This is a genomic window from Microcoleus sp. AS-A8, from assembly GCA_039962225.1.
GTDB lineage: Bacteria > Cyanobacteriota > Cyanobacteriia > Cyanobacteriales > Coleofasciculaceae > Allocoleopsis.
The window spans coordinates 230,687-346,029 of sequence record JAMPKV010000001.1 but is presented as its reverse complement, the minus strand read 5'-3'; the positions used below and the strand labels follow the sequence as shown (position 1 = coordinate 346,029).

The following is a 115,343-nucleotide window of genomic DNA, read 5'->3' as shown; positions in this document are numbered from 1 at the left end:
ACTCAGGGCAACCAATGTGCAACTGGCGAATGGTAACTTTACGGCCCAAGTTCAAGCCTCTGGGGTACCCGTAGAGCGTCTCGGCAATGTTCCCCCCCAAGTCCGGGGGCCGCTTTCGGGTACCTTTAATCTGGCGGGTAATGTAGCGAACTTGAGTCCTGCGACCCTTCAAGCGAGCGGTTCAGGGAGTTTGAATATAGGCGGAGGGACACTCAGGGCAACCAACGTACAACTGGCCAATGGTAACTTCACGGCACAAGTTCAAGCCTCTGGGGTACCCGTAGAGCGTCTAGGTAATGTTCCCCCCCAAGTCCGGGGGTCGCTTTCGGGTACCTTTAATCTGGCGGGTAATGTAGCGAACTTGAGTCCTGCCACCCTTCAAGGCAGTGGTTCGGGGAGTTTGAATGTCGCTGGCGGCACCATCAGGGCAAGCAACATCCAACTGGCCAATGGGAATTTTACCGCCCAAGTCCAAGCCTCTGGGGTACAAGTCGAACGTCTGGCGCAGGTACCCCCCCAGTTTCGCGGTGCTCTCACGGGAGACTTTAATCTAGCGGGTTCCTTGAATAACTTGAGTCCCTCCACGATTCAGGGAAGCGGTTCTGGACGATTGAATGTGGCTGAAGGCACCATCAATGCTTCTAATGTGCAACTTCGTGAGGGACGTTTTCAGGCGAATGTTGAGGCAGCCGATGTCCCCTTAGCGAGTTTCTCCCCGGATTTACGAGGACGCTTGAATGGTCAATTGGATGTCTCTGGTTCTTTAGCCGCCCTTTCTCCCAATGCCATCCAGGCTCGTGGGCAAGTGAATTTTAGTGAAGGGATTGCTTTAATTGATCGTTCGCTCACGGCTGTGATTGATTGGAACGGTCAACAGCAACAGTTGCAAATTCAACAGGCGACCGCAGAAGGATTTCAGGCCAATGGCGTAGTTAATGTCAACCTCGCCAATCAGGGTTTACAAGCGATTCAGGGGTTCGATCTTAATGTTCAAGCCAACAACTTGAACTTAAAACAACTATCAGCCAATTTTCCCACTGCGACCAATGTAGCGGGACAAGCGGATTTTAACGGTCGCATTGCAGGCAGCGTGACGGCTCCCAATGTGAATGGCACGATCGCACTGCGAGATTTTGCCGTCGAGGGTCTGGCGTTTGAATCTCCACTGACGGGGAGTGTCAATACAGCAGCAGGACAGGGATTGAACCTGAATCTGGCGGGTGCCAATGACCGAATTGCGGTGGCACTTGGCTCCGACTACCAACCCGTCTCGTTTGATATTAAGCGGGGTGAGACGATTGCTCAAGGCCAGCGGCAAGGAGATGTGTTACAAGTAAGCACCCAGAAATTCCCGATCGCCCTACTCAAAGAGTTTACTCCTGTACCCCCTGCGATCGCGACCCAACCGTTGAAAGGAGACATCTCCGGCAGCTTGGATGTTAACCTGAAGACGTTCGAGGTTTCTCTCAATAATATTGCGATCACAGGCCCGATCTTTAACGCCCGCCGCAGCGACTCCTCCCAACCCCTTGATAATGAATACTTGCTTTCGGGTAAAATTTCCCGGACAGCGGCTGGCCCTCAATTCCAAAACGTTAAACTTACTGTCAAGCAGGGAGAACTCCCGGTTGTTGTCGCCGCCTTGCAAGCGTTTCAACTGATTAACGTTACCCCGGCGAATCTCAGCTTCAATTCTCAGGGCGGCACTCTGGTTACACCCATCCTCTTGGACGATGTACCCCTGCAAACTCAGCTACGGCGTCTTTCAGAAATCAAGGCATTGGAGGAACAGCAACGTGAGCAACGGGAAGCCTCATCTGTCTTACCCGACATTGCCGAACTCCAAGGTCGCTTCACGGGTTCCGTAACTGTAGATGGCTCTTTGGCTACGGGTATCAGCACCCAAATTAATATTGAAGGTCAAGATTGGAAATGGGATACCTACAACATTAGCCAGGTGAGTGTGCTGGGTGAAGGGAGATTTGAAAATGGAGTTCTTTCCCTGTTACCCCTACGCATTCAATCCGGAAACAGTCTCATCTCCTATTCCGGAACCATAGGTGGCGAAGCACAATCGGGTCAGCTTCAATTACAGAATATTCCAATTGACCAACTCCAAACGGTTCTTTCCAAAGTTCCCAACGTACCGCCCAATCTGGTTGGCTTCACCGGTTTGTTGAACGCTACCGCTACACTCTCCGGTAGCATTAAAAATCCCCAAGCCAGAGGGGTAATTACCCTCGCTGATGCAACGCTCAACCAGACTAATGTTCAGAGAGCGCTGAGTACTTTTAGTTACAACGACGCCCGTCTCAACTTTAATAGCGAACTCCTGCTTGCCGAGTCGGAAAATCCCCTGAGTATTGGCGGTAGTATTCCCTTTATGCTACCGGTTGCCACTGTCGCACCGGCGTCGGACAAACTCAACCTCAACATCAATGTCCAAAATGATGGAATTGCCCTGTTGAATCTGTTTACAGGGGGGCAAGTGAGCTGGGTGGATGGCACAGGTGCTGTACAAGTTGAGGTTTCTGGAATCTTGAATCAGCAGACCAATCGACCGGAACAACTGGTTGCCCAGGGAAGTGCGAATATCGAGAATGCCACCATTCAAGCGTCTGCACTCCCCGATCCCCTAACCAATGTCAAGGGTAAAGTCGGGTTCAACTTTAATACGATTGAGATTGTTGAAACGCTGACGGGTCAGTACAGTGGGGGTAGTGTAACGGCAGTGGGAGCTCTCCCGATTTCTCAGGGGGGTTCTCAAGACCAGCGCATTGCGATAGATATTGGTGAACTGGGATTAAACCTGAAAGGACTTTATCGGGGTCGGGTTCAAGGAAACGTCGCGATCGCTGGCACGGCACTCAACCCTAAAATTGGGGGTGAAGTCACCCTATTTAATGGAGATGTGTCCCTGGCTGAGCAAACGGCAGCTACTGGTGGTGGCGGTGGCGGTGGTGGCGGTGGGATTGGGGGTGATTCTACCTCATCGAACCGCGTTGAGTTCGATAACTTAAGGCTAAAGCTGGATAGAAACGTCCAAATTACGAAAGCTCCCATCTTGAATTTCCTCGCCGATGGTACACTCACCCTGAATGGCTCTTTGGGTAACATCGAACCGGAGGGGACTATTGATATCAAGCGCGGTCAAGTCAATCTCTTTACCACCCAGTTCCGCTTGGCACGGGGTTATGAAAATACAGCCCAGTTTACACGCAAGCAAGGACTAGACCCCATCCTCAATGTGCGCCTCGTGGCATCGGTATCAGAAGGCACGCAACGGCGACTTGCAAGTGACCCCCTATCCGCTGAGATTAACGATGCTCCGTCACTGACGGGTGTGGGTAGCCTACAAACTGTTCGTATTCAGGCTAAGGTGGAAGGCCCCGCCAGCCAGCTTACGGATAATCTGGAACTCACTAGTTCCCCATCCCGCAACAAATCAGAAATCGTGGCGCTCTTGGGGGGTAGCTTTGTTGATACATTAGGTCGAGGAGATACCACACTGGGTTTGGTCAACCTTGCAGGGTCAGCATTGCTCGGTAATGTACAAAATATTATCGGCGACGCCTTGGGATTGAGTGAGTTTCGTCTATCCCCCACGATTATTACAAATGAAAAACGGCGATCCTCGGCTTTAGGACTGAATGCTGAAGCTGGGGTTGACATCGGTCGTAATCTCTCGGTTTCTGTGTCGAAAGAGTTGACGACCGATCAAGCGGCTCAGTTTGGTCTGCGTTATCGAGTCAATGAGAAGACGCTTCTGCGAGGTTCAACTGATTTTTCGGGCGATAGTCGGGCGGTGGTTGAGTATGAAACTCGATTTTAGGTGATACAAATTGGCTTGGTAAATCAAGACAGAGTGCTGACCGGAGATTCTCTGTTTATATAGCAAAAGGCAGAAGACACAGGGCAAAGGGCAGAAGGGTTTTTACTGCTATGTGGTCGTTTGGGCCGTTAAAGAAAGTCCTAACTCTTATGGCTACAGCTATACCAAGTTGCAGTCAAATATCTTTACCAAGGTAGTCGTTGATCAGGTTTATAAGGGGGGTTGGCAATCAATTACAATCTCCTTCGTCCTAGGCTGAGCCTGTAGTAAGTTCAAAAAATTCTCTTTGTTAAAGCTTCGTGGATCGCCTCTTTGACCGGAACGATCTACAGCTTTATGAGTTGTAATCCGGTAATCAGGGACTCCTGTTTTGGCGATTAACCAGGCCAGTGATTGGTATTGAGCCTTGGTATAACCACTATGTCGTCGGCGATTATTATTGCCATCTCTTGGTGTTTCTAGAGATACATGATAGGCAAAATTGTTGACTGAGGGAGGATGTTCAGGACTGGTTTTTACGGTTTCTCGTCTATTTTCTCCCTCAAAAACCGAGTTCCCCGCCCCAAAAGCTCTCATGTCTGGAGGCACAATATAAACAATTTCACCGGAGCGTTTAATCAGTGCGTGATAGCTCACTTGTTGCGAATCCAGTGGATGTGGAGTTTGGAATAAATTAATGGCACTCCTAGCTGAACCAACGGTTTCATGAATCACAACAATGGGAGCGTATTGGGCAGGTTTACCATATAAGTCATTCAGAAAACGTTCTCCATAGTTTGTTGGATGGGCTACAGCAACGGATTCGATGGGTTGGGATGGAGAATTGTTAAATAGTCTTAAAAGACCTTGTCTATTCATAGGTTCCCCTGTAGATGGATTGACTTCACTGCCAAGTTTCCTAAAGCGAGAAAGGGTAATGGGCTGAAGCTCAATATCACTGAATTGATTCCATGTCTGTTTATTGAGTTCTGGCTGTAGAGCACACCTGGATGGAACAGCTGGAGCCAGATTTTTGGAATCGCTACTGGAGTTAGGGGATAACTGATGGGGTACTCCAAACTCGTTATCACTAACCAATTCTGTTCGTCCCGTCTTCGGACTCACAATTATTACTGTTAACCACAAAGCTAATAGGAATATAAGACTTACGAGATATTGTTTCATAGACGAATATTCACCTAATCTTTACTTTTTCAATGACGCTGAATAGATGTGAGGAAGTTCCAAAGATGATTCTATCTGGATACGGCTCAATTCCAGCATTTTTGTTCCACCTGCCCCATCTGCCCCACTTGATGAGGAGCAATTATTATACCTTCGAGGTAGAGGTAGTATCAAAAGATCGAACGGAATCAGCGGCGTGCGAGCGCAACGTAGTTTTGCTGCTTCGTTTCAAAATCTTTCTCTAGAGAGGTTACACCTTGTAATTGCTTCGGGTACTCATTTCTCAGTTGTTTAAGTAAAAAGATAATCGAGCCATCAAACGTTTGCCTAGGCGGTTAATCAGTATTCATTTCCATTATTTTTAAATAATTTTTTCAGGGTAAACAATAGTAAAATTTGTTCCTTTTCCTGATTTAGAATCGGTGCTAATGACCCCTCCTAGTTTAGTCAGTTCTGTGCGAATTACATCTAAACCAAACCCTAGCCCTGCTCTCAAATCCCGCTCGTCCTTAGTACTAAAATCGGGACAGTAGAGGAGTTCATACACCTGTATTGTGGATAGACTTTGAGCTTCATCAATTTTAATCAGTTCCTTTTCAATCGCCTTAGCTTTCACCCGTTCCACATCAATTCCAGCACCATCATCAGTAAACGAAATCACAATCTTGTTACCTTGGCGGAAGGCACGAAGCACAATCTGACCCACTGGCGATTTGCCTGCTGCCTGCCGCGCCTCGGGTAACTCTATTCCGTGAGCAATGGCATTATTAACCAAGTGAGTCAGCAACCTGGGTAACTGTTTCAGGATCGATTCTGGGATTAAGGTTTCCCTACCATCGATAATTACCTCTGCTTGCTTGCTATACTCATCAGCTGCGTTTTGTACCGCACTTTTGAGGGGAAATATTTGCTCTATTTCAGCAAAGGGTACCTGAGGATTGATTAGAAGATCTAAGTGAGCCTTCAGAGCTTGAAATACGGGTTCTGTATCCGAAATAATCTTACTAGCCTCGTTTTCAGTCAGTCCAAATGGTTCCTCTAATTTATTCACCAATAAATACAAAGCATCAACAATTTGCAGAAATAGCGACTCAAGTTTTTGATCAAATTCAACTGGATAATCTCTTAAAGCTTCGAGATTTTTTTGGAAGCGATGAGCTGTTTGATTAATACTACTTAACCCAACCACTGCTGCCCCCTCATTAATCGAGTGGATGGCACGCAGTATCTGATAGACTACCTCTATTTCTTTGGTCTTTTGTAGATTCAATAAACATTGTTCCATCGTATAGAGATGGTCTTTTGCACGTCCACCAAAATCCTCGATAAATTGCTGTTGTTGTTCTGGCTGCATAGTAGTTTCCTGATATCCCAAAGCTAGCCCGTATAGCGACTATTAGGCAGTATAGACTTCCATAGTTTTCTACACCCTCACCCCTTCCAATTCCTCATCCGTCAACTCATACAACGATTGCAACTTTTGCAACTTCTCTTCACTCGGTTGCCAAAATCCTCGCCCATGCGCCTCCAACATCCTACCTACAACATTCCGAAATGCCTCAGAATTTGCCTCTCGCAACTTATTCGCCATCTCTGCATCTAACGCATAAGTATCCGCCGCTTGGTCGTACACCCAAGAATCGGTAAAATCAACCGTACCCCCCCAACCTATTAACGCTGTCATCCGTTGCGAGATTTCATAAGCACCGCCAGAACCTTGATTCGCCATCGCATCTGCCCATTTTGGATTCAATAACTTTGTGCGATATTCCAAACGCAGCAAATCTTCTAATTTTCGGGGTGTGGTGTCTTTCGAGAAGCTTTCCACAAAACTAGCGCTAACTTTTTTCCCTTGTTTTTGTTCCGCTGCCTTCTTCAACCCTCCCGTATTCGCATAGTATTCCTGAATATCCGTTAATCCATATTCCACGGAGTCAATTTCTTGCACAATGCGATTGGTGGTTTTCAGCAGTTGGTTAAGAATTTCCGGACGCGCTTGTCCTTTATCTTGTCTGCCGTAACTAAAGGAATTGCGGCTTTGCCAGGTATTCCCTAACTCATCGCCATTTTCCCAATTTCCATCTACAACTTGGTCATTTACCAGAGAACCAAAATCCCCAGTCGGGTTAGAAAATAATCGCGCAGAGGCATTATTTATACCTTGCGATCGCAACGCCAAAGCATGTTTGCGGATAAAATTCTGCTCCTCCGATTCCTCTGCTTCCGCTGCCCGTTTGAATAAGTCATCCAGCAATTCAATAATATTGACAAAACTATCTCGAAAAATACCCGAAAGATTGGCTAACACATCAATCCGAGGATGCCCAACCTCTGCCAACGGTTTCAACTCATACCGCACAATTCTCCCCGTCCCTTCTTTTACGGGTTCTGCTCCCACTAATTCCAGCAGAATACCCAGCGATTCCCCCTTCGTTTTAATCGCATCCAATCCCCACAACATCACCGCCACTGTTTCCGGATACTCACCCTGTTCTTGTAAGTGCTGGGTGATAATTTTTTGTCCAATTTCTCTCCCCCGTTCATACGCCGCAGGGGATGGCATCCGATAGGGATCTAACGCATGAATATTCCGCCCTGTCGGCAATACACCCAACCCATCGCGCAACAAATCACCCCCTGGTGCAGGCGGAATATACTCGCCATTCAACCCTCGTAAAAGATTCGTCAACTCATCGCTAGTTTGCATCAACAACTCACGAATCTTCAATCCCTCCTCTAACCTCTCCAAACCCACTTCTCTACGTTCTCCGTGTCTCTGTGGTTCAATTCTTCCCTCCGCAATTGCCTCCACCACTTCTTGTGACAACTCCTCTCCAAAATAAGCTTCCAGGTAAGATGTCAATCCTTCCGAATCTGGTACCTCACCTAAAGTATGTAATCCCGATGAAAACAGACGTTGTTCTACAACCTGCAAATACTCATACAACTTCACCAAATAATCATTAAAAGCATGAACGCTAAACATCCGCGCATTCTCCGGCGTAAAAGCCATCCCCAACTTCTTCGCCTCCTCAAACGGACAATCTGCCTCTAAGCCCGTGTCCACAATCTTCTTGCAAATTACCTCTTTGAGGGCATAATTCTTCTCAGAATCTTCCCGATATTCCGAAATTAAATCCCGCAGTGCCATTAATTCTTTATACAATCCCGCCCGACCATAAGGTGGTACATTGTGGGAAATCAGCACCCCATAGCCCCGACGTTTCGCCAAAATTGACTCGGAGGGATTATTAGCCGCATAAATATAAAGATGGGGCATATCTCCCAAGAGAATATCAGGCCAAGAATAGCCCGTATTTCCTAACGGAGAACCCGGTAACCATTCAACCGTACCGTGCATTCCAAAGTGAACCACAGCATCAGGCTTAAAGTCATTCTGTAACCATTTATAGAATGCGGCATATTGAGGATGAGGTGTCATATCCCGTTCAAACATCAGCCGCATCGGATCACCTGAAATACCGAGGGGCGGTTGCACCCCAATCCAGATATTTCCTAACTCAATGCCCCCAATTTGTAATTCATCCCCATATGTTTTAATACCCGTTCCTGTAAGGGATTTCCACTGCTTCTCGATTCGGGTAGTGAGGAGGTAACCCAGCCATTTTTCTAGAGTTTGGGCATTAACGGTGGAACCCCCCCTAACCCCCCCGTTAACGGAGGGGAATAATCTTGCTCCCTCCCCTTGTACGGGGAGGATCGGGGAGGGGTTCTCATCCGCTTGTTTCACCCAGCGAATTAGTTCTTCCCCATCTTCCGGTAAGTCCCCAACGTTGTACCCTTGGTCTTTGAGAGACTGGAGCAAATTCAGGAGCGATCGCGGTACATTTAATAAAGCCGCTGTCCCTGTTGCCCCGTACCCAGGTGGGAAGCCATACAGAATAATCGCAATTTTCTTTTCAGTCGGTGATGTCTTGCGTAGGGCAATCCAGCGCTTAAGGCGTCCGGTTAACCGCTTCACCCGTTCCGGAATCAGATAGATATCTTCTCCTACCAACCCACCGAGAGGTACAGGGTCGATTGCTCCATCTAATTCAGGCAATGCATATAAGACAACACTTTGCAACCCCCCAATTCCCTGGCGCGTCCAAGAGTGAATATCCTGAATCAACAGGGGGGCGGCAACGAAATAAGGCACATTTTTAGCCGAGAGGATGCGCTTGGCGACTTCCACCTGACGCCCTGCTTCCATCGAACCCGCCGGCCCCCCGACTAAGGGAAAGCCAATCGTCGAAACAATCGCATCTACCTCGACTGACTCATGAGAAAGAGAGGGTGTTTCCACATTACCCAGTTTGCGTTGGCTGGTTTCGTGCGTCGATGTCATCCAATCTCGCACGGCAACATGCCCTTCCACGCCATTAATAAAAATCGGCACTGGAATCAAACCCGCGTTTTCAAAGTGGCGAATCAGTTGGGGAATATAAGGCTGCTTGGTGACAACATGCTTGCGATACAGCAAGATTCCCACCACCGGCAAATGCCAGGTTTCTGGCTTGGCTTGGCGATACCATTCCAGATAGTGGCGAGGGGATTCAAAGTAATTGGCATAGTCAGGATGCAGCAATCCCATGTTGGGAGTTTCCACAGGGGGGGGAATCTCTCCCACTTTTAACCCCAGGTATTTTTCGGCTAGCGTCCAAAACATTGACGCCACGTTATCCGCGCCGCCTGCATTCCAATATCCGTAGATAATCAGCCAGTTGCGTAAGTCTTGAACTTTTTTGGCAGGGATGTATTTGAGTAGCTTGGGGCCAACTTTTAAGAAGCTGATGTAACCGGCGAGTTTATCTTCCTCTCGCCCATTGCTGAATTTGTCGAGGATAAATTTAACGGGTTTGGGCATACCCTTAGGCTTATCCCCAATTTTGAACGCACCGATTTGGGTAAGACTCATTAATTCGAGGGCAGACTCGAAAACGAGGCGAATGGGGATGTGTTGCACTCGTTCTCGCAGCCACAGCACTTGGTCGTAATCGAATATCAGACTGCCGAAGAAGACATCAGCGTCTTTGAGTGCTTCTTCAACAGCAGCAGGTTCGGTGGTGAGGGAGCGCTCGCTAAAAACCCGAATATCCAACTCAGGACAGCGCTGTTGTGCCAGATGAGCCGCTTTGCGGTACAAGTCAGCGTTGAACGATTCAAACCCAGCAATCAAGACGATGCGTTTCATGCCCCAAGCCCGAAAACTCTGTGTATTTCGATCTTAAGGGCGCTATCTGCTTACAACCGGCTGGACGCGATTGAATTCCACCAAACGCTAACGACTGAAACATCTATACCGTTAATCCTGTCTAGAAATACTGAACCTCCTACTTCAGGCGAACGCTATGCGACCTCGAAACGTCTTCCTGGCAGTTGTCAGCCTCTGTACTCTCGTTGGTATCGCCTCAATTTATCCAAAATCCCAATCCTCAGCACAGGTAGATGTTAAGAAAGCTACGGCGCAACAAGTTCGCCAACCCTTGCCAGGGGAAACTTCCTCTGAATGCGATCGCATCCTGATGAAACAGCGACCGTTGGTTAACCTAGGTGGGTATTTGGCTGCGGTAGGACAGAATGACCAAGCCCAAGAACTGCTAGATAAGATGCAGAATTGCGGTATCAAGTTCGAGCGGGCACGGGAGTACGATACAGTTTACAGTTTGGCTCAAGCGGGACAAATCGATCGAGCCTTACAAGTGGCAAATTCAATCAAGAATAATGGTATGAAAGGGGCTGCCTTGGTTCGTATCGTTGACACCTTGGCTGAAGCGGGAAACTACGAGCAAGCTCTGCAAATAGCAAATACCATAGCCAATACCGATGAGGCGAAAACTTCCCAACACCAGGCATTTGCTAACATCGCTAGCACCTTGGCTTCATCGGGACAGTTTGACCGTGCTTTGCAAGTGGCAAATCGGCTCGATGGCGTCTATAAAGCTAGTGCATGGAGTCACATCGCTAGCACCTTGGCTTCATCGGGACAGTTTGACCGTAGCTTGCAAGTGGCAAATCAGCTCAATGGCGAGTATAAAGCTAGTGCATTGAGTCGCATTGCTAGCACCTTAGCTTCATCGGGACAGTTTGACCGTGGCTTGCAGCTAGTAAAAACTATCGAGATTGAGTCTGCCAAACCCGTAGCCTTAGCTCGTTTGGCTGAGACTTTAACTGATGCCAGACAATTAGAGCAAGTCTTGCAACTGGCAAAGACGATTAAAGCTGACTCTGGGGGACAGCGTTTAATGTTGTCTCACATTGGCTTCAGTTTTGCTAGAGCCGGACAACTTGACCGTGCCTTGCAGCTAGCGGCTACCGTCAAAGGTGACAAGGATAAATCTGAGGTGTTGCGTAACATCGTCAGCGGTTTGGCTAAAGCTGGGCAATATGACCGTGCCAAAGAGGTCGCTTCTACCATCAAGGATGGCACTCATAAAGCTGGGGCGTTTGTTTATATAGCTACCAGATTGGCTGAGGCTGGACGAGTTGCAGATGCCTTGCAAGTCGTTTCTACCATTGAGGATCGCTCTTCCAGAGCCGATGAAAGGCTCAATTACATTGTGATGCAGTTAACTGATGCAAAACAATACAACTCAGCCTTACAGATGGCAAACGCGATGGGGGATGAGAATGAAAAAGCTTGGACGTTGGGTTGGCTGGCGAACAAGTTGGTACAAGCGGGACAAACAGAATTAGCTTCTCAAGCCATCAAACCAGCCTTTGAGATTGTTGGATTTGATCAAATAGTACGCCCATAAGGGTGTCAAGCCCACTCTTGTCTGGAAATTACTGAACCTTCTACTTCAAGTGAATGCTATGCAACCTCGAAACGTCTTCCTAGCACTTGTCAGTCTCTGTGCCCTAGTCGGTATCGCCTCAATTTATCCAAAATCCCCATCCTCAGCACAGGTAGATGTTAAGCAAGCTGCCGCGCAACCGGCCTGCCAACCCTTGCCAGGGGAAATTTCCTCTGAGAGCGATCGCAACATCGTGATGAAAGAGCGACCGTTGATTAGCATAGCTTGGTATTTGGCTGCGGTAGGACAATACGATCAAGCCCTAGAGCTGGTAGATAGGATGAAGTATTGCGGTTTCAAAGACATGGCGTTGGCTATGGTAGCCAGCAGTTTGGCTAAGGGAGGACAAATCGATCGCGCCTTGCAGCTAGCCAATACAATCCGACATCCCGATGAGAAAGCTATTGCGTTGGGTGGCGTAGCTGAGAACTTGGCGAGGACGGGAAAACATGACCAAGCCATGAAGCTGGTTAACGATACCATCAAGGATGACCTGAATAAATTACGGGTCTTAACTAAAATAGTTTCCAGTTTGGTTAAAGCAGGACAAATAGACCAAGCCTTACAGGTGGCAAATACAATCAAGCTTGACGCTAACAAAGTTAATCTATTGAGTCACACGGCTAGTACCTTGGCTGAGGCGGGTGAGTACGAGCAAGCCTTGAAAATAGCAAATACCATACCAACCGCTGACACGAAAAGTTACAAACACGGGGCATTTGTTGACATCGTTGAGAAGTTGGCTTCATCGGGACAAATCGACCGAGCTTTGCAACTGGTAAATCAGCTCGATAGCTACCATAAAGCTAATGCATTAGGTGCGATCGCAAGCAGTCTGGCTTCATCGGGACAGTTTGACCGTGCCTTGCAGCTAGTAAATACTCTCCAGAGTAACCCGGCTAAACCCCTAGCCTTGGCTCGTTTTGCCGAAAGTTTGACTGAGCCGAGACAATTAGAGCAAGTCTTGCAGATGGCAAAGACGATTAAAGTTGGCTCTACGGAACACCAGTCTATGTTGTCTAAAATTGCCATCAGTTTTGCTTCATCCGGACAACTTGACCGAGCCTTGCAGTTAGCTTCTACCATGAAGGATGGCGACAATAAAGCTTTTGCATTGCGTAGCATCACTGACAGCTTGGCTAAAGCTGGGCAATATGACCGAGCCAAAGAGGTGGCTTCTACCATCAAGGATCGCACTCATAAAGCTATGGCGTTTGTTTACATAGCTACTAATTTGGCTGAGGCTGGAAAAATAGCAGATGCCGTGCAAGTAGTTTCTACCATTGATGATCGCAATTCCATACCCGATAGATGGTTCTCTGAAACAGTGATGGTGTTAACTGAAGCAAAACAATATAACCCAGCCTTACAAATGGCAAACACTATCACATATGAGAATGAAAAAGCTTGGACGTTGGCTCAGCTAGCGAACGATTTGGTAAAAGCGGGACAAACGGAACTAGCGTCTCAAGCCATCAAACCAGCCCTTAAGATTGTCGAAACTAATTAGCCTTGTGTGCCTGTCATGTAAAGCTAATAGCCTGATAGCGAGAGCTACAGCTAGATTGTTGCATCAGTCCTCTAAGCTGAGAAACATAGCAGCTAATTAGAGTGGATAAGGTGAGGAGGCAGGCGATCGCTAAATTGGTGCATAAGTCCTCTAAGCTCAGAGACATAGCTGAATCAGCCATCAATGCAATTAACTTCCCATGGGAACTCAACCCTACCTCCTCACCCTGATTACACTATTTGCAGTCCTGACGCCTCAGCATGGGGTGAGTGCATCCTTAAATCCTGCTGAACTTTCAACAAGGGATGAAAGTAAAATTGTCCAAGCCGATGTTCTAGTGGAAGCTTCATCCGCACAAGGTGAACAGGTAGCCCAAGCGAGGAGAGATGAATCGGGAAAAGCCGAAGCACTGTTTGCGATCGCTTTCCAGTTGATTTCATTGGGAAAAATTGACCAAGCTCTGCAAGTGGCTCAAACTATCCCAGATGAATCCTCCAAAGACATCGTGTTGTCTGAGATCGCTTCCAAGTTGGCTGCATCGGGAAAAATCAACCAAGCCCTACAACTAGCTCAACAGATTCAAGAGCAATCCACCAAAGACGTGGCGTTGTCTGGCATCGCTTCCAAGTTGGCTGCATCGGGAAAAATCAACCAAGCCCTACAACTGGCTCAAAAGATTAAAGATGAGTACTCCACAGGTGAAGCGTTGTCTAGCATCACTGGACACTTGGCTTTATCGGGAAAAATTGACCAAGCCCTACAGGTTGCCCAAACCATCCCAGATGAATCCTTCAAAAAATCAACCTTGCATGGCATCGCTGACTACTTGATCTCATCAGGAAAAATCGACCAAGCCGTACAATTGGCTCAAACCTTCCACGATGAATCTACCAAAGACGTGGCGTTGTCTGGCATCGTTTTCAAGTTAACTTCATCGGAAAAATTCGACCCCACTCTTGCTCTGCAAGTGGCTCAACAGATTCAAGAGAAATCTTCCAAAAATTCAGCGTTATCTAGCATCGTTTCTCTGCTGGCTGCATTGGGAAAAATCGACCAAGCCCTACAAATAACCCAAACCATACCCGATGAATCCTCCAGAGCCTCAATGTTGTCTAGCATTGCTCAACAGTTGCTTTTATCGGGAAAAATTAACCCAGCCCTAAAACTCGCCCAAACCATCCCCGCTCAAGCTGAAAAAGACTCAACATTGCATGGCATCGTTGCCGAGTTGGCTTCATCGGGAAAAATTGAGCAAGCCCTGCAACTGACTCAACAGATTCAAGCTCAATCCTACAAAGACTCAGCGTTATCTAGGATTGCTAATCGCTTAGTTTCATCGGAAAAGTTCGACCAAGCTCTGGAAGTGGCTCAACAGATTCAAGATCAATCCTCCAAAAACTTAGACTTGGTTAGCATTGTTGCCAAGTTGGCTTCATCGGGAAAAATCGACCAAGCCCTGCAACTGACTCAACAGATTCAAGATCAATCTCACAAAGACTCAGCGTTGCGTAGCCTCGCCGAACAGTTAGCTGCATCGGGAAAAATTGAGCAAGCCCTGCAACTGACTCAAAACATTAAAGATGAATCCGCCCAAGGCGCAACGTTGTTTAACATCGCTCAACAGTTGGCTGCATCGGGAAAAATCGACCAAGCTTTGCAACTGGCTCAAGACATTAAAGATGAATCCTCCAAAGCCCAAGTGTTACATAGCCTCGCTCAACAATTGGCTGCATCGGGAAAACTCAATCAAGCTATACAAGTCGCCCAATCCCTGCCACTTGAATCCTCCAAAAGCTCAGCGCTGCGTAGCATCACTAATGAGTTGGCTATAAGGGGAAAAATCGACCAAGCTTTGCAACTGGCTCAAGACATTAAAGATGAATCTTTTAAAGCCTTGTTGTTGCGTAGCATCGCTCAACTGTTGGCTGAATCGGGAGATTTCGATAAAGCGATACAAGTCACCCAAAGCTTGAAAAATAAATACTATCAAGCCTCGACGTTGGCTGCGATCGCTCATGAGTTAACATCAACCGGACAAACTGAACAAGCCTCGCGAACTTTAAACCAAGCCCTTGAAATTGTTGCATCTAATTAGTTGATCTTAGGGATACTATCAGCGATCGCGCTCCGGACACTAGCCACAGGGCTATACCTGAATCAGCTAAACTTATCTATTACTTTGATTTGTGCCATTTCGGAACTTAGCCAGTTCCCCGTAAATTCGCTTACGAGCGCGATTAACTCCTCCTAAGGGTTGATGCTCTGGCAGAGTATGCCAGGGAGAAAACGATTGCTTTTCATCAAAGCACTTGCGTTCCTCGGTGTTAAAATTTTGCGCGGGAATTCTAATTGTTGCTACCTTGACATAAGGAGATTCCTGCTCATCCCACTCAACTGTTGGGTCTTCAATGGGCATCTTGACTGCATCTTTTTGCAGTTGAATTTTAAAATCAAAACAAGCATCTTGACTAGCCAAATGTTGGGTCATTGCGTCCCGCAGATAATTACTTTTATCAGCAGCATTGTCTGGATTGAAGCTTTCGCCCGTGACATGGGGAACCACAGAAAATTTTATGGCTTGATTGCCCAATTTGTAGGGAGTGGCACTCCAGTAGGGAATTTCTAACGGACTGGTAGTTAGTTTTGCTCTAATTTTCTGAAGCATGGGGAAGGCGTAAGCCACGGCTTGAAATTTTTCTTGTAGTTCGGCGGGTACGTCGGGCGGTTCGCCTGGTTTGAAAATAATTTTTTTCTCTCTCATCGCTTTGACAACAGGGAAAAAGTCCATGTAGCCCTGAACATCACGAATAAAGAAAGTGGGATTATTCATGAGAATAAAATCTTGCTCTCCTTGATGCTCAGAATCAGGGAGTACCATTTCACCTTCGACATCCATCAGCTTGATAGCCATCCCGCGAACATCACCGACTGTATCAGGCACAAAATCTCCAGTCTCCGGATTGCGATCGCTCCCGCCATTAGAAAAACGAATCCAGATCGGATAAGTTTTAGATTCCTTAAAAACCCCAACTTTCATATTTGCAGGGATATCTTCTTCAACGATGAACTCCCCCTGAACGTAGCCGTGACTCTTGGGATGCTGATCTCTCAGCATGGGGGGATGAGGTCTTTGTTGCATCGAGAATTTACTGATTGCCAATATTTTTTCAATCAGGGCTTCTTCTTCTTGTGCTGGATATTCTTTGCCTAACTCTAAGGGTGCTTCTGCCATGATAATAGGGTTACTTTTGTAAGGTTTGTAAATTTGCAAGTTGTCGAACTAGGGGTAAAGGCGATCGCTTCTCAACCCCTCATCTGCTGTTTTCGGGTGAAGAGGTGACGAGGTGCGATCGCCCCATAAATTAAGTGATTAATCGTCTGCGACCTGGTCTGTAGGGACTGACATCTTCCAGGTCTCATGCCACAATTTTTTAATTTTTTGAACGGTTTTTCCTGCTTTTATTGCTGTCCAGCCATCTTGGATAGCTTGCTTTTCTTCATCAGTGAGTCGCCAGGACAAAGGTGGTTGGTAGCGACCTCTCTTATCGTAAAATTCGGGAGCATCTTGTTTAGAGGGAAAGAAAATAGGGAAGTATTGGATATCTACTGGATTTTCCTCTAGGCGATCTTTGTATCTTTCCCATCGTTCCTTAAGGAGTTTTGCTTCCTTAGCATTTCGAGAGGCTAGGACTGGATCTCGTACCTTAAACATCGCCAGTAAGGGTCCTAATGTTGTCATAAACCAGCCCCCACTACCTTGTACGTTATCGTTGGCAGGAGATTCAGGAAAGGCGTTAATTTGTAGAATAAGAACCCGCCTGATATTTAAACTCTCAGGTTTTCGCCATTCATCAAGTCGTTCATCAAGCCACTCTGCGGCAGTTACGAAACCCGAGTTATCGAAATAGCCACCATCAGCAAAGTGATACTTCTTATCTGCTAGTTCCTGTTCCTTCCGATTATGACGGCAGATTGGAGAGACATAGGGAAATGTTGCTGATAGTCTTGCAGCCGTGACAACCTTCATATCATAGCCTTCAAAAAGACTATTGAAGTCTATATATTTTTTCCCAGGAGCCTTGCCAAAAGTCATGGGAGTGATTAAAAAACGCTCACCCGTTTCAACTAAAGTGGCATTGAATACAGGAATGGGAATTTGTCCATCAAAAATTTGTTTGCGCCATGTGCCTAGGGTTTTTGATTTATTACTTTCCTTTTGCCCATCTTTCATTTCCCCTTGCCAGTCTGTCTCAACGGCTGTACCGCGATCGAACTTAGGACGAATAAGGTAGGGAAATCCCAGGAAGCGCCACAAATCTAGGTAAGCGAAACCCCAACCAACAGCATCTAAAGTATCTGAGGTAGCAGCATCAAAACTATTCTTAGTAGCTCTCTCATAAGTTTTTTGCTTACCTTTGTTAATGTTCTCAGAGCTTTTCTGTTCGCATTCTTCTAAGAAACCATCTGTATTGAATCGATCTAGGTAGTACATTGCCCCTACCGATCCACCTGAGACAGCGCTAATCAAGCCTATTGCTTTGGTGAAACCTATTCCTAACTCTTGCTGTAAGCCTTTCAGCACTTGAGCTGTCCATCCTGCGGCTTGAATTCCACCCCCACTCGCACAAACAATTACTAAAGTTTGTTCTCCTGTTTGATGTTCAAGACGTTTTGCTAGAACTTGTTCAAAATCTTTAGACTTATCATCAACTGCTTTCTTGTCACCAGTATCTCCGGATAATGGATCGAGTTCAAAAAGATGATCTACGCCAAGTGCAAAATAAGTAAAAGCTGAGTAAGCCAGAAATGGGATTAAGAGGGGAACCCGAAAGTAATCAAGATAGAAAGTTGCACCACTACACAACAGTGTAATTATCGAAATGAGCAGCAGCACATATAAAAGAGCTGGGGCTTCGGCTCGGCGTGACTTTGATTTGGGATGAAAGAATAAACCAACAGCAAGGTAAATAACGGTTCCAATTACAAGAAAAGCGAGCGCTGCCAAATGTCCCGAAGTCAGCTCACCGCTCTGAGGCTCGATATAGCCTGCTGTTCCATGTTTGGCTAAAGAGGCGATACCACCAAGTATTTCTTTGAGGTAAGCGTTAGAGGCTAACCATTTTCTTGTTAAATCGACAAGAAACAAAAGTCCAATACTCAATCCTCCACCTGCAACTGTACTCCACAATATTGCATTACCTTGCAGCTTTGTCTTGGAGTTTTCTTTTGAGAGGACAATCGTTGTAAGGCAAATATATGAACTTAAGGCAATCGCCATCACATATTGCCAGAATTTAGGAATATCTATCGCTACTGGTACAGCAAAACGAGCAGCTGCATTATGTAGAATGATGGAAGTAGCCAAAACTACTGACATTCCAGCACTAACCGCGCTTACAATAACGAATGTTATTTGCCCGCTGCCACGAAGTACAAATAAATTCTTCAGCATGGCTGGCAACCAATACTGAGCGAGTACCGGAAAAAAAATTAACACTAATCCCATCAAAATAGGTACGCGCAGGAAGAAAAGATATTTCCAGAGAGCGTCGGGGCTTACCCACCATATTGCTATCGCTGCCAGCACTAGCAAAAGCCAAATACCTTTTTTCATTCTGAAACCTCAAGCTCTTGTTGTTTTGAAACCCAATGTGAATTTCGGAATTGCTCTGTCTTGAGAAAATATTAAGTTACTTTTGTAAGGTCTAAAGATTTGTCAATTAGTCAGTTTTTGAGCTAAGGGGAAGCAGTAATTGTCGTTTTAAACAAGCCTTAGATCGAGCTTTTGCGACAATCTCAAAATTTCTCCTTCCCCTTCCCACTGCGGTCGCCTGCTCCTGTGCTTATGTTGGCGATCGCACTAAAAGCGCAGTTTAAGCTAACTGTTTATCCAAAGCTTGGGGATTTAGTTGAACCAAATTACCATTGATAAAAAGGTACGTACTCAAGTCCACATGAAGTGGATAGTCATTATCTGAGGAAGCCCCTGAGCCTCCCATAATACCAATTTGCCCACCTTGTCCTACCACTTGTCCGACACTGACCGAAATTGCTTGCAAGTGAGCGAATGCCTGATAAACTTGGTATTTCTTGCCTTGAAATTCATAAGTGACGTCAAGTTGAATGTGAACTCGTCGTCCATAACCACCTTCTTTGCCTTGTTTCGTGACAATTCCGCCGTACCAAGCTTTCACTTTGCGGTCAGAGGCTACATAATCAATGCCAATATTGCGCTCAGATTTGGGTAAGATTTTTGATGTTCCATCCAAGAAGATAGCTTTTATTTCCGGTTTAGCAGAATGACCATGAGGTTCCATATATCCACCCGTAATCGTAATGTTACCTAGATGTGGATGAGAAAACTCTTGGTAATTACTAGAGTTGAGTTGATGTTCAGCAATCGTAATCGGGAGATTTAAGGGACGACTGGATGGGAAAATGAAATGCTCATCTCCCTCCACCCGTGCGACAGTGATTCTTTGACCGGGAAAAATATGATTAAAATTTTGAATGCTAGAATTAAGTGCTTTCAGTGCATCCAAAGTTATGTCATGACGAGCCGCTATAGCTGAAAGAGTATCACCTGGTTGCACAATATAAAGTCCTAATCCAGATGGACTTAATGGCTCTGGAGTCCGCATTACCTTCTTTGAGAAATTTTTGGCAACCCACGCCTTAAATTTTGGCAGGTTCGTATCGTCAATAGCATCGCCAAAAATATTTCCTGGACAACTGGTTGGGATAATCTGCTGATGAGCTTTGATATTTTCTTTGGGAATTTTATATTCTGTCATCAACCACTTGATTAGGTGGATGGATGATTTTTCCTGCATCTCTGTTAATCGGTCTCCTACTTTAGCAACGTGTTCAATCCCAATAGTAGTACGATTGGCGTTGGCAGCGTGCCAAGCTTTATCGGAATCTTTTACCATTTGATAGATGTCGCCATTTTTATCAATAACGTAGTGGGCAGAGACTTGTGATGTAGGATTTTTAAAATGTGCGATTGTGCCAGAGACAGTCCCTGCGGTTGTATAGTGAACGACAATTGTATCAATATCAGCACCCGCTCGACTGCTATGATTGGGGCTTTGAATAAAAGCTTTGATCGGTGGTTTGCTAACAGGTTCTGCGGTTCCGGGATGATGATGATTTATATGCTCGGCATCAGCGAAGAGTCGTTTTGCCTCAACATACACATTTAAAACCTTAGAAACATAATTGCTATCCCCTGCATAAATGGGGGCAATGAAGCGAATAAAATCCTCCGCAGAACTTACATTATTACGCCATCCTTCGTAGGGAGAACGCTCTAAAAAATGCCAGTAGCCTTTAATAAACTTTTCTAGGCTTTCAAACTTGCAATATTCGTCTTTACCATCACTAGCTTCGTATTTTACAGGCGTAGCAAATTCTTCCATTCCATCGCGCCATTTCAAACCACCAAAATTAAGATGTGCAGTGGCGAGACGGCTAGTTCCTCGACCAGATTCTAAGAGCCATTGAGCAACAGTAATCCCCTTAAGTTGAGGAAATTCAATAATCGTTTCTGCGTAGGCTTTGACCAGTTGATTAAAAAGTTTACTCATTTTTATCAGTCCTAAAAATTTACAACTTGTGTTCAATCTGTGAGATGGGCGCTCACGTTGAACCGCTTGTGCAGGCTAATACTCTTTTTCGTTGACTGCTCCTGCACATTTGCGATTGAACTCCGAACAGTTAGTAGCTTTTTGAGCTTTGCCTGAATTCAACGAATAACTCACCCTCAATCGCACTGTCGGTGAGAAAAAGTGAGTTTTTTTTGTAAAGATTGGTAAATTCCCTAGATCTCAAGCTACGGATAAAGAGCGATTCCTGCGGAAAGCAATGCTTACGCATCTTTCACCCTCATCTCTTCCATAACGATGAAACCAAGCTAACTGTTCGGTATACGCCTTGGCAGTCGGAAAAAGTCAGATAAAAGTCAGATAAAAAGTCGTAAAAATGTCAGATCGTCAGAGCAGCTAGAAGCCGTCAGTGCGTCTCCAAACTGACTCAGGACTCAACGATGTTCAATTTGCAGTGGCTTGAAGCCTAATCAAAACCACACCCGATCGCACTGTCAGTGAGAAAAATAAAATACTCCAGAAGGAGGATGTAAATTTTATAGGTATTGCTGTGTTACAGCCTGAAAAACCCAGTAAATTTAAGACTTACGTCAAGATGACTGGCAATGACAGGACAAGAAGCGCTCACCTTCGTCGATACATTTTTACGCTTTGCTCACCAAAGACAAAGACTCAATGACATTCAATCGGAAGTCTTTCTGCAAACTTGGGCTGGACTCTCCTACAAGGAGATTGCCGAGCAATTAGGTTATCAACACGACTACATCAAACAAGTTGGTTCCCAACTGTGGCGAAGTCTCTCCCAAGCCTTCGGCGAACCCGTCTCGAAGCAAAATATTAAAGCTGTTTTGCGCCACTACCAACAAGAAACCTATCCCCTCCCCAACACCCGTGGGATATCAACAATGGTACTTTTGTCCCAACAATACGGCTAACAGCAGCTCAGTTGGCAACGCTAAACGCCTTAGGTGCCGCTCCCTGAGCCAGCAAAATTGGAATTTGGGTTTAATTACGGGGTATCGGACTTTTGGCTTAAGAGTCGGGAGAGTTGATGTTGCAGCTTTTCGCGCAAGTGTTGAGCGTTTCGGTAAGCTTGCGATCGCCTGATGCTCGGTGGTGCTGCCAATTGCCCTAGGTGAACTCTCAACGCTGTTCCACCTTCAGAGGTTTCAGTCCTCAGTGTCTGATCTGACGCTACGTCCGTCCAAGATTCATACAAAGGCTGAATGTAATAACTCAAGCGGGTTCTCATTGCCCAAACCCCCATTGATGGAAACAGTAAGAAGATAAACATCAACGGTGAGATAGGCAGAAAGGGCAGGGAGACTCGTCTGGCTAATTTTTTGACATTAAACGCCCAAGGATGCAACAACTCACTACCGAGGCAAATTACGGGCAGAATCGGAAGGCGGTAGCGATCGCACAGTTGAATAAAACTCGGATGAAACGTCTCCAACTGATAGCGCTTCGACCAACCTTTCCCAGGGCCATGTACGCCTTCGGGTGGATAAAGTAAAACTGTTTTATGAGTTATTGCCGCTTCAAACTCATTCAGTTCTGCTCGCACACCCCCTAAAACCTGCGACCATCCAGGAGGTAACCACCAAATCACCCAAGGATGTTCAAATAACGAAACACTTGCCAGGGGTTGCACAACCCAACCGCGTGTATGACCTAACAGATAAGCTAATGTAATGAAGTCCCAAGGAAAACACATCCCCGCATGATTCATGGCTACCATCAATCGCTCAGTTTGAGGCAGATTTTCCGTCTGGTGTAATTCAGCACGAAAATAATACTGAACAATCGGTGCCACAATCTCATCCCGGAAGGCGTTCTGATAGTTTGGATCGAACTGAGCAACCGATGAACCAGGTGAACGGCAACCCAAGCGTAACCAGCGCAGCAGCAGCGCCAGGTAAAATCCCCCTGGAATCAAAAATAATGCATATTCCAACCCATTCCAGCCATCCGGATCGGCATGATAGTGTTGCCAATGGCGGTTGAACAAAATCAGCCAACCGGGAGGATACCAGAGGCAAAACCAATCAAACCAAGTAAATCGATAAGAATCAACTGAGGATTGCTGCATTCGGTTGGATAGTCGCTATTGCTCGTGTCCTATCTTTATTGTGAATGAGCCATCAATACCTCTACCCGATAGCTGATCTTAGCTAGCTTGGGAGAAGTAGGTCGGCATTAATATTTACTGTTGAGGCAAGGCAGACCGGAGATGAGAGTGAGGACAGAGGACAGAAGGCAGAAGGCAGAAGGGAAAAGGATTTTAGTTTCTTAACGTTGGTTTACATACCATCATTTATTTGTGTCTACTTACATCTTGCACCAGTGGCAACAACCCGCCAGTGGTTAAAACCACTGTCTGATCGATCAAGTGTTCTCGCAGAAAACTGAGTAGGAATTTCAGTCCATTGAAATGGACTTTCACTATGAGCCGTGGAATTAATTCCACGGCGGATTTTCGGGCTTACTGAAAATGGTGCCAGATCTGAGTCTACCTACTGCGTAAGCTAACAATCGTTTGAGAAAGCCGGTTTCAAGTGTAGAGATTTCTTGTGCGATGCAAATATCAACCTTTACTGCTAAAAACCGAAAGGATAAGTCTCCGGTGCTTCGCCTGATTCCCAGTGGGGCGTGCGCTCTAGGGGTTCTAAAGCTCGTGTTTCATCAAAGTGGATCATTGCATCAAATTGCTCGGATAGACGAGCCTTGAAGTAGTGGCTGATACGCTCGCTTTGGGGAAGATAAATCACACCGATCGCACGTTCCAATCGTCGCTGACGCAGCCTCTCTCTAACTTCATCGTTATCCCGCAGATTCAACAAGAATTGTGCCAACTCTGTAGCATGAAACAAGGCTTCATAACTGCCTGCTAACGCCGGACGGACACGCTTGCGCTCTGGCGGTGCCCCCCAATCCGAAGCGGCGGTAACAGTCCCCGTGTAGGTGCTGAAGCCGATTAATACAGCATCGTTACCATACTGTTGACGCACCAGTTGACCGACATTCAATTCTCCAGACGCCCCCATATCCGTTGCGCGTGCATCCCCAAGGTGGGAGTTGTGCGCCCAGACAACGACTTTACTACGATTCTCGTGTCGATCCAAGTGAGCAACGAGCTGATCGAGAGTTTCCGCCATGTGGCGATCGCGCAAATTCCACGACGACACGCGCCCCCCAAACATCGAACGATAGTATTCCTCAGCGTTCTTCACCAGCCGTGCATTCTGCTGGGCATAGAAAAACTCATCCTCTGCCACCTGACTATCCCCTTGCGAGAACTCAGCCGTGCGGCGTTGCAATTCCATTAGCTGGTTAATCGCTTCCTCTTCACAGGATGAACTCAAGCCCAAACTGGCAGCATATCCATAAGATTGGCTGTCTTCACCAAAATGTTCCAAGCAAGAATAGCGATACCTTGCCCTCTGGGCGGCTTCCGGGTCAATCTTGTCGAGATACCCCAGAACAGCTTTGATGGACTCATACATGCTATAAAGGTCAAGCCCATAAAAGCCTGTCTTGGCAACGTTGGGTGGCAATGAGTGATTGTATTCTCGTAGCCAATCCACGAAGTTGACCACAACTGTATTACGCCACATCCAGGTGGGGAAGCGATCGAAGCCAGCCAGAGCCTCGGTACTGGTCGCATCACCGTTCATCCCCCGCACATAGCGGTTCACACGGTAGGCATCCGGCCAATCTGCTTCAACCGCCACAGCCGTAAAGCCTTTTTCCCGAATCAGCCGCTTAGTAATTTCAGCTCGTTGTTCATAGAATTCGTGTGTTCCGTGAGACGCCTCACCCATCAGAACAAAGCGAGCATCACCAATTAAATCCATCAATGAGTCATAATCTTCAACTGCGCCAGTCAGAGGCACAGCCGCCTGACGCACGACATCACTTATATTCGTTTTTGTAGAATCTAACATCGTTCTCGTCCTTTGACGCTTTACAGCTCAGCCACCCCAACGGCTGAAGGTTGAGTCCTCGTTGTTGCCTGTTGGAGTAAGTCACGAACCTCTTGGTCTGTTGTTTGTGAAAAATTGTTGTACCAGTAACCAACGCTATGGAAAGGAGAGGGGGTCATGGCGCAGATGATTTCGTCTACCTCCGCTGCCAATTCCTGGCAGGTTTCTGGTGAAGAAATCGGTACAGCAACCACAATCCGAGCCGGTTGCTGTTGTCGAATCGCCTTGACGGCTGCACGCATGGTTGCACCCGTGGCTAGACCATCATCGATCAGAATAACGGCGCATTCCTGTAGAGCCGGGGCAGGACGGTCATCCCGATAAAGGCATTCTCTTCGTTCTAGCTCTTGCTGTTCTTGGGTCGCCACTTGCTGGATTGTTGCTTCAGACAGATGAAGCGATCGCACCACTTCGTCATTGAGAACTTGCACACCGCCAGAGGCCAGCGCCCCCATTGCCAACTCTTCTTGACCGGGTACACCCAGTTTGCGAACCAGAAAAACATCTAAGGGAACATGAAGCGCTTGGGCAACCTCAAAGGCGACGGGTACACCCCCTCTCGGTAGCGCCAACACTAAAACATTTGGGCGGTTGGCATAGGCGGCTAGCTTCTCAGCCAGTTGTTGACCTGCCGCCCTTCGGTCTTTGAATAGCATGGTTGTTACTCCTTCGCGTTCAACTGTCCGTTCAATAATTGGTTCGCCATAGTGGGCATGGCGTTTGCCTAGGGTCTATGTGCAAACTTTGATGGAAAAAACTCAATCTTTCTGCTGGCGTGTGCGCTCTGTGAACCTGGAGTGGGAGGCTGTGAAAAGCCGATACGCGTCTACCTGAAAAAATGTACACACGCTCTAGTGTTGCCTGTTGGGCAAGAGGGTAAACCATTGCTGAGTTTGGCGATCGCTTACCTCGATCTAGTCTTCGTCTTAAGGGTAAGTAGCCTGTTGAGCAATTCTCTTCACTCTACAGAAGGGATTCCCTTCACTCTTAAGAAATAGATAGTATTGATAGGTAGAATCCCATTTTTTAGAAACTGCCAGCTCAACAGTGTTATTGATAGGAGGCTAAGCGTTCTAAGTCAGCTGGAGTGTTGCAATTAAATAAGAGTTGGGTATCCTGAATCATCAGTTCTTGGACGGGATGTTGCGCTAACCAAGACTGAAACGAGCGTCCTCCCTCGTTGATAAATTGAGAGAGTATTGGCAGACACTGGCGTCTGTAAAAACCACACAACGGTTCCCAACCTTTAGCATGTCGCGGCAGCAGAGCAATGACATTTTTGTCCGTCTTTTCTAGCTGCGTTGCCCACTCTTGTAAAACGTTGACCTGTAGTTGGGGTAAATCGCAGGCGAGTAAGAGTACCCAATCTGTTTTAACTTGAGCCAGACCTTGAGCAAATCCTACGAGAGGGCCATGGGGTTCGGTTTTGCCGGGTAAAGGAACTTCCTGTAGTAAGCGACACGCATCGGGTAAGATGTCTTGGTAGCGATCAGGCCAAGGGGTAACCACATAGACTTCACTCGCACACTGGAGAGCGACTTCACAAACCCGTCGCAGCAACGGAACACCCTGGAGAGAAATCAGAGCTTTGTCTTGACCCATACGAGAACTCTGCCCTCCAGCCAGGATAATCGCAGATAGTAATTGAGTCTTCCTCATCAGTTAGGCCATAAAGGAAAGTTCATTTACCATTGTGAGCCGTCCTCGACGAACCGCACGCAGTAGCCGATCTAATAGACGCTACGTTCTTCTATACCGCAGCTAAGACAGCCCCGACCTCTAGAGGAGAGAGCCGCTCAAAGAGGATAAAACTCGGTACGATGGTAGTTTATATGTATACTTCACCCTGAGCGTGGCGGGAATGCTCACGGTTGTACCGTTTCTGTTGAGGTCAAAGCGCGATACCCTCTTTATGACACGTAGCTCAGCCAAGCGTAGCCAACTCTACTCCTAGCGTGATGCTAGCGCAGGGCTTTTAAAGGCGTTGGCGTAAAGCGGATGCAACAGTATCCAACGTTAAGCCCAGAGTACCGTGATCAAAAAACCTAGTGCGCTACTAACATCGCTTCTTACCAAAAAGTAGGAACTCGCTTTTCACCCAGCTCTTCCCAAGACGTGAGGATACAGGAGTGAGTAACACAGACAACACCCCTTCGCCCTTGGTTTCCGATATTTCCTTAATGTTCTTCCCGGGCGGGGAAGATATGACCCATCACCAGGCTGTTGAACAGCAAAAGCAACTCTTGAAACAGCGCCTGAACCGACAGACACAGGCACTGGTGGCACTGGCAAGAAGCCAGGCCATTGACCGGGGCAACTTAAAGGCGGCGTTGCAGGAAATTACTGAGGTTGTCGCCGATGTTGTGGAAGTTGAACGGGTCAGCGTTTGGCTCTATCAAGGTATTGCTGTAGGCCAAAGACTACCCATGTGGTTCTTTCCCCAGGTCAATGAGGCTTTCTTGGAGCGGGGGGAATCGTCAGGCACGGCAAGGCAGGTTCAAGGCACACAGGACATACGGATGAAGTGTCTGGACTTGTATGAACACAGCCGGGGATGTCATACATCGGGCATGGAACTGGTGGCGGAACATTATCCGGTTTATTTCCAAGCGTTAGCCAGTGAATGCCCTCTTGCCATACACGATGCCCAGACTGATTCTAGGAGCCAGGAATTATTGGAGTCCTATCTCACGCCAAACGGTATTACCTCCTTCTTGGATGCACCCATTTGGCTCAATGGTCAGATGGTCGGCATTGTTTGTCATGAACACATTGGTGTACAACGCCAGTGGACGTTAATCGAAGAAAATTTTGTCACCGCGATCGCCACTCTGGTTGCCCTAACGATTGAAGCGTGTGATCACATCCTGACTCAAAAGCAAATGAGACAGCACCACCAATTCCTGGTGAGTGAATACCATGATGACCTGGAGAGATTGGTAGAAGTACGGACTGCCGAACTCACAACAACGAATGAAAAATTGCAAAAGGAAATTCTTCGGCGTTCTACGGTTGAAGCCCAACTTAGAAATTACCAACAGCACCTTGAGGAATTAGTCGCAGAAGGGACGCGCGAAATTATTCAAACGAACGAGCAACTACAAACAGAAATTCTCAGTCACCAACGGGCACAGGAAGCACTACAGGAAAGTGAGGAGCAATTTCGATGCTTGTCTGAGGCCACATTTGAGGCAATTTTGATTATCGATCAGGGCAATTTATGCCAAGTAAACAGTAACTTTACTCAGTTATTTGGTTACGAACCTGGGGAAGTGATTGGCAGAAATCTCGCCGAATTTTTGGCTCCTGAATATCGGAGTTGTGTACCCCAGCTGACAGCTTCGAATAGTGAGCAAATGTATGAAACGTGCTGTCTCAAGAAAGATGGGTCAACATTCCCTGCTGAAATTCGCAGTAAAGCAATTCCTTATCAAGGACGCCTCGTAAAAGTAACAGCCATTCGAGACATTACCGCCCAAAGCCAAGCTCAGGAAGAACTCAAGCAATCCGTTTCTCTGCTCAATGCGACTCTTAACTCTACAACTGACGGAATTGTTGCGGTCAGTACAGCCGGCCAAATTGTGAGTTTCAACCAAAAATTTGTGGAAATGTGGGGGCTTTCACAGGAAATTTTGATGGTGCCCGAAAGGCAAGAGCGATTCAGATTTTTCCAGGAGCAATTGAAAGAACCGGAAAGTTTTTTAGACAGAGTCAATCAGTTTTACGCTCAACCCAATGCGGAAGGTGATGATGTACTGGAATTAACGGATGGTCGAATTATTGAATGCTTTACCCAACCGCAACGCAGTGGTTTCCAAATTATTGGTCGAGTCTGGAGCTTTCGGGACGTTACCGAGAGAGCGAAGGCAGAAAATACCTTGCGGCAACATCTCCAACAAGAACTTTTGATTGCGGGAATGTGCGATCGCATTCGTCAATCTCTGAACCTGGGGGAGATTCTCAACACCACTGTCGAGGAAGTGCGACAGTTTCTTCGCACGGATCGGGTGATCATTTACCGTTTTGATCCAGACTGGAGTGGAACGGTTGTGGTTGAGTCTGTCGCTCCTGAATATCTTGCCACCTTAGATATGGTGATTCAAGACCCCTGTTTTGGAGCCGACCAAATCGTACCCTACCAGCAAGGACGTATCCAGGCGATCGTCGATATTTTGGCCAGCGGGTTAACACCCTGTTATGCCGAGTTTCTCAGCCAGTTACAGGTGAGAGCCAATCTTGTGGTACCCATTTTATATGGAGTGAGCAGCCAGAAGAGAGGAGGAGAAGGGGAACGGCTACGTCCAGAGGGAGATAAAGACCCTGCTTTATGGGGACTGTTAATTGCTCATCATTGTAGCGGCTCTAGGCAATGGCAGCCGATTGAAATTGATTTGCTTAAATCCTTGGCGACTCAGGTAGCGATCGCGATTCAGCAATCCTCGTTATTTGAACAGCTAGAAGCCGCCAATCAAGAGCTACAGCGCCTTGCTAGTATTGATGGTCTTACCCAAGTGGCGAACCGACGGCGGTTTGATGAATATCTTCACGAGGAGTGGCGGCGGTTAGCACGGGAGCAAAGCCCCCTGTCGCTAATTTTATGTGATATCGATTATTTCAAGCTCTACAACGATAACTACGGTCATCTCGCCGGAGACTTTTGTCTGCAACAAGTCGCCGCCGTCCTCCGTCAGTGCGTGAGGCGTCCCCCTGATTTGGTGGCTCGTTACGGTGGAGAAGAATTTGCCCTAATTCTACCGAACACAGATGCTAGAGGTGCAGCTTTTGTGGCTGAAACGGTTCGACAGCGCGTTCGAGGGTTAAGAATTCCCCATGCCAAGTCACCCGTGAGCAAGTACGTCACTCTCAGTTTGGGGGTTGCCACTACTATACCCAGGCTGTGTGCTTCATCGCAAAAGTTGATTGGGGCAGCGGATAAAGCTCTGTATCAGGCTAAAGCCGAGGGACGCGATTGTCTGAGGCACCAAGGATAATCTGTACAAAGACTACAAAAGTCTTGCTTTTACCCATTACCCCTTACCGATGACCGATGACCCAAAATTCCCTCATGTGACACTTGATGAGTGCGGCATTAAGGCTCTAAGACGCCTGATTCCACATGTTTCTAATTTTTTCGGGTAAGAAACTGGCAATTTCTTCAATTCGTTCTTCTGACAATTCATGTTTAGTTGCACTGAAAACTGCACAGATGACGGTTTCTAAATCTATTCCTTCCGGTAAGTGAGCTTCTTGACGAAGTCGGAACAGAAAAGAATCAGAATCGAATTTCATCGGTCCTTCAATGCGGCTGAGAAATCCCACAACCGGGTCAGTATCTCGCCATAAATCCCCTACCTCGTCGGGTAATGGTTTGTATTCTTCTGTGGGTACCACTTCGTTTTCCTCTTCGAGTTCTACGGCTACCCGATCCGAGGCTTCTGTTGTCATCAAATCTCGCATTGTACGAAACACGAGTTCCGTGATATCTTTCGCCACAAAGGCATTTTCTAAATGCCCCTTACGCATGACTGTTTCCATGAAAGTCATCTATTTTCTCCTTGATTTAATAACATTTTGATTCTACCCAACGCTCAAATTTATGATTCGGGCACTTCCCAACGGTAAACGGCAAACTCTAAAAGGCATTTATCAATTTACGGATTTTTTTAAGCTATAGCGGCGGCCAAAGGGACATACTCCTGTTTTAGTAAAGATTTAAATCTGCTTCTTGTGTTTCAGTTACATACCCAAACCATACAAGCGATTGCTTGCTCCTGCATCCGTCATAAGAAGCAGCCCAAAAGGTATATTTTTAAGCCTTTGTTAATTTAATTTATGTTGAGCTTGACTATATTTCAAAGAAGTGAAACTCCCTCAAGCAAAGTGTTCCAAATTTTTTCCCTCTGGCATCTAAACTGAGATTAAGCCAGGGGTTCATGTCACTTGTCGGTGAAGTTCTTTGTAAAATTTTGTCTCTCAATAATGTTAGAAAGTTAATTTTGTGTATCTAGCTTAGAAACCGGGAAAGTGACTGTAACAGTTGTGCCTTGATTGAGAATACTTTCGACCTGAATTTGACCGTGGTGATTCTCGATGATGGCTTTAGCGATCGCTAATCCTAACCCCGAACCGGCTGCCGTATCATGTTTTCTGGCGGGATCGACTCGATAGAAACGGTCAAAAAGCTGGGGCAATGCTGATTCTGAGATGCCGATGCCCGTATCGCGTACTTGTACTCGCAGTAGGGATGGGCTGTTTCGCCCCCCAACATGGCTAGGACGTTCTAACTGTTGCAATTCCACCTGAACAGATGCCTCACTGGGATTCTCGGTAGAGGCAACGGTATATTGTAGGGCGTTACTCACCAGATTGGTAAACAAGCGAGCAAGCTGATCCCAATCTCCTAAGAGCGTAAAGGCATCGTCTGATAAAGCCGGAAATATAGCGCAGTGCTCCCCTGCAAATTCTTCGCTGGGTGCTTCAACAAAATGTAAGGACAGGGAAATCCCCTTTTCCGCCGCCAGTAACTGTTGTTCTTCGATCACCTCCATCAGTAAAGCATCCAGAGGGACAGGTTGCCATTGGGGTTGTACTATGCCACTATCTACGCGTGCTAAAAATAGGAGGTCATTCACCAAACGTCCCAGTCGTTGAGTTAACCGTTCCACTACCTTAAGTTGGTGGCGTTGTAGGGGAGATTCCAAGTCCGGATCTGCGAGGGCAACCTGCACATTGGTTTGAATCATCGCGATCGGATTTCTCAGCTCGTGGGAGGCGTCGGCTGTAAACTGTTTCAGACGTTGGTAAGATTCTCGCACCGGCTTCATCGCCAGTCCGGAAAGGAACCAGCCGATCGCGGCAACAGACATTACCATGAAAATTGTACCCAGGGTGAGATCGACAATGAGCTGGCGAATGGGCTTAGTCACCTCAAACCAAGGATGGCTCACTCGCAGATAGCCTAGAACGTAACGCCCAAGTTGTACCCGTTTGGTTACCTGTCGCAACAGATGATCAGCGGATAAATGTACGGTTTCGCCTGTATCGTTCGGGTGTAAGGAAATCTCCAGAGATTCGGATAGAGTTGACCATAACAACTCTCCCGTAGGACTAAACCACTCTAAGTCAATGTGGTCATCTTCTGCGGCGTCGGCGTTATCTCGAAAACTGGCTTCAACGTTAACTCGAAAGGGAATGTCGGACAATCGTACAGGTTCGATTACGAGCGATCGCTCCACCACTTCTACCACATGTTCGAGAGTGTCATCCACCCGCTCAATTAGGGTGCTACGAACATATAAATAAAAACCCGTGGCAAACAGCAACAGCAGCACTGCCGTTACAGCGGTGTACCAAAGAGCCAAACGTCGGCGAGTAGCCTGAAACATGATGGTATGCTGCCAAAACTCTGATGGAAAGGTTCAAGAGTAGAGATTTACACTAGAGGAGGATAAGACACTAGAGAATGAAATTTTACGAATTGTAGAAATCAGTAGCTGTAGTCGTTTCCGTAGTTATGGACATGCCAAAGAAATAGTATGAACTCATTTGAACACATAAACATTGAGGGGTACCGTCGCTTATTTTCAGTTCAATTCGACATGCGACCCCTAACCGTTATGATTGGTGCTAATGGTGTCGGTAAAACTTCCCTTTTAGAGATATTCTCTCTCCTGGCAGCATCCGCGACAGGCCACTTAGAGTCGAAGATTTCCGATTTGAGTGGTCTGAGTGAGATATTGACTCGTGACAAAGCAGATAGTGTCGCAATTTCCTTGTCAATGAGTGTGCCAGGTTTTGCACCCCTAGACTACCAACTTAAACTTGTTCCCAAAGGCTTGTCATATGAAATTGCTCTAGAAACACTTACCCAAAAAAACAATCCTAATGCCGTTGAACCCTTCAAGCACATTGACTCTCGTGGTTTGGATGTTAAGTATTTCAGTCCCGAAGATCAAAAGCTATTGCGCCCCAATTGGGAACATAATCCATTTGAAACTTCTCTTTCTCAAGTTCCCAAAATGTACCAGGAGCCGGAGAATCTCCGTAAGCGATTAGCTTCATGCACCTTTTATGGGGCATTGAATGTTGCTTCTAAAAGTCCAGTTCGTCTGCCTCAATCCATGCGCCCTGCAACAATGCCAGGTTCCAATGGAGAGGATTTAGTCTCTTGCCTGTATTACCTCCGGGAAACAGATCGGGATCGGTTTGAAATAGTAGAAGATACGCTTGCAGCTGCCTTTCCAGATTTTGAACGATTAGGCTTTCCTCCAGTGGCAGCAGGAACTTTAGCAATGACTTGGAAAGACAAAAATTTCTCCAAGCCCCTTTACATGCACCAACTATCTGAGGGAACATTACGATTTCTCTGGTTAGTAACACTCCTGCAAAGTCGAGATTTGACTGCTGTAACCCTGATTGATGAACCAGAAGTCAGTTTACATCCAGAGTTGTTGAAACTGCTGGCTGATTTAATGCGAGAAGCTTCCCAACGGACTCAACTGATTGTAGCAACCCACTCAGATAGACTGATCCGATTCTTGGAACCCAACGAAGTGTTGGTTTGTGATGCTGAAGATGGGTTAGCAACCATGACTTGGGCTGACTCCCTAAATTTAGAAAAATGGCTAGAGGACTATAGCTTAGACGAGCTTTGGGCAATGAATGTGATAGGAGGGCGCTCATGAGGATCGCCATTTTAGTTGAAGGGAAAACAGAAATGGCTTTTATGCCCAGTCTACGGAGTTTCCTGAGTTCGCGCTTAGAACAACGGATGCCCAGACTTGATCCTAAACCGTACCACGGTCGCATTCCTAAAAAAGACAAGCTCAGGCGTGTTGTTGAAAATTATCTCGATATAAATAATTATGATGCTGTGATAGCACTTACAGATGTTTACACAGACTCTAAGAAGAAGGATTTTGAGGATGCAGAAGATGCTAAAAACCAAATGAGAGGATGGGTAGGAGATAACCCTAAATTTCATCCTCATGCCGCACAGTATGATTTTGAAGCTTGGCTTTTACCTTTTTGGCCGACTATTCAAAAGCTGGCTAAGAAGCATGATAAGTCAGCTCCCGGTGCTCAACCTGAGCAGGTCAATCATAATAAACCGCCGTCTAAACACATTAAAGAAATGTTTGAATTGGGCAAATGTCGAGACAGCTATGTTAAACCACGGGATGCAAAGCGCATATTAGAAGGCAAAAATCTTAGGGATGCTGCCGTAGTATGTCCCGAATTAAAAGCGTTTCTGAATACGATTCTAATGCTTTGTGATGGTGAGCTAATTTCCTAAGAGGCCAAAGCCTACAGACCGACAAAAATCCTTCTTTAGATTTATTCCTTTAGACAGGGAGTAATACTTATGTATGACAGTCATAAAGAATATATGTAGAAAAATTAAGGGGCATCACTCATGATTTCACGTTGGTCTAATCCACTACCGAGAGAAGACTACACAACCGCCAAAGTCGTCATCTGTGCTTATGAGAACCAATGGGTTCCTATTACTTTTTCTAGTTTGGCGGAGGCGATACGGCTTTACCAGCAGGCGTTGCTTCACGGTGCAGAAATTTTTGTCTTTCCTTGTGATTTAGCTCCCTGGAATCCATTGAATCAGTGAAATTCTGGGTTCTAGGATCGCTGGGCGTTTGAGAGGTGTCAGCGAAAAGCGGCGTTATTTCCAGAGCAGTGCTAACACTGGTAATAGTACCAGTTCCAAACGGAGATGACTTACAATCGCAATCAGCCTAGAGCCTATGATGTTGTCCTTGGCGGTCAAACTCCAACCCCCCTGTACGGGGCAATTTTGGGGGGACTGCAAGGAGTCAAGCAACGCTTAAGTCGAAGCCATCTTGGGGATAGTCCGTCCCATGTTGTGCAACGAATGAATGCCCTCAAAGAGGCGTTGAATTATGGCGTTGAAGGCTTAGAACTGGTGATTGGGGCGTTAAAAGACCCTTCTTGGCAGGTACAGCGAACGGCATACTCGTTACTCCAAGGCTCTCAAGAGCCAATCGTCATACAAGCATTGCAGGATTATAATCCTTACGAACGCTTCCAATGCCTGTACCGATATTCCACCGTAAAATCGACAACTTATGCGATCGCGATTACTCCCGACGGGCAGATAATGGCCAGTGGCGGCAATGATCGCATGATTACACTACGGCACCTGGGAACTGGCAAAATTCTCCGTACTCTTACCAAACATACGGATTCAATTTATGCCCTATGTTTAAGTCAAGATGGGCAAACTCTGGTCAGTGGCGGTCGGGACAAGACGGCGATAGTTTGGAATCTCAGCACCATAGGTAACTATCATTCGATTTCTCCCACCAGTCGAAGCATCGGTGATGGACTCATGTATAGCTTCATGGGACATTCTGATTCGATTAACTGTATTGCCATGAACCGGAATGGGAAAATACTGATTACTGGCAGTGAAGACAGTACGATCCATCTGTGGAATTTAGAGACGCGTAACTTTATTGCCCACTTAGAGGAACATGAAGCTGGGGTAAAAGCGCTCGCCTTGACACCGAATGGGAAAATCCTGGTGAGTGGTAGTGCTGACCATACGATTAAGGTGTGGCGACTCCCGAAAGTCAAAGCCCCAGCTAATATCCTAACTGGACATTCAGACGGGGTGAAATGTCTGGCGATTAGTCCTAATGGAAAGATACTGGCAAGTGGAAGTCAGGATAAGACCATCAAGCTATGGGAGTTGGATACAGGAGAACTGATCAACACTCTGGTTGGACATTGGGACGAAGTCAATAGTCTGGTGTTCAGTCCCGATGGGCAAACGCTAATCAGTTGCAGTCGGGATGAGAACATTCAACTGTGGAATCTGAGTACCGGAAAACAACTGCACAGCTTGTCAGGACATCAAGGTGCTGTTGCGACTGTTGCCATAACGCCCGATGGACACCCCCTCGTCAGTAGTAGTTGGGATCATACGATTCGGGTATGGGGAATAAAAGACTAAAAGGCCGCTTAATATCAGAGAGTGGGATTGTCCGGAATGCGGAACGCACCATGATGGTGATATTAATGCCGCTCATAATCTTCTCGCCGCTGGATTAGCGGTGAAAGTCTGCGGAGCGAACATAAGACCTGACAGGCATGAGTCTGAAGGGCAGTTGCGAAAAACCCGTAAGGGAAGGAAACAGAAACTCAAATCGTGAGGTTTGGGAATCACCATCGTTCCACGGCGGTGAGGAGGTCAAGCTCCTAGCATCTGATTCTTGCGTTCCAGTAAAATGGCTCGGATGCCCGCGGCCTTAGCCCCCTGGAAGTCTTGGGTAAAGCTATCCCCAATATGCCATGCCTCCTGAGGTTCACACAAATGTTTTTGTAAGGCAATGGAAAAAATTCGGGAGTCAGGTTTAGCGACACCCGCCTGGGTAGAAACGGTGATAGAGGTAAAAAACTCCTTTAGGTTCAGCGCGTCTAATACATAATCAAGACGGGAATCAAAATTAGACACAATACCCATCTCAATCCCAATCCGTTGCCACGCCTGCAAAGCCGGAAGCACATCGGGATAGATAAACCAAGGTTCAGCCGTGGCAAAGTAATTGTAGAGTTGGTCAAAAAAATCATCGAAATCAACAAATTGGTGAAGCACGCCAACTTGTTGAAACGTGCGCTGGGCAATCACGCGCCACCACTCAAATTCGCACTGGGGAATCTCGTCAGGGTAACATCCAGGAAAAACTGGGGGGTTGGTGTTGGCAAAAGCTTGGACAAAGGCTTGGTTCAATGGGTCAATTGGGACTTGAACGCCATACCTTTGCGCGATCGCACTATACACCTCGCCCACACTCCCCCGAACCCCGAACAGCGTACCGACGGCATCGAGAAAAATCACTTTCGGTTGTTGCATGTTCTTTCAACTAAGAATTTCCCGATAACATCTCCAGTAAAGGTTGCGCCATCCAGTTCAAGCCAACTTTTAGCTTGTGGTCTAAAGTCGGCATCCGATAGAGATAGGCAAGACGCCGAGTCAGGTAGGCTAGGGGGCCATCTAACTTGATTCCCAGACCGGTGAATGTGGCATTGTCTGTCCCCAAGGTCATCATCTCCCCTAAGTGCTGATAACGGAAGGGAAGCAGAGGACGACCCGTGAGGGAAGCCCAGATATTCCAGGCGGTATAATCGGCTTGTTGGAATGCCGCTTGCGCCGTGTTGGGGACTTGTTGACCTTCGGCATCCTGGCAATCAGCGAGGTCGCCCAACGCAAAAATTTCAGGATGGTCAATGGCTTGGAGTGTGGGTGTTACCGTCAACTGACCCCGCTGGCTTTGCTTGAGCGAGAGTGCACGCACAACTGGCGCAACCCTTGTTCCCACAGTCCACAACACCAGATCGACGGGAATGGTATCTACCTGTGCTTTATAGAGCAGCGACATCGCATCTGGCTCAATCGACGCCACGGATGTTTCCAAATCAATCCAAACGCTCCGGTCATTTAAAGCTTTATGAGCCGCATCGCGATTAAAATCTGTTGAGGTTCTGAGAATCATATCACTCATTTCAATCAACCGCAGGCGTCCGCGATCGCCAAGTCGTTCTGCCAGTTTGCAAGCTAACTCAACACCAGAGTAACCCGCACCCACAATCGCGACTCGGATTTTATCTCGATCAGACTCTTCCAAAATCCGCAGCCGTTCTTCTAAACGATAGGCATCCGCGACGGTGCGGAATCCAAGTCCATATTCGGTTACCCCAGGTGCCATATCCAGGGGAGTTTCTCCGCCCATCGCCAACACCAAGCGATCGTAAGCAAATTCCGGGCCATCATGCAGTTGTACCTGCCGCTCCTCTACATTAATTCCATCCACGGCGGCTTGAGTGAATCGCACCCCTGTGTGGACCAACAGTTCTTCATAGGGTGGGGCAATTTCCCAGGTTTGGAGTTCGCCCGTCAGGAGTTCATACAGTAACGGCGTGAATAAAAAGCGATCATTTTGATCGACGAGGATAATTTCCGGGCGTTGGGGCTTTTCCCACGGCAACTGGCTCAAGCGCAGGGCAGTATAGAGACCCCCAAAGCCTCCTCCAAGAATACAGATGCGGGTCGGTTGTTCACTCATGGTTTAAAGCGCGTGCGTCCCTTGCGGGCTATTTTCTTCAGTGTAGCGAGACTCTTCCAATAGGGGAGAAAGCCATCAGAGTCTTGCCATTACGAAGCTTGTTGATTAATGGATGAGTTCCCATGTAGGCTCTTAGCCAGAACCAGGAAAAGTCAGGTTATTATGCCAGCCACAGAGTCTCCAATCGCTGTTAACGCCTCTGCTCAGCTACCTTTAAGCTTCATTGCCAATGCGGGTCAAGCTAACTCAGATGTTCAATTCCAGGTTAGGGGGGCGGGTCATACCATTTTCTTTACCGCTTCAGAGATTATTTTAAGTGCTACTGAGCAAGTTGAAGACCAGATAGTGAGTTCAGTGGTGCGATCGCAATTGGTAGGAGCCAACCCTAATCCCTCAATTGTAGGATTAAATCCTCTACCCGGAGTCGCCAACTTTCTCTTAGGCAATGACCCCAGCCAATGGTATACCAACGTTTCAACTTATGGCGGCGTGGTGTATCAAAACGTCTACGCAGGAATCGATCGCGTCTTTAAAGGCACTGAAGGGGAACTCAAGAGCGAGTTTATCGTTGCACCTGGGGCTGATCCAGGGCAGATTCGGATGAACTTCAGCGGTGTTGAAAGTATCCAGCTACGGGACGATGGCGCGCTGGTTTTGCAGACTCCATTAGGGGAGTTGATTGAGGAGGCACCCTATATTTACCAGGAGATCAATGGGCAGCGGCAGGTCGTACAGGGAGCCTACACTTTACTCGGTAATAACCAAGTTGGATTCACTTTAGGAACATATAACCCAGCCTACACCCTAGTCATCGACCCGGTGCTGGAATACTCCACCTACCTCGGCGGCAACGGCAATGCTGCGGGCGGCTTTGATGAAGTTGGCAATGGCATTGCGGTGGATGCTACAGGTGTTTACTTGACAGGCTCAACCCCATCCACTAACTTTCCCGTCACGGCCGGTGCGGTGCAACCCACACTCAATCCCTTCAGCTTGGCCAACACGACAGATGTATTTGTAACGAAGCTGAACCCCGCGGGCAATGCAGTCCTCTACAGTACGTTCATCGGTGGTGCTGGCTCAGATGTTGCGGGTGATATTACCTTGGATAGCGCAGGCAATATCTATCTCACTGGCGTCACCACCTCCCCCAGCATTCTAGCAGCTGCGGCGTTTCCTACAGTTAACGCCGTGCAAGCTACTTTTGGCGGGGGCTTAGCCGATGCCTTCGCCCTGAAACTCAACGCGGCTGGCAATGCCTTAATCTACAGTACCTATTTGGGCGGGACGGGCAATGACGGAGCCTTCAAACTCGCTCTAGATGGTGCAGGCAATGCCTACATCACCGGTCTAACCGAATCGTTGGGCGTTGCCGCTTTCTCTACAGCTAATGCATTTCAAGCCAATAATAACGGTAATACCGATGGCTTTGTAACACAACTCAACCCTAATGGTGGATTACTTTACGGCACTTACTTAGGGGGCAGCCAATTTGACTCTGGCAATGATATTCAGGTAGATAGTGCAGGTCTTGTTTACCTCACCGGCGACACGGATTCGGCTCCTAACTCACCTACCCCTTTTACCATCACAGCGGGAGCGCTGCAACCCACCTTCGGCGGTGTTCGGGATGCGTTTGTGGTAAAGCTGAATGTTGGCGCTGCCACGCCCGCCGCTCAATTAGTTTACAGCAGCTACTACGGCGGCAATGGTTTGGATTCGGGCGATAGCATCGCCGTGGATAGTGCAGGCAATATCTACATTGCAGGCGACACTGAGTCTACTAACCTGCCCGCCGTGAACGCGGCACAACCCACCTTCGGCGGTGTCCGAGACACATTTGTAGCCAAGCTGAATGCGGCTGGTAGTGCCTTAGTTTACAGTACTTACCTTGGTGGCAGTCAAAGTGACTCAGCTGATTACCTTGCTGTGGATAGTGCAGGTAACGCCTACGTCACAGGTGAGACCCTATCTACCACTGACTATCCAACAGTCAACCCGGTGCAAACGTTTGGGGGGGGTACTCAGGATGCCTTCGCCGCGATGCTGAACCCCAACGGGGTAGTGTTTTACAACACCTACCTGGGTGGGAATGGCTATGACGAAGCCTTTTATATTGCTGTGGACAACGCAGGAAACGCCTATGTCACGGGTCAAACGGGTTCTACAAACTTTTCCACCCCAGGTGCCTACCAAACTACTTACGGTGGCGGTAACCGCGATGTCTTCTTAAGCAAAATCCGCCCCAACACGGCACCCGTGCTGAATAACACTGGATCTACTATTTTAACGACTATTGCTCAAAATGACACCAACAATACAGGTACCCTGGTGTCTGCAATCCTTGCCAGTGGTTCCCCAGGTAACCCCATTACCGACCCAGACCCTGGAGCCTTGCAAGGCATTGCCGTCATGGCGGTAGATAATACCAACGGCACTTGGCAGTTTTCTACTGATGGCGGCGCTAATTGGACACCGTTCGGCACTCCCTCGGAAAACGCGGCGCGGTTGCTGGTCTCAGACGCGAATACGAGAATCCGCTTTGTCCCCAATGCTAACTTCAACGGTAACGTGGCGACAGGAATTACCTTCCGTGCCTGGGATCAAACTTTGGGAACTAACGGTAGTACAGCGAATATTACGACCATTGGCACTGGTGGGGCAACACCCTTTAGTACGGATACCGAGACGGCAGCGATCGCAGTAACGGCAGCCATTGACACACCAACAACTACACCAACAACTCCACCAAACCCCAGCAACAACCCAAACGATTTTGTCACGATTGGTGGTTCTACAGGACCAAACCAGCTCCTATTTACTCTCAATGAAAATAGCGCGGCGTTTGTCAATGAAGTTGGAGTTTTTGTCGTTGATGATGACCAAGGTACAGTCAATGGTATTGCTCCAGGAACGGCTGGGTATTTGCAAGCTGCACTCAGCCAAGGAAAGGTAATTTTGTCTACCCCTCCAAACTTACCAAATGGGTTTGGGGTAGCTGATCAAACTCGTGTATTGAACTTTAACTCCAACGAACGCTTAGGGTTTTACTTCGTACAAAACAGCACCACCGATACGGTACTAGCTGACTTAACGGCTGGGCGAACACCTTCCAATGTTTTCTTCTCGTTTACTTCAGCCAATAGCGATGGGTTTGACCATCTTCAATTGTCAGACCAGGGCAATGGGGTGTTTATCCAGCGCTGGGAAGATATGTCGGGTGGGGGTGATCAAGATTTCAATGATTTAGTGATGACCATCCAACCTACCATTGAGCCTTTAAAAGTGGGTGTGACTTTACAAGGGGAGTCGCAACACGAAGTCATTGATTTACGGAACCAGACAGCAGGATTACAAGCTCAGTTTGTCGTGAACCGAGAGGCGGCTTTTGACAATTTTGTCGGTTTTTATCGAGTTGTGGATGTCAATGGCGGAATTGATACGGATGGGAATGGTACTGCTGATGTTCGTCCCGGCGAGGGGGGGTATGCACAAGCTGCGATTCAACAACGGGTACAAAACTTAGACCTGACTGTTGCTAACCAATCGACGGCAACGTTCACCGCACAGTTAGAGGGTGGATTGATCTATGCACCATTTTTGATTGCCAATGGCAGACCGGATGCACTCGTGGATGGAAATTCTAGTAATGACCCCGCTGTCTATTTTCCCTTTTTCGGGGCTAATGCGGATGGCGTTGACCACATCCGCTTATTGGGGGATAACACTTTTGGTTTTGAGGATTTATCTGGCGGCGGCGATAGGGACTATAACGATGTGATTGTTCAGGTGAATTTTGCCTAAAAACACAGCGCGATCGCTAGCCATCTGAACCTATTAGAGTAAAACAAGCGATCGCTGTGTTCGTAACCCATAGGGTGGGGGGCGGGAATGGGTTACTCGAAACGCTGGTTTTCAGATGACCAACGCTTCAAACTGTAGCGGCTATTACCATGAAGGATTAAAGCTCCAGGAGTACCATCTCCTAAGTCTGCGAACGCTGTGAGTGAGGTATTAGCATCTTGGGAAAATTCACTGTAAAGTAAGAGTCCGTCGTCCCCGAAAATTAGAGTCCGGGGCTTATAGATCTCCTTATTCTCGACCAAGCGATTGTCATTTTGCCGCTTCAAGGCTCCAAATATCCGGTCTTCGTATAAAGTAAACACGGCGTCTGGCTTGTTGTTGCCTGTTAACTCAACGAGTTGAACCGACCATTGCCCCATTTCCTTGAGTAGTAACGCATCACTCGGTAGTGCGCCAGACTTGAGATGACCGCTATTGACTAACTCACGCCTGAGTGTGGGGAGGAGTGCCGATACCCATTCGGGCTGTACTTGGTTGAGGCTGGATAAGGTGACGGACGACGGTTCTATCCATTCCAGGGCAGCATCTGTGTAGGCGAGAAGGCTACTTTTCACCGCTGCGTCAGCGGTTTTGAACGTGGGTAAGACATCACCCGCAGCCAAAAGCTGAAGCACACCTCCCTGAAAGGAAACCGCTTTCACCGTCGCCATTGTGGCTTCTTGGCGTCCCTCGGCATTCCAAACCGTAATCTGAATTTGGGAATCCATCTCTAAACCTAGATAATTCCACATCTGCTTGGCACTGACGGAGTTGGGCAAAAGCCAATTGGAAAATGGAGCTTGCCACCAGCGCGTCCCATCGTGGAAAGCGCTTACCTGCACCTGATACCAGACTTGCAGCGGCTCTAGCTGTAGGCTTGGGGACGGTTGGGCGAAGGGAGGAGTGGGTGATAACGTAGCAGGATTTTGCCCATCCGGGGTATCGGTACGTTGCCCTGGAGTTGTTGTGGCATTCGGCAAAACTTGCTCCTGTACTCCCTGCCCTCCGTTCAAATCTCCCGGTTGCAGCCAATCCGCAGGATTGACATTTAATACAGGTTGTGCAGTGCCAATAATGCGACTCGCATGACGGCTGGAGGGAAGCGTTTTTCCCAAGAAAGTATCAAGACGGTCGAGTAATTCGTTGATGGAGGAATAGTTGACAGGTTTAGTTTTAGAATTTTGAGAGAATTGCCCTAACCAGGCGATCGCTTTTAATCGTCCTTGCTTGACCGCCACAATCAAGGCTCCCCAGGCTTTGACTTCAATGCTATCGGGATTCACCTTGAGCGCCGTCTCCACCCGATCCAACAATTCACCGGAATCGGTTTGTAATAATGTGACAATATCTTGTGCCTGCACCCCTGGAACGAAGGACTGGAAGATGAGCAGAGCATCTGCCCAGCGACCATCGATTAAATTCGCCATAATTGAAGCGCTTGGATTTGCCCAGGCTTGCTTGGCTTGGGCTTGCGTCACCTGTGCGTGCAATTGAATCACATCCATTTGCGCTTGGGCGGTAGCTGACCCATTGTTTTTCTTCTGGGATTGCAACAATTGCAAGGCAGGCGACCACAACCCATGACGCGCTAGTAACAAGGCATTGCGAAAGACTGGAGTATCTAAAGCGGGTTGGATTAAAGAAATTTCTTCCAGAACGATGGGGTTGGGCACAAAATTGCGCGGACGAAGCTGGTAAACCTTGAAGCGGGGTTCTAAACCCACCGTCTGATTGACGACGAATTCCGATTTAGCATCTCCGGTAACTTGCTGCCAAGAGGCAGTCTGTTCGTTCGGCGTTGTCCATTGCAACATCACACTCAGGTGCATTTGATCGGGATTGTAGTGAACCACCTGTCCGTATGTCATGGGTGTGTCACCACCCAGCCTTTGATTGGAGAGATTGAACCAGAAACCCGGTTCGGGGGCTTTGTCATCAAAGCGACTGATTTTGGTTAGGGGTAGAGAACGGGATTCACTCGTCTGCTCAGCTTGGGTATTGAGGAGGGAAGAAAGCACAAAATACTCTTCGGGGCCTGCAATCTCAAGCTGAGTCGCCAGTTGATAATATCCTGGCTGGGTGGGTTGGTAGACTCTCAGTTCAACAATCTGTTCGCAATCGAGTTGGCAAGCGGGTGGAGATTTCAAGATGGGTAACAACAGCGCTGTCGAACCGTCATCGATGCCATTTTTAGAGAGGAATAGTGCCTCTCCTGGAATTAAGTCACTTTTGCGAACCTCTTCCTGAATCGCTTCCAGGGTTTTTGGGGGTGAGGCGGCAGAAACGGGAATCCGAGTCCACTTGGGTAAATATTGATTAAGCCCAACGACGGCATTAGGGTTGACCATTAACAGAACGCCTAGCCACATGCCGCCAACAATCACACCACTGGCAGTGAGTAAAAGAGCGAGTGAACCTAAGGTCACAAGGCAACCCTGCAATCGTGACTTGGGCTGCAAGGGTTGTGGGTTCACTCGTTGGGATGAGTGAGTGTTGGACTGACCGCCTAGGAGTGGCTGGTTAGAACCCACGGACTTTGCTAATGGCTTTTTGACCCGTCGGGTATTTCTGACGGGTGGCTGGCGCTGTGGTGAATCTTGAGGCGTTTTCATCGCTATTTTTACTTCGGCTCCTATCCTCTAATCCCGACGCCCGGATAACACCTGTTCATAGAGTTTACCAGCACGTTCCCATGTGTATTTTTTTTCAATCAGCGATCGAGCGTTCTCGGAAAGTTGTTTTCGCAATTGGCGGTTTTCCAATAAGCGGCTAACAGCATAGACATACTCGGTTGGCTCATTCGCTCGCAAGGCTCTCAAAGGGACTTCTCCGCCATCTACTGATAGTCCTTCCAAAGCGCGATCGCTTCCTACAACTGGTGTTCCTGCTGCCATTGCCTCTAACGTTTTATTTTTGATTCCAAACCCCGTCCGCATCGGCACTACACAAACAGTTGCCTTATGTAAATAATCCACCATTGAAAGTACACGACCCGTTACGGTAATGCCAGGACTTTGTGTTAACTCCAATACTTCCGGCACCGGATTCCCTCCCACTATTTCCAGGGTTGCTTCTGGATGCCGTTGCAAAATTTCTGGAAACACCTCCAAGCTAAAAAAACGTGCCGCATCAATGTTTGGGCGATTATCCATTGAGCCACAGAATACAAGTCTGTGTCCTCCGGGGTCACAGACGCGCTTAGGGTACAGCGTAAGATCGACACCATTAGGAATCACAGCAATCTGACCCTCCGGATCGAGCGCGGTTATCTGACGCCGATCCTCCGGCGTGGTCACCACAATGTCAGTGAACTTAGCACAATATCGCTCCTCATAGCGACGTAGCAGCGGTAAATTCAACTGGTCTCTCAGTTGATTTTCTGATGTTTTCGTTTCCAGCAGGTGGCGGCACGTCCCATACACAGAACTATGAATATTGACTACCGTTCGCAATTGGGATTGCCATTCGGGCCGCACATAAATTTCATTCACACTATGTTCACAGGTAATAACTTCAAACTCCCCAGCTTGTATGGCCTCATCTACCCATTGCTGTATGTCAGTGGAGTAGTGGTGTAGCACACTTGGAGGTGTTCCCTGTTCCAAAAACGCTCTGAAGCGCTGCATTTTTCCCAGAAGTCCAGTCTCAGCCTCCGAGAGTTGGGGTTTTGGGAAAATCAGCAGCTTTTCGACCCAATTTTGCAGTTCTTCCTCTTCCTTGGGTTCGACATCTTCAGAGTGTTGAGTAATCAAGGTGATGGCATGACGCTCGCTCAAGTATTTGAGTAAGTTAAATGTTCTCACCTGAGTTCCCCCTCGCATTGGCGGATAGGGAAAAGTGGAAGAAAGCATGAGAATTTTCATATAGTGTGAGGTTCAGTAAAAAATTGCAACGAGTTGGGTTCAGGGAATACTACTTTCCAGTGCAGGAGAGACAATAATTAATTAAGGTATTCTTCATGAAAAATTGTTCAAAGCTTGATTGAAACTTGTTAAAACATTTTTTGTATTATATATCCAGCTAAATACAAATCAGCTTAATACCTCAATCAGCTTAGGGGAAATTCATCAGGATTTTTTATGCAAAGATTTTTTATAATTTTCAGATAGACATTCTAATTTATTAGGTTATTTCTTATTGAGTTTGACTAAATTTAATTTCCAGGAGTCATATAATTCAAGTTAAATATTATTCAAGTGGACGAAAATATGCCCAAAGTAAGTGTTTGTATTCCTACTTATAATCGTGCCGATTATCTGGTTTATTCTATTACTAGTGTTTTAAACCAAACTTATACAAATTTTGAGCTGATCATTTGTGATGATGGTTCTACCGATAACACTTCAGAGGTAGTGAGCCAGTTTAAGGATTCTCGGATTTGCTATATCCAGCACCCTAATAATATTGGGCGGAGTAGAAACATGCGTTCTGGGTTTGATGTAGCTTGTGGAACTTATTTTATTAAACTTGATGATGATGATGGACTCACGCCGGAGTTTTTAGAAAAAACGATTGCTGTTTTAGAAGCGGAACCGCATGTAGACTTTGTGTGTACGAATCACTGGATTATTAATCAAAAGAGCGAGAGAGTTGAATCAGCAACAAGTGAGAATTCTGCTAAATGGAAAAAAGACCAGCTCAAGGAAGGGATTATTCCTGACTTGATTAGACAAACATTTCAATACCAAAGCTTGCAAGTGGGTTCGACGCTGTTTCGTCGAGCTTGCTTGGAAGAGGTTAATTATTTGCGTCCGGAGGCAGATGGATGTGAGGATTTCGATTTACTAGTGCGCTTGGCACTAGCTGGCAAGCAGGGATATTTTTTGCCAGAGTTTCTCATGGAATATCGCCTACATGGTCAACAGACGAGCTTAAGACAAGCTCTTCATTTTTTATCGGCTAAAGTTTTTTGCATCGGTAGTTATAAATTTTCCGATCAGGAATTAGAGATACATCGTTTATATAAATTGGCTGGAACGCAGCAAATTCTAGGGTTAAGATTAATTGAAAAGGGAGAGACTTTAGAGGGACGCCGCATTTTGCGAGAATCAACTCAACTATTAGGACGTTCTCGCAAGGCAAGGCTGGGTCTAATTTTGTCTTATTTACCAGTAAGTTTACGGCAAATCGCTTTTAAGGGGTTTCGTCAGATTCGTTCCAAAGACTATTCAGAGCGTGTACGAGAAACGGTGGGTTAGAGATATGGTAAGCAACCTGAATTAATCATCCCTCTTTGGGCTGAACAGAAATCTGTAGTTTATCAGAAGCTATTTTCTAAATTTTGGTCAGAATTAGATATTAGATAGAGTCTGGTGATTGGAGCAATCCGGTAGTTTCGGATTACAAGTCAGCGCCTAACCCTGGTAAAACAAGTCGCACTTTTTAGGATTCCTAGGCTACTGGGATTCAGAGAGGGTTGTTGCGGTTTTATGATAGCGTTTTTCTTTGCTTTATTCCTTCAACCATTGAATTTTCTAAATGGTCAACGGGGAAACTTTTAAAATCACTGTATCCAAAATCCAAAATTGTCTGAACTAAGGGAGTTATATGGAGACGATTGAGCTGAAATTCATTTTAAAGTTGTTGGGATTTGAGGATTATAGGGCACCCTTATCTAAAATTGAGCTTAATTCTACACCGTCAGAGGTTGAGCGAGAAGAGATTTGTCGCAAGCTGTGCGAGCGCGGATTGCTGGTTTGTTCTTATAAAATTAGTAAGTTTAAAATTGCCCCTCCCGGCAAATTTCTTCTCAAGCAAGACTCCGATGAATTACCTTTAACGAAGCAGGAACGCAAGGTACTTCGGGCAAGTGTTAAGGGAAGGATTACTCCCAAAGAAACTGGCATTCCTGTTGAGGAGCAACAGGTTGTGATTCAAAGCTTGGCAGATCGGGGTTTAATCGAGGTAAAACCAAAGCACAAGAAAATTAAAGAAGTCGGCTTAACAGAACGAGGGCAGGAATATCTGCAATATGAGTATAACCCCAGCGAAAGTTGTTCTGTTCTCAGTCCTGAACTACTGAGTAATTATGTTCAATTTTTGCGGAAATCGTTCCAGGAGATTTCGCCGTCGTCTATGAAGACGCAGATCGTAAACGATGAAAAAATTTTACTCACAATTCAGGAATTAGAACATCAATTGGTGCCAGATACTGGTGTGCCAATTTGTCATTTGCGCGAGAAGTTATATCCACTTTTATCTAGGGAAGAATTAGACGAGTCGCTCTACCGCCTAGAACGGCTGGAGAAGATTGAGCTGAGTGAATTACAGGCTGCAAATGCCTATGCTTTTAGTTCAGAGCAAATTGATGCGGGGATTGTTCAGGAGATGGGTGCTCCGTTGTTTTTTGTGACGTTGAAATCAAATTTGCTAGGGTAGCAAGGGCAGGGGTTTAGGAGTTGCGGCGAGTGCAACGGTAAACTTCCGTAGATTCTCGGAGGTTATTTTTTGCCATTTGTCGTAACAATAACGACAGGTTGGGTTTTGGGAACTCCTGTGGCTTTTAAGTTGTCGTCGCGAATTAGGTGAGGGTAGGCAGATGGATACGATTGAGCTGAAGTTTCTCTTGAAGTTGTTGGGTTTTCCCGATTATCGGGCACCTTTATCCAAGATTACGCCAAATTCTAAAACGTCAGCCACTGAGCGAGAACGGATTTGTCGCAAACTGCTGACTCGTGATTTGGTAGAGTGTTCTTACGAAGTGACCAAGCTCAAGATTGCTCCTCCAGGTAAAGCACTGCTGAAGTCAGACTCAACTGAGTTACCAGTTACAGACCAAGAACTCAAGGTGCTTCGGGCAAGTGAAAAGGAAAAAATTTCTCCTGGAAAGACGGGTGTCCCGGCTGCGGAACGAGGGGCAATTATCCAGCGTCTGGCAGACAGGGGTCTGATTGAGCTAGAGACTAAAGTCAAAGAAGTTTGGCTCTCGAAGCACGGACAGGAGTACCTACGGGATGAATACACTGCCAAAGGCACTAACCTCGTTCTCAACTTGGACATGCTGAACAATTACCTGAGCTTTTTACGCAAATCTCTGCAAGTGAAGCCAGATCGAGTGTCTCCTCCACTGCCTACCAATGGAGAATTGCTCGTTGAACCGACAGACAATCTTAGCGATGAAGAAATTTTACAAATTATCCAGAAATTAGACCAGGAACTGGGAACAGATAATTATTTGCCCATTTTTCATCTCCGACAAAAGTTACAACCTGGCTTGTCAAGGGAAGACTTAGATCAGACACTGTATCGCCTGCAAAAGAATGACCAAATTGAGCTAAGGGCGCTTGTACACGCTCAAGAGTACACTGACGAGCAAGTCAACGCCGGAATCAATCAGCGTTCCGGATGTTCACTATTTTTCATTAAAGTTACGGCGAACTAAAAATGACGCTTCGGACTATTCACACTCTAAACTTAGCAACGCCTCAAAGGTATCAGCAGCATGGCATCCATCAATGAAATTATTCTAAGAAGTACTAACCCCTTTGATAACATTCGATCTGTCAACTTTTGGCACGAGCAGCAACAGCCAGAACCCACGGTTGACTCTATCCATCAAGAAGCGATCGCCACAATAGAAGCAACACTCGATCAAGTTGCCCACGATCATCACACACGCACATTGATGCTTGATGGCGATCCGGGTTCTGGCAAGACTTATCTGTTGGGTAGGCTCAAAAAGGCGTTCAACCATAAAGCATTTTTCGCCTATATCCCTCCATTTCCCCAAAGTGACCACATCTGGCGGCACATTTTGCGCTACACCGTGGATAGCTTAGTACAAATTCCTGATGGGCAGGAAGATTCTCAGTTGCTGCTTTGGCTCAATAATGTTTTATCTGCCTTAAGACAACGCAGCATAATAGATAAAATCACGAAGCATGATGTCTTTGATTTGTTGCGAAGTGATCGACAAAATTTTATTAACCAACTCAGGGGTACATATCGACAAGCAAGTATCTATAATGCTGACAAGTTTTTTGGAGTGCTGCACGACCTTACTAATCCAGAACTGTATCCCATAGCTTGCGAGTGGTTGCGAGGAGATGACTTAAGTGAAGAGTCTCTGCAAGCTTTACATTTAAGAAGGTCTATTGATACAGAAGAAGCAGCACGAGAGATATTGGCTAATTTTAGCAGAATTGCTGTTGATACCCGACCAATCGTGCTGTGCTTCGACCAACTAAACAGTATTGCTCGCCTTCCAGACGGCTCGATCAATCTGCAAGCCTTGTTCGACATCAATACCAAAATTCATGACGAGGACAAGAACTTTCTTGTCATTATCAGTATCAATACAGATATCTGGAAACAGTACAAGAGCAGAATTGACCAGAGTGATAAGCCTCGTGTAGAGCGCCAAGTCTCTCTAGGGCTAATCAATTTAGAGCAAGCAGAATCACTTTTAGCATCTCGTCTTTACTCTCTACACCATCAAGCAAATCCTCAACCACCTTCTGACATTGAGCCTCTAAAGCGCCAATATCTAGAAGATGAATTTCCGGGTGGAAAAACTAATCCTAGAAATTCTCTGATTCTAGGGCGAGATATATTTCAGGCATACAAAAGCTGGTTATTTGCAGGTAAGAATCCACCATTTATTCCACCCATTGCTCCTACAACAACAAATGGCCATTCAGAACTTCTTGCAGCTTTTAAATTAAAATGGCGTGAGGAATTCACTAAGGTTCAGCAGCGAATTACGAAAGTTCGTTACCTATCCTCACCGGAACTCATTCAGATGCTGCAAGAAGCTTTAGCTACTTTGCAAGTGGAGAGCATAAAGACTCCGCTTTTTACCAAAACCAAGTTTGCTAGTTATTCACTTGGCTATAAATTGCCTGGTAAATCTGAACAGTTAGGAGTAGTCTGGACGGAAGATAGTAATATGACTACTTTTTTTCATGTAATAGAAGCTTGTGGGAAAGAAGTTAAAAAAAATCCCTCCTTAAACCTGCGTCTAATTCGTGCAGAAGGGTTGGGTAGCTCAAAGAATAAAGGTTACAGACGGTATACAGAAATTTTCACAGGTTCCCGCCATCATCGCATCAAACCCAATCTCAAATCTGTTCATGACCTAGCCACATATTACGGTTTAGTTAAAGATGCTCGTGAGGGAGACTTAGTTATTGGAGGTAAAACCCTCGGTTTTAAGAAATTACAAGACATCATCCGTGAGTCTCAGGTTTTACAGGATTGTCCACTATTACAAGATTTGGGTGTAGTTGAACAAACTAATGATACTGATGTAAATCCTCCAAGTACAAGCGGTAAAAAAGAACCTGGTAAGCCGACAGTTGTCGAGGTAGTTCAGCTAAAAAAGGAATTAATGGAAGCCAAGGAGTTTTTATTAAATCTAATTAAAACTCAGCATTTCATGGGAAAACAGGCTTTAATTAAAAATATTCGCAGTCAGTTTATCAAGGTAAGTGAACCTCAAATCGAAGATTTGATTCAGCAACTGTGCCAGGAAAAGCAAATTCAAATTCTTGACCCTAGTGCCAAACCAGAAGCCCAATTAATTTGTCTAGTACCTAAAAGGTAATTTATCCTAAAAATTTGTTATCTTAGCCAATGCCCTACCTGACAGAACCTGCCGACATCCGATCACTCATCACTCCACTTGCCTCTTCTAAAATCCTTTGGCTAGATACAGAGGTGGCTGACTGGCAGACTCCCAACCCAAGACTATCTCTAATTCAGGTGTTGGCTGACCCTAATGACTTAACGGGTAATGCTGCTTACATCCTGGATGTGTTGGATAAACCTGACTTGGTAGCCTATTTTGTGAACCAAATCATGGCTAATCCAGCGATTGAAAAAGTTTTTCACAATGCTAGTTTCGATGTGAGGTATCTAGGAGGTAAAGAGCAAGTAAAAAATATAAGTTGTACTTTTAAAATGGTCAACAAATTGACCAGAAGGCACCGCTCCGATCGCCTGAACGTATCGAACAAGCAACTCAAAACCCTAGCAGTAGAACTTTGCAACTTCTCCGAAGTGGATAAAGGGGAACAGCAAAGCGACTGGGGACAGCGACCTCTTACCGAAAAACAGATTAAGTATGCCAAGATGGATACAGTCTATCTGGCTCAAGTGCATCGTTGTTTATTAGAAAGAATTCAGCCTGATGCTGTGAGTAAGATTTTTGATATAGATATAGAAGCTAGCGACTCAAAACAGCTAACTCAGAAATCTGAACCGACATCCTTCAGCGTTACCAAAGTCCGAGTTGCCTTTGAGTGTCCGCGCTTGTTTTATCTGGGACATCGCTTAGGTGGAAAGATGATGTTTTTCCCACCTGGAAATCCCCCTAAAATTGGTACCCAATTTCATCAATTAGCTGACCATTTTGCCTTTATTGCCAAGCAGGAACCCAGGTTCCAAGCGTTGTTTGAGCCAGAAGCTGACCAACTCAATGTAGAGGCGATCGCTCAACAGCTACAACAACTCTTCTATGAATTATCCTTTTTCCCCCACCTGCAAGCAACCGTCAAAACCGATCCAGGGAAAGCAACCGCACTTTATCAACTTTGGGAAGGATTAAAAGGACTCGTCCGGCGCTGGGCTGAATTACTCGTGCGAAATCGGCGCTATTGCAGTGCATCTGATGTCATTAGCAAAACGTTAATCGCCCTTAAACCTACCGTTAAGCATCACTTCCAATTGCCCAATGGTACACACCAATTGGTGCAGGGAAGATTTGACAGCGTGGTGTATGACTTTGAAAACCACCGCCTCTGTGTGGTGGAATATAAAACTTATCAGTCTCCAGACAAGTCAGCCCAACTCGCTCAAGCTGCCCTCTACAGCTATATGTTGCGGGAAAAGCTGGGAGTACCCATAGATTCAGCGGTTTATAGTGTTTTGCCCAACTGGGACGAGATTAGCTTTACTTGGGACGAACTAGAAAACACAGTTCATCAGCTAATTCCTCAGAAATTACAGCAGATGCGCCAATGGGTTGACTGGGAACCACCACAACCCAATCCGCCGTCACCCACACCTCACCCAGATTTATTGTGTGATATTTGCCCTCAGCGGAAAAAGTGCCAAACTTATTTTGATGTTACTGCGGGTGAATCAATTGTATCCACAGCCATCACTTCTCAAGTCATTTCTCAACCCCCACAATCTACAAAGGTAGAACCTCTTGTGGGGCAGGCGAGACGCCTGCCAATTGTGGAGGGCGGGCAAGATGCCCATCCCACAAGAGATAGTCAGCAACATCCAGTTTCCGGGGGCGGGCAAGATGCCCACCCTACAATAGAGGACAAGCCAAATCCTGATGCTGATGCTATTGGTAAAGACTTAGTGACTACCCTTGAGTCTTTCAATATTGGTGTTGAGTATCAAGGAGCAGCTGTTGGGCCAGCTTTTATTCGAGTGAAACTTAAACCAAATCCTGGGGTAAAAATTAGTTCTCTGTTGAGGTTGTCTGCTGATTTACAAGTGCAGTTGGGAATAGCGAACCCTCCTCTGATTGCACCTCAAGCTGGGTATGTCAGTGTTGATTTACCTCGCCCGGATCGACAAGTTGCTAGCTTCGAGAATTACGTAGGGGCGACGCATGCGTCGCCCCTACCCCCTACGGCACCCGTGAAAATTGCGATCGGGGTGGATTTGGATGGAAAATTGGTAGAGGCGGATTTATCCGATCCAAATACTTGTCACTTTTTGGTGGGTGGTACAACAGGTAGCGGCAAAAGTGAATTTTTGCGATCGCTCCTCCTCTCCCTTCTGTACCGTCATTCCCCCCAACAGCTCAAAATTGCTCTCGTCGATCCAAAACGAGTTACTTTCCCAGAATTTGAACAGATGCCCTGGTTGCTGTCGCCAGTTGTCAAAGATAGCGAAGATGCGATCGCACTCATGGAACAATTAGTCTCAGATATGGAGCAGCGTTATCGCTGGTTTGAAGCAGCGAAGTGCCCCCATCTAGATGCCTACAACCAGCAACTGATTCAACGACAAAAGCCACCCATTCCGCGCATTGTTTGCATCTTTGATGAATATGCCGACTTCATGGCAGAAAAAGAAGTTCGCAACGCTTTGGAACTGAGCATTAAACGCTTGGGAGCAATGGCAAGAGCGGCTGGTATTCACTTAATTATTGCCACCCAACGCCCAGAAGCAGGGGTTGTTACTCCCATTATCCGCTCTAACTTACCTGGACGAGTTGCTCTGCGTACCGCAAGCGAAGCTGATTCCGCGATTATCTTAGGCGGCAAACAAACAGAAGCGGCTTACCTGTTGGGCAAAGGGGATTTACTGTATCTATTCGGTGCTCAGTTGCAGCGATTACAAAGCTTATTTACACCAAAGATTCAATTGCCACAATAGGGTTACCAGCGGGTGAGAGGCGCTGACAGAGAATGGTGCAACATCTCAGATTTACCAAGTCACCCGTCCATCTAATTTTTGTAGCAAATTTGGCCCAACTCCTGATACCCGATCAAAGTCTTCTAAAGAAGTAAACGGCTTCTGCTGTCGTGCGGCAATGATTTGCTGTGCCAGTTTGGGGCCAACTCCCGGCAACGTCACTAATTCCTCCAGCGTTGCGGTATTCAGATTAACCAACTCTCCAGTTGTTGGCACATTCTTCTCTTTCGCCTGAGTGATTTGAGGACATTCTTGCTTCTGTGCCTGAATCTTCTGCTGAACTGCCAACGGAACTCCCAGCACCGCTCTAGCATAGAGGCGTCCAAACTCACGTTCAAAATGGGCGGCAACCATCGGACTTTGAATCACCAATAATGTCTCATCATTGTGGGTATTCGCCGCCTCTGACCAGTTGTGAGAACCGGTAATCACCCTTTGCCCATCTACAACACCAAATTTGTGATGTAAGACATCCCCCTTGGGTAACTGGGGGATGCCCACGGTGGCAATGGGACTTTGCCAAGGACGATTATTGACTTCGTATTCACACTTGTTGGCTAAAGAGACTCCCAGCATATCCAGCGCCTCACTGTAATAGCGATAGGCAAAACCGGGGTCAATTAACCCTCGTATCTGAACGCCCTGTTGATGGTGGGTTTCCAGGAGGTTAGCGAGGGACTGTTCGGAGAAGACAAATAAGGCTAAATCAACGGTTTTAGTCGCCGTACTCAGGGTTTGACCAATTAAGCCATTACTCGTCTGACTCCAAGGCTGGGTGGCAGACGTTGGGGAAAACTGCACGGTAACGGTGGTGGTTCCCAGTTTGACTGGCTGCGCTGGGCGAAAGGGCTTTTTGACGCCAAACCGACTATCGGGCTTCCCTGCGGGGCCATCGCCCCACATGATGTTAAATTCTTGGGTAAATAGATCGGCTAACTGGGAATCTTCGATTTTTAACAGGTTATTAGCATTACCACGAGTCTGTGATGCTGTCAAGTCTCCATGCATATCACTGGTTGTGAAATTAGCGGAGGTGACAATCAGGGTGCGTCCATCAATGACAACAAACTTATGGTGCATCAAGCCACTGCCTTTGGAACCATCAGCGGTATCGTCAAGGATGGGGACTTGGGCTTTTCGTAAAATGGCGATCGCATCCCATTGGTTAATCTCATCCGCAGTGAGCTGATTATCCCCATTCCGGTCGATTAATTTCACTCCCTCCTTGTAGCGATCGCGTTCTCGTGCAGGAAGTTTGGCGACTTCAGCGGCACTGAAGTCACTCCAAGGGCGATTGTAGGTATTTTCCAGAATGACTTTGACTTTGACCCCAGCTTGGTGACGTTTAACCAAAGCTTGGGCGATTTTGGGTAAACGCAACTCTTGAACGGCGATATCTACGGTAGATTGAGCGGTGGCGATCGCATCTACAATTTGTTGCTCTAAGTCATCTCCCGGTCGAGTTACCTGCCGATAAGGCTCTGTATATTCACCTGAGGAGGCATGATTAAAGTACACTTGAACAAAAAGGTCTTGAGGTAGGGGAGCTTTGCGAGGAAGCTGGGACTGAACTCGCTGACAAGCCGACACAGTCAGCGATAGAAAGAAGGTTACCCCCAGACGGCAGAGAGTTTGAGACAGTAAATGCAAGGGTTTTTCTGATCCAAGAATATAACAGCGGTATTAAATTAGTGTTCCCTGTTTTCCGATAACAACAGTCAAAACATTGTCACTGTTGAACTAACATAAATTTCAAGCGGACTAATGTTCGCCCCTTAATTTATTAACTTAATTCGAGGAATTGCTCACACCGTAGCATCATTGCGAAGTTGTGGGGCGAGACCCCCTATAACGTTATATGTCAAGAAGAAAAAAGACCTTTCTGTGTGGTCATAAGGGGTATGGTCAATCCTGCCACCGATGTGAGCAACACCATAGAGTACGGGAAGAAAAAAGACAACAAAAACAGGAATGGGAATCCACCTTTGCTGAAGACCCGATCGATTTAAAAAATCTTCCGGCTCATGTGGTGGTTAAAGCCCGGATCATTATCGCTGGCCTCCAGAGTCGCAATAACTATAGAGAGTATGGGGGAAAGCGGCTCCGCCACAACCGTTGGATTATTAGTATTCCCGTTACCCGGAACTACCGAATGATCTGCCATGACCACGGTAGCCTGTTAACACCCCACGCAGTCTTGTCTCACGAAGATTACAACGTGGATAAACCAGGCTGTTAGCCAATTCCTGATAGTTGTTAGAGAAACAGGCATCGGGTTTACAGACAAACATTAATCTTCATCAAAAGAATGGGTAGAAACTCCTCACTAAAGCTCCGGGTCCTTCCAGGACGGCTTTACAGGGAGCGTACTAGAATGTGAAGCATGACTCAACGCGCCTACCGATACCGCTTTTACCCGACGACGGAACAAGAACAACTCTTGCGCCGCACGCTGGGTTGCGTTCGTTTAGTCTACAACAAAGCGTTGAATAGTCGTACCGAGGGGTGGTACGAAAGACAAGAGCGGATTGACTACAAACAGACATCCGCCATGCTAACGGCATGGAAAAAGCAGGAAGACCTGCAATTCCTCAACGAAGTTAGCTGTGTCCCACTCCAGCAGGGATTGAGAAACCTACAAAAGGCGTTCACTAACTTCTGGGCAGGACGTGCCAAATACCCTAACTTTAAGAAGAAGAGAAGTGGTGGTAGTGCTGAGTTCACCCGTTCTGCTTTTAGGTGGAAACACAGCCAGTTGTGGCTGGCAAAGTGCAATGACCCTTTGCCTATCCGCTGGAGTCGCACTCTTCCGGAAAACTGTGAGCCTTCTACTGTCACAGTAAAATTGGATGCCTCAGGGCGCTGGTTCGTCTCCCTGTTGGTCGAAGACCATAGCGTCAAGGCATTTCCTCAGCTTGATAAAGCTGTAGGGATTGACGCTGGAATCGCCTCCTTGATTGCAACGAGTGATGGGGAGAAGATTACTAATCCCAAGCACTTCAAACGTTTGAGATACAAATTGAGACAGGCACAAAAAGCACTGTCTCGAAAAGTTAAAGGCTCGAACAACACACACAAAGCAAGGCAACAAGTCGCTCGCATCCACGCCAAAGTTGCCGAGACCCGAACAGATTTCCTTCACAAGCTAACAACTCGACTGGTACGTGAAAACCAAACGATTGCTGTTGAGGATTTAGCTGTGAAGAACATGATGACCAACCGCAAACTTGCACAAGCCATAGCCGATGCCAGCTGGTCTGAGTTAGTTCGTCAATTGGAATACAAGTGTCAGTGGTACGGTCGGACACTGATAAAAATTGACCGCTGGTTTCCTAGCTCTAAGCGCTGTGGAAACTGCGGTCACGTTGTTGATAAGTTGCCGCTTGATCAGAGGGAATGGGATTGTCCAGAATGTGGAACACACCATGACCGGGACATCAATGCCGCAAACAATATTCTTGCCGCAGGGCTTGCGGTGATAGTCTGTGGAGCGAACATAAGACCTGATAGACATGAGTCTCCAAAGGGCAGTTGCGAAAAACCCGTAAGGGAAAGAAGCAGAAACCTAAGTCGTGAGGCTTAGGAATCCTCGCGCCTTCAGACCGAGGAGGATGTCAAATAAGCACAATAATCTTAAGGGGTGGCATCAAGACTATATCCTGGGAGAATAGATAGCCCATTGGCTGAAAGACCATGCAAATTTATCTAGACTACAGCGCCACAACACCGCCGCGTCCAGAAGTCATTGCTACCATGCAGAATGTCCTCACCCAACAGTGGGGCAATCCATCCAGCTTGCACGAGTGGGGGCAGCGCGCCGCAACCGCTGTGGAACAGGCGAGAATGCAGGTGGCTGGGCTGATTAATGCACCGGCAGAGTCGATGATTTTCACCTCTGGGGGTACGGAGGCGAATAACCTGGCGATTATGGGGGTGGCGAGAACGTATCGAAAGCCACAGCACATGATTATTTCCAGCGTTGAGCATTCGGCAGTGGCAGAACCCGTGGGATTGCTGGAACAGTGGGGTTGGGAAGTGACACGGTTGCCTGTGGACACATACGGACGCGTGAACCCCAGAGATTTGGAAGACGCCCTGCAACCCAATACGGTGTTGGTTTCCATCATCTACGGTCAAAGCGAAGTTGGCACGCTGCAACCGATACATACCCTCGGTCATATAGCTCACCAAAAGGGCGTTCTATTTCACACCGATGCGGTTCAGGTGGCTGGACGTTTAGCGATCGATGTCAAGGAACTGCCGGTGGATTTATTATCCATGTCGAGCCATAAGTTTTATGGCCCGCAAGGGGCGGGGGCGTTGTATATTCGTCGTGGCGTCGAGTTAGTGCCAGTGATGTTGGGTGGGGGACAAGAATTGCAACTGCGATCGGGTACGCAGGCTGTGCCGATGATTGCAGGTTTTGGCGTCGCTGCCGAACTCGCGGCGGCGGAAATGGCTACGGAAACGCCTCGATTGATGCGGTTGCGCGATCGCCTTTTTGACCAATTGAGTGATAGCCCAAACCTGATACCCACGGGTTCCCGCCTTCATCGCTTACCTCATCATGTCAGCTTCTCGGTCCTGGGTGATGGGAAAACAGTGACCGGCAAAACCCTCGTGCGCCAGCTAAACCTCGCTGGAATTGGCATCAGTTCCGGTTCTGCTTGTCATAGTGGCAAACTCAGCCCCAGTCCTATCCTCAAGGCAATGGGCTACAGTGACGCCATTGCTCTGGGAAGTATCCGCCTCACCTTAGGGCGAGATACGACGGAAGCTGATGTGGACTGGACAGCAATGGTACTCAAGCAAGTGTTAGCTAGACTCATGCCAAAACTAACTTGTGCTAGGTGTTGAATTTAATCGATTAGCAATGGGGAATAAAAGACATTAGTTGTTAGTTGCTCTCTTCGTAGTTTGTTGAATTAGGAGTAACTAACAACTTTTCCAATTACCCATTACTTTTTACTCAAAACTTCAACCCCTTCCCATTCCTCCGGCACTCCATACTTTTGATATTTCTCACAGCGTTTGACGTAAAGCATTGCAGTTTTATCTTGAGAATTGATTTCTAAAATCTCCTGAAAGATTTGTTGAGCTTGAGCAAATTGTTGCTGAAAATATAGAAAAACGGCTTGTTCAAAGCGACTCTTCGTTTGTGTCTTTAACTGTAAAAACAGTTCCTCATCCCCATCATAGATTTCAAAGACGGCTACAGGTTTTTGTTTTCCTTTCACCCTAACTCGATCCACAAACCGATAGCTGTAGTTTTGTGGCTCATCAAGATAACAGAGAGTTTGTCTACTAATGAGAATCCCTGAGCCATAAAGCTTGGTTAACCCTTCCAAACGCGAGGCGAGATTAACCGCATCAGCAATCACGGTGCTTTCCATCCGCTCTTGTTCTCCGATGGTGCCTAACATTAAACTTCCCGTATGTAATCCAATGCCAATCGTGATGGGCAGATAACCCAGTTTTTGCCGATGCTGATTGTAAAGAAGCACTTGTTTTTGCATCGCAATAGCACCAGAGACAGCATCATTAACTGACTCCGGAAATAAAGCCATAATGGCATCCCCAATATATTTATCAATAAAACCCTTGTGAGCGCGAATGACGGGACTAACTCGACTCAGGTAACTATTAATAAAATTAAAGTTTTCTTGAGGATTCATTCCTTCTGAAAGGGTAGTAAAGTCACGAATATCAGAAAACAGAATTGTCATGTCTTTCTGAATATGATCGCCCAATTTAACATCCACAATACTTTCGTGCCCCAAGAATCGAAGAAAGTCATGGGGAACGAAGCGACCATAAGCAGCATTGATTTTGGCAAGGCGAATATGCGTTTTAATCCGCGCTAATAATTCATTTTTAGAAAAAGGTTTAGTTAAATAATCATTCGCACCAGCAATAAAGCCCTCCACAAGATCGGACGTTTGATTTTTTGCCGTCAACATCACAATGGGAAGTTCAATCGCCAAAAATTTCTCGCGGATTTTCTTACAGACTTCATAGCCCGTCATGCGGGGCATCATGACATCGAGTAAGATTAAGTCTGGTTGGAAGCCACGTTCAATAATGGCTAAGGCTTCTATCCCACTTGTGGCTTGAGTAATAGCATAGTGTTCCAAAGAAAGATTATTAACTAAAACCTGAAGGTTGATGGGTTCATCATCGACAATGAGGATTTTAAACTCGCCAGTTTCTGCGGCTAACATTTCAACCTTAATCAGTGGTTCGTCCATTAATTTTAAGATGGGTGCTACTGATCGAATTGGAGAAATTTCTGAGGTTATCTCTAGTTGATTTTGAGAAACTGGCAATGTAAAAGTAAACTGGGAACCTTCTCCAATTTTTGATGAAACCAGAATAGAGCCACCGTGCAACTCTACTAGTTGCTTAGTAATAGCCAAACCTAAGCCCGTGCCACTGTATTCTCTACTCGTAGAACCATCGGCTTGTTCAAAAGATTCAAAAATTTTATCCAATTTATCAGATGGGATGCCAATACCTGTATCAGCAACGGTAATAGAAATCTGTCTATGAGTAGGTTCCAGTTGTTGGTTATTCGTTGTGATTAACTCTTCATTTGTGGCTGCTGAATTCTGACCGCTAATCACTTCTGCTCTTATATCTATCGTGCCCGAATCTGTAAATTTAATAGCATTTCCGATTAAGTTGTAAAAAATCTGTTGTAAACGATTTTCATCTGCTTCTATCAGGGGAAGTTCGGAACTGATAGAGTTAATCAATTGTAAGGGTTTTTGATCCAGCAAAGGTTGGGAAAGCGTTAGGACTACATCGGCAATCTCTCGCACGCCTACGGGCTTAATTTGTAACTCAATGTTTTTATGTTTTAGCTTCGATAAATCCAGGATATCATTGACTAAATTAGACAATCTCCTGCCACTAGAGGTAATTAGGCCAAGATTAGCGATCGCCTGTGGGGGTAAGGGTCCAGCAGCCCCATCAAGCAGGGATTCGGCAATGCCAATAATGCCATTCAATGGGGTACGGAGTTCGTGAGAAGTATTGGCTAAAAACTCATCTTTAAGCTTATCTAATTCCTGTAATTCAGCATTTTTAGACTCTAGGGTTGTAAATGAGGCTTGTAACTGACTTGCCATACTGTTAAAAGCATTGGCTAAAACCCTTAATTCATAGGAGCGCCCAGCTTTTACTGTATTGTTCCATTGCCCTTGTGATAGAGCATCGGCAGCTCTAGAAAGACGTAGGATAGGTTGAACAATCCAACGAGATGTTATGACTCCAATTAGGGTTGCCAAACCTAAGGCGGCTAAACAGAGTAAGATAGTCGTGCGGGTATTAGCATTGATCCGCTCCATAAAGTCTGACTCTGGAACAACCACTACAATGAGCCAATCCAGACCATAAGTTTCAGCGATGGGTGTTACTTGTACGAATTGCTGTTCGCCGTTGATTGCAAAAGCTAACTGCTGGCTTGTAGCAATATGAGTGAGGCTGCCAAAATAGGAAGTCAAATGTTTGGCGGTTGATTGAGTTAATCGATTGGGACTATCGAGCGCTTTGATGCGTTGTGTTGCCCCTTTATGGATGATAAAAGGAGGTTCTGGAGTAGAACTGGCAACCAGCATCCCAGAGCGTTCAATGATAAAAGTTTGTCCTCTTTTTCCAATTTTTAAGGTATGCAGAAAATCACTGACTTGCGAGACGACGAGATCGCTGGCTATGACACCATCAAGCACACCGTTTTTGTTGTAGATGGGTTGGGACGCACTGATCGCAAGTTTGGGTTCCGAAAAAAATGGATAAATTTGATTCCAAGTCGGTTGACCTTTGTTTGCGGCGTTTTTGTACCAAGGTCGCTTTCTAGCGTCGTAATTTTTTGAGGTAATTTTTAAAAAATTAGTGCGATTTCCCTGACCATTGCTGCTATATCGATGTCCCTCTCCGTTGGTGGTTTTATCTGAGACTTGAATCTCTAAGGTGCCATTGTCGAGCCGTTCAACACCGATGAATTCTCCCTGCTTACTACCGAAGTAGATGTAACCGACTGAAGGGAATCTTCGCGTTTGCCAAAAAAAGTGACGCTCAAGTAATTGGAAATCCTTGACATCCAACTGGCCGAGACGAATGGCATCGGTGTTGATTTGATTAATCAGAACAGGTGTGGCTAAGTAGTTATGCAAATGCTGTTGGATACGGGCAGTAATTTCGCGCCGGAGTTGGGTGGTAACATCGTTGATCGCTTGCTGTCCGTTGCGTAAAGAAAGCCACCCCACAAGTCCCACAGCTCCGAGTATTTGTAGGATAAACGGTACTACGAGGATGACACGGAGTGGAACTTTCCCAAAAGCCTTAGAAACTGAATGGGGTGAAGCCAATAAGTCCTCCTCCCTAACGATTAATTAACCCTTAAGCGTCCTGGGTAGCTGCACCCCAAGAGTAACAACTCTGGCTACCATAAACAAGGACATTGCTAACCACAATAAGTGACTACTGTGGAACAACCAAGCTGCGATCGCGCTGGGAGCAAACCCCAACAAAGTAGCGGTTAAGGCCGCACTACGAATCGTTGGCCCCTCTGCTAAGCCCAAAAAATACCCATCTAGGATAAAAGCAATCGAACCAAATCCTAAAAGGGGCAGTAACCAAGAAACATAATGCCCCATACTATCAATCACTTCTGAGTGATTCGTTAACAATCCAAATAAAGGTTCTGGAAATAAAACAAATACAAGAGCCAGACTCAGACCCAAAATCAGAGCGGTTCCCCCAGAAATGCCAACGAGGGACGTGAGCTGAGCATGATCTTCTTTACCGCAAAAAATGCCTGATAAGCTTTCCGTGGCGAAGGCTAATCCATCAATAAAGTAGATGGCTAGAGTTACGACCTGTAAAAGCAAAGCATTTTCGGTTAGCGTCATTGTTCCCATCCCTGAACTTAAGTTAGTAAAGATGGAAAAGGTAGAGAGAAAAGCAAAAGTTCGGATAAAGATATCTCTATTAAGGGTCAAGGTCTCTTTCAATGTCGATAAATCAAACAGTTGTCCCGATACGGCTTGTATCTCTTTCCAGCGAACTTCTCGACAAAGGAAAATTATCCCGATTAGCAACATCAAATATTGACTAATCGCTGTGGCAAAACCTGCTCCCGCGCTTTCCCACCCCAACCGAACAATCAATAGGTAATCCAGCATGATATTAGCGGCATTTCCAACAGCCGATAAGACCAAAACTTTGCCGCTTTGTTCACGTCCCAGAAACCAACCGATGAGTACAAAATTCAGTAGAGTCGCTGGTGCGGCCCAAATCCGGGCATCATAATAAGCTTGCCCTGAAGCTTTAACATCTGATGTGGCGCTCAGTAGGGCAAATCCAATCTCTTGCAGGGGGTACTGCAAAATTAAAATCGTGATACCCAGCCCCAGAGCCAATATTCCATTCCGTAAACCCGTGAGTAATACTCCCTCCTCATCTTCACGTCCTACCGCTTGGGCTGTCATGCCCGTGGTACTCATTCGCAAAAAACCCAAAGTTCGGTAGATATAGTTAAATAAAACTGTGGACAGAGTGACCCCAGCTAGATGACGAATATCCCCTAAATGACCTAAGAATGCCACACTGGTTAAACCAGCCAGAGGCACCATGAGATTAGACAAAATATTGACGCTCGCCAATCGAAAAAAGCGAGGGAGAAAATCATACCGATCAAGGGTTGTAATCCACATATCCGGGTTAATTGGAGGGACTGGATGGCGGTCAATATTTAAACAGTAACAAATTTTAACAATCAGTGAATCATTGACGGTTATAAATCAAACCCTTGCTCACTTGTTGGCTATTTAGCCATTGCAGGTGATACTACTTTTAGTAGCAAATTTAACAATGAAGAAAAAAAACGATTATGGCAGAGCTTCCTAAAAGTCTTGAAGAAGCCATCGCCCAAGCCAAAGAGGCTACTCAATCCGCTTTAAATGACGGTCGTACCCGGTTGCAAGTGGAACTGGTATTTCCAGAAATTGCCCTCCAAGCTCAGTCGATCGCACAACAATTTATTCCGTTGTTTGAGGAGTATGGCTCAGGGTTAAAAGTCTTGTTTCCCGATACCGGTGCAGCGGCTCTGGCTCGTCGGGATTGGGGTGAGGTACCCTTTAAAATCAGTGATGTCGGGACTTCCCGCTCACCTATCGAAAACAAAATCCAGGCCGAGGACAAGGCGTTCTTGCTGGTTGCGCCTTCGGCGGTGGAAGTGGCTCAAGTGGAAATCCTTTGCAATCTGGCCGGTGATCGCCCCTGTGTTTTGCTCAACCCCCAGTTAGAAGATATCTATACGATTGGGATTGGCATGGCGGCACGTAAGTTGCGTGAGCGGTTCCTCAGCACCATCGAGCCTTGTTACTACCTCCGACCTATCGATCCGGCGGCTATCTTGCGCTCATACCCTGGACTCTGGCAAGTTTGGCTAGAAATCGATGATGAGTACCAGCTGATTGCAGAAGAGCCTCAAAGACCTGCCGGAGAAGCTCTAGATCAAATCCTGGCCAAAGCCATGGGTAGTAGCGATACGGGTGAAGGTGAAACAACACCAACCCTTAAAAAACCTGGGTTCCTGACGAATCTCCAGCGCTTCTTGAACGCACTGACTCGATGAGAGCTAGATCAGATTGGCGTCAAATTTCCAGACATCTTAAGAAAATGCAATAATAGGAATCAAACAGGAAATTCCGGTTGAGGGTGCAACAACCGACGTAAATCTTTCCCTGGAAACATCAGATGAATCCTTCGTGTGAGGAGAGTGAGCCAAACCTAATCACTAGGGAGGCTTCTCTCCAAGCTTTTTTTAATCTTTCTCTAGATTTGTTGTGTATCCGTGGCAAGGATGGTTATTTCCGGGAGCTCAACTGTGTTTGGCAAACGACCTTAGGCTGGACGCTAGATGAATTGTACTCACGTCCTTGGTTAGATTTTGTCCATCCCGACGATGTTGCCTTCACGGTTGAGATGGAGTATCAATGCCATACCCTCAACGCAAGCCATACTCCGATCCAACTGAAAAATCGCTACCGTTGCCGAGATGGCAGCTATCGCTGGCTATCCTGGCGCTTATCCTCCTATGAAAACGGCTTAAGCCATGGCATCGCTCAAGATGTTACAGAAAGCAATTGGGGAGGCAGTGGCGCGTATCGCACAAGGTTACAGCAATCGGTGAAGCTACGAGATCAGGCGATTGCGGCTAGCCGCGTGGGGATTGTGATTGCCGATACTCGATTACCGGGTATGCCTCTGATTTATGTGAATCCTGCCTTTGAGCAAATCACCGGTTACTCTGCCGCTGAGGTACTCGGTTATAACTGTCGTTTTTTGCAAGGCAAAGAAACCAGTCAGCCCGCTGTGGCACAACTCCGTGCGGCGATTAAAGCCGGAGAACACTGCACGGTTACTCTACTTAATTACCGGAAGGATGGAACCCCCTTTTGGAATGAATTAACGATTTCACCGATTTATGATGAGGATAATAACCTTACTCATTTTGTGGGGATTCAATCGGATATTAGCGATCGCATCAGAGCCGAACAAGCCCTACGATTGGAACAACACAAATCAGAACGGCTATTACTGAATATTTTGCCCAAGCCGATTGCAGACCAATTGAAACAGTTTGAAGGTTCATTGGCTCAACAATTTACTGAAGCCACTATTTTATTTGCTGATATTGTCGGCTTTACTCCCCTAGCCGCTCAACTGGCTCCTTTAGAACTGCTGAATTTGTTAAATCAAATATTTTCTGTTTTTGACCAATTAGCAGAAAAACACGGGGTTGAAAAAATTAAAACCATTGGTGATGCCTACATGGTGGCTGGCGGCTTGCCTGTAGCAACGGATCATCATGCAGAAGCGATCGCTCAAATGGCTTTGGATATGCAACAAGCCATTGGAAAGTTCCAAACCCAACAAGGTGAATCCTTCCAAATTCGCATCGGCATTAATACGGGGCCGGTCGTCGCGGGTGTGATTGGCATCAAAAAATTTAGCTATGACTTGTGGGGGGATGCCGTGAATGTTGCCTCCCGGATGGAATCATTGGGATTACCAGGAAAAATTCAAGTTACGGCTGTGACAAAAGAGCGTTTGCAAGATAAATTTTTATTTGAAGAACGGGGTGTGATTGAGGTTAAGGGCAAAGGGAAAATGATGACTTATTGGCTAACCGAGAGGAAGAGTCATCAGCTTTTTGAATCTGGAATTGAGCAATAACGTCTCAGCGCGATCGCTAACGTCTGCGAGATGATGATTTCCGCATAATCTCCAGCAACCAAAACAGCAGTGTTGCACTAAGCACAATCATGAGCCAAACCGAAGATTGCCAAATAACAATTACTACACCCGCGATCGCAATCAGGAGTAAGATGAGCTGAAGGAGTAAGAAAATCGGTCGATACTTAGAAGTTCGAACGGCTAAGGGGCCTGTAAATTGTAGCCATCCATAGAAGAGTTGTAACGATTTATCGAAAATATTATAGGTAAGGCTTTTGCGTAAGATTGAGGAACGCTTACCTAATGTCGTTAAGACAATATTTCTCAAAATTAGAGCGAACTGGGTTGAAATATTGGCCAAGATAATGCGCGGAATACTATCCAACACAGTCTCTTGACCCACATTGTATTTTTCCCGGAAAAACCTCTCGCTATTCCCCTGGGATAAATGGGTAATTGCTTCCTCGGCTAATCTGGAAGCCGCTAGCGCACTCACGTTGCGATCAAAGTACCCGGGTACTGGATGATATTGAGGTCTTTCTTCCTCTTCAATGTTAGTTGATTTACCTCGATTTTTAGCTGAATTATTAGGTTGAAGTCGCTGTCTGTTCCAATTAAGTTGTTCGGCAATTTCATCTTGGAGAACGTTCGTTAAATCGGTGTTTACAATTTCGCGATGGCCTTCCAGTACCAAAGTACTGAGTAATCGCTCAATCGTCAATTTAAGTTGTTGCTCTGTCAGTTTTTCTGGGTACGATAGTTTCCTAAGATAGCTAATAATTTGGGTTCGTTCGGTTTCGAGGATATTCGGTAAGGACTCATTTAGCAAAAATTCTAAATAATTATCTGTAAAGGCTTCAAACTCTGGTGTCCCTCTGCGACAGTTACCCTGACGTTCCAAAAATTCTGGAAACTTTTTCACGGATTCAGGTGTTAACAGCGCTTCCAAAATCCGATTGAGTCCATCTAGCCGTCCCCAGAGGATATCATTAGAACGCCAAGATTTCTTAAAAAATCCACCAAAAGCAAATAAGGTATCTCCTGCTAATTTATCTTCTAGCGTTTTCCCTTCTCCTAATCCCATGCTGGCATCGTTAGGACTAATCCGAATGGTTTCAATGAGTTCTTTTTCCTTCAAATTCATGAGATATTCAAAGGGATAAACGACTTTATCCAAATTTCTAAATTGTTTAAAATAAGGGAGAATTTCTTCCGAGGCACTTAGCTGGCTTGTTTCAATTAAAGCTTCTGATGCAAGTTCGACTTTGCGTAAAATCGTTTCAAAATACTCATTTTCTTGGTTGTCATAATTAAAGGCAGGATTTTTCCAAATCTTTTCTTCAATCTCTTGTGGGCTTTGCAGTTTATTAATTTTTTGTTTAAATTGCAACAAAATGCCAGAAATTAGGGTTTGAGATAACCATTCATGATAAAATGGCTCTCTAGCCTTCAACGGTAAACTTTGGAAAATATTGGCTGGTATTTCTCCTAAATCTGAGCCTTCATCCGGTAAAAAATTCTCTAAGCCAACAGCATCTAGTAAAAAGCGGTGAAGTCGTAGCAAGCGCTCATAGAAATGACCCCGCATCTGATTATCCAGCTTGGGTTGTGCCAGTAATTCATAAAAACAATCACTGACTATCGGATTGCTTAATAACTGATTTAAGGCTTCGCGAATCACTTCCAAAAGTTTAATTTGGCGCGATACACTTTCGGATAAATAACGAAGTTTTTGATATTCGACTAAATTAGATTCCGTTTCCAGGCGTTGACAAAGGATTTGGATAAGATAGAAGTGCTTTCTTAAGCTGTATTCAACATCTAAGTTCCGAATTTGTTTCTCAAAAGCTTGGCGAATTTTATCTCGTTTTCCCTTTTCTTTCTCTCTCGTAATCGGCTCTGCTAATACATTGGCGGCTTTTTCTAAGTAGGCTTGTTTTTGCGAATCAATTCTAAAGTCCTGATCCATTCTCAATACTAGAGGTAGGACGCGATCGCGCAAGCTAATCAGACGACTTCGCAGATAAATCGTCTCTTTAATATCGCTCGCCTCTAACGTTGCCGTTGTTGAATCCGTGGGAGCCTCTGTATCGGCAAGAAGAATCTTGTAACGCCTGACTTTCTCATTATGCGTTTTGATCGCTTCTAAATCATTCCCAATACTTTCATACATGGGTATTCCAATTAAAGAATCTTGGATAATCTGTAAAGTATTGGGCTTACCTATATTCTTGAAACCATCCTGATCAATGAACCGATCTGGACTTGGATCGATATAAAATAATTTGCGATCAACAGGACGGTTGATGGTGCGATAGTACATCTCCTTAATCGTGTAACTAAAAGGACGATTATCCAATACACCGCCATCTACGAAGTATAATTGATGTCCTTGACCTTGGAGATTCTCAACAAACTCCCGATTATCGAGTTGACCCCACTCCACTAATTTTTGATCGATTTTATTGTTGCCCTTTAGTTCCACATCAACTACAGGAAAAGCTACGGGAAAACAAGAAGTAATTCTACAAAGTTTAGCCAAAGATTGGCAAGTTTCTTCGGGGAAAATCGGAATCAAATCTTGATTTCTTTTGAGATTAAAAGGCTCCTTTCTCCCCCGACGATGTTTGAGCTGAAAAACCGCCCGATGGTCTTTAATTTCAATCACCCTTCCCGTGTCATCAAAGGTTTTATAAATTCGCCCAAAAATATCTGTGCCTGTAATAAATAAATCAAGTTCATTAAAATCGGATACCCATTCTCCTTGAGGAGCAGAATGCTTATTGTTATAGCCCTTTTCAAACGCTTCTTTGAGCTGGTTTTGATAATAACCTTCGCCATTTAAAACAGACTCAACTTTTGTCTGGCTAGAACTCGGTTCCCGCAGAAGTTGAAGAATATCGCCACTTTCCCGCCAAATATCAGCAAAGTTAGCAAAATCAACCACTTCTTTTAAATCGCTGTTTGCCAAAGCATAACTGAGAAGAACACCATTAATGCCGCCAGCGGAGGTTCCCGATATAATATCGACAACAATATCCGAATCTGTAAGGGCTTTAATCAGTTTATAAATACCCCGCCCACGTACAGCATTATAAAATTCCCGACAGACTCCATTCATGTAAATGGCGAGTGAAACCCCACCATAAACAACCAGCCCTAAGCGAATTTCTCGACGAAAGTTAGGTTTTTTAAAGGTGTATTCAGACATGGATGTGTTTTCTGATTGCCAAGAAATAGGATGTGATTTTTCTCTAGACCCAATCTTGACATTAAACCCACATCTTTTACCATCCCCCTAACGCCCCCTGGGGGAGAACTCGCTGAGTGCAGCGCGACAGAAGTGTCTCTCTCGTTTTTAGGAGTAGTCCGAAAAACGTTCTTCCCTACTCCCCCACTCCCAAGTTGGAACGCCAATGAAAAACCCTACCCAGAAAGGGCGGGGTTTGAAATGTAATATCTTTGTTTCTTTATTGCCCATTAACCCTAGCACCCCTAAGCTGTGGCTGGCTCTACTTAAAGAGGGTTGTTTTTGTAAAGAGGGTTGGTATAAAAGATTGCCAGAGCGAGAGCTAAAAAAATCGTTTGACCTTGTTCAACAGCTACAAAAGGTTAATTCAAATAATAACCCCTCTTGAAAATAAAGATAATAAAATACAGTGATTACCAATCCCGAAAAATCTCATCAAAGTGATAGCCAAATCTCTTCAGCGCAAAGCCCTACCTCTCCCGCCTTTGATCTTGTTGCACTAACCTCCTCAGCAGATGGACTAAATGCCTTGACTCAGGTTCTATCTGCCCTAGCGCCTGACTTTCCTGTTCCAATTGTGGTCGTACAACATCTGTCCCCTCGGTATCCCAGCCTATTAGCTGAAATCCTCAACCGCCGTACTTCCCTGCAAGTCAAGCAGGCGGAGGAAGGAGGTCACCTGAGTCCTGGTAAGGTGTTTATTGCCCCACCCGATTATCACCTGTTAGTGAATGCGGATGGCAGTCTTTCCCTTTCCCAAACGGAAAAAGTGCATTTTGTGCGCCCTGCGGCGGAGATATTATTCGAGTCGGTGGCACAACACTACCAACAACGGGCGATCGCAGTCGTCTTAACTGGAGGCGATGGGGATGGCTCCACAGGAGTCCAAACCATCAAAAAAATGGGTGGGAAGGTGATTGCACAAGATCAAGCGACATCGAAAGTGTGGGGAATGCCTGCGGCTGCCATTGCCACCGGCTGCGTTGATTGGGTTTTACCATTGGATAAAATTGGAAAGGCTATTACCCAATTAGTGGTGTATGGACAGCTCGAAAACCAGGAGGGATGAGTATCAATCTAGACGATCCAACCTTTGAGGCATTACTAAACTATCTCAAGCGCACTCGCGGTTTCGACTTTACAGGCTATAAGCGTCCGTCACTGATGCGCTTGACGAAAAAGCGGATGCAACTCGTAGGAGCAGAGTCGTTTACGGACTATCTGGATTACCTGGAGGCAAACCCACTTGAGTTCAACTATCTATTTGATGCTCTACTGTTGAACGTCACTACGTTTTTCCGGGATTTACCCGCCTGGAACTATCTCGCTCAAGAGGTAATTCCCCAAATTCTGGAAATGAAGCCAGACAATGAGCTAATTCGCGTTTGGACGGCTGGCTGTGCTTCCGGTGAGGAAGCCTATACAATTGCCATAATTCTCGCGGAAATTCTTGGAGAAGAGGCATTCCGATCGCGGGTGAAAATCTACGCCACGGATTTAGATGAAGACGCTGTTAGTTATGGTCGCCTCGCCTCCTATACCGCCAGACAATTAGGAAATCTTCCTCAACCTCTGCGCGATAAATACTTCGACTCCACACGCAACGCCTACACGTTCCGCGCTGATTTGCGCCGATGCGTGATTTTTGGTCGCAACAACTTGGTTCAGGATGCTCCCATCGGTCATCTGGATTTGCTGATTTGCCGCAATACCCTGATGTATTTCAATACGGAGACTCAAGCACGCGTCCTCGCCCGTTTTCACTTCGCTCTCAAAGACAGGGGATTTCTATTTGTCGGCAAGGCGGAGATGCTGCTAACTCATGCCAATCTCTTTACACCGGTTAACCTCAAGCATCGAATTTTTGCCAAACTCTCCCAGGTGTCACTGCGCGATCGTCGATTAGTTCTTGTAGAAGCGGGCAACACCGAGGTCGCTAACCATGTGATGAGAAATATGCGTTTGCGGGATGAAGCTTTCGAGAGTCTATCCGTCGCCCAAATCGTGATGGATATGCACGGTAAGCTAGCCATCGCCAACCGACAAGCTCGCATTTTGTTGAATCTCACCAACGCCGATCTGGAACGCCCTCTACAGGATTTAGAACTCTCCTATCAACCTGCTGAACTGCGATCGCTCATCCAGAAAGCTTATAGCGAACGCCGCCCCCTCCAGATCAATAATGTGGAATTCTCGAAGGTGGGCGAGAGTAATTCCATCTGGTTAGACATTGACATTATCCCTTTAATGGATAGCCAGGGTGAACTCTTGGGCGTGTTAGTGGTGTTCCAGGATGAAACGCGCTACTACCAGTTGCAACAGAAACTTTTGCGTTCTACTCAGGAAGTGGAAACCGCTTATGAAGAACTCCAGACTGCCAACGAAGAACTAGAAACCACTAACGAAGAACTCCAAAGTACCAACGAAGAACTAGAAACCACCAACGAAGAACTCCAGAGTACCAATGAAGAATTGGAGACAATGAACGAGGAGATCCAATCTTCTAACGAGGAACTCCAAGCCACGAATGACGAACTGCGCGCTCGTACCGACGAATTTAAGTGCGTCAACGCCTTTTTGGAATCCATTCTCACCAGTCTACAGATGGGAATGGTCGTTTTAAGCAACCGCCTTTCTGTTCAACTTTGGAACGGTGAAGCCGTCAATTTATGGGGAATCCCCAGTAATGAGGCTGAAGGATATTTTTTCTTTGATTTGGATTTGGGTTTGCCCGTAGAGCAACTCAGGGAACCCGTCCGCGCCTGTCAAAATGGAGCATCAGATTACCAAGAGATTGTATTAGAGGCGGTTAACCGTCGCGGCCAATCCATCCATTGCCGGGTGATCTGCACACCCCTGATTATTACGAATCAGCAACAAGGCGTGATTCTTTTAATGGAGGACATTACCCATAAAAAACAGCCGTGAAATGAGCCAAATTGCTCAGGCCCTAAAAAACACCGAACCCGCCTACTAGGGGCGGGTTGATACAGTAAGAATTACCAGTCAGAATCGAGTTAATTAACGATAAAACAGGAAAGAAAGACAATAGATTTGCATCAACTAGTGGTGGACTCAATAACGCCACTACCCTAAGTTGGCTTGACACCTAAATTCTGTTACAAAAGACCTAAACCTTGGCGAAATGTCCAGCCCGTTAGCACAATCAATGAGAAATTCAAAGCGCGGCGGACACGACCAGATTTTTTTAGGTGTCTTCTCTTGAGGAGCAGCGCTGGATTGGAGCAGGCTCGGCACAGGCTCGAATCCTAGGTTTAATACGAAGGTTCTTTGACTTCGTTGTGCCTATTTAAAAATTACCATTGAATTTTCGGAAGGGAACCGATAATTTACGAAAATTTAGCATCATTAACGTCTAGCAATAATCGAACAACTTTCTTGAACAGACGGCTTGAATCAAGGGTGCTGTCACAATACCACTGGAGACTGATTGTTTGAAACGATAAAATCTGTCTAGGGGTTAACATCGTGTGGACTCATACTGTTTGTGCCATAGCGATGCCTGCTCAAAGCATTGGCTTGTGTGTTCTGATTCTGGTTCTCTGTTTTAAAGCGGTTAACATATGCCTCGCATCAAACGTCGTCACTTTTTGCAATCTACGGCTTCGCTGCTTGCGACTCTAGGTTTCAGCCAACTGGATCTTCAAAGAGCAGGCGATCGCTACGGTCGTGTTCTGGCTCAAGGGACACCGCGTAAACTGGCTTTGCTCGTGGGGATTAATGAATATCCCGAAACTGGTGAATATAGTGCTTTGCGGGGATGTATCACCGATGTCGATATGCAGCGACAACTCCTGATCAACCGCTTTGGTTTTAATCCCAAAAACATTCTCACCCTGACGGATAAACAGGCCACGCGTCAAGGCATCCTCACAGCCTTTGAGGAACACCTGATTAAGCAAGCCCAACCTGGGGATGTGGTGGTGTATCACTTCTCCGGACATGGTTCCCAAGTGCGTGACCCGGATTGTGATGCGTCCAATTGTCTCAACAGTACCTTTGTGCCTGTCGATAGTGCCGCCGCCACGGGCACTCGTGGGTCAGGAGATGTTGTGGAAGATATCATGGGGCATACCTTGTTTCTGTTGATGTACGCCCTGAAAACAGAAAATGTCACCGTCGTCCTCGATAGCTGCCACTCCGGGGGCGGCACGAGAGGAAATCTCCAAGTGCGATCGCTCAGAGGCGGCGATCAACTTCAAATCGCCAATACTGAACGAGAATATCAGCAGCGGTTGCTGTCTATGGTGAATCTTTCACCAGAGGACTTTAAGCGACTCCGCCGCCAAGGGGTGGCGAAAGGCGTGGTGATTGCCTCGACCAAACCCGACCAACTGGCCGCCGATGCAGCCTTCCACGATATTTATGCCGGTGCCTTTACCTATGTCATGACCCAATATCTGTGGCAGCAAACCAGGAATGAGGCACTCGGTGGCATAGTGGCGAATGTGGCTCGGAGTACTAAAAAAACGTCATTTACAGAGCAAGAACCCTTAGTCGAAGTCAAGCTGAACAGCGACTATAAGCAGCGCAACATGTACTTTGTTGAGCAACAGACGCCACCGGCAGAAGCCGTGATTGTGGGGGTAGAAGGCGATCGCGCTCAAGTGTGGTTGGGCGGCCTTAACCCCAAAAGTCTGCAAGCCTTTGATCAAGGAGCAATTTTCTCCATTATCGATCCCCAAGGCAACCCCCAAGGACAAGTCATTTTGGAATCACGCCAAGCACAAACATTAATGGGCCAGGGCAAACTGTTGGGCAAAGCTCAACCGGGAGCGTTTTTGCAGGAACAAGTGCGAGGGGTTGCCAACAATGTCAGCTTGTGCATTGGCCTTGACCCCTCCCTGGGCAACGACGCCACAGCCGCCAAACAAGCTCTGCAATCCATTCGGCGTATTGAAGCCATACCCCTGCAACAAAAGGAAGTGCATTACATCTTCGGGCGCATGACCGATGCTTATTCCCGACAGTTGCAACAACAGAGAGTCACAAAACTGCCTCCAGTTGGCAGTGTTGGCTTATTCACTCCCGGACTAGAGTTAATTCCTGACTCCTTCGGTACGGCGGGTGAATCCATCAGCGCTGCCACTAATCGCCTCCAAGCCAAGCTTAAATCCTTGCTAGCCGCCCATCTTGTAAAACTCACTCTCAATTCCGATTCATCCCGCCTGAACGTAACGGCAGCGATGAATCGAGAAGATCAAAAGCAAGTTCTCGCTACCGCTTTCACCGTTCGAGGGGCTGTGGGTCAAGAGTCTTTCCCCAATCGACCCACTCAACCCCTGCCTGCTGATGCCAGCAAGTTACCCCTAGGAACACGGGTGCAGTTTCGCATTGACAACAAGGAATCTCGCGAACTCTATATCAGCATCCTCGTGATCGATCCAACGGGTGAGATCTCGGTAATCTTCCCCAACCAATGGAGTGCAACCGACGATGTGATGCGAGTCAAAGCGGGGCAGACGGTACAGATTCCTGACCCCAGCAAGGGTGATAATTTTGCCCTGGTGGCTCAAGAACCGAAAGGAGTCGCAGAAGTGTTAATTATCGCCAGTGCTACCCCCATGAGCAAGGCGCTTCAAGGCTTACGGGAAGTTGCCACACGGGATAGAAGCACCAGAGGGCCATTGACTCCCAATGAACCCACGGAGGTGATTGGCAATTTTCTCGATGACCTTGACACGGGAACTCGTAGCAGTCGAAGCTCCAACTTGGGAGAGCCAAGTCAAGGCGTTAAGGGTGTGGATACCAGCCAGATGGCGGCAATGTCGATTACTTTTGAGGTGATTTGAAGTGAGTTAACAATTCAAATAAGTGTATCGGCTCAGACTCTTCTCATAGTTTTGTAGCAACAGTTGAGATTCTTCCAGGGTAATCCGGTTCTCTTGCAGGGCTTGCTCGGTGCTACGGCGGATACTTTCTACCAAGTCTTCGGCATCGTACTGCACGTAACCCAAAACCTCTTTCATGGTGTCGCCTTTCACCACATGTTCTATTTCGTACCCCCTAGGGGTTAAGTGGATGTGGACGGCGTTGGTGTCACCAAAAAGATTATGTAGGTTGCCCATAATCTCTTGGTAGGCACCGGCTAGAAATAAACCCAAGTAGTAAGGTTCTTTGGATTGGCGATTGGCGATTGGGGAATGGGGATTGGGGGAATTTGGGATGGGAGATGAATCCCTCTCCCCTACTTCTCTAAGAGGGTGTAATTCCAACACCGATTTGACATCCCGCAGGTCAATAAATTTGGCAATTTTGCCATCACTGTCACAAGTGAGATCCGCTAAAATCCCTCGGCGCGTCGGTTCTTCATTGAGTCGATGGATGGGCAGAATCGGGAACAGTTGGTCAATCGCCCAGGAATCGGGTACGGATTGAAAGACGGAGAGGTTGACGTAGTAAATCGACGCCATCGTTTTTTCCAAGTCTTCCAAGTCATCCGGAACATAATCCTGAGTCCTGGCAATTTCCAGAATCTTATGGCAGCATACCCAGTAGAGTTGCTCTGCTCTAGCCCGCTGGGTGAGGGTGAGATAACCCAGACTAAACAAGCTTTTCGCTTCTTCTAGAAACTGAAGGGCGTCGTGATAGGCTTCCTGGTAATTCTCGACGTTGATGTTACTGTAGGTTTCCCACAGGTTGCGAATAATCAGATGTTCTTTTTCCTGCAACGGCACAGGTGTTTCGGATGGAACATCGCTCGTGCCCAGAACATCGAAGACGAGAACCGATTGATGGGAGGCGATCGCTCGACCACTCTCACTCACTAAAACGGGTACAGCTAACTGACGTGCCTCACATGCTTCCTTGACCTCGGCCACAATGTCATTGGCATAATTTTGCATGTTGTAGTTTTTCGAGGCATAGAAATTGGTTTTGGAACCGTCGTAGTCGATCGCTAAACCGCCGCCGACATCAAGGTAGTGCATATTAGCACCCAAGGCGCTCAGTTCAACGTAAATCTGACTAGCTTCTCGGATGGCATCTTTAATCACACCAATGGCAGAGATTTGAGAGCCAATATGGAAATGCAGCAATTGCAATGAATGGAGTATCCCTGCTGCACGAAGTTGTTCAACACAACTCAAGATTTCAGGAAGTGTCAGCCCAAATTTAGCGCGATCGCCAGTGGATTCTCCCCAACGTCCCGTGCCTTTTGTCGTGAGTTTGGCTCGAACTCCCAGGATGGGTTCGATTCCTAACCGCCGTGCTGCCTCGATCACCAACGGCACTTCTTCGAGTTGTTCAAGAACAATCACGGGTTTGTGGCCAATACGTATCGCTAATAGAGCGGTTTCTATATATTCCTGGTCTTTGTAACCATTACAAATCAGCAAGGAATTAGGCGTCTTCAAGGTTGCTAGGGCAATCATCAGTTCCGGTTTAGAACCCGCTTCTAGACCGAATTGATACGGTTGACCAAATCGCACCAAATCTTCAACCAGATGCCGTTGCTGGTTACATTTGACGGGAAAGACGCCTTGGTAGGTGCCGGGGTACTTGTAACGAGCGATCGCTTTGGCGAAACAAGCATTCAACCGCTCGATCCGGTCTTCCAAGATATCCGAAAAGCGAATTAACAGGGGTAACCCCAGATTTCGTTGTCGCAGGGACTCCACGAGTTCAAATAAATCCAGAGAACCGCCGCGATCGCCTTTGGGGGAAACCGTAACATGACCCGCCGCGTTAATTGAAAAGTAGGGCTCTCCCCATCCCTGAATGCGATAAAGCTTCTCACTATCCTCGATTGCCCAGGATTTCGTAGGAGATAACTGATGGGACGGATTGGGTTCAACACCAGCAGTGGCTTTAATTTTGAGCTGCGTTTGCTCCTCGTTGGCGCTCTCTTCTAGTGTGTTGCCTGCTTTGGGCGTCAACTTTACCCCCATTCTCTTGAGTCCCCTACCAATAACTGTCTCTTGTCGCCACTCTAGCGCATTTGTTAGCGATCAAAGAATTTTAGATTTTGCATTTTAAAATGGGGTTAGTTTCAAATCGCTGGGTAAAATTTACCTAAGGAATTCAGCCTTGGGTCTATCAGCCGTAACGATGGTAAACTGGCTGTTTTAGGAAGTCGTTGTCAAAACAAGCGTCATCGCTTTTGGCACTGAAATCCCATCGCGTTGAAAAATGAACAAGTGGCTAAACAGGAAAGCCATGCTAAAATTCCGACAGCATGGTGACTTATACCTTGTAACAATGCGAACACTACGCTTTAGCGTTAGCTTCGCTTCACCCATGTCTCAAGATTATCCTGACCGTTAAGGGCGTCGATGCTCAACATATCTAGTAATCCGTCTGAACTGCAACACCGTTTACAGGCGTTCAAGCAGTTGCTCTACAAACATCCGTTTGCCTTTTGCGGTGGACTGTGGGTAGTGCTCGTCTTTCTAGCCGGACTGGCAACGTTAGGTCTGTTTAACCCAGGGCCAATGGAGGAAGGGGGGTCTCGACCATTACCTCCTCACACGACGTTTGAGAAGGTTACGGCAAAACCTCGTAATTTCAAGATCTGGAAACCCTCGACCCCAGAACCCACTCCTGTAACGACGCAAAAAGACTCGACACCAGAACCAGTCCCTTTTACGAGTGTTGAGGAATCCACGCCTAAACAAGATTTACCCCTGTCGCTGTTGGGTGCAATTGCCCTGGGATGTGCAGGCGGGTCTTTGTTGCTGACTCAACTCCTGAAATACTCTGCTGAGAGTTATCAAAATTCAAGACGGTTAAAACCCGTGGGAACAATCCGCAAAAGACGGCGGAATCCACCCCCAAAGAGTCGTTCCGTTCCTAAGCCGCCACAGCCAGTGAGTTCAAAACCCAACTCCCAGGTTGTGAACAAGTCAATCGTCACCAATGCTCGTTCTCTGGCTCAGATCACCGTATTGCCACCCGAACAGAGCCATCCTCTCGATGGGGGCAAGGAGAGTCTGGCTGAGATGATGGATTTACGCAAGCGATACACTCTTTCTTCGCTGATGCGTGATAAATAGTTCAGTCAGTAGCCGGAATCGGCCTTAGCCGTTGATAAGCTAATGCCTTGTGACGCTCAACTCTTGAAGTCATGGCTACTTTGCCGCTAAAAGCGATCGCCAATCTTGAATCGCTTTTTCCGTCCACAGCCAATTTTTGCTCAGGGCATCGGGTTGAAAATTCACCGGGTCATTACTCATCACATATTGGCGCATATTCAGGGATTTGCTCAACAGACTAGCCCGTTGAGCCGCTGGCTGCTTTTGAGCCTCTTGCCGCAGTCCCAAAGCCAACCCAGCATAGATATTCAGGGTTTCTCGGTTCGGAGTGCCTGGTGCCACATTGCCCCCAGATTGTGAGGCGGTTATCACTTGCAGCGCCTCAAACCAGGCATTGTTGGCGCGACCATAATTGCCTTCCGTATAGTAGGCAAATCCTAGGGCGCTCAGGTAAGGAACAGACTTGGGCTGACCTTTGCGAGCCATCTCCCAATATTTTCGGGCATCGCTTAGATCGTAGTTTTTGCTCCCTGTTCCGTTTTGTTCTTTTTTGAGCGACTGCCATGCGAGACGTCCCCTTAAGAAAGACACCGCGGGGTCATCGAGTTTCGCTATGGGAACAGCCCCCAAAGCCGCTTCCGCTGGTGGCAAAGCTTCTCGATTCAGTAATTCCTCTACAGCCGTAAGTCCTGGCGCGATATTTCCCTGACTGAATTGTTCGATCGCCAGCGCTGTCACTTTGGGGGTGTCAAGTTTTGCTACATTATTCGTCCCCTCGGTGGTGGGTAGAGTGGGAATGGAGGGGTTTTGCTGAGTCACATCCCCGATTTTGGGATTACGGCTTTGGAGAGCCAAAAAGCCTAATAAGGCGATCGCTAAGGCTCCCATCGCCCCGATCAGGAGCCACACCCTTGGAATCGCACGTAACTTTTGCCACCCGCGATTTAAATTCTTAGAGGGTGTGTGTTCAACCACTTGGGTGGTGCTGGTACGAGTATCCGGTTGAGGAGATGATGTGCCAGTTGCCCCAGAAGACGCGCTGATGGATTCCCTGTGTGAAGCCGGTGTGGAGTCAGAGGCATGGGCCGATAATTCCCAACTCGCCGCCTCTGAGCGATTTCTCGACCCATGTTCCGTGTCAATATTCGGTCGTGCCACTTCACTGTTCGGCGGAGACGACGGCTCTATCTGATTGAGCAAACCCCGAATAAAGTCCGCCGGGTCTTCCGCGTCTGGATCGTCTGAAGCATTTAAATCCTGGAAAAAGCTGTCTAGCTCATCCTCATCATCTGGGGGCAGGGGGGGTCTGGCAGAGCGGGTAAAGATGATATCCTCCGCTTTCGGCACCAAGGGCGGGTCAGGAAGTTCGGAGATCACAAACAGTTCTTCCCGTTTCTCTTGGGTGTCATTCGACAGGAAACCATCAAACTCTGGATGGAGATAGAGAACCGGGAGTGCCCAATACAACTGGTTTGACCCGTAAGCAGAAATCAATCCCTGCCTTGCTCGACTCAGGCTCAGATCAATGGGATAGCCTTGATTGAGATTGCGGTAAAGCAGCCGTGTCAGGGTCAGAGCCACCTCATCCGGAATCCGCTCCGCCATGGCTAAAACCCCAGGAATCCCTCGTTTCACCAGCGCTTCTGCCAGATTCCGCTCTTTTCCATTCTCTACAGCCTTGGATGTGGCTGTATAGGCACCGCGACAGGAGTTAAACACTGCCAGTTGGACACCATTATTGACCAGCAATCCCGCTAAATCGTCGCCGTTCAGGGTTTCTGTGAGACCGGTTCTGTTACTGACTAGGTAAACATCTCCGCCGGAGTCACCTAAATTACTGTGACCCGCGTAATGGAAAACTTGATATTGACCTTGTTCCAGCGCTTGAGTGAGTTGTTCCCGTCCCGGTTGTTCCAGAACCGTCAGTTGAATTGCAGGAGGGCCATTGGGAGTCCGTCTTTGGAGTTCTTCTTGTAGGTGACTCGCTTCTTGTGCCAGTTCCAACATGTCCTGGTCACTCGGACCCGAAATCACCATGAGAATTTTCAGGGGTTGATTCGGTGAACAGAGGAACCTCTGGTTCGGGTTCCACAGTCCTGGACTCAATTGGTACCGGGAAAAGGCGACATCGATGCCAGTGGCTAGGGGGCGATCGCCCGCGTGCATCACTTCCCAAGGCAAACGAGGTAAGCGTGTTCCTTTCAATCCTAGACGCAGCCGCAAAACCTGACGTTGATTTTGGGCGATCGCTTGCGCCATCATCCAGCTATCTCTCAAGCTACCTTGAAACAGAGCATTGTAGAGTTCCTGGCCTAGCTCAACCAGATTTCGCGTGGATGCATTGGCGGGTTCATCCCATTCCGACAAGAAAAAGACATCTTCAGTCAACGCCCCACCGCCCTGCAACAAGCCCAAGAGTGGGTCATTCATCAGTTGACGCGCCTGAGTTAACCAATGCTCCACTGGCCAGTGGACTTGCTCTTCTGCCAAGGGGACTCCTGGGGCGACGCGTTCAATTCGCACCAAATACTCGTCTTCTCCTAAGGGAGTCACAGAGATGTGAAATTCCTGTGCCACTGCTACTGAGTCAATCCTGCTTAAATTCGAGGGCATTTAGCTGAATCGTGAAAAGGCTGGAGGATGCAATACCCCTATCTATTCTTAGATACCTTCAATTGCCTGAAAGTTTCCCAACTTTTTCCGGATAACTACCGCTCATCTCGGAAGAGTGGAATGGTAGATGCACCCTGATTGACGTTCCCTGGCTCACCGGTTTGAGTCGGGGATTTTTTTTTAAGTGGGAAGTAAGAACTGAGGGATTAAACTTAAAACGGTGATTAAGGCTCAAGGATGAAGCAAGAACGTCCTATTTCATCCGACTTCAAGGGAGTTTGACGCTCCCGGCCTGTCAAGAACGACCCAACAAGGCTTGTAGGTAGGGGTTTCTAATCCAAGACGTCTTTGTACTTCATACTTCATACTTCACCCTTTATACTTCAGATTAGTTTTTGGCCTAATACCTCGTTCACTATTGTAGGGCGCAAAGACCAAGGTGTCTGAGCGCACTTTGTCAAGTGGCCTATTCGGCTTCTCCGATCAGGGTGAATGACGCCCAATTTTTGGGGTGGGGATGTTGTTTTAGGGTTGTGAGCATGGCTTGGCGTAAGGCTTGGGCTTTGTCGGGGTATTTTTGCAGATTTTGATAAAAATGAGTCATCAAGGAGGCTGTAGGGGCATCGGGGACTGCCCATAGGGATACAATCACACTGGGTACACCCGCACTAATTAAGGCGCGAGACAGTCCAATCACGCCATCCCCGGTAACGCGACCCCTGCCGGTGTCGCAGGCACTCAAGACGACTAATTCAGCATTTAATTTTAAATCAAGGATTTCTTCAGCGGAGAGAAGGCCATTAACCCCCCCTGTCCCTACCGGAGTTGGGGCGGATGCCGCCAGTGGGGTCTGCGCTTTAGTGATAGCGTTGCCAGACGCAGTTGGGATGGGGGAGGCGGAAGGGTCTGGAGCCAAGGCTATCGCACTTCCCAATCCTCGAATATCATCTAAAATGCCATGGGTGGCGAGGTGAATGATTCGGGCAGAAGGCATTTTTGCCACAATAGTTGATTTGGTTCCTTGCTTACCCGTAATGGCTTGTGTATTTAGGATACTAGCCACTGCGATCGCTTCTTGTTCGGCACCCGGTAGCGGCGGCAATGGCTGGGGAGGTTCTCCAATTTTGGGCGGTACGCTGGGCATGGTAGGATTCCCCAGCACTAGGGCCTGATTTTTCTGTAAAGGCACGCTATGCCTTGCCTCTACCTGTTGGCGCTGCTGTTGCGTTAAATCCAATACCTGAATTGAGGGAGCCGTGAGGATAGTATGTTTTTCAATCAGGTACTTTCCTGAAGCATCTTGGAGTGCCGGGAAGGGAACGAGGAACAAAGATGTTTGTGGGATGAAAATGACGTGGTCTTCTACGTTAGTCGGTAGGAGGTCGGCAATGGGTTCAATTAAGATTTGATGGAGTTGCTGCAATCCCTCTCCTTTGGCAGACTCAGCGGTCTGTACCGCGACAAGACCACCGCGACACTCATTGCCACAGATGAAGGCACGGCTGCTAGCCACCAGCTCTTTTAAAGATGAATAATTCAGTTTTTCCAGTAGGGGTGTGAGCTCAACCGAGCGGAAGGCAATCTCTCCTGTGGGTTTGACTACCCAAATAAATAGCTTTTCCCCGTATTTTCCTTGAGTTTTAACCTGATCCTGAATAATCGAATATTCAACGAGTGTGGCGTTTTGCGTTTTGGCAATTTGTTTAATCTGCTCGATGGTAGGGGGTTGAAAGTTAGAAGGTTGGGCTGAACCTTCAACCTGTAACCTACTAGCCAGTAACTCCACAAAAGCTCTGGCTCTCCCGCGTTCAGCAATTTCTAAGGCTTCTTCGGGTTGATTTTGGGCGATAAGGACGTTTTGCAAAACACGGTATATACCAGATTGCATGTCAAAAAGCGACACTTTAAACTCGTCTTTGTTGCCCAATTTTTCCCTTATAGATTCCAAAGCCTCAATTCCAGCGCGGAGACTGTTTTCTGCTTCTACGAGATTGCCAGACCTAAAATAAGCCACTCCGATCTCGGATAAAGTATTTCCTTCACCATAGAGTTCGCCACTTTTCTGGGAGATAGCTAAAGCCTGCTTGTAATACTCTATAGCTTTGGCAGAGTCACCCAAGTTCAAGTAAGACCGTCCCAACTTGTTGAGAGATACCCCCTGGTTATAGCGATTACCTATCTCCTTGTAGAGAGCTAAACTTTGTTGGTAGTACTCTATAGCCTGAGCATAGTCTCCTTGGTCAGAGTAAATCGATCCCAAACCACTCAGAGCATTTCCCTCGGCGTTGCGATTGCCGATGTCCCGTGAGATGACTAAACCCTGTTGGTAGTAGTCTCTGGCCTTGGTATACTTCTCCAGACTCCTATAAGCATTTCCTAGAGTGTACAAAGCATTTCCTTCCCCAGCGCGTTCGCCGATTTCTCTGGAGAGGGCTAAACTCTGCTCGTAGTAATCAATTGCCTTGTTATTGTCGCCGATGTAAGAGTAAACCTCTCCCAACTGAAATAAAGTGTTTGCTTCGTCAGGGCGTCTTTTAAGCTCTCGTGAGAGGGCTAAGCTCTGCTCATAGTAATCGATCGCCTGGGCATAGTCATTCAGCCAATAGTGTCCAAATCCCATGTTGAACAGAGCCAGCTGCTTGCCTTTGGGATCGCCCATCTCATTGGCAATCCGTAAGCTCTGTGTGTGATAATCTACCGCCTTGGCATAGTCCCCCAGATCATGATAAGTCCATCCCAGATTGGTGAGCATCAGCCACTCTCCCTGGCGGTTTTGAAGTTCCCGTGCCAGGGTCAAAGCCTGCTGGTACAACTCAATGGCTTTGTTATAGTCTTTTTGGGCTTGGTAAGCCAATCCCAGACCGGACAGAGATAGCCGTTCTCCTTGGCGGTTTTGCCGTTGTCGTGCCAGGGTCAAACTTTGCTGGAAAGACTCGATCGCTTTGCTATAGTCTCGTTGGGCCTGGTAAGTATTTCCCAGATTCACCAGAACTTCTTGTTCTAACCGTTGATTCTGGATTGCTCGTGCAATTGTCAAACTTTGTTGATAGACCTCAACCGCCTTGGAGTAGTCTTTCATCCAGTAGTAAGCATCCCCAAGACTGTTAAGGATACTTGCTTCTAAAGCACGATTCTGAACTTGTCGTACAATGACCAAACTCTGCTGATAGGAGTCAATGGCTTTGGAGTAATCTTCTAGCCAGTAGTAAGACATTCCTATGCTTTTAAGAGCTTGTGCTTCCCCTTGAGGGTTTTTCAGTTCTCGTGCGATCGCTAAACTCTGTTGGTAGTACTCAATAGCCTTGGTATAGTCTTCTAGGGCATGGTAGACCTCTCCTAGATTCATCAAAATTGGTCTTTCTAACTGTTGGTTGTTAGTTTCTCGTGCAACAGTCAAACTCTGCTGATAAGCTTCGATGGCTTTGTTATGGTCTTTCATCCAGTAGTAAGCCATCGCGATACGGTTAAGCGTATTCGCTTCTAAATCACGATTCTGAACTTCTCGTGCAATGACCAAACTCTGCTGGTAGGAGTCAATTGCCTTGGGGTAGTCTTCTAGCCAGTAGTAAGACCATCCTATGTTGTTGAGAAGTTGCCCTTCTTCCTGACGGTCTTTAAGTTCTCGTGCCAGGGTCAAACTCTGCCCGAAAAACTCAATTGCTTTGGCATAGTCTTTTTGAGCATGGTAAACCCATCCCAGACTGGCTAGAGTGTTCTTCTCTTCCAATCGATTCTTAACTTCCCTGAAAATTGCCAAAGCTTGGCTTAAAGATTCCAGCGCTTGAGGATAGTTTTGTTGAAAGTTGTAGTCTATGCCAATGCCCAACAAGGCAAGCCCTTCACCCTGGCGATAACCCATGTCTTGGAACATCGCCAAAGCTTGCGGGTACAGCGCCAGCGATTGAGAATACTTTCCTTGTGAGCTATAAACGAATCCAGTCTCAAGAATCGTCACGCTTTCCCAAAAGCGATTACCAACTTTTTTATTAACAGCTAAGGCTTGCTCTAAAGACTCTAAAGCACGGGACGGTTCACCCAAACCGTTGTAAACCCATCCCATCCTGGCAAGAGATTCTCCTTCTCTGAAGGTATCGCCTGCCTGCCGACGAATTGCCAAGGCTTGCTGTAAGGTTTCCAGTGCTTTGGGATATTGATTCAAACCTGTATAAACTGCGCCGATGTTATTGAGCGTTTCTCCTTCACCCGTGCGGTCTTTTACTTCTTTACGAATCGCCAGCGCTTGCTGAAATATTTCTAACGCTTTGGGATATTGACGTAGATCAAAGTAAGTTTCTCCAATATTATTAAGTGTTTCCCCTTCGCCCTGGCGGTCTTTGATTTCTTTCTGAATAACCAGCGCTTGTTGCAACGTTTCCAGCGCTTTGGCATATTGGCTCAAATGGATGTAAACAGCCCCGATGTTATTCAGGGTTTCTGCTTCTAAAGAGCGGGCAGAATCGCCTAGTTGTTGATAAATTATCAGGGCTTTTTGATACGTCTGTAACGCTTCTCGAAACTGACCGCCACGAAACTGCTGAATTCCTTGTTGTAACAGTTGCTCTGCTTGAATGTTTCGGTCTTGAGCGCTTGGTACTTGTGCTAAATCCTCTGGAATTTTGATTGAAGTTTCTGATAAGGCAGACTGGCTTGATTGCCCGTAAAGGGGAGAGGCGAGAGAAACAAGCAGAGTGACTGTAGCAAGGCTAAAGCCGTATAGACGGGGATGCATCAAATTAGTCCTACCTCATCTAGCTCAAACGTGATTAGCTGATGAATCAATATCTCTCACAACTTGAGGGCTTATGCAAATCTCCTAATCACCTTCATCCATACGGCTATAGCAGTCGCCAAGGTGATTAGGACAAAGCAAAATACTGAAACCTTGACCAATCAATCTTTTCCCTTTTCCCTTTTCCCTTTTCCCTTCTGCCTTCTGCCTTCTGCCTTCTGCCTCCTCGTCTCGTATGAACTCCGGTGCCTTTTGCCATTAAAAAACCCGCCCACCCAACAATGGCTGGGTAGGCGGGTTTTCACACTGGCGTGAGCGAGTACCGTGTTTCTGATTAACTTTGTTAGCACAAGATTACTGTCGAAAATCGGTCGTGCCCCGACTCTCTCGACTAATCGAGTACCTTAAAGGACTTGACTTCCAGAACCGGGCCAATCATGGCGAAGGTCATTACATCATCTCGTACCTGTCCTTCAACCTTGACCTTAAGGTCAGATTTCTTTAACTCATCTGGGGCATCCTTGAGTTCATAAGTTTCCCCGGAATCTGTCACCAGTGCCCAAGTTCCTGGCCCTAGTCCTTTGCGTTCGATAACACCTTTTACATTAATACTCATGCCGTTTTCATTTCTCCTTTCGAGGCTAGATAAGCAAGTCCGAAGCACAGGAGGGCATTGGCAACGAGGAAGACGCGAGCCACAACGCCGCTACCCAACCATAATAGGCTGGGTGACATTACTGCACTCACCGCCAAACAACTCGCGACACCGAGGGCAGACCCAATCGCCACCCACTTCCATTGCTGATGTCCGAGTAGCAACGCGAGTAAGATAAACGGAATCAGCACACTGGCAAAAATGGGGTTGAGCATACTGCTACCTTGAATAGCGCTACCCAGTTCGGGAATGGAACTGCCCATCACTCGGAACGGCCACTGCGGCAGGTCGAAGATATAAAGACCACGCAGGACAAACAATCCAGAACTCCCCGCCACTAGGCCAGTGGTGAGTGACAAACTCCAGATCGGTAAGTAATTCCGCAGGAACCAAGCCAGCAGATAAGAACCCAGAACCATCGCGATTTTAGGCAGTAACATCACCGTTCCACCGTCAATCCAGAAACGAGGATTGAGATAACCGTTATCCCGTAACCAGCGGAAGAAGTCCTTGAAAGTGATTTGTCCTTTGATTGCCAACTTCACAGCAGCGGCAGCATCGAGATGGCCGGCACCAAAGTGATTGAGGGGGTCTTGTTGGATGACTCGTGCCGATTTTGTCAAGATATCGGCAATTTCATCCGGTTCTTTGATCCCAGCCGCTTTGATTAAGGCTGCCACCCCGGCAACGTGGGGAGAGGCCATACTGGTTCCTTGGAAGCCAGCGAAAATGGGTTCACCGGTTTGTGGGTCGATGGTTTCTTGTAAAATCTTACCGACTTCACTGCCACCGGGTGCTGAGATATCCACACCTGCGCCAAAGTTGGAGTAGGGGGCTTTGGTACCAGCGGAATCCAGCGCGGAAACGCCGATAACATGAGGATAGCGGGCGGGGTAAGAGGCTGAATTGTCATTGGAATTACCAGCCGCGGCGATGATGACAACTCCTTTTTGGTGGGCGTAGTCGATCGCTTCTTTCATCAACTGGCTTTCACCGCCGCCACCGAGACTCATATTAATGACATCGGCACCGTTGTCAGCGGCAAAGCGAATCGATTCGGCGATATCCGCTACTGTACCGCCGCCACCTCCACTCAATACTTTTAACGGCATTAGAGTCGCTTCGTAAGCAATCCCGGCAACGCCATAATTGTTGTTGGTAGATTGAGCCACCGTTCCAGCAACGTGGGTACCATGACCATTGTCATCGAATGCCTCGGCTCGATCGTTGACGAAGTCGTAGCCGTTGACAAACTTTGTATCTTTCAAATCGGGGACAGGGCTAATGCCGGTGTCAATGACTGCAACTGTGACACCACTGCCCTTTGTATCGTCCCACGCCGATTCAACGTTGATCTGCCGCAGGTTCCACTGCTGACCGTAGTCGGGGTCGTTGGGCACCTCGGAGATTTTATAGATATAGTTCGGTTCAATAAATTCCGTGAACTTGCCCAAGCCTAACTTTTTCAGTTGGGCGATGGTTTTGCGATCGCCTCTGGCAATATATACATGGTCAGGAGCTGAAAATTCACTATTCAGGCGAGGTTCCAGTCCGTACTGGGCAGCCAGTAAATTGACTTTCGCGTCAATCTCAGCCGCTGGCACATCTTCCCGGAAGTCCAGCACAATCGACTCAAACTCCCCCTGATTCGCTAAACCCTTAAAGTTAAATGGGGCAAAAAGCAGCCCCAATATAAACAAACACGCTATCAAAAACTTTCTCATGGCAACCCGTCCGCTGTCGCGCCAGTTTAACCACTACCATAGCTCATGTGCCTCCGTGTGGGAGCTGATGTTGCATTATGTTTAACGCTGATTGGCTAGAGGCGAAAGTGCCAATCAAGGGTAGGCTAAAGAGTAGTGTCATTACTGTTGCTACAGGGTGGAAAAAATAGCCCAAGATGGAACGCGGTTTACTCTGGTTACCTTTACTCGCAGCATTTATCTGGCTGGCTTGGTCAGGTTGGAACGAATATCAGAAAGTCGAAGCCTATCGCCACTGGGCGTCTCAGTTTGAGCGGGCAAAGTACGATATTTATGCCGTGCTGGGTCAAAAAGGGAGTGATTTAACTTGGGGAAAACCCACACGCCAAGGGCCTGTTGAGTTAGAAACCTTCTCGCTTCAGGATGTGCAAGCCATTCACTTGCTAGTGGATCAGCAGAGGGCGGACTTGGACAAAGCCCCACAAAAAGGTCGTGCGATCGCTCTTGAATTTCTTCTTCCTGAACCCGCTGCCTCTATCAAAGTTCCTTTTACAGAAGTTCCCCTCGCCGCTGAATGGGGAAAGTTTTTACAACAACAATTACAACGATTGCGGCTCGAACCGACCGAATAGGGTTGAGCAGTAAACCTTTATTGAGGTTCTCAAGTGTTGGTGATTCATCGCCGACTCTCTATCTTTTTGCAGAAAGATTTTCTGTATCTTGAGGAACAATTTAATGGAACTTTAGATAACTCCCTGGATGGACGCTTTGCCAAACCGACGCAGCTAATCTGGAGAAGAAGATAAGAGGTTTCAAGAAATCGACCTCTTCATCCTGAATTCAGAGCGCTGCTCTGAGTTTCCACCCTTTAATCAACACTTGTTCAAATTCTACGAAAAGGCAGAAACGTTCAGGCTAATTTTTGCCTAAAACTAAGGAGATATCCATGAGCGGACAGTATCATAAAAATCCCATTACAAAAATTTTGAGCCTGGTAGGCGTTGCTAGTGCCAGTGTTTGCTTGAGCCTTCCCGGATTCGCACAACTGAGTCCTAATACGGCTGATACAAATCAACCTCTGAATAATGTCAATAGCCAAACTGACTCTACGATGACAGATGGGCAACTCATGGCCCAGGGTATGTCTGGAGATGGAGTCAATAACACTTGTGGAGGCTACGAAGGCAATGCTACTGCCGGGGGAGGCTTCTATTGTGCACGTTCCCGCATGAGTATTAATGGTGGAAATAACTCCCAATATAGAATGACACCTCAGGGACGTTCCTCTACAACTAATTCACCTTCAACGACAGGTGAAGGCTATCCTGGAACTGGGGTCAGACCTCAGGGTGTAGATAGCAACATGAATCAAAATTCAAATAATTCAGGCGGTAACGCCCCCAATGAAACTCCTTCTCAGGGGGGTTCTAACACCAATAGTGGGGGTTCCACGACCGGTGAAGGCTTTCCCGGCAATGGGGTTAGACCTCAGGGTACGGACAAGATGAACCGTTAATCTCTTCCACAGATCAATGAAGTTCAAGCTCACTTCGAGAAAAATCTAGGAGTCAGGAGCAAGGTTGACTTTAAGATTTTTAAGCCAGGATTTCTGACTTAGGTTTTATCGGTGATTGAGTGTGCAAAACTTTCATCCGTCATGAGGAGGGGCAGGATATTAGCCTGTCCCTCCTATGTTGCATTGAATTAAAAGTCGTTAAATTTTTAGGCATTCGGTTTAAGAGGCTTCTACTCCCAGAGAAATAATTTATAAATAGAATTTCTATCTATAGCTAGATGAAATAATTAATGAATTTAATAAAAATGATTGAAGTTAAATAATTTTCAGTGCTGTTGGAAAATCTCTACAAAATAAACTACTTTCAGCGAATTTTGTAGAACCTGTTTTGCCGGAAAAGCTAACAAAATTTGGGCACAGCGCTGGTTCGTAAATTCCCCCATAGACAGTCTCTAACAGGGCGATCAGTTCCCATGAACTCTATCTATCCAAAACCGCGAAAATATTTACGTCCAACAGCGCTGTTGCTTTCAGCCTTACTAGGAGTACCTTTCTTTGCGGGTTGCGCCAGTGAAACAAGGACGGCACCACCGCCACCCGTTGATGAGAGCAGGAGTGGGGCACAAACCTATCCAGCTCCTGGCAACTCACCCCAGGCCAAAAAAGGAATATCAACCGGGCAAAAAGTGGCTATCTTAGCTGGAGCGGCTGCACTTTACTACCTCTATAACCGACACAAAAACAAGCAAGAGCAGGGCGCACAGGGCCAGTACTACCTTTCTAAGAATGGGCGTGTTTACTATCGCGATGCCCAAAAGCGTGTTCACTGGGTAACACCGCCGCCGGGTGGAATCCAAGTCCCAGAGTCTGAAGCACAGCAATACCGGGATTTCCAAGGATATAACAATCGACCCACTGGTCGCGACTTAACAGATCTAGTTCCATCAGGAGCACAGTAATTCAATTCTGGCTAACACCAATTTTTGAGATCAGCGACGCCAAAAACGAGAAAAGTTCAACGGCGACAACGAAATAAAAACGGAGATTTATTATGGTGGATGGATTTTTCAAAAAGGTAATAGACGCGGTCACTGGAGATGAAGGGCAAGTTCGGGAAGAGGGTGACTACTATCAGCAGGCTCGCCCCGCCAGTGAAGACCCCTATGGTGATCCGGGAGATTACGGTTCCTACGGTGATGTCCGTCCCGCCAGTGAAGACCCCTACGGTGACCCAGCAGCTTACGGTTCCTACGGTGATGTCCGTCCTGCCAGTGAAGACCCCTACGGTGACCCAGGCGGGTATGGCGACTCCGGGCAATTCGGCGACGTCCGTCCTGCAAGCGAAGACCCCTACGGTGACCCAGGCGGGTATGGCGACTCCGGGCAATTCGGCGATGTTCGCCCTGCAAGCGAAGACCCCTACGGTGACCCAGCAGATGGTAACTACGGGCAATTCGGAGATGTTCGCCCCGCTAGCGAAGACCCCTACGGCGACCCGGCAGATCAGGAAAACTATTACTAATGCAGAGGCATTGTTTTAGGGATTAGTTATGGGTTTGGGCTGAGAGTTAGTTACTAGGAGTAGTACAAGAGGCAGTAGAGGAGGAATCTACTGCCTTTTTTCTGGCAATGACCGAAAACCTCATAGACTTTGCCGTTAAAAAAAGCTGCCACTGAGGTTCAACTCCGTGACAGCACCACTCTTTGTCTATTCCGACAAAAGCTGTTAAATGTCCTTTAAGTAAGCTTCCAACGCTTCGGCTGCTAGCTCAGTCATCGTCTTGCCTTGCTTGGTAGCTGTATCCTTGAGACGCTTGTAGAGTTCATCCCGCACACCAACCCGATAGCGTGTTTTTCCCATCGCAACAGCTACTGCCGAGGGTTCTAGCATAATGACTTCATTAACTAAGCCCGTATCCGATTGAGAATCGAGCTTGGGAGACTCATACTCAACCGTAAACTGGCGGATGGCCTCAAAACCGACGCGATCGCAAAAATCTCCGAACTTTTCCCCCGGTTTACGCTCTTTCTTAAAGAAGACGAAAATCGGCTCTAAGAACAATTCCAACTCATGAATGGGCATCCGATCCACATAGGCTTGTGCCAGCCGTGTCTGATCGGGTGAACCTCCCAGCCACACTTGATAACTCTCCGGCGCACTACCGACAAAACCTAACTCTGCCATATAAGGGCGAGCACAACCATTGGGGCAACCGGTCATCCGCACGACAAAATGCTCGTTTTCTAAACCCACTTTGTCTAAAAGCGCTCGAATTCGCTCGATGATACCCGGAATCGCTCGTTCTGACTCCGTAATGGCTAACCCGCATGTCGGGAGGGCTGGGCACGCCATGGAATAACGGACTAAGGGTTCAATCTCTTCTGGAGAAATTTGGATGCCATGTTGCTCCAGAAGCTGCTCGATCGCCAATTGCTGGGAGGGTTCAATGTCATAAAGGATGATATTGTGACTTGCCGTCAGCCGCATGGGTAGGGAATATTGCTGAACAATTTCTCGTAGCGCTGATTTGAGACGGAAGGTGCCTTCATCTTTCACCCGACCATTATCAATGGAAATTCCCAAAAATAGCTTGCCATCTCCCTGCTCGTTCCATCCCAGGTAATCTTCGTATTTGAACGCGGGCAGTGGCTTGTAGGGGGCAATCTTCTTGCCGAAGTATTCCTCAACTTTGGCGGTGAACTTCTCCACACCCCAATCATGGAGGAGGTATTTCATGCGGGAGTGACGACGATTGGCGCGATCACCATAATCCCGTTGCGTGGCTACAATCGCCTTGACTAAGTCGTAGACATCCTCCTTCGACACATAGCCAATTGCGTCCGCCATCCGCACAAACGTATCTTCTTTATTGTGAGTGCGTCCTAAACCGCCACCAGCCAGAACATTGAATCCCTCTAGTTTTCCCTTTTTATTGGTAATGACGACTAGACTGACATCTTGAGTGTAGAGGTCAATCGAGTTATCCCCCGGTACCGTCACCGCAATCTTAAACTTCCGGGGCATGTAATGTTGCCCGTAAATCGGTTCCTCTGGATCGGGGAGGTTGGTTCCGTTGATATTGCGTTCCCGCGCCGCCTTCACTTCTGGCGCTTCCTCGGCACTGATTACCTTTTCGCCATCCAGCCAAAGCTCGTAATAAGCGCCCGTCTGAGGCGTCAGCAAGTCGGCAATATGATTGGCATATTCCCAGGCATACTGATATTCGGGTCGATTTTTATACGGTGCAGGGGGAGCCATGATATTGCGGTTTAGGTCACCACAAGCCCCCAAGGTTGACCCCATGTTGCGGATAATTGAGGCGAATACGGTTTTAAGATTCTTCTTGAGAATGCCGTGAATTTGAAAGCCTTGGCGAGTCGTCGCTCTTAGGGTCTGGTTGCCATATTCTTGGGATAGGCGATCGAGGGTCAGATACAGCTCTGGGGGAATGAACCCACCTGGACTACGGGTACGCAGCATGAACTGATAGTCTTTTTCCTGACCCTTGGCTCGATTATCCCGGTTGTCCTGCTGGTAAGAGCCGTGAAACTTGAGAATTTGAATGGCATCTTCTGTGAAGCGCGTGGTATCTTGCAACAGCTCAGTAGCTACTGGTTCACGTAAGTAGTTGCTGCGTTCTTTGAGTTCTTCATTTTTAGATCGTTTTTGCACTGAGGGGGAAGTCGGAGTGTTAACCATTGGAGCTACCAGTCAGAACGGATGAATTTTATTCCGGTTAATCGGGCGGGATTACGGTAAATAATCTATCTTAATCTTATCTTTTATGAATCTCCGCTTAGCTTGAGAAATCCTAAAATCTACGCCAGCGTTAGTTTATACGTTCTTTAACGCACATTGCTAGAGTAACCCCTCACGATTAAGAGTGCAAATCCTTTGCGATCGCTTCATCAACTTTAGGTCAAGGAATCGAGTGCAATCGCCCATCCTCAAAGTATTCAGCTTTTCCTTGCCCACACTCTCATCAGGTTCATCTAGGGGGAAGGCGCTGTTTCTTGACAGGTTTATATAACCGTTTCGAGTGTCATCAACCTCAGCCAGAGAATCTTCTAGGGTCACCTCTGAGCGACCTAGTCAAAAATACCTAAATACAAAAGTTAATCTTTGATTTCCCAGGTCTACCTGGAGAAATCTCCCGGATGGAATAAGACGTTGATTAAATAAAAATAGATAATAGGAGGTATTCTAAAAGCCTTCGTTATTACATTTTTTAACACTTTGATTTTTTGAATTCTAATGATGCACGCTTTCTATCACTTCCCTTCAATTCTTGAAGAAATATATAGCGAGTCTCTTTGTTCGCGCCAAATTTCTCGGACTCAGTTACATCAACTCCAGTCGATCAGTCAAAATTCTGCACTTAATTCCCAACAAAATCGTCTGATTAAGCGATTGGTCCATGCCTCCCGTCGAGGCTGGTTGAATATTATCGATTAGTAGCTGAAGAGAGAGGTTAGCGATGAGCCAGATCATCCGTTATCAGTGATAAAGCTCACGGTTTAACCCTCAAATAGAATAGACAGGCTAGTTAAGCCTGTCTGAAAACTTTTTTGCTAAGTGAAGAGTGCGCTTACTGGGTTAACCTAAAACAGCTAATGATTCAACAGGAAGAACTGACTTAGAATTTCAAGCCAGCACCAGCTTGGAAACTGACAGCATCAGCAGGGCTATTTTGGTAAGCATCAACACCCCACTTGGTGTCACCATAGATAACTAGATTTTTACCTATCTGTGATTCTGCACCAACGGTCACAACGGGAGCATTCTTGTTACCCAGAGGTGTCGCCTCTCCTGTTTTTTCAACGAAAGAATATCCACCACCAACATAAACATTGGTGTTCTTAGCGACAGGAACATCATAGGTAACTATTGGCATGATAGCGCTAGTATCATCGCTGAATAGGACAGCGCCACGTACAGAAACGGGTGCCTTTTGAGTTGTTAAACGGCCTTGAATATTGCCACCGAAGGTTGCAGCGTCTCCACCTGTTGCACTACCCCCATTGGTGACACCTGCTGATACACCAGCACCGATGTAGTCAGCCTTTGTGCCTTTAACGGGGTCGGCTGAGGCTTGACCCGCAGAAAGTAACGTAGGAGCGATTACGGTAACAGCTAATGCGGCAAAGGTGACAATTGACTTAAGTGTGAGTTTCATAGTTCCTTTCATCCAGGAGTGAGTGTATCGTTGCGTTGTTATTATCCAAGTCGTTAGGAAGAATCCAAAAGTTCCAACAAACTGCAAAATTTTTTTCGGGAAAAATCATCCTTTAAATTCCGGAAAAATCGCTTATTATAGACGATTTATTGAAAGGCCATCTATAATAAAGTGAAATAACGATTGAGCTTGAAAAATAAGAGTATTTTGGGTCGTTTTCTTATCACTTTAAGTCGTTGGCAAATTGAAAAAGTGGACTCTTTTTTAACTGGCACAAGTCAGTTAATTTAAATCAATAATTAAACTGAGATACGGCAATATGTATCTTTGGAAGTAGGAATTGAAGAGGCCGTCTACATCCAAACAAGGTGGCGTCAGTCACAGAAATCAAGTGTAAGACCTTCCATGAGTTACGCTCACAGCAAATCATGAAAGTTTTTTACCTCATCCTCTGGGGGAAGCTGGAACTTAGATAATCGAATAGGTATTTAATTTGGCCTAACTGAATTTTTGAAACTCTTGTGGAATGGGCAAGATGCCCATCTACTACATGTGATTTCAAGGCGGCTGTTAGTCAAACAATTACAAATAGCAAAATTCCACCCGCTTCAAGCGGGCTAAGAGGTTATCATACTAAATCCGACTTGTAGACCTCTTTTTGAAGCGTCTAAACAATCTCTGCCCCACTCCCCCCTCCTCGTATGAGCTCCGGCCCCATCCTCGTATGAGGGGAATAAGGGGGTTATCGAAACGGATGGGGGATCAGAGGCTTATCCTTCGGTTGATTGCCTCAGGCAAGGCACGAAGCGCGATCGCCTGTGCCCCACAGGAGCAATCGCCTAGATTTTGTTAGGCAAAGAAGTTCCTATTTCCTCAAGGTAGCACCATGCTGATTGACCTTTTTGTTCAGTTTTGAAGCCAATCAGGACGCTGGAATCTGGGTAAACCAGCGATTGCGTCCTGCGGCTTTAGCCTGATATAAAGCCGCATCAGCAGCGGCAATGAGCATGGCGGGGGAAGTACTCGGCGTCGGGTCAATACAGGCAATGCCGAGACTGAGCGTGACATGCTGACTCACCCCTGATTGAACATGGGGAATTTGTAAAGCGTTAACAACACTCCGCATTTCCTCCGCCACTTGAGCCGCCGCCGATACTTTGATGTTCGGCAGAATCACGGCAAATTCTTCGCCCCCATACCGAGCTACTAAATCCACAGAACGCTTTGCACAAAAACGTAGGGCATCGGCAACCTGACGTAAACAGGCATCCCCGGCTTGATGACCGTAGGTATCGTTATATTTCTTAAAAAAGTCGATATCGCAAAGTATCAGAGATAAGGGCAAATTTTCCTTCGCCATGCGCTGCCATTCTATGTCCATGTATTCATCAAATCGGCGTCGGTTGGCTACCCCTGTCAGTCCGTCGAGAGACGCCAGACGCTGCAACTCCCGATTAGCTATCTGTAGTTTTTGATAAAGCTGAGATTGCTGGATGAGTCGGCGTACCCGCTGACGCAGCACGGCAAAATGAATCGGCTTCGTGACATAATCGGTGGCTCCAACGGCAAAAGCCCGGTCTACAGACGCTTGATCGTCGAGTCCGGTAATCATCAGCACAGGCGTTCGGGACGCACCGTTGAGGCAATCAACATTGATAAAAGCCTCCTCCTCGGATACAGGGTCATTGATTAGCGTTTGCAGATGGGTACAGCAAGCAAAGCCGTCCATTACGGGCATCAGCGCATCTAACAAGATCAGTTGCGGTTTAAGGCGTTTGTAAACTTCTAAGCCTTGTTCACCATTCGTCGCCTCGACCACCTGATAGCCATCTTTTTCCATCACTCGGCGTAACACTTGGCGCATTGAGGGGTCGTCATCCACGACCAGAATGACCGATGGGGCTTCGGGGAGAGAAACTGGGTTCATTCTTGATATCGCTCGCTGTCGTTGGGCCTGTAACATTGCCTCAACCCTTTCATACTCAGCCTTTAAGCGAGACACCAAGTTGGGTGCCGTCACAGTAGTGCCCCCCCTGCTGATATCTTCCAAATCCTGGCAAAACTGGTAAAGTATTGGGACGCCCACTGTAGCACTCCTTGACTTCAAGGAATGAGCAGCATCCTTCAATTTTTGGCTATCGCCAGTAGCCGCCGCCACACAGAGCGCCTGCAATAACTGGGGAGCCTTTTCCAGATAGTGATCGAGGTCTTCCAGCTTCACTGGGTTCTCTCGCTCCTCTCGCTTATCGATGGCTTGCCATGCCTCTGGAGCAATTGCGGCGTCCGTCAACTGTCGTGGCAAAAGCTCAACAGCTCGAACCTCTGGTGTTTTGGGCAGCGGCTGGTCTGTGCCCAATACCCGAACCAATGCCTTGCTCTGAATGGGTTTAAGGATGTCGTCGTCCATGTAGAGTTGAGACTGTTTAATCGGCTTGTTCAAAAAGGCTGATCGGACAGACACACCCTGGCAGCTTTATTATCGACAATCAACAGATGCCTCATAAAGTCAACTGAAGGCTGAAGTATGAAGGATGAACGGAACTCCGTAAATAAATTTAGGGATTGAAACAAGGATGCTTCGCTTTTATTTTTCTCTCGCGTTAAAAGGCGAGGGCTTACATCCCATTATTTCTTCTTTCATCCTTTATCCTTCTTCAGTCAGCTATTGTCAGAACCGGGGAAATTGGACTCCCCCAAAAGTAGCAACAGGAGCAACGATGTTAGTTAAAAAGTTGAGCGATGCCCCAGCTCTTTTTTAACCCACATTCTAACGTCCCTTATTACACATAGCTGCTTCCTGATCACAAGGAGATGCTGAGGCAATGAATTTGGGATTGACCTGTACCTAACAGTTATGGCAGCTACGCTAAGTAAGGACAGCCTGCAAGAACCCAGCGTTAGTTTTCCTCCAGTTTATGCACTAAGACACCTATCTTCACTGTCGCCGTGTCGCCCAAATCTGTTCCTCAATTAGGCCGCTTTTGCTTATCTTTAGTGGGTTGAGGTGGCTTTTTATTAAAATAAGCTTCTAGAACTTGGAGTGTCATCGGCCCTGCGACCTTACCCCCACCGCCGGCGGCGGAATGTTCAACAAAGGCCACCACTACAATCTCTGGTTTATCCGCAGGCGCGTAAGCTCCAAACCAAGCATGTGGCTTACCCGGAGGAGCCTCTGCTGTCCCACTTTTCCCCGCAGTGGGTGGCAGGTGTGGCACATCCAAAGCCTTGCCAGTTCCAGATGCCACCACTTCTCGCAAGCCCTGACGTATCACCTTGATGGTAGGCGGTTTGATGTTGAGGGACTTGCGCCAGCTTTTTGACTCCTCATTGTCCTTGAGTAAGTGCGGTTTCACCCGATAACCGCCATTCGCTGGCACAGCAAACATCACGGCTACTTGTAGGGGGGTTGCCTGAGTAAAGCCCTGACCGATAGACATATTGACCGTATCGCCAACCGTCCATTCCCATTTATAAACCTTCTGTTTCCAGGCTTCATCCGCCACTAACCCCTCGGCTTCTTCCGATAGCTCAATTCCGGTTTTTTGACCAAAGCCATACTTGCGTGACCACTCAATCAGTGTTGGGCCGCCTGCACCTCGACCAATCTGACCAAAGAAGGTGTTACTGCTCATCGCCAAAGCCCTGACAAATCCGATGGAACCAAAGCCTGCCTTGTTCCACTCCCCAAAGGCGGTATTGCCCACTTGTAGCGCCGCATAAGTCGGAAGGATGGTGCTGGGAGAGTATTTGCCCGATTCCATCCCAGCAGTTGCCGTGACAATTTTAAAGGTACTGGCGGGAGGAAAGCCGCGCATCGAGCGGTTGACAAAGGGGTTGCCTTTGCCTTGTAGTTGCTTCCAGGTGGCTGAGGTAATCCGAGTCGAGAAAATGTTGGGGTCAAACGTGGGACGGCTAACCATCGCCAAAACAGCACCCGTGTTAGGATCGAGGGCGACAATTGCCCCCTTGCGATTCCCTAAAGCGGCTTCCGCTGCCTTCTGCACCTTCAAATCCAGAGTTAACTGCACATCCTTACCGGGTTTAGCTTTTTTCTGCCCCAAAACCCTCAAGACCTGACCCGCGCCATCCACCTCAACCTGCTGCCCCCCCCATTCACCTCGCAGTTTATCCTCATAGGCCTGCTCGACGCCCATTTGACCGACAATATCGCCCATGCGATAGCCTTCCGATTTACGCTTGGCGAGTTCTTCATCGTTGAGTTCCCCCGTGTAACCCAATACGTGAGCTGCCAAATCGCCGTTGGGGTAGTTCCGCACCGCTTCAATATCTACCTCTACCCCTTCGAGTTGGTTGCTGTACTCTGCTAGCGCTGTAATCTGGGCAGGACTGATGTCCCGTTCGATCCGGATGAGAGAAGGCGAGTTAAAGCCTGCTCGTTCTACGCGTTTTTGAATATCGGCTTCTGGAATATTCAACGTCTTCGAGAGGCGTTGGCGGGTTCCAGGCCAGTCCCCCTTCTTCAGTGCGATCGGCCATAGATAAACCGCATAAGACAAGCGACTGCTGGCCAACACGCGACCTTTACGGTCAAAAATATTGCCCCGCACCGGTTGCTTGGGAATCAGACGAATCCGGTTACTTTCTGCTAGTTGTTGGTTACGCGCTCCTTGAATCAACTGTAAGTAAGCTAAACGGCTGCCCATTCCTCCTATCAGGAAAGCGCTCACGAACAGCATGACAAAGATGGATTGGTAATTACGCCCAACAGTGCGGGGAGTCGGCTGACGTCCCCCGGAAGAAGGCTGAAAGACAGACATATCAGAAAATTTTCCCGGCAGGAGTCCGTTTAAATTTTCACCTATTGTATTGTTTCTTGTGACTTTTTTGTGCTATTTATGTAACTTTCTGTTTTTAGGTGGTCAATGGGGAATGGGTAATGGGCGGGTAATCAGGGTTTTTGAGGGGTGTCTGATCAATTTCCCATTACCCTGGGTATTAGTTACGAGCTGCTGGTTTAGGTTTAGAAGTCGGGGCCTCTGACTTCGGTTTGGGGATTAAGCCCGGATTGTTGTGCTTAAAGTAAGCCTCCAGCACTTGGCGCACCATCGGTCCTGCTACCGAACCGCCGCCACCCCCAGAATGTTCGGCAAACGCCAGTACCACAATCTCTGGTTTATCCGCAGGCGCATAGGCTCCAAACCAGGCATGAGACTTTCCGGGAGGCGCTTCCGCTGTACCACTTTTTCCAGCCGAGGGCGGGAGTTCGGGGACGTTCAACGCCTTACCCGTTCCTGCCGCCACCACTTCTCGCAAACCCTGACGTATCACCTTGAGGGTAGCGGGTTTGATGTTGAGTGACTTGCGCCAGCTTTTTGACTCCTCATTGTCCTTGAGTAAGTGAGGTTTAATCCGATAACCACCATTGGCCGGTGCCGCAAACATCACCGCCACTTGTAGAGGCGTTGCCTGGGTAAATCCCTGACCGATAGACATATTGACCGTATCACCAACTGTCCAGTCCCATTTATAAACCTTCTGTTTCCAGGCTGCATCGGCAACTAAACCTTGGGCTTCTTCCGATAGCTCAATTCCGGTTTTTTGACCAAAGCCATACTTACGCGCCCACTCAATCAGGGCTGGGCCGCCTGCACCTCGACCAATCTGACCAAAGAAGGTATTACTGCTCATCGCCAAAGCTCTGACAAAACCGATGGAACCAAAGCCTGCATGGTTCCACTCCCCAAACGCCGTTCCGCCCACTTGCAGCGCCGCATAAGTGGGGAGGATGGTGTTGGGAGCGAATTTGCCCGTTTCCATCCCGGCGGTTGCCGTGACGACTTTAAAGGTACTCGCGGGCGGAAAGCCACGCATCGAGCGGTTCACAAAGGGATTGCCTTTGCCTTGCAGTTGCTTCCAGGTGGCAGCGGTAATCCGTGTCGAGAAAATGTTGGGGTCAAAGGTGGGACGGCTGACCATCGCTAAAACAGCACCGGTATTGGGGTTGAGAGCCACAATTGCGCCTTTTTGCTCACCTAAAGCCTTTTCTGCGGCTTTCTGCACATCTAAATCCAGGGTTAACTGCACATCCTTACCAGATTTAGCTTGTTTCTGACCCAAAACCCTCAGGACATGACCAGCACCATCCACCTCAACCTGCTGACCTCCCCATTCACCCCGGAGCTGGCTCTCAAAGGCTTCTTCGACGCCCATTTTACCGACAATATCGCCCATGCGGTAGTTTTCAGATTTACGCTTGGCGAGTTCTTCATCGTTGAGTTCCCCGGTGTAACCGAGGACGTGAGCCGCCAACTGATTGTTGGGGTAATCCCGCACCGCTTCAATATCTACCTCGACCCCTTCGAGTTGGTTACCGTATTCTTCCATGGCTGTGATCTGAGCCGGACTGATGCCACGGGCAATCCGCAGGAGGGAGGGGGAGTTATAGCCGGCTTTTTCCAAACGTTTTTGAATCTCACCTTCTGGGATATTCAAAATCTTGGAGACGAGTTTAAGGGTTTCAGGCCATTCTGCCTTCTTGCGCGCAACAGGCCAAATATACACCGCGTGAGACAAGCGGCTGCTAGCCAACACTCGACCCTTACGGTCAAAAATATTGCCCCGCACAGGTTGCTTGGGAATCAGACGAATCCGGTTATTTTCAGCCAACTGTTGGTTGCGAGTTCCCTCCAGCAACTGCAAATAGACTAAGCGAGCGCCCATGCCTCCGACGAGGAAGATGCTCACGAACAGCATGACAAAGATAGATTGGTAATTACGCCCAACAGTGCGGGGGGTAGGTTGACGCCCTAGGGAGGGAGGCTGATTAACAGTCATAGCAGAAATCGTACAGGATGGAGTCCAAACAAGTTTTGACCGGGTTGAGGATTGAGCAGGATGTCCCCAGCTAGGAGAAACGGCTCAACCCTCAACTGAGGATACGTGTTTTTTTAGTTAAGGCAAGGGGGCGACCCGAATTTTAGTGATAGCGTGAGTGGAGTATTTCCACAGCAACTAGCGGAACGTGACGCCAGCGAAGCATGAGTTGGTCATCGTAATACATCAAGACCGTCGAGTAGACAGATAAAATAATCCCAGGTAGGGAAACGACGCTTAACCAAACAGACAGACTCGCCCTCAAAATTGGGCATCGCCGCTGTTGAACTAATCACTATGTCTCAAACTTCCGTTAAAGAACAACGCGCTCCGGATACTGCGACTGAGCTTGATGTTGAACTCCGCAAGGTGTTCAAAGTTTTTGCTGGAGAGACGGCTGTCCGGGGTGTGGACTTGCAGATTCACCGGGGAGAATTTTTTAGTATCCTCGGCCCATCGGGTTGCGGTAAGACGACAACCCTACGCTTGGTGGCTGGCTTTGAGACGCCCTCAGCAGGAGAGGTGTTGATTCAGGGGCAGCCGATGAATCATGTCCCTCCCCACCGACGCCCGGTGAACACGGTCTTTCAAAGCTATGCTCTGTTCAATCACTTAAGAGTGTCGGAAAATATCGCCTTTGGTCTGCGGTTGAAAAAGCTCAAAAGCGCGGAAGTTGAAGAGCGGGTGAAACAAGCGCTCAAACAAGTGAAAATGGAGGCTTACGCAAATCGGTTTCCAGGGCAACTGTCTGGAGGGCAACAGCAACGGGTGGCGTTAGCACGAGCTTTGGTGAATCGACCGGCTGTGTTGTTGTTGGATGAACCCTTGGGGGCGTTGGATTTAAAATTGCGTAAGGAAATGCAGGTCGAACTGTCGAATCTGCATCAAGAGTCAGGGTTAACGTTTATTATGGTGACCCATGACCAAGAGGAAGCGTTGAGCCTGTCTGACCGGATTGCGGTGATGCGCGGTGGAAAACTTGAGCAAGTGGGTCCCCCGACAGAAATCTACGAACGTCCCCGCACGACCTTTGTGGCCGATTTTATTGGAGATACCAATTTATTTAAGGGGCGCATAGAATCTTCAGACGCCTCTTCGCTTCAGATTCTCACCCCAACGGGTCTGAAGATTGTTGTGCAATCGAAGCCGCCCAGCCCTGCGGCGACGCAGACACAAGAAATGGTAGTCAGTATACGGCCTGAAAAAATTCGTCTGTCTCTGTCTCCCCCAGAGTCAACCATCAATTGCTTTGAAGGTTATCTCCAGCATGTGATGTACTTGGGAACTCATGTGCATTATGTGGTGGAGTTGGAGAGTGGCGATCGCTTAACCGTCAGGCTACCCAACGTTACTCATAAATTACCCGATACTAACACTCCAGTTTACGCCCGTTGGGCTCCTGCTGATTGTCTCGCGTTGGAGGAGTGAGGTCATGTCGGTGATGGGGATGAGTTCGTTTTTACACGAGTTGGAGTCCTACTGCTTCTCTAGCGCGATTGTCACGTTCCTCGATAGTAACAGCGAACCCATGGTGATCACCCTAACGCGCCAAGGGTCGCAAGTCACCTATGGCGACGACTGGGGCATCAAAGAATTATTCATCTCCAAACTTTTATGGGACTGCAATCCTTCGGGTTCGTTGATTTTGCGCTCTTTCACGGAAGAAATCGATGAATTCACTCAGTTACCGATTAAAGAACTGCGGGGTTACATTCTCAAAGGTAATGGAGATGACTTGGAATTTGAAAAGCTATCCCCCAAAGCCATGTTCGCCTGTCACAACACCGACGCCCAAACCGGCGAACCTCTTGCTTTAGAGCAATCCGTGCGCTACTGCTAAGAAATGGGTTGAACGTTGGCAGGTTGAAAGTTGACAAATTGAAAATTCTAACCCTCTAAAACCCTTCAACTTAAAACCTTAAAACCTTCACCTTAAACCATTAAAACCTTCAACTTTTTCAACTGTGCCTACCCCCGATCAAGATACATTCCTCAAACGTCCTAATCGGCGTCAATTCTTAAAGTTAGCCGCCTCGGCAACGCTAAGTAGTACGGCGCTTTCTGGCTGTGGCTGGACGCTGGCTGAGGTGCGTCCGACAGCTACGGGTCAAGGTTCTACAAAAGCATCAAAGGATGTATACATTTACACTTGGGCAGGCTATACGGATCAGGATTTGCTCAAACGTTTTGAAAAAGAAACGGGTTTCCGAGCTGTAGCCGATGTCTTTGATTCTAATGAGGCAATGCTTGCCCGACTTCAGGCAGGCGGTGGCGGTGGTTATAGCATTATCTATCCGTCTGATTATATGGTGTCGAAAATGTCAGAGATGGGGCTATTAACTCAACTCGACGTCTCTCGCATCACGGGATTAGATCAGCTATTTCCCCAGTTCCGCAATCCTGTTTCCGACCCAGGCAACCAGTACAGTGTACCTGTAAGCTGGGGCACAACGGGTTTAATTTACAACAAAAAGAAGTTAAAGCAGGCACCCGAAGATTGGTCTTATCTGTGGGAAAATCAACAGCAACTCTCTAAGCGGATGACATTGCTCAATGATGTTCGCGAGGTGATGGGAGCGACGTTGAAAATGTTGGGTTACTCCTATAACTCAACCGATCCTCAACACATCCAACAAGCTTATCAAAAGCTAATGGAATTAAAATCAAACCTCGCTTCATTTACTTCTGATGCTTGGCGACCTCAAGTTTTAAGTGGCGATTTACTCGTAGCCATGTGCTATTCGGCTGATGCTAATGAAATCATGGAAGAGAATGAAAGCTTGGAGTATGTCGTGCCTAAAAGTGGCTCTTCTCTGTGGATGGATACTTTGGTGATTCCCAAAAGTGCGCCTAATGTTGAGGGTGCTTACGCTTGGATTAACTTTATGTTGCAACCGGATGTGGCGGCTGAAGTTTGTAAGCGATTGAGTTTTGCTACACCCAATGAAAAGGCTTTTAATTTGTTGCCGGCTGAAGTTAAATCAAACCCAAGTCTTTTTCCACCAAAAGCAACGCTAAAAACTTGTGAAAGTATTGTACCGGTTCAAGAGTCAATTAGTGGTGTTTATGATGGATACTGGACTAGATTAACAAGCGCTTAAGAAAGTAGGAGAGCGCATCCGTTGGATCAGAATATGTTTTTAAGGCAGAGGTTGCAGAGGGTCGCAGAGTTTTTGGAGTTCAATTTCAGTGAATTATAAGGCAGACGAAAATAAGATGAAGTAGAAAGTTTAAAATAGAACAATAGATGACCTCTGTAACCTGAGAATTTATCCTAAATTTTTCATTCTTTATGATTTAGATTTTTACCAAATTTTCAACTTTTTCTTCCTTCATCCCTGTAATTACCTGTGTCTACTAACATTACTCCCCCCTCTTTACCTAAGTCTGGTGCAATGGATGGTGCAGAACCGATGCTTTTGCCGGAAAAAAAACGCCCACAAGGAAAGTGGGTGGAACCTTTTGTATTGCTTAGTCCGGCGGGAATTTGGTTATTTCTGTTGTTGGTGCTGCCAACGTTGGTGATTCTTGAGTTGAGTTTTGTACCCAACATCAAACCGGGGATGGTGGTCAATCCTTCGGGAGTTGACAACTATCTCAAAGTATTTAGTTCAACGAATTTGTTGGTAATGGCGCGATCGCTCTTTTTTGCGGTTGGTAGCACCCTCATTTGTCTGATTTTGGGATTTCCTGTCGCCTACTGGATTGCTCAGATGACCCCCCAGCGCTGGCGAAATTTACTGCTTTTGGGGTTTATCTTACCGTTGTGGACTTCTTCACTATTGCGTTCCTATGCCTGGATTACAATTTTGCGTCCTACAGGGGTACTCAATACGTTTTTATTGGAACCGTTATCGCCTTTCCTCAATCCGCTACTGAGCGGTTTGAATCAGTTACTGCATAGTCTCAATCTTGTATTAGAGAATTTAAGTTTACCCACTCTACCGCTTTTACAGCTTTTCCCGTGGAACATTTTGAACGAATGGCCAGCGGTGTTAATTGGTATGGCTTATAGTTATTTGCCCTACATGGTGTTAATTTTATATGCTTCGTTGGAGAAGTTAGACAAGCGTTTACTAGAAGCTTCAGCCGATTTGGGAGCCAATCCGATTCAAACATTTTGGAAGGTGACTGTACCGCAAACATTGCCAGGAATTGCGGCAGGTTCTTTGCTGGTATTTATTAGTGGTTTGGGGGATTTTGTCGATCCAGAATTACTGGGTGGGGCATCAAGTATGACGGGTGCCCGTTTGATTTATAACCAATTTTTGGGGCCAACACCCAACTGGGGGTTTGGTTCAGCCTTGAGTATGTTGTTAATTGTGACGGTGAGTATGGCGATCGCACTTTTGATTAAATATGGCGATCGGGATGCGGCATCACAGCGTTAAACAGGTTTTGAGCTTCTTATTGAGTCCGCGTAGGCATACTTGGTTCAGGTAGCCGCACCCTTCAGCGTGTCGGACTTTCTCTAAAAGAGACGTGCTAGATTGGCAGAAAATTCACTCTTGCTAACGTCGCGTCTGCATAACCTGGGAAGGTGCCAATGGTTTGGAAGAAGATTTGGACAGTTCTCAACACCGAGATTAAATGGTCCGATGGAACTGAAGCAGTTAAGGGTGGGGTAGATGCGACTAAAGCGTTGTTGGAACTGGCGAAAGCGCTAAATGAAAAGAAAACTGCCACAGAATTAGCGCCTTTAGTCGAGAGTATGTCTTCCCTTCTCGATGTGTTGAACTCTCCTCTCGTGCAGGTGGCAGGAACGGCATTACCGTTTGTTCCAGTGGCGGCGGGAATGCTCAAGTTTGTTCTAGAGCAGACGCACAAGGAACCGACTTTAGCAGAGTGTGTTGTATTAATCGGTCAAGCCGCTTACCTGAAGAGTTTGTCGGAGTTTCTCAACTCACCGGACAATCAGACGATTAAAAATAAGTTACTCAACAAACCGGCATCCGAGGACGTATCCAAGCAAATTAAAGCCTTGGGTAAGAAATTGGAAGGCAATGATTTTGAACTGAATGAGCGGGAGGCAAAGGAAGTACTGGTTTGCTTCCATGAGTCGAAGCTGGCGCAGGCGTTTAACCCCGTCCTTACTGCTCGTTTTCAGGATGCAGGACTCGCCCAGCGTGAGGCTGAGATTGTCACAGAGCGAGTCTCTCGTAGCACCCACCGCTATATGAAGGAGGCGTTTGCAGAGGCGGGAGAGTCGGTTAAGCAGTTAGCTCGACTGTATGGGGATGCGTGGCTGGGAGATTTGGAAGTCTACCACAGCATTGATGATTACTTGAAGAAGATTGCTGAGAAACCCAAGGAGAAAGTGTTTGAGGAATCCTTTGGGTTTGAGGATGTTTACGTGCCTCTGCAAGTGAAACCTGTCGATAAGGACAGTCGGGTTAAGGACGACGCAGAGGCGAAAAATATTGAGCAATGGGCAGTGGAATTGCTGCAAGATTCCGACAAGAAAAGGCAGGTGTTGTTTATCCAGGGGGGGCCAGGACGCGGCAAAAGTGTGTTTTGTCGGATGTTTGCTGAACTGGTGCGACGGGACTTGCACCCGATTTGGACACCGATTCTCATCCGCTTACGAGATATTAGCGCCTTTGACCCGACTAATTTTGACCAGACCTTAGAAGCTGCCGTTGGTACCCGCTTTACGAAGGAAAAGGACTGGTTGACAGATCGGAATACCCGCTTTTTGTTTTTGCTAGATGGGTTTGATGAGTTGTTGCTGGAACGGGGAGCGAAGAATGAGCTAAAGCATTTTCTCGACCAAGTGGATTCATTTCAGCGTAATTGTGCCACAGTAAGCGATCGCGGACATCGGATACTAATTACAGGCAGACCGATGGCTCTGTATGGGATTGGGTCAATGCCATCCAATCTAGAACGGGTGGAAATTATCCCCATGCAGCCAGAGATTCAACAGCAGTGGTTTGGTAAGTGGGAAACGCTGGTAGGAATTGACGCTGCACAGAAGTTTCAAGGGTTTTTGCAGGATGATAGTTGTCCCAAGCAGGTGCGAACTCTGGCACAAGAACCGCTCTTGCTGTATCTGCTAGCGAAAATGCACCGGGAGGGACATCTGCGGGTCGAGATGTTCCAGCAAGCTAGCCCAGAAGAAGTCAAAATCAAGATTTATGAGGAGACAATCAACTGGGTGTTAACCAAGCAGCGAACCGACTCGACTGGGGACGATTTGAATGAGAAGATTGCTGACCCGGACGTGTTTCGCAGCATCTTAACAGAGGCAGGGTTGTGTGTGGTGCAATCCGGGGGAGAACATGCATCCATTACCATGATTGAGGAGCGTCTGGGGCAAAAAGACGAGGATGCCAAGACATGGCTGGAAGCGGCACGGAAGCAATCGCAAGACGACGCCCTAAAGAATGCTCTCGCTGCGTTTTACCTCAAATCGGCGGCAGAGTCAGACAAACAGGGCGACCCCAAGGTGGAGTTTTATCATAAAAGCTTTGGTGAGTTTTTGTGTGCTCAGCGCTTGCAGGAAAGTCTAGAAGAGTGGACGGAGAAGAGGAGCAAACGCGGCAAAACTTATACTGTCTCCACTGAGAAACTGAACTGGGAAATTTATGACCTATTGGGCTTTGGTGAGCTAACACCGGAGATTGTAGAGTACCTGATGGCTCTGCTGAAGCAGGGTGATGTGGACTGGGAGGTGCTGTTTGATCGACTTGAGGAGTTTTATCTGGATTGGTGTAAGGGGAAGTTTATTGAAGCATTAGACCCAGCCGCCGAAAACCTACCGCTCAAAAAATTCAGACAACTGCAAAAATATGGGATTGGGGAACTCGGGCAGCGCACGGTTGATATATTTGCCGGGTTCAACGTTTTAATCTTGCTCCTAGAGTTGCATCGCTATGCCCAAACCCAGGATAAGCTGAAAGATCAAATCAACTTCCACCCTTGCGGTCAGCCTGACACAGACGAGTTCGATCCTGAACGCTTGCTCCAGATAATGAGCTATAGTCAGTGCTTAGGTGCCTTTGTCCCTAGCATAATTCTAGGAAGTTTCTTCAGAGGAGCATTCCTCATCAAAGCTGACCTCTACCAAGCCAACTTCTATCAAGCCAAATTCTACAAAGCCAACCTCAGCCGAGCCAACCTTAACCTAGCCGACCTCAGCCAAGCCAACCTCATCACAGCCAACCTCAGCCAAGCCAACCTCAGCCAAGCCGACCTCAGCCAAGCCAACCTCATCAAAGCTGACCTCTACCAAGCCGACCTCAGCCAAGCCAACCTCATCACAGCCAACCTCAGCCAAGCCAACCTCATCACAGCCAACCTCAGCCAAGCCAACCTCAGCCAAGCCAACCTCAGCAGAGCCTTCCTCTTCAAAGCCGACCTCGAAGCACTTCAATGGGACAATGAAACTAAGTGGGGAAATGCTATAGGACTGCACGAAGCCGTTCGCGTCCCTTCAGAATTGGCACAACAGCAGGCTTTTCAGGCTGCTGTTTCCTTGAGTCAGGGCATGAGTTGGGTACAAGAGGGTAAGGTAGAAGACGCCATCCAGGCTTACGAGAAAGCCCAAACCCTTGACCCCAAGTTGCAGATTTCTGCCCAGTCTTGGAATACCCTCTGTCATTATGGCTGCTTGCACGGTCATGCCTCGAAGGTTCTCTTCGCAGGTGACGAAGCAGTGAAACTAGAACCTGACCGTAAATACTATCAAGACAATCGGGGACTTGCCAGAGCGCTGACAGGCGACCTAGCTGGGGCAAAAGAGGATTTTCAGGCAGTCTTGGATAGTGGTTATTTTGATAAAAGAGAAAAGGAGAAGCAGCGACGAGAGCGTTGGGTCGAAGTCCTAAAGGCGGGGGAAAATCCCTTTACTCCAGAGGAGTTGGAGGCTCTGCGGCGGGAGTATGGCTTGAGCGATGGATGATACCATTTCACGTTTGTTGTGCTACACATCGACCCCCCCAGCCCTCCTCATCCTCACCTTCGGCTCCGGTCGCTCCGCTTATTAAGGGGGGAGAAAACTCTTAAAGTCCCCCTTTTTAAGGGGGATTTAGGGGGATCTGCCCAGATACAACGTTCTCGGATGAGTTTGAAAAAACACCCCAGCCCTCCTGATTAAAGGGGGAATTTTTACTAGATCTGTTGCAAAAACTTGGGAAAACGGTATAACGTCCTCTTAAATGCTTAAGTACTCCGCGATCGCATACAGGTAATAGGGACGGCTTAATGACAGACAAACTCTCGTATCCACAGGAGGAGGATATCCCTGTCGATATGCTGCTATCTAAATCTAAACTCAACGTTTCCTGGCAGGCCGTTTTCTCGGCGTTGATGTTTTTTTATATGTACCTGCCTATCCTGGTACTCACGTTTTATAGCTTCAATGATTCGGCTTATAGCGCGAATTGGAAGGGATTTACCCTGAAGTGGTATACCAAGCTATTTGATGACTCGCGCATCCTCACGGCATTGCAAAATAGCCTGACGGTGGCACTCTTAGCCGTTGGTATTTCTGCGGTGCTGGGGACGTTCATGGCGGTAGGTTTAGCCCGCTATCGCTTTCCAGGAAAGATGTTGTACCGGGGTATCTCTTACCTACCCCTGATTGTCCCTGATATTGCGATCGCTGTAGCCACTCTTGTCTTTCTCGCCGTGATTGCTGTACCCCTGAGTTTGTGGACGATTGTCGCCGCTCATGTGGTATTTTGTATTGCTTATATTGCAGTTAATGTCTCTGCCCGAATTTCTGGTCTTGACCCTCACCTGGAAGAAGCAGCTCTGGATTTAGGGGCAACACCGTTTCAAGCCTTTATCAAGGTTTTATTGCCGGAATTGATGCCAGCCATTGTCAGTGGTTGTCTCATCGCCTTTGTCCTCAGTATGGACGACTTTCTCATTGCCAGCTTTACGGCAGGTACGGGGGCAACGACTTTACCGATGGAAATTTTTAGTCGCATCCGAACCGGTGTTAAACCCGATATCAACGCTTTGAGTGTGATTCTGATTTTGTTATCGGGCACTGTTGCATTGGTTGGGGAATTGCTGCGTTATCAGAGTGAGCAGAAACGTTTTAAGTGATTTAAATTAGCTAATTTCTGGTAATGAGTAATGAGTAATGGGTAATGGGTAATGGGTAATGGGTAATGCCAAGAGTTTTCTACTTCGGCAGTTATGAGTCCCTAGCTTCTTTCCAGATAAAGAGACTCGTAGCGACGAGCTTGAAGTTCTAGAGTAAATTCTTTTTCAGCTTTTTGACGGGCGCGATGTCGAAGGCGGTTCGTTTCTTGATTCTCTAATATCCAAATAATACCTCTAGCCAAATCTTCGCTATCAAAGGTTTGAGCGAGATAGCCATTGTGTTGATGTTCGATCATATCCGGCATCCCGCCAATATTGAAGGCAACGCAAGGGGTACCACAGGCGAGTGCTTCCATGACTGTATTTGGCAAGTTATCTTGAGTGGAAGGAGCCACAAATACATTGGCGGCAGAATAAACAACGGCTAAGGAAATATCATCGTTCAGTTTACCTAAATAATGGCAAGGTAATCCTAAATCAATGGGTTCTTTGGGCCGAGCGGCACCGAAAATTACCACTTCTATTGAGTCATGCCATTCGGATTTTTTGATACTTTGTAAGGCTTGCTGAAGGAAGTGAAATCCCTTGCGGCGATCGCTATTGGGATACATCGCCCCAAATAATATAAGTTGTTTATCTTGAGGCAAATTCAGGACTTCTCGTGCTACCTGTTGCGGGATGGGTTTGTACTGCTGAGTATCCAGTCCATTCGGAATGACTTCCACGCGAACATCTTTAAACAGAGAACTCGAACTCGCGCACTTGCCTAGCCAGGTACTAGGAGTCACAATGGTTAAGTTTAAATCCTGCCAAGCTTTAAATTTTCGCTGCCATACCCAGCGGGAAATATCACCGTTTTTACTACTACTCAGTTGAGGACAAGCACCACAGGAATTGATATAGCGATCGCATTCTTGAGAGTAGTGACACCCACCTGTAAACGCCCACATATCATGCAGTGTCCACACGATGGGTTTCTTAAATTTTGCAATGGATTCAATAGATAAGTAGCCATGACAAACCCAGTGTAAGTTAACGACATCTGGAGAGAGTTTGGCTACTTTTGAGATGATGCCATCTGGAAGCCATTGCAGGGAAAAATCTGCCGCATTGCGCTGACGATAAAATTTTAAGGGTAAAGCATCTAAACGTTCAGGTAGTTTTAGCTTAGCGTTAGCCTTTGTGAGAGTCGTTTGAGGGGAAAATACAGATGGCTCATCACTATATTTCAATTGCACTAGAATTTGAGATTCTACACCCAAACGCTGTAAACCCTGGTGCAACCGTAACGTTGCCCGTCCTGCCCCTCCATCGTCAGATTCACTCAGATGTAAAACTTTCATCTAAACATATTACTGAGCGTAACGCCTTATTTTCAAGGGAGGCATTCTACACAGTTTGTCGATAACAAACCGTTGAAGATCCTCTCTTAAAACCTGACTCCTCACGCCTAATCTTAAGCTCTGCCCATCGTTTTTTTAACTGCTTGAGCCACTCGCGCCAATTTGGGCCGATTCCATACATACTGCCACACATCCGTTCTCAATTTTGCGGTTGGTGAATAATATTTCTGGTGCGAAGGAACTAATCGATACTGCATTCCTTGATACACTTCATAGTCGATAATACTCGGCTTTTCCGCATAGCGACTACCGCTTGGATACTGGCTGGGGAGATAATGAGCGGTTAGGGATTTTCGGGAATATTGGGGATTTGAGGTTGGGAAGGAACCATGAACTGTTCCAGAATTCCAAAATAGTACATCTCCTTTTTTCAAGGCAGGAGCATAAATTTCGTTTTGATGAAGCTCTACATATTGCTTCAATTTTCTCATATAAGGACTATTTGAAGCTTTTTCATCAGCCGTTAAGTCGAGTTCAACTCGATGAGATTTGGGCAAAACGTAGAATCTACCAGCTTCTTCGTGGATGTCTTCTAAGGCAAACCATCCAGCTAGCAGATGACCGCTCGGCATAGAGTCTAAATAGTACCAGTCCTGATGAGCCGGTGTAGCCGCGTTCAGATCGAACAACATGGACTGCATCAAGTTATGCTCTGGACTATTGGTGAGTTGAGTCAGCGCGTCTCTAACTTGTGGGGAGCAAAAAATTTGTTTAATGGTTTCATCAAACTCTGGATGGTTTGGGTAATCGTGAACATTCAAAAAAGATTCTTCACAATATCCAAACTCATTCACTTGGTTTCTTTCCCAGCGGTTGCTGGATTGTCTAAAAAAATAGCTATTCGAGTTCAGGATTTGTGATTTATATATGTCTAAAAGCTGATCAATAAGACTTTCTGGAATAAGCTTTTGAAAGATGTAATATCCATTGTCGTCATAATACTCTTTCGGCTGGCTCATAAGGTCACCCTGGAGATTTTTCAATACTTTATTCATCAATTGATGTTTTTGACATTTAATCGTTATTCTGCTTTTAACACATCTATCTTAAGGAAGAATAAATATTTAAATTTTAGTTAATCTTTTGTCTAACCTGATATTTATTGAATTTATTTTAGTCCTAGACTAGATATCCTACTGAGCTTAGAGCTTTAATACCTTCTTGATTTTATTTTGAACTTTCTTGAAGATGTTTGGGTCGTAATCAAACAACGTTCTTTGGGTAAATTTATCAGCCTCTAAGTCTCGCAGGATAAAAGGTGGATGTTTTAAAGGAAAATCCATGGCTTCTATTGCCATTTTAATATAGGGATCTTTTTCATCATGGATGTGAGTTGCTTCTGCACCATACCCAATATTAGTGACCAAATTTCTATCAGAAATAATACATAACCCATTTTGGAGCCAACAGGAAAACATCCATTTAAAATCCCATCCTGTTAAACGTCCATCATATAACATCTGAGCTGTTCTTTCCCAAACTTTGACAGCATAAGGGTCTTCTAATATATCTTTCATCAATCTTTTGTCTTGAACTTCAGGCCAGAGTTTAAGGCCAACATCGAAGTACTGCCATGAACGTCTCCAAGTTGCCCATCCCCAGCAAAGGGTAAAACGAGAAAAATAGTAACTGTACTCTGTTCTTTTGCGTCCAAATAGGACATTTTGCCCCGATATATTCATGACTCTTTGATCGTGGCGATATCGGTCTAGCAATTCTTCACAATAGGTAAAAAAAGTAGGATGAGGAATGCAATCATCTTCCAAGATAATTGCTTCTTCAACAGTGTCAAACACCCAATTTAATCCATCGATAATTCGGGGATCGCAACCTAAGTTAATATCAGAGTAATTTTTGAAAACTTGGCATTTCCAGTCTACGCGATCAATAATTGCACGAGCCGAAGCGCACTTTTCTTTATCTTCAGGTCGGTTAGGACGAGGGCCATCGGCAATGACTAAAAGTTGGGCTGGTTGAACTTGGCGAATGACCTCGAATACTTTTTCTGTATGATGGGGGCGATTGAAGATAATCAAGACAACAGGGGTTTTCATCTGCGAATGAAGCTTTATATAATTTTATATATTTGAGCAGAATGAGCTTGAATTAAATAAAAACAGTTGCAGTTTCAGGGTAAGAGTTTCTGGAATTTAATATCAATACATATATATCAGTTTCCTGTATTTTTTGACGCTCTGCCGGCCAGTCTCCTACTTTTTAACAACGAGTGTAATTTTACGGTTTAGATTTATATCAATGATTACATTCCCAACAATCCAAGCAGTAGAATCCCTTTGGTTTGGTGAAGGAATATTTTTCGAGTTGGGGAATAAAATGCACCAACAGCGTAAGCCGAAATGATTTGGCTAATGACGGTTGCGATCGCGGCTCCTAATCCTCCGTAGTAGGGGATGAAAAAATAGTTTAACACGATATTCACAACTGCACCTGCGGCGGCTGTTGCGGCGGAAAACTTCATTAACCCCTCTGTGGTAATCCAGGTTTCTCTAGCCACCCCTAAAGACACAAACAAGCCTGCCCAAATATGTATATTTAAGATTGCCCCTGCTTCTACATAATTGTTGCCGTAAAGCAGCGTAACAATTTTGGTCGATAAAAACGTAACCGGAATTGCAACAACATAAGCTAAGGCTGACACCGTCGTAAAAAGTTGTTGTAGCCGTTTGTAATAAACTTCCTCACTGATTTCTTTGGCTTGTACAATGATGGGAAACACTGAGTTCACGATCGCACCGGGAACAAAATACCATAACTCTGATATTTTGACGGCTGCCGAATAAATACCAACGGATTCATCCCCTACCATCTGACCTAGCATGACTTGGTCAATCCGCATATAAATCATAATGACGATTCCGGAGAGAATTAGGGGCCAGCTATCTTTGAGTAATGATTTGGCATACCTAAAACTAACTTGCCATGCCTTAAT

General features: G+C 46.9%; 70 protein-coding genes and 3 pseudogenes (2 of these 73 running past the window's edge). 37 read left to right on the top strand and 36 right to left on the bottom strand.

Translation table 11 applies throughout. The features are described 5' to 3' along the window. Positions 1–3,832 carry the 3' portion of a translocation/assembly module TamB domain-containing protein gene (locus tag NDI48_01315; protein MEP0829842.1) on the top strand. 2,360 nt of this gene lie to the left of the window's left edge, so the window shows 3,832 of its 6,192 coding nt (coding positions 2,361–6,192); the start codon falls outside the window, past its left edge; the stop codon is at positions 3,830–3,832. Between the two features lie 210 nt (positions 3,833–4,042). On the opposite strand, the gene NDI48_01310 is transcribed toward NDI48_01315, so the two are convergent. The 3 genes from NDI48_01310 to bchH all read right to left on the bottom strand — a co-directional run bounded on the left by NDI48_01310 (position 4,043) and on the right by bchH (position 10,190). Beyond that, a complete protein-coding gene (locus NDI48_01310) occupies positions 4,043–4,936 on the bottom strand; it encodes a peptidoglycan recognition protein family protein (GenBank protein ID MEP0829841.1) in 894 nt (297 codons plus the stop codon). A 421-nt stretch (positions 4,937–5,357) separates the two neighbouring features. Next, the gene (locus tag NDI48_01305; GenBank protein MEP0829840.1) at positions 5,358–6,350 is read right to left on the bottom strand and encodes an ATP-binding protein; all 993 of its coding nucleotides are present in this window, start codon (positions 6,348–6,350) and stop codon (positions 5,358–5,360) included. A 69-nt stretch (positions 6,351–6,419) separates the two neighbouring features. Then, entirely contained in the window at positions 6,420–10,190 is a 3,771-nt protein-coding gene (gene bchH, locus NDI48_01300; protein MEP0829839.1) for a magnesium chelatase subunit H, read from the bottom strand. Positions 10,191–10,347: 157 nt separating this feature from the next. On the opposite strand from bchH, the gene NDI48_01295 reads away from it, so the two are divergent. After that, a complete protein-coding gene (locus tag NDI48_01295) occupies positions 10,348–11,754 on the top strand; it encodes a hypothetical protein (GenBank protein MEP0829838.1) in 1,407 nt (468 codons plus the stop codon). Between the two features lie 58 nt (positions 11,755–11,812). Beyond that, positions 11,813–13,303, top strand: coding sequence for a hypothetical protein (locus NDI48_01290; protein MEP0829837.1), 1,491 nt, complete (start codon positions 11,813–11,815; stop codon positions 13,301–13,303). Between the two features lie 13 nt (positions 13,304–13,316). On the opposite strand, the gene NDI48_01285 is transcribed toward NDI48_01290, so the two are convergent. After that, positions 13,317–13,484 (bottom strand): hypothetical protein, encoded by a 168-nt coding sequence (locus tag NDI48_01285; protein ID MEP0829836.1) that lies wholly within the window; start codon positions 13,482–13,484, stop codon positions 13,317–13,319. Positions 13,485–13,502: 18 nt separating this feature from the next. Between NDI48_01285 and NDI48_01280 the strand changes: the two genes are divergently transcribed. Continuing rightward, the gene (locus tag NDI48_01280) at positions 13,503–15,398 is read left to right on the top strand and encodes a hypothetical protein (GenBank protein MEP0829835.1); all 1,896 of its coding nucleotides are present in this window, start codon (positions 13,503–13,505) and stop codon (positions 15,396–15,398) included. Between the two features lie 72 nt (positions 15,399–15,470). On the opposite strand, the gene NDI48_01275 is transcribed toward NDI48_01280, so the two are convergent. The 3 genes from NDI48_01275 to NDI48_01265 form a co-directional block, all read right to left on the bottom strand. Next, positions 15,471–16,535: a catalase family protein gene (locus NDI48_01275; GenBank protein ID MEP0829834.1), complete on the bottom strand. Its 1,065-nt coding sequence runs from the start codon at positions 16,533–16,535 to the stop codon at positions 15,471–15,473. 138 nt (positions 16,536–16,673) lie between these two features. Continuing rightward, entirely contained in the window at positions 16,674–18,917 is a 2,244-nt protein-coding gene (locus NDI48_01270) for a patatin-like phospholipase family protein (GenBank protein ID MEP0829833.1), read from the bottom strand. Between the two features lie 259 nt (positions 18,918–19,176). Continuing rightward, positions 19,177–20,892, bottom strand: a complete 1,716-nt coding sequence (locus tag NDI48_01265; GenBank protein MEP0829832.1) for an N-acetylmuramoyl-L-alanine amidase — start codon at positions 20,890–20,892, stop codon at positions 19,177–19,179. Between the two features lie 623 nt (positions 20,893–21,515). On the opposite strand from NDI48_01265, the gene NDI48_01260 reads away from it, so the two are divergent. Continuing rightward, on the top strand, positions 21,516–21,845 hold the full coding sequence (locus NDI48_01260) for a hypothetical protein (protein MEP0829831.1): 330 nt from the start codon (positions 21,516–21,518) through the stop codon (positions 21,843–21,845). A 74-nt stretch (positions 21,846–21,919) separates the two neighbouring features. On the opposite strand, the gene NDI48_01255 is transcribed toward NDI48_01260, so the two are convergent. The 4 genes from NDI48_01255 to NDI48_01240 form a co-directional block, all read right to left on the bottom strand. Continuing rightward, positions 21,920–23,002, bottom strand: a complete 1,083-nt coding sequence (locus tag NDI48_01255; GenBank protein ID MEP0829830.1) for a glycerol acyltransferase — start codon at positions 23,000–23,002, stop codon at positions 21,920–21,922. Positions 23,003–23,510: 508 nt separating this feature from the next. Then, positions 23,511–24,857: an erythromycin esterase family protein gene (locus NDI48_01250; protein ID MEP0829829.1), complete on the bottom strand. Its 1,347-nt coding sequence runs from the start codon at positions 24,855–24,857 to the stop codon at positions 23,511–23,513. Positions 24,858–24,877: 20 nt separating this feature from the next. Further along, positions 24,878–25,552 (bottom strand): phosphoribosyltransferase, encoded by a 675-nt coding sequence (locus tag NDI48_01245; GenBank protein MEP0829828.1) that lies wholly within the window; start codon positions 25,550–25,552, stop codon positions 24,878–24,880. Between the two features lie 394 nt (positions 25,553–25,946). Continuing rightward, positions 25,947–26,555, bottom strand: coding sequence for a molybdenum cofactor guanylyltransferase (locus NDI48_01240; GenBank protein ID MEP0829827.1), 609 nt, complete (start codon positions 26,553–26,555; stop codon positions 25,947–25,949). Between the two features lie 470 nt (positions 26,556–27,025). Here NDI48_01240 and NDI48_01235 point away from each other — a divergent pair, with 470 nt between their 5' ends. Beyond that, complete coding sequence (locus NDI48_01235) at positions 27,026–29,887, top strand: diguanylate cyclase (GenBank protein ID MEP0829826.1); 2,862 nt, start codon at positions 27,026–27,028, stop codon at positions 29,885–29,887. Positions 29,888–29,993: 106 nt separating this feature from the next. On the opposite strand, the gene NDI48_01230 is transcribed toward NDI48_01235, so the two are convergent. Together NDI48_01230 and NDI48_01225 are read right to left on the bottom strand one after the other, a co-directional pair. After that, the gene (locus NDI48_01230; protein MEP0829825.1) at positions 29,994–30,440 is read right to left on the bottom strand and encodes a DUF2267 domain-containing protein; all 447 of its coding nucleotides are present in this window, start codon (positions 30,438–30,440) and stop codon (positions 29,994–29,996) included. 446 nt (positions 30,441–30,886) lie between these two features. Beyond that, a complete protein-coding gene (locus tag NDI48_01225; GenBank protein ID MEP0829824.1) occupies positions 30,887–32,281 on the bottom strand; it encodes an ATP-binding protein in 1,395 nt (464 codons plus the stop codon). A 213-nt stretch (positions 32,282–32,494) separates the two neighbouring features. On the opposite strand from NDI48_01225, the gene NDI48_01220 reads away from it, so the two are divergent. From NDI48_01220 to NDI48_01200, 5 genes and pseudogenes are all read left to right on the top strand, one after another. Then, entirely contained in the window at positions 32,495–33,580 is a 1,086-nt protein-coding gene (locus tag NDI48_01220; protein ID MEP0829823.1) for an AAA family ATPase, read from the top strand. Further along, complete coding sequence (locus tag NDI48_01215) at positions 33,577–34,191, top strand: DUF4276 family protein (GenBank protein MEP0829822.1); 615 nt, start codon at positions 33,577–33,579, stop codon at positions 34,189–34,191. The genes NDI48_01220 and NDI48_01215 overlap by 4 nt, the downstream gene beginning before the upstream one ends. Before the next feature lie 120 nt (positions 34,192–34,311). Continuing rightward, positions 34,312–34,518: a hypothetical protein gene (locus NDI48_01210; protein MEP0829821.1), complete on the top strand. Its 207-nt coding sequence runs from the start codon at positions 34,312–34,314 to the stop codon at positions 34,516–34,518. A 534-nt stretch (positions 34,519–35,052) separates the two neighbouring features. Then, positions 35,053–35,886, top strand: a complete 834-nt coding sequence (locus NDI48_01205; GenBank protein MEP0829820.1) for a WD40 repeat domain-containing protein — start codon at positions 35,053–35,055, stop codon at positions 35,884–35,886. After that, positions 35,885–36,085, top strand: a pseudogene (locus NDI48_01200) (transposase). The gene NDI48_01205 and the pseudogene NDI48_01200 overlap by 2 nt, the downstream one beginning before the upstream one ends. Before the next feature lie 38 nt (positions 36,086–36,123). Here the strand turns inward: NDI48_01200 and NDI48_01195 are convergent. Together NDI48_01195 and NDI48_01190 are read right to left on the bottom strand one after the other, a co-directional pair. Then, positions 36,124–36,786: an HAD family hydrolase gene (locus NDI48_01195; protein ID MEP0829819.1), complete on the bottom strand. Its 663-nt coding sequence runs from the start codon at positions 36,784–36,786 to the stop codon at positions 36,124–36,126. Positions 36,787–36,796: 10 nt separating this feature from the next. Then, complete coding sequence (locus tag NDI48_01190) at positions 36,797–37,996, bottom strand: NAD(P)/FAD-dependent oxidoreductase (GenBank protein ID MEP0829818.1); 1,200 nt, start codon at positions 37,994–37,996, stop codon at positions 36,797–36,799. 162 nt (positions 37,997–38,158) lie between these two features. On the opposite strand from NDI48_01190, the gene NDI48_01185 reads away from it, so the two are divergent. Continuing rightward, the gene (locus NDI48_01185; GenBank protein MEP0829817.1) at positions 38,159–41,800 is read left to right on the top strand and encodes an SBBP repeat-containing protein; all 3,642 of its coding nucleotides are present in this window, start codon (positions 38,159–38,161) and stop codon (positions 41,798–41,800) included. Positions 41,801–41,892: 92 nt separating this feature from the next. Here the strand turns inward: NDI48_01185 and NDI48_01180 are convergent, their stop codons facing one another. Both NDI48_01180 and NDI48_01175 read right to left on the bottom strand, forming a co-directional pair. After that, entirely contained in the window at positions 41,893–44,451 is a 2,559-nt protein-coding gene (locus NDI48_01180; GenBank protein ID MEP0829816.1) for a hypothetical protein, read from the bottom strand. A 27-nt stretch (positions 44,452–44,478) separates the two neighbouring features. Beyond that, entirely contained in the window at positions 44,479–45,702 is a 1,224-nt protein-coding gene (locus tag NDI48_01175) for a glycosyltransferase family 4 protein (GenBank protein ID MEP0829815.1), read from the bottom strand. Positions 45,703–46,047: 345 nt separating this feature from the next. On the opposite strand from NDI48_01175, the gene NDI48_01170 reads away from it, so the two are divergent. The 5 genes from NDI48_01170 (at position 46,048) to NDI48_01150 (ending at position 54,181) form a co-directional block, all read left to right on the top strand. Beyond that, on the top strand, positions 46,048–47,037 hold the full coding sequence (locus tag NDI48_01170; protein ID MEP0829814.1) for a glycosyltransferase: 990 nt from the start codon (positions 46,048–46,050) through the stop codon (positions 47,035–47,037). 349 nt (positions 47,038–47,386) lie between these two features. After that, the gene (locus NDI48_01165; GenBank protein MEP0829813.1) at positions 47,387–48,217 is read left to right on the top strand and encodes a hypothetical protein; all 831 of its coding nucleotides are present in this window, start codon (positions 47,387–47,389) and stop codon (positions 48,215–48,217) included. A 160-nt stretch (positions 48,218–48,377) separates the two neighbouring features. Then, the gene (locus tag NDI48_01160; protein ID MEP0829812.1) at positions 48,378–49,220 is read left to right on the top strand and encodes a hypothetical protein; all 843 of its coding nucleotides are present in this window, start codon (positions 48,378–48,380) and stop codon (positions 49,218–49,220) included. A gap of 60 nt (positions 49,221–49,280) precedes the next feature. Further along, the gene (locus tag NDI48_01155) at positions 49,281–51,383 is read left to right on the top strand and encodes an ATP-binding protein (GenBank protein ID MEP0829811.1); all 2,103 of its coding nucleotides are present in this window, start codon (positions 49,281–49,283) and stop codon (positions 51,381–51,383) included. Positions 51,384–51,412: 29 nt separating this feature from the next. Beyond that, on the top strand, positions 51,413–54,181 hold the full coding sequence (locus tag NDI48_01150) for an FtsK/SpoIIIE domain-containing protein (protein MEP0829810.1): 2,769 nt from the start codon (positions 51,413–51,415) through the stop codon (positions 54,179–54,181). Positions 54,182–54,232: 51 nt separating this feature from the next. Here the strand turns inward: NDI48_01150 and NDI48_01145 are convergent, their stop codons facing one another. After that, positions 54,233–55,861 (bottom strand): DUF655 domain-containing protein, encoded by a 1,629-nt coding sequence (locus NDI48_01145; GenBank protein MEP0829809.1) that lies wholly within the window; start codon positions 55,859–55,861, stop codon positions 54,233–54,235. Between the two features lie 217 nt (positions 55,862–56,078). On the opposite strand from NDI48_01145, the gene NDI48_01140 reads away from it, so the two are divergent. The 3 genes from NDI48_01140 to NDI48_01130 all read left to right on the top strand — a co-directional run bounded on the left by NDI48_01140 (position 56,079) and on the right by NDI48_01130 (position 59,077). Then, complete coding sequence (locus tag NDI48_01140; GenBank protein ID MEP0829808.1) at positions 56,079–56,459, top strand: hypothetical protein; 381 nt, start codon at positions 56,079–56,081, stop codon at positions 56,457–56,459. Between the two features lie 144 nt (positions 56,460–56,603). Further along, positions 56,604–57,803, top strand: coding sequence for a transposase (locus NDI48_01135; GenBank protein MEP0829807.1), 1,200 nt, complete (start codon positions 56,604–56,606; stop codon positions 57,801–57,803). Positions 57,804–57,913: 110 nt separating this feature from the next. After that, complete coding sequence (locus NDI48_01130) at positions 57,914–59,077, top strand: cysteine desulfurase (protein ID MEP0829806.1); 1,164 nt, start codon at positions 57,914–57,916, stop codon at positions 59,075–59,077. Positions 59,078–59,178: 101 nt separating this feature from the next. Here NDI48_01130 and NDI48_01125 read toward each other — a convergent pair whose 3' ends face one another. Together NDI48_01125 and NDI48_01120 are read right to left on the bottom strand one after the other, a co-directional pair. After that, a complete protein-coding gene (locus NDI48_01125; GenBank protein ID MEP0829805.1) occupies positions 59,179–62,589 on the bottom strand; it encodes an ATP-binding protein in 3,411 nt (1,136 codons plus the stop codon). A gap of 24 nt (positions 62,590–62,613) precedes the next feature. Continuing rightward, on the bottom strand, positions 62,614–63,936 hold the full coding sequence (locus tag NDI48_01120) for an MATE family efflux transporter (protein ID MEP0829804.1): 1,323 nt from the start codon (positions 63,934–63,936) through the stop codon (positions 62,614–62,616). 176 nt (positions 63,937–64,112) lie between these two features. On the opposite strand from NDI48_01120, the gene NDI48_01115 reads away from it, so the two are divergent. From NDI48_01115 to NDI48_01105, 3 genes and pseudogenes are all read left to right on the top strand, one after another. Next, positions 64,113–64,859, top strand: a complete 747-nt coding sequence (locus NDI48_01115) for a DUF1995 family protein (GenBank protein MEP0829803.1) — start codon at positions 64,113–64,115, stop codon at positions 64,857–64,859. A 122-nt stretch (positions 64,860–64,981) separates the two neighbouring features. Further along, positions 64,982–65,305 (top strand): annotated as a pseudogene (locus tag NDI48_01110) (PAS domain-containing protein). Between the two features lie 108 nt (positions 65,306–65,413). Beyond that, positions 65,414–66,463, top strand: a complete 1,050-nt coding sequence (locus tag NDI48_01105; GenBank protein MEP0829802.1) for a PAS domain-containing protein — start codon at positions 65,414–65,416, stop codon at positions 66,461–66,463. A gap of 16 nt (positions 66,464–66,479) precedes the next feature. Here NDI48_01105 and NDI48_01100 read toward each other — a convergent pair whose 3' ends face one another. After that, the gene (locus tag NDI48_01100) at positions 66,480–69,674 is read right to left on the bottom strand and encodes a patatin-like protein (GenBank protein ID MEP0829801.1); all 3,195 of its coding nucleotides are present in this window, start codon (positions 69,672–69,674) and stop codon (positions 66,480–66,482) included. A 448-nt stretch (positions 69,675–70,122) separates the two neighbouring features. Here NDI48_01100 and NDI48_01095 point away from each other — a divergent pair, with 448 nt between their 5' ends. From NDI48_01095 to NDI48_01085, 3 genes are all read left to right on the top strand, one after another. Then, positions 70,123–70,782, top strand: coding sequence for a chemotaxis protein CheB (locus tag NDI48_01095; protein ID MEP0829800.1), 660 nt, complete (start codon positions 70,123–70,125; stop codon positions 70,780–70,782). Then, positions 70,779–72,641, top strand: coding sequence for a PAS domain S-box protein (locus NDI48_01090; GenBank protein MEP0829799.1), 1,863 nt, complete (start codon positions 70,779–70,781; stop codon positions 72,639–72,641). The genes NDI48_01095 and NDI48_01090 overlap by 4 nt, the downstream gene beginning before the upstream one ends. A 656-nt stretch (positions 72,642–73,297) precedes the next feature. After that, positions 73,298–75,526 carry a caspase family protein gene (locus NDI48_01085; GenBank protein MEP0829798.1) on the top strand — a complete coding sequence of 743 codons (2,229 nt, stop codon included), beginning with the start codon at positions 73,298–73,300 and terminating at the stop codon, positions 75,524–75,526. A 6-nt stretch (positions 75,527–75,532) separates the two neighbouring features. On the opposite strand, the gene speA is transcribed toward NDI48_01085, so the two are convergent. Then, positions 75,533–77,623 (bottom strand): biosynthetic arginine decarboxylase, encoded by a 2,091-nt coding sequence (speA, locus tag NDI48_01080; protein ID MEP0829797.1) that lies wholly within the window; start codon positions 77,621–77,623, stop codon positions 75,533–75,535. A gap of 384 nt (positions 77,624–78,007) precedes the next feature. Here speA and NDI48_01075 point away from each other — a divergent pair, with 384 nt between their 5' ends. After that, complete coding sequence (locus NDI48_01075; GenBank protein MEP0829796.1) at positions 78,008–78,727, top strand: hypothetical protein; 720 nt, start codon at positions 78,008–78,010, stop codon at positions 78,725–78,727. A gap of 75 nt (positions 78,728–78,802) precedes the next feature. Here NDI48_01075 and NDI48_01070 read toward each other — a convergent pair whose 3' ends face one another. The 4 genes from NDI48_01070 to NDI48_01055 form a co-directional block, all read right to left on the bottom strand. Next, positions 78,803–81,319 (bottom strand): CHAT domain-containing protein, encoded by a 2,517-nt coding sequence (locus NDI48_01070; GenBank protein ID MEP0829795.1) that lies wholly within the window; start codon positions 81,317–81,319, stop codon positions 78,803–78,805. 466 nt (positions 81,320–81,785) lie between these two features. Then, positions 81,786–86,048, bottom strand: coding sequence for a tetratricopeptide repeat protein (locus tag NDI48_01065; GenBank protein ID MEP0829794.1), 4,263 nt, complete (start codon positions 86,046–86,048; stop codon positions 81,786–81,788). Between the two features lie 391 nt (positions 86,049–86,439). Continuing rightward, the gene (locus NDI48_01060; protein ID MEP0829793.1) at positions 86,440–86,664 is read right to left on the bottom strand and encodes a hypothetical protein; all 225 of its coding nucleotides are present in this window, start codon (positions 86,662–86,664) and stop codon (positions 86,440–86,442) included. Continuing rightward, a complete protein-coding gene (locus tag NDI48_01055; GenBank protein ID MEP0829792.1) occupies positions 86,661–88,427 on the bottom strand; it encodes a S8 family peptidase in 1,767 nt (588 codons plus the stop codon). Before NDI48_01055 ends, NDI48_01060 begins: the two co-directional genes overlap by 4 nt. Positions 88,428–88,603: 176 nt before the next feature. Here NDI48_01055 and NDI48_01050 point away from each other — a divergent pair, with 176 nt between their 5' ends. The 4 genes from NDI48_01050 to NDI48_01035 all read left to right on the top strand — a co-directional run bounded on the left by NDI48_01050 (position 88,604) and on the right by NDI48_01035 (position 91,444). Next, the gene (locus NDI48_01050) at positions 88,604–89,038 is read left to right on the top strand and encodes a hypothetical protein (protein ID MEP0829791.1); all 435 of its coding nucleotides are present in this window, start codon (positions 88,604–88,606) and stop codon (positions 89,036–89,038) included. Positions 89,039–89,352: 314 nt separating this feature from the next. After that, on the top strand, positions 89,353–89,922 hold the full coding sequence (locus NDI48_01045; protein MEP0829790.1) for a hypothetical protein: 570 nt from the start codon (positions 89,353–89,355) through the stop codon (positions 89,920–89,922). Positions 89,923–90,395: 473 nt separating this feature from the next. Beyond that, the gene (locus NDI48_01040; GenBank protein MEP0829789.1) at positions 90,396–90,881 is read left to right on the top strand and encodes a hypothetical protein; all 486 of its coding nucleotides are present in this window, start codon (positions 90,396–90,398) and stop codon (positions 90,879–90,881) included. Between the two features lie 92 nt (positions 90,882–90,973). After that, entirely contained in the window at positions 90,974–91,444 is a 471-nt protein-coding gene (locus NDI48_01035; protein MEP0829788.1) for a translation initiation factor, read from the top strand. A 204-nt stretch (positions 91,445–91,648) separates the two neighbouring features. On the opposite strand, the gene sir is transcribed toward NDI48_01035, so the two are convergent. From sir to mrdA (NDI48_01005), 6 genes and pseudogenes are all read right to left on the bottom strand, one after another. Continuing rightward, positions 91,649–93,622: a sulfite reductase, ferredoxin dependent gene (gene sir / locus NDI48_01030; GenBank protein MEP0829787.1), complete on the bottom strand. Its 1,974-nt coding sequence runs from the start codon at positions 93,620–93,622 to the stop codon at positions 91,649–91,651. Between the two features lie 937 nt (positions 93,623–94,559). Beyond that, entirely contained in the window at positions 94,560–95,099 is a 540-nt protein-coding gene (locus tag NDI48_01025; GenBank protein ID MEP0829786.1) for a porin family protein, read from the bottom strand. A gap of 922 nt (positions 95,100–96,021) precedes the next feature. Beyond that, positions 96,022–97,026 (bottom strand): PleD family two-component system response regulator, encoded by a 1,005-nt coding sequence (locus NDI48_01020; GenBank protein MEP0829785.1) that lies wholly within the window; start codon positions 97,024–97,026, stop codon positions 96,022–96,024. A gap of 96 nt (positions 97,027–97,122) precedes the next feature. Then, positions 97,123–97,506 (bottom strand): annotated as a pseudogene (locus NDI48_01015) (Hpt domain-containing protein). 559 nt (positions 97,507–98,065) lie between these two features. Next, entirely contained in the window at positions 98,066–99,877 is a 1,812-nt protein-coding gene (gene mrdA / locus NDI48_01010) for a penicillin-binding protein 2 (protein MEP0829784.1), read from the bottom strand. A 178-nt stretch (positions 99,878–100,055) separates the two neighbouring features. Further along, positions 100,056–101,894: a penicillin-binding protein 2 gene (gene mrdA / locus NDI48_01005; protein ID MEP0829783.1), complete on the bottom strand. Its 1,839-nt coding sequence runs from the start codon at positions 101,892–101,894 to the stop codon at positions 100,056–100,058. A 336-nt stretch (positions 101,895–102,230) separates the two neighbouring features. Between mrdA (NDI48_01005) and NDI48_01000 the strand changes: the two genes are divergently transcribed. The 6 genes from NDI48_01000 to NDI48_00975 all read left to right on the top strand — a co-directional run bounded on the left by NDI48_01000 (position 102,231) and on the right by NDI48_00975 (position 110,990). Further along, positions 102,231–103,361 (top strand): ABC transporter ATP-binding protein, encoded by a 1,131-nt coding sequence (locus NDI48_01000; protein MEP0829782.1) that lies wholly within the window; start codon positions 102,231–102,233, stop codon positions 103,359–103,361. Positions 103,362–103,365: 4 nt separating this feature from the next. Further along, positions 103,366–103,773 (top strand): hypothetical protein, encoded by a 408-nt coding sequence (locus NDI48_00995; protein MEP0829781.1) that lies wholly within the window; start codon positions 103,366–103,368, stop codon positions 103,771–103,773. Between the two features lie 124 nt (positions 103,774–103,897). Beyond that, positions 103,898–105,034 (top strand): spermidine/putrescine ABC transporter substrate-binding protein, encoded by a 1,137-nt coding sequence (locus tag NDI48_00990; GenBank protein ID MEP0829780.1) that lies wholly within the window; start codon positions 103,898–103,900, stop codon positions 105,032–105,034. A gap of 312 nt (positions 105,035–105,346) precedes the next feature. Next, on the top strand, positions 105,347–106,324 hold the full coding sequence (locus NDI48_00985) for an ABC transporter permease (protein MEP0829779.1): 978 nt from the start codon (positions 105,347–105,349) through the stop codon (positions 106,322–106,324). A 155-nt stretch (positions 106,325–106,479) separates the two neighbouring features. Continuing rightward, positions 106,480–109,836 (top strand): pentapeptide repeat-containing protein, encoded by a 3,357-nt coding sequence (locus NDI48_00980; protein MEP0829778.1) that lies wholly within the window; start codon positions 106,480–106,482, stop codon positions 109,834–109,836. Between the two features lie 302 nt (positions 109,837–110,138). Continuing rightward, positions 110,139–110,990, top strand: coding sequence for an ABC transporter permease (locus NDI48_00975; protein MEP0829777.1), 852 nt, complete (start codon positions 110,139–110,141; stop codon positions 110,988–110,990). Positions 110,991–111,091: 101 nt separating this feature from the next. On the opposite strand, the gene NDI48_00970 is transcribed toward NDI48_00975, so the two are convergent. The 4 genes from NDI48_00970 to NDI48_00955 all read right to left on the bottom strand — a co-directional run. Continuing rightward, positions 111,092–112,333 carry a glycosyltransferase family 4 protein gene (locus NDI48_00970; protein ID MEP0829776.1) on the bottom strand — a complete coding sequence of 414 codons (1,242 nt, stop codon included), beginning with the start codon at positions 112,331–112,333 and terminating at the stop codon, positions 111,092–111,094. A gap of 113 nt (positions 112,334–112,446) precedes the next feature. Beyond that, positions 112,447–113,352 carry a phytanoyl-CoA dioxygenase family protein gene (locus NDI48_00965; protein MEP0829775.1) on the bottom strand — a complete coding sequence of 302 codons (906 nt, stop codon included), beginning with the start codon at positions 113,350–113,352 and terminating at the stop codon, positions 112,447–112,449. 183 nt (positions 113,353–113,535) lie between these two features. Continuing rightward, positions 113,536–114,447: a glycosyltransferase family 2 protein gene (locus tag NDI48_00960; protein MEP0829774.1), complete on the bottom strand. Its 912-nt coding sequence runs from the start codon at positions 114,445–114,447 to the stop codon at positions 113,536–113,538. A 206-nt stretch (positions 114,448–114,653) separates the two neighbouring features. After that, positions 114,654–115,343, bottom strand: partial view of a flippase gene (locus NDI48_00955; GenBank protein ID MEP0829773.1) — the 3' portion only. The gene runs 642 nt beyond the window's last position; 690 of the gene's 1,332 nt are visible here — the last part of the coding sequence; its start codon lies off the right edge, out of view; it ends in the stop codon at positions 114,654–114,656.

What these genes read in the sequence shown, in the direction of transcription:
- NDI48_01255 (MEP0829830.1), bottom strand. Translation starts at nt 23,002, where the DNA reads ATGCAGCAATCCTCAGTTGATTCTTATCGATTTACTTGGTTTGATTGG.
- NDI48_00985 (MEP0829779.1), top strand. Translation starts at nt 105,347, where the DNA reads ATGCTTTTGCCGGAAAAAAAACGCCCACAAGGAAAGTGGGTGGAACCT.
- NDI48_01090 (MEP0829799.1), top strand. Translation starts at nt 70,779, where the DNA reads ATGAGTATCAATCTAGACGATCCAACCTTTGAGGCATTACTAAACTAT.
- NDI48_01055 (MEP0829792.1), bottom strand. Translation starts at nt 88,427, where the DNA reads ATGAGAAAGTTTTTGATAGCGTGTTTGTTTATATTGGGGCTGCTTTTT.
- NDI48_01045 (MEP0829790.1), top strand. Translation starts at nt 89,353, where the DNA reads ATGAGCGGACAGTATCATAAAAATCCCATTACAAAAATTTTGAGCCTG.
- speA (MEP0829797.1), bottom strand. Translation starts at nt 77,623, where the DNA reads ATGGGGGTAAAGTTGACGCCCAAAGCAGGCAACACACTAGAAGAGAGC.
- NDI48_01180 (MEP0829816.1), bottom strand. Translation starts at nt 44,451, where the DNA reads ATGAAAACGCCTCAAGATTCACCACAGCGCCAGCCACCCGTCAGAAAT.
- NDI48_00980 (MEP0829778.1), top strand. Translation starts at nt 106,480, where the DNA reads ATGGTTTGGAAGAAGATTTGGACAGTTCTCAACACCGAGATTAAATGG.
- NDI48_01165 (MEP0829813.1), top strand. Translation starts at nt 47,387, where the DNA reads ATGGAGACGATTGAGCTGAAATTCATTTTAAAGTTGTTGGGATTTGAG.
- NDI48_01260 (MEP0829831.1), top strand. Translation starts at nt 21,516, where the DNA reads ATGACAGGACAAGAAGCGCTCACCTTCGTCGATACATTTTTACGCTTT.
- NDI48_01190 (MEP0829818.1), bottom strand. Translation starts at nt 37,996, where the DNA reads ATGAGTGAACAACCGACCCGCATCTGTATTCTTGGAGGAGGCTTTGGG.
- NDI48_01245 (MEP0829828.1), bottom strand. Translation starts at nt 25,552, where the DNA reads ATGCTATTCAAAGACCGAAGGGCGGCAGGTCAACAACTGGCTGAGAAG.
- NDI48_01230 (MEP0829825.1), bottom strand. Translation starts at nt 30,440, where the DNA reads ATGACTTTCATGGAAACAGTCATGCGTAAGGGGCATTTAGAAAATGCC.
- NDI48_01155 (MEP0829811.1), top strand. Translation starts at nt 49,281, where the DNA reads ATGGCATCCATCAATGAAATTATTCTAAGAAGTACTAACCCCTTTGAT.
- NDI48_01115 (MEP0829803.1), top strand. Translation starts at nt 64,113, where the DNA reads ATGGCAGAGCTTCCTAAAAGTCTTGAAGAAGCCATCGCCCAAGCCAAA.
- bchH (MEP0829839.1), bottom strand. Translation starts at nt 10,190, where the DNA reads ATGAAACGCATCGTCTTGATTGCTGGGTTTGAATCGTTCAACGCTGAC.
- NDI48_01275 (MEP0829834.1), bottom strand. Translation starts at nt 16,535, where the DNA reads ATGGCAGAAGCACCCTTAGAGTTAGGCAAAGAATATCCAGCACAAGAA.
- mrdA (MEP0829784.1), bottom strand. Translation starts at nt 99,877, where the DNA reads ATGTCTGTCTTTCAGCCTTCTTCCGGGGGACGTCAGCCGACTCCCCGC.
- mrdA (MEP0829783.1), bottom strand. Translation starts at nt 101,894, where the DNA reads ATGACTGTTAATCAGCCTCCCTCCCTAGGGCGTCAACCTACCCCCCGC.
- NDI48_01130 (MEP0829806.1), top strand. Translation starts at nt 57,914, where the DNA reads ATGCAAATTTATCTAGACTACAGCGCCACAACACCGCCGCGTCCAGAA.
- NDI48_01035 (MEP0829788.1), top strand. Translation starts at nt 90,974, where the DNA reads ATGGTGGATGGATTTTTCAAAAAGGTAATAGACGCGGTCACTGGAGAT.
- NDI48_01250 (MEP0829829.1), bottom strand. Translation starts at nt 24,857, where the DNA reads ATGTTAGATTCTACAAAAACGAATATAAGTGATGTCGTGCGTCAGGCG.
- NDI48_01175 (MEP0829815.1), bottom strand. Translation starts at nt 45,702, where the DNA reads ATGAAAATTCTCATGCTTTCTTCCACTTTTCCCTATCCGCCAATGCGA.
- NDI48_01075 (MEP0829796.1), top strand. Translation starts at nt 78,008, where the DNA reads ATGCTCAACATATCTAGTAATCCGTCTGAACTGCAACACCGTTTACAG.
- NDI48_00970 (MEP0829776.1), bottom strand. Translation starts at nt 112,333, where the DNA reads ATGAAAGTTTTACATCTGAGTGAATCTGACGATGGAGGGGCAGGACGG.
- NDI48_01065 (MEP0829794.1), bottom strand. Translation starts at nt 86,048, where the DNA reads ATGCATCCCCGTCTATACGGCTTTAGCCTTGCTACAGTCACTCTGCTT.
- NDI48_01220 (MEP0829823.1), top strand. Translation starts at nt 32,495, where the DNA reads ATGCGACCCCTAACCGTTATGATTGGTGCTAATGGTGTCGGTAAAACT.
- NDI48_01135 (MEP0829807.1), top strand. Translation starts at nt 56,604, where the DNA reads ATGACTCAACGCGCCTACCGATACCGCTTTTACCCGACGACGGAACAA.
- NDI48_01285 (MEP0829836.1), bottom strand. Translation starts at nt 13,484, where the DNA reads ATGGCTGATTCAGCTATGTCTCTGAGCTTAGAGGACTTATGCACCAAT.
- NDI48_01185 (MEP0829817.1), top strand. Translation starts at nt 38,159, where the DNA reads ATGCCAGCCACAGAGTCTCCAATCGCTGTTAACGCCTCTGCTCAGCTA.
- NDI48_01150 (MEP0829810.1), top strand. Translation starts at nt 51,413, where the DNA reads ATGCCCTACCTGACAGAACCTGCCGACATCCGATCACTCATCACTCCA.
- NDI48_01170 (MEP0829814.1), top strand. Translation starts at nt 46,048, where the DNA reads ATGCCCAAAGTAAGTGTTTGTATTCCTACTTATAATCGTGCCGATTAT.
- NDI48_01120 (MEP0829804.1), bottom strand. Translation starts at nt 63,936, where the DNA reads ATGTGGATTACAACCCTTGATCGGTATGATTTTCTCCCTCGCTTTTTT.
- NDI48_01195 (MEP0829819.1), bottom strand. Translation starts at nt 36,786, where the DNA reads ATGCAACAACCGAAAGTGATTTTTCTCGATGCCGTCGGTACGCTGTTC.
- NDI48_01000 (MEP0829782.1), top strand. Translation starts at nt 102,231, where the DNA reads ATGTCTCAAACTTCCGTTAAAGAACAACGCGCTCCGGATACTGCGACT.
- NDI48_01140 (MEP0829808.1), top strand. Translation starts at nt 56,079, where the DNA reads ATGTCAAGAAGAAAAAAGACCTTTCTGTGTGGTCATAAGGGGTATGGT.
- sir (MEP0829787.1), bottom strand. Translation starts at nt 93,622, where the DNA reads ATGGTTAACACTCCGACTTCCCCCTCAGTGCAAAAACGATCTAAAAAT.
- NDI48_00975 (MEP0829777.1), top strand. Translation starts at nt 110,139, where the DNA reads ATGACAGACAAACTCTCGTATCCACAGGAGGAGGATATCCCTGTCGAT.
- NDI48_01160 (MEP0829812.1), top strand. Translation starts at nt 48,378, where the DNA reads ATGGATACGATTGAGCTGAAGTTTCTCTTGAAGTTGTTGGGTTTTCCC.
- NDI48_01205 (MEP0829820.1), top strand. Translation starts at nt 35,053, where the DNA reads ATGATTACACTACGGCACCTGGGAACTGGCAAAATTCTCCGTACTCTT.
- NDI48_01020 (MEP0829785.1), bottom strand. Translation starts at nt 97,026, where the DNA reads ATGAACCCAGTTTCTCTCCCCGAAGCCCCATCGGTCATTCTGGTCGTG.
- NDI48_00995 (MEP0829781.1), top strand. Translation starts at nt 103,366, where the DNA reads ATGTCGGTGATGGGGATGAGTTCGTTTTTACACGAGTTGGAGTCCTAC.
- NDI48_01240 (MEP0829827.1), bottom strand. Translation starts at nt 26,555, where the DNA reads ATGAGGAAGACTCAATTACTATCTGCGATTATCCTGGCTGGAGGGCAG.
- NDI48_01025 (MEP0829786.1), bottom strand. Translation starts at nt 95,099, where the DNA reads ATGAAACTCACACTTAAGTCAATTGTCACCTTTGCCGCATTAGCTGTT.
- NDI48_01085 (MEP0829798.1), top strand. Translation starts at nt 73,298, where the DNA reads ATGCCTCGCATCAAACGTCGTCACTTTTTGCAATCTACGGCTTCGCTG.
- NDI48_01280 (MEP0829835.1), top strand. Translation starts at nt 13,503, where the DNA reads ATGGGAACTCAACCCTACCTCCTCACCCTGATTACACTATTTGCAGTC.
- NDI48_01225 (MEP0829824.1), bottom strand. Translation starts at nt 32,281, where the DNA reads ATGTTTCAGGCTACTCGCCGACGTTTGGCTCTTTGGTACACCGCTGTA.
- NDI48_01070 (MEP0829795.1), bottom strand. Translation starts at nt 81,319, where the DNA reads ATGCCCTCGAATTTAAGCAGGATTGACTCAGTAGCAGTGGCACAGGAA.
- NDI48_01040 (MEP0829789.1), top strand. Translation starts at nt 90,396, where the DNA reads ATGAACTCTATCTATCCAAAACCGCGAAAATATTTACGTCCAACAGCG.
- NDI48_01215 (MEP0829822.1), top strand. Translation starts at nt 33,577, where the DNA reads ATGAGGATCGCCATTTTAGTTGAAGGGAAAACAGAAATGGCTTTTATG.
- NDI48_01050 (MEP0829791.1), top strand. Translation starts at nt 88,604, where the DNA reads ATGGAACGCGGTTTACTCTGGTTACCTTTACTCGCAGCATTTATCTGG.
- NDI48_00965 (MEP0829775.1), bottom strand. Translation starts at nt 113,352, where the DNA reads ATGAGCCAGCCGAAAGAGTATTATGACGACAATGGATATTACATCTTT.
- NDI48_01100 (MEP0829801.1), bottom strand. Translation starts at nt 69,674, where the DNA reads ATGTCTGAATACACCTTTAAAAAACCTAACTTTCGTCGAGAAATTCGC.
- NDI48_01290 (MEP0829837.1), top strand. Translation starts at nt 11,813, where the DNA reads ATGCAACCTCGAAACGTCTTCCTAGCACTTGTCAGTCTCTGTGCCCTA.
- NDI48_01295 (MEP0829838.1), top strand. Translation starts at nt 10,348, where the DNA reads ATGCGACCTCGAAACGTCTTCCTGGCAGTTGTCAGCCTCTGTACTCTC.
- NDI48_00960 (MEP0829774.1), bottom strand. Translation starts at nt 114,447, where the DNA reads ATGAAAACCCCTGTTGTCTTGATTATCTTCAATCGCCCCCATCATACA.
- NDI48_01305 (MEP0829840.1), bottom strand. Translation starts at nt 6,350, where the DNA reads ATGCAGCCAGAACAACAACAGCAATTTATCGAGGATTTTGGTGGACGT.
- NDI48_01270 (MEP0829833.1), bottom strand. Translation starts at nt 18,917, where the DNA reads ATGAAAAAAGGTATTTGGCTTTTGCTAGTGCTGGCAGCGATAGCAATA.
- NDI48_01210 (MEP0829821.1), top strand. Translation starts at nt 34,312, where the DNA reads ATGATTTCACGTTGGTCTAATCCACTACCGAGAGAAGACTACACAACC.
- NDI48_01060 (MEP0829793.1), bottom strand. Translation starts at nt 86,664, where the DNA reads ATGAGTATTAATGTAAAAGGTGTTATCGAACGCAAAGGACTAGGGCCA.
- NDI48_01265 (MEP0829832.1), bottom strand. Translation starts at nt 20,892, where the DNA reads ATGAGTAAACTTTTTAATCAACTGGTCAAAGCCTACGCAGAAACGATT.